Below are 115,343 nucleotides of genomic sequence, written 5' to 3'. Positions count from 1 at the left end.
AATAGTATCCGACTCCGCCCCCAAGCGCTGCACCACTTGCTGCACCAATAAGAATCCCACGGCTGTCACCGCCTGACGCAATCCCTACAGCCGTTCCCGCAATAGCGCCAATAACCGCGCCTTTAGTTGCAGAATTCGTTTCGTATTGCCCCGTTGTCGCATTTTGTCGCTGCGTTGCTTGGCAACCAACAAGAGAAATAAGCCCTAAGGCAACCACTACTTTTTTCAATTTCATTTCTAGTATCTCTTATGCGTATCATACCCTGAAAAAGTACAGTATACCATACCATATAAAATGTAATTATTCCTAATTGAGGCATTTAGCGCTCGCTAGAATGATAGAAAACTCATCACCATTAAATGACAAATTTAAGGTAGATTTACGTTAGAATTGAGCCCAAACGTATAGATATGGATAATTCATCATGAACAAAGTGGTTATTGCGTCGCTAAATCCAGCAAAGATCAATGCCGTCAAGAGCGCTTTTGAATCCGCTTTTCCTCACCAATCCTTTACTTTTGAAGGCGTCAATGTCCCTAGCGGTGTGGCAGATCAACCAATGAGCAACGACGAAACTCACCGAGGCGCTAAAACACGCGTTCATAATGCTAAAAACGTCATCGTGGATGGCGATTTCTATGTTGGAATTGAAGCCGGTTTTGAGGGGTATTCTACGTTTGCATGGATGATTATTGAAAAGGGTGCGCAGGTGGGTGAGTCAAGAAGTGCTAGTCTTATGCTTCCACCAGCAGTCATCAAACAGTTATCACCGACGGTTGAACTTGGTGATGTAATGGATCAAACCTTTGGTACCGATAATATCAAACAAAAAGGTGGCGCTATTGGTTTGTTAACTCAGCATCAGCTAACTCGCAGTTCGGTGTACCACCAAGCATTGATATTGGCATTGATCCCATTTACCAATCCTGAACACTTCTAAATAAAAGTTATCTAATAAGGTAAGCGAAACCTAATGGTTTCGCTTATTTGAGTAAAAGATCACTTAGCGCATTCTTATCTTTATCTGCCAAACGCTTTACCTCAGCAGATCCTCGAGTAATCGTCGCCACACCTACGCCAAGCATCTGACTAATTTGACGCTGCGACATGTCTCCTTTTAATAACTCACAGAGAATGTTGACACGTGCCGTCACCGCTTCGCGTTCATCGGGTGTCAGCAACATCGTCATCAGCATCGCTTGTTGTTCACTGCTTTGTGAACGCTGAATAAGGTCTAAGACTTGCTGCCAATCTTGATAGTATGGTTCCATTTAATATTCCATCAGAAACATTCAGTTCTCATTCTACCCCCAAGGCGACGTGAATTGATAGTCTCTCTCAATTAGTAACGCTGATTGCTTTCCGATTCCGTGAGGAAACTTCCCTCAGCACCGAGTAAGTCTCGATAGTAAACTTGGAACATAAGAATATTTTGAACATAACCGCGAGTTTCTCTAAATGGTATGGCTTCGATAAACGCTATGGCGTCTAACTTTCCATCCGAGGCTGCCCGCCAACGTTTAACGCGATTGGGCCCTGCATTGTAGGCCGCTAACGCATAAATGCGGTTGCCGTCATAATTACCGAGTAATTCATTAAGGTAGTGAGAACCTATTTCAATGTTTTTACCCACCTGATACAAATCGTTGGTGCTGCTATAACGAATCTGGTGCTTTTTCGCCGTGTACTTCGCCGTCGCTGGCATAATCTGCATCACGCCACGAGCACCAACAGGCGAACGAGCTTCAACATCCATCGCACTCTCTTGTCGTGCTAAAGACATGAGTAATACACTATCTAGATCGAGCTTGTCACTGTAAAAGTCAAACCACCAACGGTGTGCCATCGGGAACCGTAATGACATGTTGTCCCACATTTTGGCAGAAATGGTTGCTACCACAGTAAAGTGATGCCAGCGTTTTTTACCAGCATAAGCCGCTAACATCTGCTTTTCATCGGCACCTACGTTCGACAATAAGAAACGCCACTCTGATTTAGCAACGGCAATCTTGTCTCGCTCAATCAACTCCTCAATTCGATCTAAACTGCGCTGATATGGCGCGACGATGTTCGGATTTAGAACCGTAGTAGAAACCGGATAGACAATGGAATGTTCCAGGTAGGTTGCAGCAGCTGCGCTGTAAAAGTTACGTTGACCGACGATCCCTTCTAGGCGTTTTATTCCTTGTTCTTGATTGCCTGTCGCCAGCTCAGAGCGTGCCAACCAATATTGCCAGCGGCTGGTTTCTTGTTTCTCAGGCGACATTTTACCAACCCAGCCATTTAGGCCTTCCCAGTCGGCTTCTTGCACAGCGAGACGTGCTCTACGCTCTAAATAACCAGCATTATTTGATTGGCGAAGCACTGAATCACGCCATTTAGCGTCGGAGTCAGAATCCGTTGTCATATAGCGCATGGCGACATAATCTTGCATTGACGGCTGTAACGTATCGTCTAAGGAAGCGTTTCTCGCTAATGTTGCTAAAACCGTTCTTGCCTTATCTTTATCACTGCGTGCTAGTTTTTGCAGCGATAGTTCAATAAGCTGATTTTTATACGGTTGTGGGAAATTACTGTCAGCGAAAGACACCACTTTATTCGGCGACTTAAACAGCGTTTTGATTTGATTGCCTTGTTGCTTACCTGTCGAAGATGACAATTTTTTATTCAAATAGTTAATCAGTGAACCATTGCGTTTCTCAAACGCTAAAATCATTCGCTCGACGATCAGTTCATCAGTCAACGCACCCGACTTATCCCACGCCGAGAATAAACCATCGCAAGCACTGTCGACACTATTCCCACTCAACCATAAGGTTTCCGCGCCTTTAAACGCGTCTCGCTTATTGCCAGTTTTCCACTGAGCATAGTGATAGTGGCATTGATATCGTTCACCATTTGGATAAGAGGTTTGAAACGTCAAAATGTCTTGCCATTTGTTTTGGCGAGCCAGCTGGTCCAAGTACGGTGCTCGAATACGAGAAGAAAAAGGGAAGCTCTTATGTTGTTCTATAAACGTCTCAACGTCATCGGGCGATTTGTCGCTTAGCTGTAAAGAAAATACTCGATAGTCGATATAAGGCGTGAGCGAATAGCCTGCAATTTTAGGGCGAAGCTTTTGATAACCACTAATATCTTTGTTATCTATCAGCTTCTGAGCCTTATCATAATCTAAGCGCTGTTGTTCTAATTTTGATTCTGCTGCCAATGTAGGCCATGCCAAAGAGGCTACAATGACCGAAGTAACTGCAAGCAGTCGTTGCTTATACCGCACGTATAAAAGCATGTGCCGTTTTCCTTAGATGCTGTGAAGAATGACCAGAGAGATTATTGTTGTCGTTTTTCATTTAGCCTTGTCAGCTTCATTTAAATACATGGTCAATCTTCAATTTAAGACCAATTCCCTCTACTTGCCAATGGGTTTGTGATTAAGAATTTGTTTCCAATGTTGAGAATTCTCTGGTTCATCCCCTAATGGCACATTTTGACTAATAATGAGGCTTAAGATCGCACAACGAAAATTGAAACGTTCTGACTGCGTAGTGTAAAATAACAACTTTATTGACCTCAGAAAGTAGGAACGATCGGCAATGGCTGAATACGTCTATACCATGTCGCGCGTGAGCAAAGTAGTGCCACCCAAGCGACAAATCCTTAAAGATATCTCTCTTAGCTTCTTCCCTGGTGCAAAAATCGGTGTTCTAGGCCTCAATGGTGCTGGTAAATCTACCCTTCTACGTATCATGGCGGGTATTGATACTGATATCGATGGTGAAGCGCGTCCGCAACCTGGTCTAAACGTAGGTTACTTGCCGCAAGAACCTGTTCTTGATGAATCAAAAACCGTACGTGAAATTGTTGAAGAAGCCGTATCTGATGTTGCGGGTGCAATGAAGCGCTTAGACGAGGTTTATGCTGCTTATGCTGAGCCAGATGCCGACTTCGATGCTCTAGCAAAAGAGCAAGGCGAATTAGAAGCACTTATTCAAGCGAAAGATGGTCATAACTTGAACAACGCCTTAGAGCGTGCCGCGGACGCACTTCGTCTTCCTGAATGGGATGCTAAGATTCAACACCTATCGGGTGGTGAGCGCCGCCGTGTTGCTATCTGTCGCCTATTACTTGAGAAGCCAGATATGCTGCTTCTCGACGAACCAACCAACCACCTAGATGCAGAATCTGTTGCGTGGCTTGAACGTTTCCTAGTGGATTACAATGGTACTGTTGTTGCGATTACCCACGACCGTTACTTCCTAGATAACGCAGCAGGCTGGATTCTTGAGCTGGACCGTGGTGAAGGTATTCCATGGGAAGGTAACTACACGTCATGGCTAGAGCAAAAAGACGCACGTCTACAACAAGAAGCGTCTCAAGAGAAAGCTCGTCAGAAAACCATTGAGAAAGAGCTGGAATGGGTTCGTCAAAACCCTAAGGGTCGTCAAGCTAAATCAAAAGCACGTATGGCACGTTTTGAAGAGCTACAGAGTGGCGATCATCAAAAGCGTAACGAAACGAACGAGCTATTCATTCCACCAGGCGAACGTCTAGGTGACAAAGTTCTAGAAGTGAACAACCTGACTAAGTCATTCGATGGCAGAGTGCTGATTGATGATCTTTCTTTCAGCATTCCAAAAGGTGCTATCGTCGGTATCATTGGTGCCAACGGTGCAGGTAAATCGACACTATTTAAGATGCTAAGCGTTACAGAACAACCGGATTCTGGCACGATTGAACTGGGTGAAACCGTGAAACTGGCTTCTGTAGAGCAGTTCCGCGACTCAATGAACGACAGCAATACGGTGTTCCAAGAGATCTCAGAAGGCGCTGACATCATTAAGATCAACAACTTTGAAATTCCAGCGCGCGCCTACTGCTCACGCTTTAACTTCAAAGGTAGTGACCAACAGAAGATCATCGGTGAGCTTTCCGGTGGTGAGCGCAACCGTGTTCACCTAGCTAAGCTGCTTAAAGCGGGCGGTAACATGTTGCTACTCGATGAGCCTACCAACGACCTAGACGTTGAGACACTACGTGCACTTGAAGAAGCGCTATTAGAGTTCCCTGGCTGTGCCATGGTTATCTCGCACGACCGCTGGTTCCTAGACCGTATCGCTACTCACATCATCGACTATCGCGATGAAGGTCAAGTTAACTTCTACGAAGGTAACTACACTGAGTACATGGAATGGCTGAAGAAGACTTTGGGTCCAGAAGCTGCTGAACCACACCGTATTAAATACAAACGCATCTCAAAATAACCGTTTGAATTTGAGATAAACTTGTTTTTTTTCAAGAGGGCGCTAATAATAGCGCCCTCTTTTTTGTGATTTTCACCCACAAAATAACGAAATTAACTGAAAAATCACCACATTCCATAGACAAATGTGGTGTAGCGATAATCACTATGCCGAATAGAATCAAGGTAGTAATACCGAATGAACAAGGAAAGAAACGAACTCTGCGTTTAGGACGAAAGCGTACTTACACAGCCATCCTCTTCGCTGCAGCCTTTCCTGTTGCCTTGGGCTTAGTCGGTTATTCCTATAACCAATCTCGAACACAGCTGTCATCCACTGAAGTGTCTCTGACGGATCTACAGCAAGAAAAAGCGCTACTTGAAGCTAAGCTAGAAGAACAAGTCAATGTCACTCACGATCTGTCTCAAGAGCTTGAAGAGAAGCGTGATGAGCTCCAGCTTTTGAGTAAACGAGTCAATGACGTTGAAGCAGTTCTAGGTCTCACCAATGAAGAGCTCTACGATACAGACATGCCATTGGCGGAACGTATTGATGCTGCTGCCATTGACTCTGCAGTACGTGCCACTATGCTGCGCTTAATTCCCAATGACAGCCCGGTTACTTATCAGCGCGTTTCCTCGTCTTACGGACGACGTACTAACCCGATATCTGGTAAACGTCAGTTGCACACTGGTATCGACCTCACCTGTAAAACAGGTGAACAAATCTTAGCGCCAGCCGATGGGGTGATTGAAACAGTAAGACCAAGCCGTCAGGGTTATGGTAACTATATGACGGTGCGTCATTCATTTGGTTTTATGAGCTCTTACGCCCACTTACATAAATTTAAAGCTAAGAGTGGCCAGTTTGTCAGTAAAGGGGACGTCATTGCTACATGTGGTAACAGCGGTAATTCAACCGGACCACACCTTCACTATGAAGTACGCTTTTTAGGACGCACTCTTAACCCTCAATACTTCATTGATTGGAGCCCTGAGAATTTCGATTACGTATTCGAGAAAGAAAAGAAAGTACAATGGGCACCGCTGATTGATCTTGTCGGTAGCGTGGTTAAGTTACAAATAAACCTTACCAATGCGCCTTATGTGGACTCTTCGATCAACACCGCGGTTACCGAAGACACTTCCGCTGAACTAGGCGAACAGACCAACTAAAAAAACGCAGCGAAATCGCTGCGTTTTTTATTGCTTCATTCACCACTCTGATCTAACCGCGATGAATGGCATCATTAGCTTGCTTAAGTAGGTTTTGACTCTCAGACATAAATTGCTGCGAATAATCACCAAACCACTGGCTTACTTCATTAAACTCAGAGATGAACTTCTCTTTATCTTTGCTATCTAATAATGCCAATGCATCTCCAAACTGTTTATGGAAGCACTTGATCATCTCAATGTTCTCTTCCGATGACATAATAATGTCGCCGTATAAGCTTGGATCTTGAGCAAATAATCGACCGACCATCGCTAACTCGAGTCGGTAGATAGGTGAACTCAGTTTAACGAGTGTATCTAAGTCGGGGTTCTGCTGACTTAAGTGGCGACCGTAAGCAAACGAGGTAAAGTGGCGAAGTGCTTGGATAAGCGTCATGCCTTTATCATGCTGCTCGGCAGAGATCTGACACAAACTTGCGCCCCAAATTTTGAACTGCTCCAGCAGCCACTGGTATTCGGCCTCACCTCGGCCATCACAATAAACAATAACTTGCTTTGCAAGGCTTGGTACATCAGGACCAAACATAGGATGAAGACCAACAACCGGACCATTGTGAACCTCAAGCATTGAATGCAGAGGTTTAGCTTTGATCGATGTTAAATCACATAGGATACAATCCTGCGGTAACGTATTCAGCTTTTCTATCACGCCCTCAGTGAGGTGAATCGGCACAGTGACCACAACCAGACCAGCATTATCGAGAATTTCATCTGCACGATCCCAGTCTTGACTACCAAGTACCTTAACTTCGTAACCAGACAGTTTGAACATTCTACCGAACAGACCACCAAGCTGACCATTACCACCAACGATCACCACTGAACGTAGTTGTGGATTTAAACATTTAAAGCCAGAGTCTTTTTCGCTCGCATATGACTCACGCATCGTACGACGCAGAATGTCTTCAATCAGTTGAGGTGGTACGCCTTTCTTCGCCGCTTCTTCACGACGAGACGCCAGCATGGCCGCTTCTCTATCCGGAGCATAGATAGGCAATCCATGACGGCTTTTCACCTCACCAACTTGTTCTACTAGGGATAGACGCTTCGCAAGAAGCTCGAGCATTTGCTTATCGACCTCATCAATTTGGTCGCGCAGTGCGTTCAGTTCAGCAGCCATGGACGTAATTATTCCTTAATACGATTTTCCAAGAATGGGACGAGCTCTTTGTGAGCATGACGTAATAGTGCCTCAGTTGTATCCCAATTGATACACGCGTCGGTGATCGACACCCCATATTTCATTTGTTCTAGAGGAATATCTGAACTTTGGTTTCCTTCATTGATATGACTCTCAATCATCAGACCAATAATGGATTTGTTACCTTCACGGATTTGATGGATTACGTCTTCAGCAACAAGTGGTTGGCGGCGGTAATCTTTACGAGAGTTAGCGTGGCTACAATCCACCATCAATGACGCATCTAGATGAGATTTCGCTAACTCTTGCTCACATTCAGTGACCGAGACAGAGTCGTAATTGGTTTGTTTACCACCACGCAGAATGACATGGCCGTTTTCGTTTCCTTGAGTCGTGAGTAACGCGACTTGACCTTCTCGGTTGATTCCCATAAAGCGGTGACTAGAAGACGCAGCCTGCATGGCGTTAATTGCGGTTGCCAAACTGCCATCGGTACCATTTTTAAAGCCAATGGGCATAGAAAGACCACTGGCCATTTCACGGTGGGTTTGTGATTCGGTCGTTCTAGCACCAATTGCTGCCCAGGAGAAGGTATCGGCCAAATATTGTGGGCTAATTGGGTCAAGTGCTTCTGTCGCCAGTGGAATGTCCATTTCTGCAAGCTCGACTAATAATTCACGACCGACATGTAACCCATGCTCAATATCAAAGGTGCCATCCAATTGAGGATCGTTAATCAAGCCTTTCCAACCCACCGTCGTACGTGGTTTTTCAAAGTAGACTCGCATAACAATGTAAAGCTGGTCACTAAGCTGCTCTGACAAGGCTTTCAAACGCTTAGCGTATTCTTTCGCTGCCTCTAAGTCATGGATAGAGCAAGGCCCACAGACCACCAGAAGACGATGGTCTTTTTTGTGAATAATGTTGGCAATTGTCTCACGAGACTCTTGAATGAACTTTCTTGCTTTTTCACTCAACGGTAATTTTTGTGTTAGTTGTTCTGGTGTAATCAGTACCTGCTCGTCACTGATGTTAATATTACTTAGTTCACTCTTTTTCATGGCCTCACCTGTATACATTGCTTTACACCGAATCTAATCACTCAAATCATCCGGATAAGCTATATCCATTAATATACCCAGATAAAAATCACATGCAAGCGTAAACCACAAAAAACACTTAACGTAAACATTAATTTACATCTAATATTGCTCGTGCCATCACTCTTGCTAACAGTTCGAACATAACAAACTGCCACGATTGGCCTGTTGCGTATACAATAAAATACAACTTCGTTGTTGGTTGTAATTTATGGACTTAATCATCTCCCTTTTGCAGCAGATGTGCGTGTATCTCATGCTCGCTTACATGCTAAGCAAGACTCCGCTTTTTATTCCGCTGTTTAGTGTTTCCAATCGTTTTAGCCATAAACTCAGTATTTATGTGTTGTTTTCTTCTTTTTGTATTTTGGGGACCTACTTCGGATTGCAAATCAACGATGCCATAGCCAACACCCGAGCGATTGGTGCGGTCATGGGCGGTTTATTTGGCGGCCCTATAGTAGGGTTTGCAGTTGGGTTAACCGGAGGTTTACACCGCTATTCGTTAGGGGGATTTACTGACTTAGCGTGCGCGATTTCCACCACAGCAGAAGGAGTCATCGGTGGTTTAATGCACTTGTACTTCATAAGGAAAGGCAAGAAAGAACAGCTGTTTAACCCGCTTGTCGTCTTCTACATCACTTTCGTCGCAGAACTGGTTCAAATGCTGATTATCCTTATGGTCGCTAAACCGTTCGATCAAGCCTACGCACTCGTTTCCGATATTGCGGCTCCAATGATTATTGCTAACTCGGTAGGGGCTGCGCTCTTTATGAGTATTCTTCAAGATCGTAAAACTATTTTCGAAGAGTACTCAGCAACGTTCTCCCGCCGCGCATTAAATATTGCCGAGCGCTCTGTCGGTATTTTGGTTCATGGGTTTAACTCCAACAACGCCAGCAAAATTGCCCGAATTATCTATGAAGAAACCAATGTTGGTGCCGTTGCCATTACTGATCATGAAAAGATACTAGCCTTTGTCGGCATAGGTGCAGACCATCACCAACTTAATCGTCCTATCTCCTCTCAAAGTACCCTCGACGCCATGAATAACAATGAGATTATTTATCTCGACGGTAAAGAAAACCCCTACCAATGCTCGATTTCTGAAGACTGCAAATTAGGCTCGGCGCTCATTATCCCGCTACGTACAGGAGATGAAGTTATTGGTACCATTAAGCTGTACGAGCCGAAGAGAAAATTGTTTTCAACCATTAATATGTCTATGGCGGAAGGTATTGCGCAGCTACTCTCCAGTCAGATTCTTCATGGCGACTACATTAACAAACAAACCTTGCTAAATCAGGCTGAAATCAAGCTACTTCATGCGCAAGTGAATCCACATTTTCTGTTTAATGCATTGAATACCATTAGCGCGATTACTAGGCGCGATCCTGATAAAGCACGCAGCCTAATACAGCATCTTTCACAGTTTTTCCGCAGCAATCTGAAACAAAACATTGAAACGGTGACCTTGAAGGAAGAGTTGGCCCACGTTAACGCTTACCTAACGATAGAAAAAGCACGCTTTACCGACCGTCTAGATGTGGATATTGATATTACTCCCGAACTATTAGAACAAGAGGTTCCTAGCTTCACCTTGCAGCCTCTGGTTGAAAACGCAATTAAACACGGTATTTCCAATTTAATTGAAGGTGGAATCATTCGTATCTACAGTCATACCACTGAGTCTGGGAGTGAGATAGTCGTCGAAGATAATGCAGGCACCTTTATTGCACCTAAAGAGGGCCATGAAGGATTGGGGCTGCAAATTGTCGGTAAACGCCTAACCAATCAATTTGGTCGTGACGGAGCGCTAAAAATTGAAGTGGAAAAACACCACTTTACGCGAATGAGCTTTATCATCCCCTCGCCTTCAACACGCAAAGATAAAAGGACGGCTATTGCGTCATGACACAGTTAACAGCTTTAGTAATTGATGACGAACTCTTTGCTCGCGAAGAGCTGATAGAGCTCTTAGAAGAAACCGAGCAAATTACTATCATCGGTGAGGCAAGTAATGCCATTGAGGGTCTTAAGAAAATCAACCAGCTAAAACCGGATGTGGTCTTCCTTGATATTCAGATGCCACAAGTCACCGGTATTGAGCTGCTTGGTATGCTCGATCCAGATACCATGCCGAAAGTCGTCTTTGTTACTGCTTATGACCAATACGCGATTCAAGCGTTTGAAGATAATGCCTTTGACTACCTATTAAAGCCAGTTGACCCTTGTCGTCTTGAGAAAACCGTCAAACGACTAAAAAAACGTGACCAACAAACGCTAGGGGCTATCAATACTCTCGCTCCACAAACGCTGGACCAAATCCCCTGCGTCGGCCATAACCGAATTGTGATTATTCCAACGACTGATGTTGAGTTTGCCTACAGCGACCTGTCTGGTGTGCATGTGCAAACAGCCGAGCAAAAAGCCACCTCACAACTGACACTCAAAGTACTCGAAGATAAAACGCCGTTGATTCGTTGTCACCGACAGTTTTTAGTCAACGTAAAAGCGATTAAAGAGATCAAGCTATTGGATAACGGGTTAGCAGAGATTATTACGCAAAGTAACCACCCAATACCGGTAAGTCGTCGCTACCTAAAAGCGTTAAAAGAAACGTTAGGCTTTCATTAAGGCGAGTCTCACAGAACCGATAGTGCAACGGCGCGAAACATGGCTCAACTGGAGGTTTCCCCCGCATTGGCAGGGGAACTCGACTCGCCGTTTTCTAGCCTTCCAATGACGACAGAATTTTGTGATTCGCCGCATTCCATTGAGCGCTGTTTTTAAGTTCTTTTAAGTTGAACTCTTTCTTTCTTAGCATGCGGCTTGCCTGCTTCACTTTCGTAATTGGCAAGTTATCGAGTACTTCGATAGAGAAGTGGCGATTATTGCACATAAGTAACATATCACAGCCTGCATCTAGTGCTTGTTGAGCGCGCTCTGCTGGGCCGCCCATAACCGACGCGCCTTCCATCGAAAGGTCATCAGAGAACACGATACCTTTAAACCCTAGCTGTTTACGAAGCACCTCTTTTAACCAATAGCTTGAACCACTCGCTGGTTTGTCATCATAGTGTGGGTACACGACGTGTGCTGGCATCATTGCGTCCAGCACACCCGATTTGATATGAGCTTTAAAGATTCGCATATCATCTTCAAAGATAGTATCGCGATTATCCATAGGGGTTTCAAAATGAGAGTCCGCTGTCACGCCACCATGACCTGGAAAGTGTTTGCCCGTAGTCGCCATACCAGCCGCTTTCATGCCAGCCATAAACGCCGTGCTGTACTGAACGATAGTTTGGAAATTGTCACCAAAAGCACGATTGCCAATCGCTTTAGATTGGTGTCCTTGGTCAAGGACAGGCGCAAAGCTCAAATCAATGTCGTGAGCCATCAACTCAGCTGCCATCAGCCAACCCGATTGATGCGCGAGTGCTTCATCCCGTAACTGCGCATAGCGAGCCGCTGGCGGTAATAAGGTAAAACCATCTCGAAAACGTTGTACACGCCCCCCCTCTTGGTCCACACCGATAATAATGGGATTTTTCGCCGCTTGACGGATTTGACGATTTAGTTCAATCAGTTGCTCGGAATCATGATAGTTACGAGCAAACAAAATCAAGCCACCGACGGTAGGATGCTCAAGAATCTCTTTATCTTCAGCACTCAGTTCATAACCTTCCACATCAAGCCATAGCGGTCCCATAATTGCTCCTCTGCAAATTTATTATCAAATGGGCGTCACCAGAGATTATTCTGATTATTTTTGATTTACAATATTGCTAGGTAAAAACGGAGTAAGTTTATGATGTCTAAGGAAGCGCTGTACATTGGCATAATGTCGGGCACCAGTTTGGATGGTGTCGACACAGCATTGGTGTCGATCAAAGGCCGTGAAATTACCTTGCTTGCAAGCGATTTCCTTAACTACCCTGAATCATTAAAAAAAGGGGTTCTTGCTATCTGTCATGGTGAGGAAACCACACTTAAACACATCGGTGAACTCGACCACCAGCTTGGGCTACTTTATGCCGAGGCAGTCAATGCTCTGCTTAGTAAAACCTCGTATTCTGCTCACGATATTACCGCCATAGGCAACCACGGCCAAACCGTGTTCCACCAACCTGAAGGGGCAATACGATTTACCACACAACTTGGTGATAACAATCTCGTGGCAACGCTAACAGGCATTAATACCGTCGGTGACTTTCGACGTAAAGATATGGCTTTGGGTGGGCAAGGCGCACCTTTAGTCCCCGCATTCCATCGTTACTTATTTGCCGATAGCGACTCAACACAAGTGATTTTAAACATTGGTGGCATCTCCAATGTTTCAATATTGCAGCCCAATGGTGATGTGATTGGCTTTGATACCGGCCCTGGTAATGTGCTTTTGGATCATTGGTGTTCTCACGCTTTTTCCCAATCTTTCGACAAAGACGCTCAGCTTGCTAAACAAGGTCATGTGATTCCTTGTTTATTAGAAGAGATGCTCAACGATGATTACCTAGCACGCCCTGCCCCGAAAAGTACTGGGCGAGAGCGGTATCATGAACAATGGCTAAGTCAATGTCTTGCCGCCATATCAACACCGATGACCGATCACGATGTGCTTCGAACATTAACTGAATTTACAGCCCTAACTATCGCCAATGCTATTCAAAATTGTTCCATCGGCACCACACCAAAACTATTGGTGTGTGGTGGCGGCGCAAACAACCCAATAATAATGAAGCGCCTAAGTGAATTACTCATAGGCTGGAGCGTGGCACCCACTGACAGTGAAGCCATTAGTGGAGACTACATGGAATCCATGGCCTTTGCTTGGCTTGCACACTGTTACCTCAACAAGATACCGAGTAATTTGCCCTCAGTAACCGGCGCCAGTAAAGCCGTACCTTTAGGCGTACTCTATTCAGCTGACTAGGAACTACTATGACTAACGACGCACTGCTCAATGCGCTTTCTCAACTTGTCTCCGAGGGCAGAAACCCTGAGACCATGGATATCGATTTACTGTCATCGCAACAGATTCTAGCGCGCATGAACCAACAAGATGCCCTAGTTCCTCTTGCCGTAGAAAAGGTCATTCCTGACATTGCTTTGGCGGTAGATGCCATTACTCAGGCCTTTAAGCAGGGAGGCCGATTGTTGTATCTAGGTGCAGGCACTAGCGGCCGACTAGGCGTGCTCGATGCATCAGAATGTCCACCGACCTTTGGTACCGACCCTGAGATGGTCGTTGGTATCATCGCGGGCGGCAACGATGCTATGTTCCGAGCCAAAGAAGGAGCGGAAGACAACCCTGCACTCGGTGAACAGGATTTGATTGCTCACAACCTCACTTCACAAGATGTGGTGGTTGGCATTGCCGCAAGTGGGCGCACCCCCTACGTTATTGGTGCATTGGAATACGCCAACCAATTAGGCGCGACAACAGTGGCGCTGTCATGCAATCCCGCTTCCGACATTGCTAACATCGCTCAAATAGCGATCAGTCCAGTGGTAGGCCCAGAAGCGCTAACCGGCTCCACTCGACTGAAATCGGGCACTGCACAGAAGTTAGTTCTCAACATGCTTACAACAGCAAGTATGATCCGTTTAGGTAAAAGCTATGAGAACTTGATGGTGGATGTGAAAGCGACCAATGCAAAGTTAGTCGCCAGAGCGACGCGCATTGTTATGCAGGCCACGGATTGCAACAAACAACAGGCACAAGTCACGTTAAAAGAAACTCAATATGACGTGAAGCTGTCGATTCTCATGATTCTAACTGGATTAGATAAGCAGCAAGCACATCAGCAGTTACATCAACAAGACGGTTTCCTAAGAAAAGCGGTAATAAGCAAGAGCCAAGAAAGTGAATAAAAAAGCTAGGGTGTCATGCCCTAGCTTCCTAAATCATTTTTTAATGGGAATAGTCATTCCAACCGCGTTGCCATTCCATTCTAAAACGCTGTCCATCGGGTAAGCCTTCACACGCCCCAGTGTAATACTGCCCAGACAACCCGATTTGATAGGCAAAATCAGCATCACAAAACTCTAGAATGCCTCTTTGATAACCCGAGTCGTATTCTGAATGAACGGCAGCGCCGAGTTTATTCAGGTCAGAGTAACTGCGAGACAATTGTCCACGCACACCATCTTGATAGCCAATCTGTTCCCAGCTTCCCTCTTTAGCGAGGTCATCCACTCCTTTGGCGCATCCAAATATTAACAAAGCGGATGCTGCCACTAAAAATGCTTTCATGAGATTCCTTTTCATCCAACTCTCTCTGCCGTCACAATGCCAGTTTTAAGTGTTTTTTACCACTCAATCCTTGACTAAGTGATGAGCTTCACGCTTTTCTACCGCCACTTAACTCGGAAAAATGACCACTTACTCTTCGATAAAACCACTTAAGTTGGTTATTGACCACTTAATCATCTATTCCACCACTAACCGAATAAGCCGATGTGTAGCCAATTCATCATTTTTATAATGGTTACCAGAATTTAATGTCATCACAAACTAGGGATAACAGTTATGTTGTGGTTTTTAACTTGTGTTGCAGCCTTGATCGGCGGCTACTTTATCTACGGGGCTTTCATTGAGAAGGTCTTTGGTATTAATACAAAACGTCAAACACCAGCTCACACTAAAGCTGATGGTGTTGACTACGTGCCAATGTCGACCAAGAAAGTGTACTTGGTTCAATTGTTAAATATCGCTGGTGTTGGTCCAATCTTCGGCCCAATCATGGGTGCACTATACGGTCCTGCCGCTATGCTTTGGATTGTCATTGGTTGTATCTTTGCTGGTGCAGTGCACGATTACTTCTCAGGTATGCTTTCAGTACGTAACGGTGGTGCTTCTGTTCCTACTATTACCGGTCGTTACTTAGGCAATGGCGCCAAACACTTTATGAACATTTTTGCCATCGTCTTGTTGCTACTTGTTGGTGTGGTATTCGTTTCTGCACCTGCAGGCATGATCACTAACTTAGTCAATGATCAAATGGGCATGTCAATGAGCATGACAACCATGGTTGTGGTTATCTTCGCTTATTACATCATCGCAACTATCGTCCCTGTCGATAAAATTATCGGTCGCTTCTACCCACTATTTGGCGCACTACTCATCTTCATGTCTGTTGGTCTAATTACAGCGGTAGCACTATCAAGTGAGCACCAAGTAATGGGCGGATTTGAAATCAGTGATATGTTCACTAACATGAACCCGAATGACCTACCACTATGGCCAGCTCTATTTATCACGATTGCTTGTGGTGCAATTTCAGGTTTCCACGCAACACAATCTCCGCTGATGGCGCGTTGTATGGAAAATGAAAAGAATGGTCGCTTTGTCTTCTACGGTGCAATGATCGGTGAAGGTGTTATCGCTCTTATCTGGTGTGCTCTTGCTCTGTCTTTCTTCGGCTCTATCGACTCGCTAGCAGAAGCAGTTAAAAATGGTGGTCCAGGTAACGTAGTGTACAGCGCTTCATTTGGCCTATTGGGTGTCTTTGGTGGTGTGCTTGCTTTCCTAGGTGTGGTTATTCTGCCAATCACTTCAGGTGATACTGCGTTCCGCTCTAGCCGCCTAATCCTTGCTGAATACTTCAACATGGAACAGAAAACACTACGTAACCGCCTACTGATGGCTCTACCACTGTTTGTTATCGGTGGCATCTTAACTCAAGTAGACTTCGGTATTATCTGGCGCTACTTCGGTTTCGCTAACCAAACAACCGCAGTAATGATGTTATGGACAGCTTCAGCTTACCTACTGCGTCACAACAAGATGCACTGGATAACCACAGTTCCAGCCATCTTCATGACTACGGTTGTTATTACCTTCATCTTGAATAACGCAACCCTAGGCTTTGGTCTGCCAATGCAGCTGTCAACAATTCTAGGTATTGTTGCCTCACTATCTATCACTGGCTACGTGATTAAGAAGTCGAAAGGTAAAGGTGAAACAGACCTTGCAGATGAAGAAAAGCCACAAGGCAAAGCAGAAACTGCTTAACTGATTATCCCGTTATCCGCTCTTTGAGCTAAAAAAGCGCCTTCACATTGAAGGTGCTTTTTATTTGCTATCTGATTATTCGCTAAGATAACCCAAACCACCAGCAATCAGACTTTGCTCCATCACTTCAATGACGGCTCGGCTGGTTTCATGCTTTAGGATTGATGAGGTATTAGCGCCTTGCAAAATCAGCCCACTTAGATGATCAATTTCATGTTCAAAGCCAGTCCCGATTGTTTGCGGTGCTATCAACACGGTCTCATCTCGATACACCACTTGAATTGATTTCGGGTTCCACCACTTTTCAGCAATGGTCGCTTCAAAGTCCTCACCCTGAATGACAGCACTACGCACTAAATTACGTGTTATTGAGGCCGCTAACTGACCTTGAAGACCAGATTTAAAATGAAACTCTGCGGTCTCATCCACCTTTGCTTGAGGGTTATCTTGAGAAAAGACCACATCGGGCTTACCAATAGTTACGCCACACAATGTACATAAATCCGCGTACAACCACAGCGCATACACTCCCACATCCAGTGTCGCACCACCAGCTTGCTGAGCATTGAAGATCTGGTAGTTTTCATCATACTCATGCCAATTACCAAATGCTGCCTGTAGTGAGGTTAGCTTGATATTGTTGCTGACAATAAACTGTTTTAACTCTTGGTAGGCAGGAAACACAACAGACTTCATGGCTTCCGCCAAGATGACACCATGTCGTATCGCTAGCGCAGCCATTTCATCCCAATCTTTTACATTGGTAAATGCGGGTTTTTCTACCAGTACATGCTTACCAGCGCTTAAAAAAAGCTCCACCAAATCTCGGTGATAGGGATGCAATGTCGCAACATAGACCACATCTACGTCGGCATCATCCGCTAATGCTTGGTAGGAACCATACGAGCGGCTGCACTCAAACTCTTCGGCAAACTTTGAGGCCCTAGCTTCATCACGTGCTGCCACCGCAACCAATTCGCCACATTGCGAATGTTGAGTTAAGTCGATGGCAAACCGACGTGCTATTTTCCCTAAACCTGCAATACCCCAACGAGCTTTCTCCAACATCCTATACCCTTCACATTATGTTTTTTGCCAACCATACCTAAGTCATACGATTACTCAAGTATCATACGGTGTGACATTGTCAGCTATTACCATCCAAGCTTTGCGATGATGCTAGCAAGCTGTGATGCCTCTAGATGAATACCAAAGTGGCGTTCAACGTTCTCCGCCAAGTCCGCTTTAGTCAGTTCTACTTCTTGCGCCTCTTCGTTACCCATTCTGATTTTTAACGTGCTATCGAGTAGTGTAATGATGCCGCCTTCAGTCGGCTTTGCTGCAATCAAACTGTTAGTAAAGTGAGTCTCTGGGCTGGTCGAGGTAAAATGATTGCCATACGCAATATCGCCACGACATACATAGGTCATGTCCAAGCTGTATAGACTCACCCAACCTTGCTGTTTCACTTGAAGTAAATAACCACAGCACTCATCTTCAATAAAACGAAAACACTGGTGGTCAATACACTGCTCGCGATGCAACGTCAGCTCCAGAGGTGCTCTTGGCGTATTCGCACCAAACCCTGCATCAACAATCCACTGCTGGTCATCAATCGTAGTCAATGTCACTTGATGGCTTCGTCCCGAAGGCTCGCCGCTAAGATGCACTCGTGCTAATAATGGCCTAACGGTAAAACCTAAGCTCTCCATAACTCGAAGCAGTAACCCGTTGACTTCAAAGCAATAGCCGCCACGCTGATGACTTATCAGTTTTTCGAAGATCGCATCAATATCAAGTTTAATTCCTTGGCCAACGTAGACGTCAAAGTTTTCAAATGGCAACGTCCGATGCTGAGCATGATGAAGCGATATCATATCGGCCACCGTAGGCTCAAGCTCATTCTTAATGCCAAGCTTATCGAAATAATCACGCATTTGAACAGGGGTCATCCTGTACTCCTTTAATAGTGGCAGTGTTTATTGTTTTAGGTAATCCGCAAACAACAGATACAAAAAAACGCCCGAAACCTAAATGTGCTTACTCAGCTACACTTAAATTTCAAGGCGTTGCGATTAGTGTCATCTAGACCTATTGGACTCGGCGTAACACCGCTTTTAGTGCCTCAAAGTCATTGGCTAAATCTTCAGATAACAGCTCCATTGCCGCGTGTTTAGCCAATGGCCCAGGTAACTCAATGTCAGAACCTAAGATATCATCGACCACTTCTTTAAACTTAGCAGGATGCGCGGTACACAAGAACAAGCCTGTTTCACCCGGTTGCAACTGCTCTTCAAGTACTCGATAAGCAATTGCACCATGAGGCTCACATAAGTAACCTAGATCATTAAGATCGCGAACCGACTCCGCACTTTGCTCATCCGAGACTGCACCTTTGCCTAGCGTGTCCAAACCCCAACCTTTAAGACGGCAGAGTTCTTCGATACGCGGCCAGTTGTTTGGTTGACTAACATCCATCGCATTTGACATTGTTGCCACCGTTGGTTTTGGATCCCATTCACCGGTTTCTAGATAGCGTGGCACGGTATCATTCGCATTGGTTGCCGCGATAAAACGCTTAATTGGCAGCCCAAGCGCTTTCGCAAGCAGGCCCGCGGTTAAGTTACCGAAGTTACCGCTTGGAACCGATACAACAAGGTTTTCACGCTGCTCTTTGCTCAGTTGAGACGCGGCTTCAAAGTAGTAACAAATCTGCGCCATCAAACGACTGATGTTGATCGAGTTTGCTGAGTTTAATCCAATTTCTTCACGCAATGCCGCATCATCAAATGCCTGTTTCACAAGCGCTTGGCAAGCATCAAAGTCACCATCGATGGCCACTGTATGAATGTTTTTGCCTAGCGTACAGAACAGCTTTTCCTGAAGTGGACTGATTTTGCCTTTTGGGTAGAGAATCACGACATTGATGTCTTCCATACCATAGAAAGCGTGAGCGACTGCCGCACCGGTATCACCTGATGTTGCTGTCAAAATAGTAATTTTGCCACCATCAGAAACCGCGGCTAAAGACTGAGCCATAAAACGGCCTCCAAAGTCTTTAAATGCCAATGTCGGGCCATGGAAAAGCTCTAGTGCGTACACACCATCTTTCACTTGGTTGATTGGAGCCGGAAATTGGAACGCATTGTCCACTAATTCGCTGACTTTCTCTGCAGGCAACTCCTCGCCAATTAGCGCAGAGAGAATCTTTGCGCTGCGCGACACAAAATCTTCAGCCAATAAAGCATCAACGTCATCGAACTTAGGCAGTTCAGATGGAAAAAATAGACCTTGGTTGCGACCTAAGCCTTGACGGACAGCTTGGCCAAACGAGACTTGCTCGTCATTTTCTTTGATGTTGTAAAGCTTCATAGCTCACTTCCTGTTACTTTCGAACCCTGCTTGTCTAAACGACAAACGTGCACGAATCCTTCGTTATTTTGTACGTAATTTTCTTCTAGCCAGCGAGCCACTCGCTCTGCCACATCTTTTTCTTTACAGATGCTGAACAGCGTTGGGCCACTACCTGAAATTCCAGTTGCCAAAGCCCCCGCTGTTGCCGCGTATTCACGCGCTTGACTAAAGCCGGGTAGCAACTTAGCACGGTATGGTTCGGCAATGACATCTTTGATCATCTTTGCTGCCAATTCAGGCTGATTAGAATGACATGCGTGGATAAACCCTGCCAGGTGACGACCGTGAGCAATGATGTCTTGACGACGATATTGAGAAGGTAAAATTTCGCGCGCTTCTGCCGTTGACACTTTAATGCCTGGATACGCCATCACCCAATACCAATCATCAAAACAAGGCACTTCTTGGCTAATAATACCAAGCTCTTCCAGCATCAGTTGCACACCGCCTAGATAGCAAGGTGCCACATTGTCGTAATGGATGCCACCAGAAATTTGCCCTTCCATTTCACCCATAAGAGCCAGTAACTCGGTCTCATTTAATGGATTACCATGAAATTGGTTCAAAGCGTCTAGTGCCGCGACGATAGAACAAGCACTCGACCCTAAACCAGAGCCGATTGGCATGTTCTTCTCCAGTGTCATAAACACAGGTTTGAGTTCTAGACCTTTCTTCTCTAATTCACGGGCATACACTTTCCAGCAATCGTAAACAATGTTCTCTTGCGGGTTGGTGGGCAGCTTATCAACAAAGCGGCCTTTGGTGGCTAGGTCAAAAGGTTTATCACCGAGTTTAACCTCAACACAATCGCCAAGCAGAGTGCCATCAATCGGAGAGACCGCCGCACCCAATACATCAAAACCAACACTCACATTACCAATAGAGGCCGGAGCATAAACGACAACGCTATCACTCATCTTACACTCCTAGTTTCCAGCCTAATGTACGCATCACATCAGAGAACACGCCTGCAGCGGTCACCTCGGTACCCGCGCCGTAACCACGCAATACCAGTGGAATTGGTTGATAATAGCGACTGTAAAATGCCAGTGCGTTCTCACCATCTTTAATCTTGAACATTGGATCATTTTCATCCACAGCAGCGATGTGTACGCGACACTTACCATCGGCGATTTCACCCACGTAGCGCAGTACTTTGCCTTCTTTGGCAGCATCCGCTGACAGTTGGCTAAAATAAGCATCCGCTTCAGGCAAACGAGCCATGAACTCATCCACTGAACCTGAATCATCGAAACCTGGTGGCAACGCTTGGTCAACTTCGACATCTTCAAGTTCAAGTGCCATCCCCGCTTCGCGAGCTAAGATAAGCAGTTTACGCGCTACATCCATACCAGATAGGTCATCACGTGGATCGGGCTCAGTGAAACCTTTGTCTTTCGCAACGTTAGTTGCTTGGCTCAGCGTTAACCCTTCGTCTAGCTTACCGAAAATGAAAGATAACGACCCCGAGAGAATACCGTTAAATTTCTCTAGCTCATCACCCGCTGCGATCAGGTTCTGTAGGTTCTCAATAACTGGCAGACCTGCCCCTACCGTTGTCTCATACATTAACTTACGACGAGAGTTACGAGCAACATCGCGCAGTTGGTGATAGTAAGACATGCTCGCCGTGTTTGCCTTTTTGTTTGGTGTAACGACATGGAAACCAGCAGCCAAAAACTCGGTATATTGATTGGCAATGTCTTCGCTAGAAGTACAATCGACTAACACTGGGTTAATGATGTGATTACGCTGAACCAATGCGGCTAAACCAGCCACCGAGAACTTCTCACTTACATCGCCCATGCGATCACGCCATTGGCTCAGTGGAAGCCCTTTACCATCGAGCAAGACGCCTTTGCTGTTTGCTAAACCACAGACACGGATAATGATGCCTTTTTCTGCCAGTTTGCCTTGTTGGCGCTGAATCTGATCCACCAGTTCACCACCAACACCGCCAACACCGACGACAAACACATCTAGGAAATGCTTGGAATTGAAAAGATTTTCATGACACGCTTTGATGGCCTCAGAAATTTTGTCTTCTGGGATTACCGCTGAGATAGCGCGCTCGGAGGAGCCCTGTGCGATTGCGACAATATTGACGTTAACTTCTGCCAGTGATGAGAAGAACTGAGAAGCGACACCGCGAGATGTGCGCATGCCATCGCCCACTAGTGTCACGATCGCGACATCATCCATAAACTCAACAGGCTCTAGTAAACCGTTTTTAAGTTCCAGTTCAAAGGCTTCGCGCAATGCTCGCTCTGCATCAAGCTTGTCTTCTTCTTCAATACAGAAACTGATGCTGTATTCTGAAGATGACTGAGTAATAAGAACGATAGACACACCCGCTGATGACATAGCGCCAAAAACGCGACTCGCCATACCCACCATGCCTTTCATACCAGGTCCAGATACGTTCACCATGATAAGGTTAGACAGTGTCGTGATACCTTTGATTGGTAAATTGTCTTCACCAGTATCTTGACCGATCAAGGTACCAGCCCCTTGTGGGTTAAACGAGTTTTTGATGAGGCATGGAATATGGAATTGAGCGATAGGAGCGATGGTTTTAGGGTGAAGAACCGAAGCACCGAAATAAGAAAGCTCCATTGCTTCTTGATAGCTCAGTGACTTGAGGAGGCGAGCATCATCAACCAAACGGGGGTCGCAGTTATAAACGCCATCAACGTCTGTCCAGATTTCACAACAATCGGCACGTAAACACGCCGCTAGTACCGCCGCTGAGTAGTCAGAACCGTTACGGCCCAGAGTGACAAGTTCGCCCTTTGCATTACCCGCTGTAAAGCCCGGCATGATATGGACAACCCCTTCTGCCAGCGGGTTAGCTTGGAAGTTTTGTGTGGAGACTTCCACATCGACAATAGCTTCTAAATGATCACCTTGAGCAAACAGGTACTTCACCGGATCAATAAGCTCCGCGGCTTGACCTTTGGCTTGCAGTACCGCTTTCATAAGTTGAATCGAGATTCGCTCACCTTTAGATATGATGCGAGCATTCACGTGGTCGGGGCATGTGCCAAGTAAACGGATACCATGGACAAATTGATGCAATTGGAATAGCGAGGTTTTAACTTGATTGTCAAAATCCGTGCGCTCAATGTTCGGGAGTAAAACAGCGATATCTGAAAATAGTTGATTGAATGAGGTTTCAAGCTCTGAAATCTGCAACTCAACTTCATTGTTTTTTAGTGCGGTTTCAATCACGGCGACAAGTTTGTTTGTCGCTTTACCAGGTGCCGATAACACCACGGCCAAATCTTCTTGCTGGGCATTATTAGCGATGATATCCGCTGCTCTTAAAAAGCGGTCTGCATCAGCTAATGATGAACCTCCAAATTTTAGTACTCGCATCCTTTCCTCCCGAAATACTCAAAACAGATAAAAAAAAGGCCCGTATCTTGGGGATACAGGCCTTGTTTTTGAATTTCTTCCGTCTACCAGCCCGCCCCAACATTGGTAATGTCGGTAATAATAATCGTAGTGGTCATTACTACGTGCTGGCAACTAAACATAGGGTTTTCTTTAAAATCTCTTATGTGCTTACCCATACGTTTAACTCATTTGTTGTTGCCTAGTCAATCAAAAATTGCACTTTTGTTGCTTGAACGACGTTTTTTTCACATATGCATAGAAATTGATAATCGAGGATAACTTATTCAGTTACGATCTAAATAAATAACCAATTGCTATATAAAAATGCAATTAATTGCTTATTTTATGTGCTTTAATTAGAGGTCAATAAACTATAAAAACAATAACCAAGGAGTGGTGTCATGCGAGCAGTGTCTTTGTACGTCTTACTCTTGTTATTGTTATTGTTATCTACAACATCCCTTGCTGTAGATTTACCTACTCTCCCCTCACAACATAATGCGTCGCCCCACGGCTTCTTTCTCTCTTCTGGCAGTAAGCTCGGTAGTAGTGACTCGTTCGACACTTGGAATATCGATAGTGGTTATTCCTACTCGATTTTTGACTCGTTAGATGTCTACATCGGCGCGAGACTTAACAACTCTCACAACTCTGTCGACCAAGGCTTTCTCAGTGGCGTAAGTTATAATGTTTCTGACCGTATCTCGGTAAAAAGCACACTTCGCGGCTATCAGTATGAAGAGAATAATGAAAAGCAGGGCGCGATGGCGGCTGAAATATCAAGTAGAATGAGATTAACCGAAAACCTAGACGTTCACGCCACCTTCGATTTTGAGAAGGTACAACAAGGCGTAGAAGTAGGTCTAGGCTTCCGGTTTTAACTTATTCTAGCTCTCGACGAGGGCTACAATTTATCCCTTTTTCATCAAACACGTAGCAATCTTTTCCTTCGAACCATAAATGAACTTCTTTGGTTTTGCTTGCGTTCAAGCTATCCAGACGTACCACGAGGCACTCATCCAATTGGTCTAATTCCGTGTAAAGAAGGCTTTCATTTCCGAGCCATTCAACTACCTCACAAGGAATAAAGTTCATCTTTGGAGAGCCAATAAACCCAGCTACGAAGAGGTTGGCTGTATTACGGTATAACTCCATAGGAGCATCATCACTGGCTTTTAGATCGCCGCTTTTGATATCTGAGTGTCATCATTTATGCGTTCTAACAACGATATCGCCGTTTAAAAATCCAATGCTTCCTTGGCTATCAAAACCCCATTCCAATCACAATAGATGTAATGTCCAGGTTGGACGATTTGATTATTCATTGTTAAGGTAACGTTAATTTCACCCGCACCGCGCTTTTCGGTTTTGAAAGGACAAGCCGCTAACGCCTTCACTCCCAAATCCATCTCAGCCATAGCCGCTATATCTCGAACAGCGCCATTTACAACTACGCCTTCCCAGTCATTTTCTATCGCCAACATCGCTAATTGGTCGCCAAGCAGTGCCTTAGCACAAGAACCATTGCCGTCGACAAAGAGCACTTTGCCTTTGCCATTTTGTGCTAACACTTCTCGAACCATAGAGTTATCGTGATAACAGCGTACTGTTACCATTTCTCCCCAAAATGCCGCTCGTTGCCCAAAATTTTGTAGTGGCAAACCCAACAACATGACTTTGTCTTCATGTTGGTCACAAATATCAGGTGTGATATCTCTCATTTTTCCTCCGTGATCTTTGCTCAATAGCCATGTAAAACGCATGTCTTTAGGGAGCAATAAATTAAAATCCTTTGTTGTCGACCCGGCAATTTCTTCCCGTTAACATAAGAAATTGCCTAATCGACCTAACTTTTTTTGTGTTTGATTGTCACCGCAGGAAACCAAAAACAGTACACCATTTTTCACCCAATAAATGGCATTTTGCTGGTATTTTTGCACCAACTCACACCCAAGATTTACGGACATTTCTACTGCAAAACTGTCTTCAACCCTGTGAAAACTTGCGTCACCAACCTTCACATTTTGGTAGTTGTATTTTTTGATCTTTTGCTCTAAATCCAAGTTTTTTATGCAATTTAGCTCGTTAGACAGCTTAAAACCTCTTGGGTTCCAAGCGGTTATGATAACGTAATTATCACAGTCCCATTCAGCATCAAACTCTATAAGAATTTTTGAATAGGCACTCCATAAGTATGCATTAATACTCATATTATCGAAATTATTGTATTTGCCCAACACTATTAATATTTGTTACAAAAGCGCTATTGATTTAAATCAACAAAGTGCATGGAATTAACATTTGACCATTGTTAGCATGCTGTTAACATTATAGAATTCGCCTCAATGACATAGCAGAATAATAAGAGATTTAAGGGATTTCTCGTTTTTAGCAACATCACGGAAGGCGACTTAACCTGTAACTGTTTCTACGATTTTGAGTAAACATCCAAGAAACATTACCTATATGTTAACTTTTTGCCTAGAATTTATTCTACTAGCGACAGAATTATCACAAGTTTAAATTAGGTACCGCCGATGCAAAGCCCGCAGATTCTTATTGTTGAAGATGAGCAAGTAACCCGTAACACCCTTAAAAGCATTTTTGAAGCAGAAGGATATGCTGTATTCGAGGCCAGTGACGGTCAAGAAATGCACCAAGTCATGTCAGAGAACTCTGTAAACCTCGTTATCATGGACATTAATCTTCCAGGTAAGAACGGTCTATTGTTAGCTCGCGAGCTTCGTGAGCAAGCAAATGTAGCACTAATGTTCCTAACTGGTCGTGACAATGAAGTTGATAAAATTCTTGGTCTAGAGATTGGTGCTGATGATTACATCACGAAGCCATTCAACCCACGTGAACTGACTATTCGTGCACGTAACCTATTGACTCGTTCTATGAGCTCAAATGCTGCAACTGAAGAAAAGCGCAGTGTTGAGAAATACGAATTCAATGGTTGGGTTCTAGATATCAACAGCCGTTCACTGATTAGCCCAAGTGGCGATGGTTACAAACTACCTCGTTCAGAGTTCCGTGCACTGCTGCACTTCTGTGAGAACCCCGGTAAGATTCAAACTCGCGCCGATCTTCTTAAGAAGATGACTGGTCGTGAGCTTAAGCCACACGATCGTACTGTTGACGTAACAATTCGTCGTATCCGTAAACACTTCGAGTCTGTTTCTGGTACACCAGAAATCATCGCGACGATTCACGGTGAAGGCTACCGCTTCTGTGGTGATCTAGAAGAGTAATCTCTTTCTAGCGAATAGATAAAAGGGACGCATCATGCGTCCCTTTTTAACATAGAGCCATTCAAATCAATATACCGTATCCACATTGACTTGTTTGTTGACCACCCAGGTCTGATTTTTGCCACCAACCAGCTGAACCGCCACATCCACTGGTTTGGTTATATTCACTTCGAGCTGCCAGTTAAATGCCACTTCCCATTGGTTTTCTGAGTGATTTCTCAACTCAAAATCATCGCCTTCAAACACCCAAGAAACGCTCCCTTGTTTCAATACGACCATCGTCACATCCATATCCGCAGGCAACTGTGTATCGGTCACGAGATTGAGAGCGCCATGAAGCATTTGTTCTTTAAGTAGTGCTGTCGTCTCACCAACCTTCGGCATCATATCAATCCAAAGGTTTGACTCTAAACGTACTGACTGCTGTTCTACATTAGCGGTATTTCCAGCCATCCATACTTTTGAGTCTGTCGCTGGAGACGTCGCACAACCAGCTAGAGCAACTGATAGTGCGAGTGCTGTGAGTATTTTCTTCATTTTGATTCCCTACTTTCCAACCACATTTTAAGTACTTGAATATCGTTGTGATATTCGTTTTTAATCTCTTCAACCCAATCTTCAATATTTTCCCACCATGCTGGCATATCTGGCGACTGAGCTTTTTGAGCAACCGATTGAATTCGTTTTAATCCAATAGAACCGGCCGCACCTTTAATTTTATGAGCCTCTGAGGCGATACCCGACTGATCTTTCGCTGTCATATTAGAATCTAAAATCTCGATGTAGTCTGGCATCATTTTTTCGAACATAGCGATGCTATCGTACACTGGTTTTGTTCCTACAATATCAACGTAAGAATCCAACATATCGAAGTCTAACAAGCGGTTAAATAGTTCATTGTTCATATCCGTTGTTTCCATCTCCACGCCCTCTTGCTCGTCTACCAACACTTCATCTACTGCAAACATATTGATCACTTCAGTTAGCGCTTTAACGCTCAGTGGTTTACTAATCGCGTCATCCATCCCTTGCTTCAGATATTCTTGTTTATCTTTTAGAACGTTGGCCGTTAGGGCAACTAACGGAGGTAACTGCTCATAATGCTCTCTGAAGTATTGAGCAACATCAAAGCCAGTCATATCGGGTAATTGGATATCCAACAACGCAAGATCGTAGTCCTCCGGTTTGAACTTCTCGATAGCTTCCTCACCGGTCATCGCCACGCTCACGGAATGCCCTAAGCTTTCCAGCAGCGAACGGGCAACGGTAATATTGAGCTCAATATCTTCTAATAAGAAAATATTCAGACTGCCTTGTTGCTTCATTTCGACCGGTGCTAACTGTTGAGTATTGGCACAAGGCACATTGATAGAAACAGTAAAAGTACTACCAAATCCCTCTTCACTATCGACAGTAATGTCACCACCCATCATTTTGATCAATTGCTTAGACACTGCTAGCCCTATACCTGTGCCCACTGCATGCAAATTGTCTTTACCAGACTTCACTTGATAGTACATTGCAAAGATCTTATCGAGCTCTTGTTGAGGAATACCAATGCCGGTATCTTCAATCTCAATGATGATATGAGCATAGTTGTCCTCAATATCCGCACTGATGGTCATCACTACGCCACCTTGCTTGGTGAACTTCATAGCGTTACTCACCAGATTCCAAATAACCTGACGTAAACGCGTGGCATCCACAACCACTCCTTCAGGAAGGTCGGTTAAGCGCTCAAGGTCAAATCGCAATCCTTTTTGTTCTGCCATAAGGGCAGAAATGCTTTCAAGTTCAGTGACAAAATCTTCAAAATTCAGTGGTTCTGGAAACAGCTCTAGTTTGCGGCGATCAAACTTGTCCATATCAATAATGTCATTAAAAATATGCCCAAGAGTAATAGCGCTCACATTGATGGTTTGCATATGCTTACGCTGCTCATTATCAAGTTGGCTATCTAGTAACATTCGGCTTAAACCGACGATGCCATTTAACGGCGTGCGCAATTCATGACTAATGGTCGAGATAAACGTTGTTTTGTCTCGACTGGCTTTCTCTAAAGATTCTTGATGACGTTTACGCTCAGTGATATCACGACCAAAACCTACTAGACCAAGGTGTTTGCCATCTTTACTGTAGAACGGCACTTTACGCAGTTCATAGAAACACTTCTTGCCATCGGGATACTCTAGCCACTGCTCATAAGTTAGCGCTTGGTTGTCCCCCATCACTTTGTGGTCCGTTTCCACCACTTGCTTAGCGATCTCTTCGGAGTACACATCCCATGGAGTTAGACCCACAAGTTCTTTTTCTTTTCGACCCGTTAGCTCTTCCATTGCTCGGTTGCAACCAGAGAACACCCCTTCGGCATTGCGGTAATAGATCAAGTCTGGTGAAGCATCGATAAAGGAGCGTAATAAAGCGGTTCGCTCAGCCAGCTCTAGTTGGGTACGTTCACGTTGAAACACCTCGTTCTCAAGATCTTTCATTGCCTCTTCTCGCGCTTCTTCCGCTTTTTGACGCTCTTCCATTTCTTGATTGAGTTTACGAATATTTTGTTGCAGCTTGTGGTTCAAATCTTGGTCACGCGAACGCATGTCTTTTAGCTTGGAAACCATTTTGGATAAACGCTGGCGTGATTCTTCTAATTGGTCGACGACAACAGAGAGAAAATACACCGCCCATGGCGTAATAAGCAGACCGAAGAAGACCGAACGGACAATATCGATATCGTCTACGCGTCCATTCAAAACAAGGGTGATACCCACCTGAACCACAACGGCTAACGCCACTAAAGCCAATGCAAGAAGAATAGAAAAACGAACAATGCCGAGCTTCACTAACAAGTCGACATAATATTGAGCGAGGTTTTTGATAGGTTTCATTCAGCACTCCGTGCGTTACAACTGGCCTAAGTCTATCATTAAGCCAGAAGCTTCACACGGTAGTAGAATTATTTGAGAACAGGTTTGTGATAAATAAACGGATTCGGGGTCAATGAGCCCTGTGAACCCTCTTTGGTTAACACACGCCCTAGCTCTGTCATCGCCAACCAGCGATTCTCACACCAAAGTGGGGATAACAAGGTTGGTCTTCGAGCTGATGACGATACGCGGTGAAAAATAATGGTTGCTGGTGTGCGTCGAATCATCTCACTGGCCACATCCAAATAAAACTCTAGCGTTGGCGCTTCTAATCTCCCAGCTCGCCATGCCTTACCCATGGTGCTGCCTTCAACAATGTGTAAACCATGCAGTTTTATACCATCGGTACCTGTCGATAGTACTTTGTCTAAAGTAATAAGGTTATCTTGCTTAGATTCATTTGGTAGACCAACAATTATATGAGTACAGACCTTGATACCCAGCGCTCGAGCACGTCGAGTGATCTCATCATAAACAGCAAAGTCATGACCACGATTGATACGCTTAAGAGTATGATCATGAGCGGTTTGTAAGCCTAGCTCTAACCAGATTTCATAGCCTTGCTTAACATATCCCGCTAAGAGGTCCAGCACTGAGTCAGGAACACAGTCTGGACGCGTTCCAACGCATAAGCCAACAATATCGGCATATTTCAGCGCTTCTTCGTACATATTTTTGAGCACCTGTACTTCCGCATAAGTACTGGTGTAAGCCTGAAAGTAGGCGAGATATTTTTTAGCACGCTTCACTTCACCAGCGCGATCGCTGAGCTGCTCATGAATCGATTGGATCTGCGTCTCTTCACTTGCAAAAGAAGCGACATTACAAAATGTGCAGCCCCCACGACCTATTGTGCCATCCCTGTTTGGACAGCTAAAACCACCGTGCAGGGTAAGTTTGTGAACTTTTTCACCATATCGGCGCTGAAGGTCTTGGCCGATGGTATTCACTAGCTCATGTAATTGCATGCTCGAAAAAACCTATTAATAAGAATGAATCTCACTCTAACTCATGAAACTAAATTACATCCCTGCAAAATAAAACCATGCATCGTAGCAACTGGAGAGACAAACACCTTTAACCGAAATCAATAAATATTCATAAAAACAACGAAAAACGGCACATGCTGCACAAATGTTATTATTTATATTCAAAAAGAGATAAAAAAATGCGGGACAGACGTAACTTTCGTTGGAATTACCTAGCGCAAAATTGTAGGATACTTACACAATTCTGCTATTTTTGCCGTTTTTATTACAGTACAAATTAGTAGATTGAAGGTTGATATTCTACTCCCACCAACATATTCCACTGGATTGTGGAAAGATGACATTGAATATCACCACGGAATGTTTTTCTCGCAATACTTTTCCTGCGAGATGCAGAATGGACTCGAAAGCTGCCCCCTCTGGCAGTCAAGAATCAAAATTACAAAGGACAAGGCACAAACACACACTCAAGTTGTGCCTGGATTAAACTGGAAGGAAGTATCTATGGTAGATAGAGAGCAGAATACACAAGGTCTGTATACTCCAGAATTGGAGCATGACGCTTGTGGTATCGGTTTTGTTGCTCACCTAAAAAACCGTAAATCACACGAAGTAGTGACCCAAGCCCTGGATATGCTAGCACGTATGGAACACCGAGGTGGCCAAGGTTGCGATCCATGCAGTGGCGATGGCGCAGGTATCCTACTTCAAAAACCCCATGAATTTCTTTTAGAAGAAGCGGTTAAGCTTGGAATTAAGCTTCCTTCTTTTGAAAAGTACGGTGTCGGTGTAGTTCTTTTCCCTAAAGATGAGCACAAACGTGCACAATGCCGTGACATTCTAGAGCGCAATGCGAAGCGACTAGAATTAGAAGTCATTGGCTATCGTGTATTACCAACAGACAACTCAATGATCGGTGCCGACCCACTTAGCACAGAACCCCAATTTGAGCATGTCTTTGTTTCTGGTGGTCCAGGTTGTACGCCTGAAGAGCTGGAACGTAAACTCTATGTACTACGTAACTACACGGTCCGAGTTTGCCTAGAAAGCGTTTCTAACATTGGAGATGACTTCTACATCAACTCAATGTCCTATAAGACGCTTGTCTATAAAGGTCAGCTCACCACCGAACAAGTTCCACAATACTTCCTCGATTTACAAAACCCAACGATGGTGACAGCACTTGCTCTGGTTCACTCTCGATTCTCTACCAATACTTTCCCGAAATGGCGCCTAGCGCAGCCTTTCCGTTACATTGCCCACAACGGTGAAATCAACACAGTTCGTGGTAACTTGAACTGGATGAAGGCTCGTGAAGCGATCATCGAGTCTGACTTGTTCACACAAGCAGAAATCGACATGCTGCTCCCTATCTGTCAAGAAGGTAGCTCGGATTCATCAAACTTCGATATGGCACTTGAGCTCCTAGTTCTTTCTGGTCGTAGCCTGCCTCATGCGTTGATGATGATGATCCCTGAAGCATGGCAAGAAAACAAAAACATGGACCCAACACGTCGTGCGTTTTACCAGTATCACGCCAACGTCATGGAACCGTGGGATGGTCCAGCATCTGTGTGCTTTACCGACGGGGTTCAGGTAGGGGCAACTCTTGACCGCAATGGCCTACGTCCTTCACGCTATACCGTTACTAAGGATAACTTCTTAGTTATGGCATCAGAATCTGGTGTGGTAGATATTAAACCGGAAAACGTTGAGTTTCGCGGTCGCCTACAACCGGGTCGTATCTTTGTTGCCGACCTAGAACAAGGTCGCATCATCTCTGATGAGGAAGTGAAAGACGGTATTGCCAGTGCTCAGCCATACCAGAAATGGGTGGAAGAGAACCTGCTAAGCCTTAAAAAGCTTCCAGATGCGAGCAACGAATTCAGCCAACCTTCACCTGAAAAGCTACTGCACAAGCAACAAGCGTTTGGCGTCAGTTCAGAAGAAGTGAACGAAATCATTGTCCCTATGGCAAAAGATGGCAAAGAGCCACTCTCTGCAATGGGTGCCGACTGGCCATTGGCAATCCTGTCTCACCAGTCACAACATCTATCCAACTACTTTAAACAGCTATTTGCTCAGGTGACTAACCCGCCAATCGACCCGATTCGTGAGCGTATGGTCATGTCTCTGAACACTTACCTAGGTAAGGATCAGAACCTACTGTCTGAATCTCCGGAGCACTGCCAAAAAGTAGAACTCGAGTCTCCTGTTTTATCGAACTCAGAACTTGAAAAGCTGCGCGCTATCGATAATGAGCACCTGCAAGCAAAAACTCTGGATATCGTTTTCCAAGCGAGTGAAGACGAAGGCAAGCTAGAACGCGCCCTAAAGCGTATTTGCCAATACGCTGAAGACGCGGTTATCGATGGTTATTCAATCATCCTGTTAACTGACCGTGCGATCAACTCTAACCACGCAGCAATCCCAGCAATGTTGGCGGTAGGCGCGGTTCACCACCACCTCATCCGTAAAGGTTTACGCGCTAAGTGTGACATCGTTGTAGAAACTGGCGATGCACGTGAAACACACCACTTTGCAACGCTAGTGGGCTATGGTGCAAACGCAGTTAACCCATACCTCATTATCGAAACGATGGTAGAGCTACAGCGCACTAAAAAACTGGATCCAGAAACTAGCATCTCTGAGCTGTTCGAGAACTACCGCAAGTCTATCAACGGCGGTCTTCTGAAGATTTTCTCGAAGATGGGTATCTCGACACTTCAGTCTTACCACGGCGCACAGATTTTCGAAGCGCTAGGTATCAGTAAATCTGTGGTTGAGAAATATTTCACGGGTACGGTTTCACGTATTCAAGGTCTCACCATCGATGATATCGCCAAAGAAGTCTTAGTTCGTCACCGCATTGGGTTCCCAACACGTGAAATTCCAGTTCAGGTTCTTGATGTGGGTGGCGTATATCAATGGAAACAACATGGTGAAAAACACCTGTTTAACCCAGAAACTATTTCCCTACTGCAAGAGTCGACTCGCAACAAAGATTACGCTCAGTTTAAGAAGTATGCGAAAGCCGTCGATGACCAAGGCGATAACGCTGCGACTCTGCGTAGCCAATTAGACTTCGTTAAAAACCCAGCAGGCTCAATCCCGCTGGAAGAGGTAGAACCAATCGAAAAGATTCTGAAGCGCTTTGCTACAGGTGCGATGTCATTCGGTTCTATCTCTTACGAGGCTCACTCAACACTTGCTGTAGCCATGAACCGTATCGGTGCTAAGTCTAACTCCGGCGAAGGCGGTGAAGACCCAACTCGTTTCGAGCGTAAAGAAAACGGTGACTGGGAACGCTCAGCAATTAAGCAGGTTGCATCAGGTCGTTTCGGTGTCACGTCTTACTACTTAACTAACGCTGATGAGCTGCAAATCAAAATGGCTCAAGGTGCGAAACCAGGTGAAGGTGGTCAGCTTCCTGGTGATAAAGTGGATGATTGGATCGGTGCAACTCGTCACTCGACGCCAGGCGTTGGCCTGATTTCACCGCCACCACACCACGATATCTACTCAATCGAAGATTTGGCACAGCTGATCTACGACTTGAAAAACGCGAACCGCGCTGGTCGCGTTAACGTGAAGCTAGTGTCAGAAGCGGGTGTAGGTACTATCGCCTCAGGTGTAGCAAAAGCGAAAGCTGACGTTGTACTAATCGCCGGCTTCGATGGTGGTACTGGTGCATCACCAATGTCTTCCATTCGCCACACAGGTCTTCCTTGGGAGCTTGGTTTGGCAGAAACACACCAAACGCTTCTAAAGAACGGTCTACGTAACCGTATCGTGGTTCAATCCGATGGTCAGATGAAAACGCCACGTGACCTAGCAGTCGCCACTCTACTTGGTGCTGAAGAGTGGGGTGTCGCAACGGCTGCGCTTGTGGTCGAAGGTTGTATCATGATGCGTAAGTGTCATAAGAACACCTGCCCTGTCGGTATCGCAACGCAAAACAAAACACTACGTGAGCGCTTCGATGGCCGAGTAGAAGATGTCGTTACCTTCTTCCAATACATGGCCGAAGGTTTGCGTGAAATGATGGCAGAGCTTGGCTTCCGCACTATCGATGAGATGGTAGGTCAATCTCACAAACTCAAAGTTCGTGAAGATATTGGTCACTGGAAATATAAGAATCTAGATCTTTCTCCTGTTCTGCACATTGAACAGGCTCGTGAAGAAGATGGCGTATATAACCAGACCACCCAAAACCACAACCTTGAAGACGTTCTGGATCGTAAGTTGATTCAAGCCGCTATTCCTGCGCTTGAAAAAGGCGAAGCCGTGAATGCGGAATTCCCTATCATCAACACTGACCGTTCTGCGGGTACCATGCTGTCGAATGAGATTTCTAAAGTCTATAAAGACCAAGGTCTACCAAAGCCAATGAATGTGAAATTCACTGGCAGCGCAGGTCAATCATTCGGAGCATTCCTAGCGAAAGGCGTGAAGTTTGAAGTGGAAGGCGATGCGAACGATTACTGGGGTAAAGGTCTATCAGGCGGTACTTTGGTACTCTACCCTGATGCAAGGTCTACCATCATTGCTGAAGATAACATTGTCGTAGGTAACGTATGTTTCTACGGCGCTACGTCCGGTGAATCCTTCATTCGAGGTATGGCTGGTGAACGTTTCTGTGTACGTAACTCCGGCGCTAAAGTGGTTGTTGAAGGGGTTGGTGACCACGGCTGTGAATACATGACAGGTGGTGTCACCATTATCCTGGGTTCAACAGGCCGTAACTTTGCCGCTGGTATGAGCGGTGGTGTCGCGTATGTTTGGGATACTGCTGGTGACTTTGAAACCAAATTAAATCCAGAATTGGTCGATCTCGATCCAATCGAACAAGAAGATCGCGAACTACTGAAAGATATGCTGACGAAGCATGTGGAGTTCACAGGAAGTGAAGTTGCTCAGTCGTTTTTAGACAATTTTGAAGCAAGCCTTGCCTCATTGGCAAAAGTGATGCCGCGTGACTACAAAGCAGTGCTTCAAAAACGCAAAGCAGAAGCTGAGCAAGCTCAAACGGAAGAAGTGGAGGCAGTATAATGGGTAAGCCTACTGGATTTTTAGAACATGGTCGCGAGCTTCCAAAGAAGCTCGATCCAGCCGTTCGTATTGAAAACAATAAAGAGTTCGTACTTAACGAAGAGTTTGGGAACAAGATCAACACGCAAGCTTCTCGTTGTATGGATTGTGGCGTACCTTTCTGTCACAGCGGTTGCCCTATTGGCAACATCATCCCTGAGTTCAACGACGCGGTATATCGTGATAGTTGGGAAGAAGCTTGGAACATTCTAAGCTCTACCAATAACTTTCCAGAATTTACTGGACGTGTCTGCCCATCTCCATGTGAGAGTGCTTGTGTACTTGGTATCAATCAAGACCCAATTACTATCTGTAACATTGAGAAAACTATCGTAGAAACGGCATACCGTGAAGGGTATGCCAAACCGAAAACACCGCGTTCTCGTACGGGAAAAACGGTCGCTATCATCGGCTCTGGCCCTGCTGGCCTCTCTGCGGCAGAGCAGCTCAATAGTGCCGGCCACTCTGTTACCGTCTTTGAACGCGATGAAAAAGTGGGGGGTCTACTTCGCTTTGGCATTCCAGATTTCAAATTGGGTATGGACATCATTGACCGTAAGATCAATCTGATGGCGGAAGCAGGCGTTGAATTTAAAGTAAATCAACATGTGGGCGTAGATGTTAATGCGCAGCAGCTGCGTCAAGAGTTTGATGTGGTGTTGCTAACGGGTGGCTCTACCGTTCCTCGTGATTTACCTGTTCCAGGGCGTGAGCTACAAGGCGTGCATTTCGCTATGGAGTTCCTTGCTCAGAACAACCGCCGTGCAAACGATATGGATCTAAAAGGCGAAGAGATCCATGCTAAAGATAAGCACGTTGTAGTTATTGGTGGTGGTGATACAGGCTCTGACTGCGTGGGCACATCAAACCGTCATAAAGCAGCCAGTGTTACTCAGGTCGAAATCATGCCGATTCCACCAGAAAAACGTCCAGCGAACATGCCTTGGCCGCAATATCCAATGATCATGAAAACCACCACTTCTCATGAAGAAGGTTGTGATCGTCATTGGAATATCCTGACCAAAGAATTTATCGGTAACGATGAAGGTCAGGTAACAGGCCTTCGTATTGCTGACATCGTCTGGAAAGACGCAGCGCCGGGTGAACGCCCTAGTTTTGAGGAAGTGGCAAACTCTGAGCGCGTGATTCCATGTGATATGGCCTTCTTAGCAATGGGGTTCTTACACCCTGAGCCAACGGGCGTTTTAGCACAACTTGATATCAAACTGGATGAGCGAGGAAACGTCGCGTCACAAGGTTTCCAAACCAACCAACAAGGTGTTTTTGCCGCAGGTGATATGCGTACTGGTCAGTCTCTGGTTGTACGATGCATCAACGAAGGACGTGAGTGTGCACGTGCCATCGATGAGTACCTAATGGGCAACACCAACCTTGAAGCGAAAGCCGATTCATTAATGCTTTCAGCCTAAAGGTTGTCTGTCTGGTTACACTAATAAGTAACTAACAGTATTCCTTCCTAATTTGGCCAGCAGTTTTGCTGGCCTTTTTTTGTCCTCAGTCGACATTCTACTGTACAAACTGTTAACCACCTCACTCTTTCCAAGCAATTTGCCGGTGAATTGCTTAGAGAAATCGTTTGAATTTCTGAAACATACACAACAAATTTCTGAAAACTTGACCTTTATCGCCATAAGCTATACGTTGTGAAGTTGGTGAAAATAAAATAGATACAATTTGTTAAGCATTTAATTTCTGAAAATTTGACCTAAATAACAACAAAAAGTCATTAAAAAGCATTAATTTACTGTCAGGATGACAGCAAGCTCAAAGGGAGAAAGGCAATGGCTCTTTACGATCCTAGTCTTGTTAAAGACAACTGTGGATTTGGTCTTATTGCACATATGCAAGGTCAGCCCAGCCACAAACTGGTTCGCACCGCAATCTCGGCATTAGACCGCATGACTCACCGTGGCGGTATCAACTCAGATGGAAAAACAGGCGACGGTTGTGGCCTACTACTTCAAAAACCGGATTCTTACTTTAAACTTATCGCAGAAGAAAATGGTTGGAACCTAGGTAAACAATACGCTGTAGGCATGCTGTTTCTTTCCAAAGACCCAGTCAAGGCGCAGTCTGCGAAAGATATCATCAATCAAGAACTGTCACAGGAAACGTTAACCATTTCCGGTTGGCGAGATGTTCCTACCAATAATGAAGTACTTGGTCCAATCGCATTAAGCTCAGTACCGAGTATCGTTCAGGTGTTTATTTCTGCTCCCGCAGGTTGGCGTGAACAAGATGTTGAACGACGCTTGTACATCGCTAAACGCCGCATTGAAAAGCGCATCCTTGATGATGAAGATTTCTACATTTGTAGTCTGTCGACGCAAGTGATCGTCTACAAAGGGCTATGTATGCCTGCGGATCTGCCGCGCTTCTACCTTGATCTTGCCGATCTTCGCATGGAATCCTCGATCTGCCTGTTCCACCAACGTTTCTCGACCAATACTCAACCTCGCTGGCCATTGGCACAGCCATTCCGATATTTAGCGCATAATGGTGAGATCAATACTATCGAGGGGAACAGACAATGGGCAAAAGCACGTGCCTATAAGTTCGCGTCACCACTGCTACCTGATTTGCAATCCGCAGCGCCATTCGTTAACGAGACTGGCTCAGATTCATCCAGCTTAGATAACATGCTGGATCTATTCCTTTCTGGAGGCATGGATATCTTCCGCGCTATGCGTATGCTTGTGCCACCAGCATGGCAAAATCATCCAGATATGGATCCCGATTTACGTGCCTTCTATGACTTCAACTCTAAACATATGGAACCTTGGGATGGACCAGCAGGCATCGTACTATCCGATGGTCGTTATGCCGCGTGTAACCTTGATAGAAACGGCCTTCGTCCAGCTCGATATGTCATTACCAAAGACCATTTGATTACTTTAGCCTCTGAGGTCGGTATCTGGGACTACGCCCCTGATGAAGTCGCCAAGAAAGGTCGTGTTGGTCCAGGTGAGTTGTTGGTGGTCGATACTCAACAAGGGGAACTGTGGCACTCACAAGACATAGATAATGATCTAAAGAGCCGTCATCCTTACCGCGAGTGGATGGAAAATAATGTCCACAAACTGACTCCATTTAGTGCGCTTCCTGACGATCAAGTTGGCGCTCGCAGTTTTGATGAACCCCTGTTAAAAACCTATCAGAAGCAGTTCGCTATGACGAACGAAGAGACGGATCAGGTCTTACGCGTTTTAGGTGATATGGGCCAAGAGGCCGTCGGCTCTATGGGTGATGATACCCCAATGGCAGTCCTCTCTTCTAAAGAGCGTTTAGTCACCGACTATTTCCGTCAGAAATTTGCTCAGGTCACCAACCCACCGATTGATCCACTGCGCGAAAAGCATGTGATGTCATTGGCGACCAGTGTTGGTCAAGAGATGAATGTATTTTGTGAGACCGATGGTCACGCCTATCGAGTCACGTTCGACTCTCCAGTACTACTTTACTCTGATATGCAGCAACTGCTAGAGCTGAGTGATAAACACTATCGCAATACTATTTTGGACATTAATTACGATCCGAATGAGAAAGATCTCAAGCAAGCTCTGCTTGACCTTTGCGATAGTGCCGAGAGCGTCATCAAGCAAGGAACCGTTTTATTGGTTCTTTCAGATCGAGCTCTAGTCAAAGGAAAACTACCTATTCCGGCAGCAATGGCCGTCGGCGCGGTGCAAACTCGTTTAATCGAAGCCAACTTACGTTGTGACGCCAATATTATCGTTGAAACTGCAACGGCCCGAGACCCTCACCAATTTGCTGTATTGCTTGGTTTCGGCGCTACGGCTATCTACCCTTATTTGGCCTATGAAGCACTTGGTAAACTGATCGATGATTGTGCTATTGATAAGTGCTACCGAGACGTGATGCAAAACTATCAATACGGTATCAATAAAGGTCTGTATAAAATTATGTCCAAAATGGGCATTTCCACTGTTGCCTCCTATCGCTGCTCTCAGCTGTTCGAAGCCGTTGGTCTGCACACCGACATCGTCGATCTTTGCTTCAAGGGAGTGACTACTCGTATTCAAGGTGCAAACTTCGAAGATTTCCAACAAGACCTGTTTAACCTATCGAGAAAAGCATGGGCAAAACGCAAGCCTGTCGAGCACGGTGGACTACTAAAATATGTTCATGACGGCGAATACCACGCCTACAACCCTGATGTTGTTGGTACGCTGCAAAAAGCAGTGAAAAGTGGTGAATCATCTGATTATCAGACGTTTGCCAAACAAGTAAATGAACGTCCTGTGTCTATGCTGCGCGATATGATGGCACTGAAAAAGTCAGACTCACCACTGGCACTAGACAAAGTCGAGCCGAATTCAGAGCTGTATAAACGTTTCGACTCTGCTGCAATGTCCATTGGTGCTTTAAGTCCAGAAGCTCATGAAGCACTGGCTATGGCGATGAATAAGCTTGGCGGATATTCTAATTCAGGTGAAGGTGGTGAAGATCCGCGTCGATTTGGCACTAATCGTAACTCTCGCATTAAACAAATTGCCTCTGGACGTTTTGGTGTCACGCCGCACTATTTGACCAATGCCGATGTGTTGCAAATCAAAGTGGCTCAAGGCGCTAAACCCGGTGAAGGCGGACAGCTTCCTGGCCATAAAGTGACAGCGGAAATTGCCAAACTGCGCCATTCAGTACAAGGTGTTACCTTGATTTCCCCACCTCCTCACCACGATATCTATTCTATTGAGGATTTAGCACAGCTGATTTTCGACCTTAAACAAGTCAACCCAAATGCGCTCGTGTCGGTGAAGCTGGTGTCTGAGCCGGGAGTTGGCACTATCGCAACAGGAGTTGCAAAAGCCTACGCCGACCTTATCACTATTTCCGGCTACGATGGCGGCACGGCGGCGAGTCCACTAACGTCGGTCAAATACGCAGGTTGTCCTTGGGAACTCGGTCTGGCTGAAACTCAACAAGCTCTTGTTGCCAACAACTTAAGACACAAGATTCGTCTGCAAGTTGATGGCGGTCTTAAAACCGGGCTTGATGTGGTCAAAGCTGCTATTTTAGGTGCGGAAAGTTTTGGCTTTGGTACTGCACCAATGGTGGCTATGGGCTGTAAGTTCTTACGTATTTGTCACTTGAATAACTGTGCCACGGGTGTAGCCACTCAGGATGAGACCTTACGAAAAGAGTACTTTAAGGGCTTACCTGAAATGGTGGTCAACTACTTTACAGGTCTTGCTGATGAAGTGAGAGAGTTACTCGCTCAGTTAGGCGTAGAGAAGCTCACTGACCTTATCGGTCGCACTGAGCTATTGGAAAGCCTTGAAGGTATGACAGCAAAACAAGCCAAACTTGACCTGTCGAATATCTTAGAGGCTCCGGTTTCACCATTATCACTGCCTTTGTACTGGACCGAGCCGAATCAGCCGTTTGATAAAGCACTGCTAAATCAGAAAATTACCGAAGAAACACAGGCGACGGTCGAAGCCAAATCGGGTGGCAGTTTTTACTTTGATATCCGCAATACCGACCGATCTGTTGGGGCAAGACTTTCAGGGGAAGTGGCCAAACGCTATGGCAATCAAGGCATGGCAAGCCGTCCTATTAAGCTTTATCTCGATGGTACTGCAGGCCAGTCTCTTGGAGTCTGGAACGCAGGTGGCGTTGAGATTTATCTAACCGGTGATGCCAACGACTATGTCGGCAAAGGCATGGCTGGAGGCAAGCTGGTTGTGAAGCCGCATGTAGGTACAACGTTCACTTGTAATGAAGCCACTATTATCGGTAATACCTGCTTATACGGTGCCACGGGCGGTAAACTGTTCGCTGCTGGTACGGCCGGAGAGCGTTTTGGTGTCCGTAACTCAGGCACGATTGCCGTTATCGAGGGTGCAGGCGATAACGCTTGTGAGTATATGACTGGCGGTATTGTGGCGATTCTTGGCGCAACAGGAGTCAACTTCGGTGCGGGTATGACGGGCGGATTTGCCTATGTGATGGACACTAATGAAGACTTTGCAGGGCGAGTCAACACCGAGTCCGTCGAAGCCATCGCATTATCCGATCTCTATATCCACCAAGAACATCTTCGTGGACTGATTGCCGAGCATCTCGAGGAAACTGGTTCGGTGCATGCTGAGAATATTCTGGCGAACTTTGATGAATGGATTCCGAAGTTCTATCTAGTGAAACCAAAAGCGGCAGATTTACGCACGCTACTTGGTCACCAAAGCCGAAGCGCCGCTGAGCTGCGCGTTCAAGCACAATAATTGGAAGGAGCCAGAATTATGAGCCAGAACGTATACCAATTTATTGATGTGAATCGCATCGACCCGGCGAAAAAGCCACTCAAGGTTCGCAAAATTGAGTTTGTAGAGATTTACGAACCTTTTACCAAGCAACAAGCTACCGCCCAAGCAGACCGATGCCTTGACTGTGGTAACCCTTATTGTGAATGGAAATGTCCTGTTCACAACTATATTCCTCAATGGCTGAAGCTTGCCAATGAAGGACGAATCATTGAAGCAGTAGAGCTATCACATCAAACTAACAGTCTACCGGAAGTATGTGGACGAGTTTGTCCGCAAGATCGTCTATGTGAAGGTTCTTGCACGCTTAACGAAGACTTTGGTGCCGTGACCATTGGTAATGTCGAGAAATACATTACCGACAAAGCCTTTGAAATGGGCTGGAAGCCAGACATGTCGCATGTGGAATGGACGGATAAAAAGGTCGCAATCATAGGCGCAGGTCCTGCGGGGCTCGCCGCTGCTGATATCCTAGTTCGTAATGGTGTTAAGCCTGTTGTCTTTGACCGCTACCCTGAGATTGGCGGACTGCTGACCTTTGGTATTCCATCGTTCAAGTTAGAAAAAGATGTCATGTTAAACCGACGTCGAATCTTTAACGAGATGGGTGTTGAGTTTCAACTGAATACCGAAGTGGGTAAAGACATTGAGATGGCGACACTGATCAGAGACTATGACGCGGTATTTTTGGGAGTTGGCACCTACAAAAATATGCGCGCGGGTCTAGAGAATGAGGATGCACCAGGTGTATTTGATGCCCTGCCATTTTTAATATCTAATACTTACAAAGTGATGGAATTAGAAGCCACCGCTCCTTTTATTGATATGAAAGGTAAGAAAGTCGTCGTACTTGGTGGTGGTGATACCGCAATGGACTGTGTCAGAACGTCGATTCGCCAAGGTGCAGATAACGTTATCTGTGCTTACCGCCGAGATGAAGACAATATGCCAGGCTCTCGACGCGAGGTAAAAAATGCCCGAGAAGAAGGCGTTAACTTTATGTTCAACTTGCAGCCTTTGGGCATAGAGGTAGATGCCAACGGCAACACCTGTGGGGTTAAAGTCGTCAAAACAGCACTGGGAGATCCTGACGAAGCAGGTCGCCGTCGTCCAGAACCTGTAGCAGGTAGTGAGCACGTTCTTGCCGCTGATGCTGTTATCATGGCGTTCGGTTTTCAACCGCACCAGATGTCATGGCTTGAACCTTACGGTGTAGAACTCGATCAATGGGGACGGATCAAAGCTCCAGCCTCTCAAGAATTTATGTATCAGACGACCAATGAGAAGATCTTCGCTGGTGGTGATGCAGTTCGTGGTTCAGATCTCGTGGTTACTGCCATTGACGAAGGGCGCAAAGCGGCAGAAGGCATACTAGACTTCTTAGCGGTCTAACACCAGACACGCCATTCCGATCTTCATCAATCAGAATGACCATTGTTTTCTTAGCCCAGCCTAGCTGGGCTTTTGTTTAAGGGATGATTATGACATTACCCAAGTGGCTTACACTTTCTTCAGTGATGATCCTAGCCGCATGCGGCGCAGGTTATAAAACAACAACGGACCGGACAGAGCAGCGCTGTGGCGATAGCCCTCGGTGTGTTTCAACCCAAGATAGCCGAGAAGAGTTTACACTTGCCCCATTCACATTAACGCCAAACGCTAATATCAATCAGATAGAACAAGTCGCCCTAACCCTTCCGAATGCCGAAGTTGCGGCCAAAGAAGGCAATTATCTGCGGGTTGAATACACCTCCAGTGTTTTTCGCTATGTCGATGATATGGAGTTAAAAATTGAAGGAGACCAATTATTGGTTCGCTCCGAAGCTAGAATTGGCTATTACGACTTTGACGTGAACCGTGAAAGAGTTGAAGCATTTCGCCTCAAGTTGATCGAATCAGGACTGATTGAAGCAAACCCTTGAGTAATTGCTATAGCAATGGTTGGGCTGTGCAAAGACTATTGCTATACTGCACGCCAAATACGTTTTCCAACCTGAGAGAATCTCTATGAAAATCGGCGTAATCGGCGCAATGGAACAAGAAGTTTCCATCCTAAAATCAGCATTAACAAACCTTGTTGAAACTAAAAAAGGCGGTTGCACCTTCTTTACTGGTCAACTTAACGGTGCGGACATTGTCTTGCTACAGTCAGGTATTGGCAAGGTAGCGGCAGCTGTAGGAACAACGATTCTTCTTAGCGATTACCAACCTGATGTGGTTATTAACACAGGTTCTGCAGGTGGCTTTGAGTCTTCACTCAACCTAGGAGATGTCGTCATCTCCACTGAAGTTCGTCATCACGACGCTGATGTGACGGCATTTGGCTATGAAATTGGTCAGATGGCGGGTCAACCAGCAGCCTTCGCTGCCGACGCTAAATTGATGGAAACAGCAGAACAAGCGCTTGCACAGATGAAAGATAAGCACGCAGTACGTGGTCTAATTTGTACTGGTGATGAGTTTGTATGTCGTCCAGAGCGTCAAGAAACTATCCGTAAAAACTTCCCTGGTGTTATCGCTGTCGAGATGGAAGCATCAGCTATCGCGCAAGTTTGCCACCAGTTCAATACACCTTTCGTAGTGGTACGTGCTATCTCTGACGTGGCAGACAAAGAGTCACCAATGAGCTTCGAAGAATTCCTACCTTTGGCAGCGCAAAGCTCGTCTGAAATGGTAGTAAATATGGTGGATTTGCTTAAGTAACCCTTCAACTTAAGCCTCCTAAGGGAAATAAAACGCAAGGACTGCTGAATGAGCTCTTTTCTAGAGAGTTTATATGGAAATGGCGCACTACTGGTAATGTGGAGTGCGCTGTTATTTCATCTGCTAATTCCAATCCCCTCCGCCGCTCATCCTGTTCGATTTTGGCAGCAGATTGCTGCGCTAGTAGCAGGTAAAGTCAATTCCCCATCGTCAACAAACGAGCAACAACGCCTTGCGGGTTGGCTTGCCCTGTTACTAATGCTAGTCCCCACTAGCCTAGTACTTTGGGCTCTTGAGCCATTAGTTTGGAAGCCAGAATTCTATCAATTAGCCTTGCTTCTCTTGGCCATTGATTGGCGCAACAACGAACAGTACGCCCACAAACTTATTAATGCCCTCGCTCAAGAAGATAAAGCCAATGCGCGTAGACTGCTGTCAACCAAAGTAAACCGAGAGACCAACAACCTATCGCTTCTGGGTATTGGCAAAGCAGGCTCTGAGACGCTACTTCTGAGTTATGCTAGAAACGTGGTCGGCGTGCTGTTTTGGTACGGCGTTAGTGGTGGTGTTGGCGCTTTGCTGTATCGACTGACTTTAGAGCTCGCTCGCAATTGGAGTCCTAGCCAAAAAGGCTTTGCTAGTTTCGGTAAACCTATTGCTTGGCTATTTTCACTGTTGGATTTCGCACCCCAGAAGCTGTTTTCAATACTCATGTTTGCTGGTCTGCCCATTGCCTCTATTAAACACGCCATAATGCAAGCTAAATCGTGGCATAACCCAGTCACGGCTTGGCTCATCAGTGGCTGTGCACACCGTTTTGAGCTTGCTCTTGGTGGGCCAGCTATCTATCAAGGTGAAAAACTTCAGCGAGCACGTATCGGCGGAAAAGTAGCACCATCAGCTTATCACTTGGCCTTGTTGCAGAAACACATTGCTTGGCGTATCTATTTTTGGCTAGTGATGCAGAGCCTAGTCATGTTTATCATTCACAGAGGTTTCTAATTTCATGAAGAATTGGCTCATACTTGTCATTACTTTTTTGGCAACTCAACATGCTCTAGCAGACACACAACGTATTATCAGTTTAGCTCCTCATGCTACGGAACTGGCGTATGCCGCAGGACTTGGCGATAAGCTTATCGCAGTAAGTGAATACAGTGACTATCCAGAGCAAGCGAAAGAGTTGGAGCGAGTGGCCAATTACCAAGGTATCAAATTGGAACGAATCGTGGCGATGCAACCTAACCTCATTCTTGTCTGGCCTGCGGGAAACCCTGCACGTGAATTGGAGAAACTAGAAAAGCTGGGATTTAACCTATTTTACTCACAAACCAACACTCTCGATGATATCGCTATCAACATCGAGAAATTAAGCCAATATGCCGATGACCCTTCCATTGGCTTAAACGCAGCCAAAGAGTTTCGTCGAGGTTTAGCGCAGTTAAAGCAAAAATATGACACAGAAACACCCGTTCGCTACTTTTACCAGCTAAGTGAAAAGCCCATTATCACCTTAGCGCAAGGCAGTTGGCCGAGCGAAGTGTTTGAGTTTTGTGGTGGTGAAAATATTTTTGCCGATAGCAAAGCCCCCTATCCACAAGTCAGCCCTGAACAAGTAATAGTTCGCCAGCCCCAAGCCATTTTTACTTCAGAACATGCCATTAAAAACGGCACCATGTGGCACAAGTGGCAGCAGGAGTTACCAGCAGTTAGCCAACATCATGTGTGGTCATTGACGTCTGACTGGCTAAACAGACCAACACCAAGAACACTTCTAGCCATACAACAGGTTTGCAAGTATCTGGATCAGGTAAGAACTCAATAATAATTGAGAGATGGATCACATTCAGCTACGAACCACTAGGCGCAATCGTTAAATCCCGTAAAATTGGCGAACTTTCCTTTTAATGCTTCAGTGAGAAACTAGCTGTGGACTCCATGCTCTATTTGGTCGACTTATTTGGTACGGCAGTGTTTGCGATATCAGGAGTGATACTTGCAGGAAGACTCAGGATGGATCCTTTTGGTGTAATGGTACTCGGTAGCGTCACTGCGATAGGTGGCGGCACGATTCGAGACATGGCACTCGGTGCAACGCCAGTTTTCTGGATCACCGACAACACTTACCTTTGGGTCATTTTCATCACCTGTATTGTGACCATGCTATTGATTCGCCATCCACGTCGACTTCCTTGGTATGTGTTACCAGTGTGCGATGCCGTTGGTCTTGCGGTTTTTGTCGGTATCGGGGTTGAGAAGTCCATGTTATTCCAAAACTCCTATATGGTTGCAGTCATTATGGGGGTAATTACCGGATGCGGTGGCGGTATTATTCGGGATGTGCTGGCTCGCGAGGTCCCTATGGTACTGCGCCGTGAGGTATACGCAACAGCCTGTATCATAGGTGGTGTTTTCCATACCTCAGCTCTGTTACTTGGTGCTTCTTCAGAAGTGGCCTTCTTGTGTTGTATTGTTGCAACGCTGGTTATTCGCTTAGGCGCTATTCGCTGGCACTTATCCTTACCTACGTTTGCTTTAGATAAGTAACCTGATTACCAAAAGCTAGAGATAACAATCTCTAGCTTTTACTCTTCATTTTTCCCTTTCGCTTTAGTATGTTGGTTAATTCATCGTCTCTCAGACCAATGACAGGGAAAAGTCTATGGATGTCATCTTCAATCACGTTTCTTTTGACCGATCTGGTTCTATCTCTATTCCAAATTGGCGCATTCAATCTGGTGAACATTGGGCAGTATTTGAAACCCAAGGCAATGTAGGCTCCTTATTAGGCGACTTATTGTGCCAAGAAATCCTTCCTAAAGAAGGGGAGGTTCTTGGTTTACAAACGGACATCGCACAAGTTTCTTTAGCAGAACAGCAGCGGTTACTTGAACTGGAAAATGCCAATGACGATACCGACTTTATGGATCGAATCGATTTTGGTCGTACCGTGGCTCAACTGGTATCCGAGTTTGCCAGCAACGAAACTGTAGCAGAGCAGTTGATTCAAGAGCTGGATCTTTTGCACTTAAGAGAGCGAGGCTTTAAGCAACTATCAACCGGCGAAACACGTCGCGTTATGTTAGCTAGAGCATTAGCAACCTCACCTAAACTGCTTATTTTGGATGAGCCATTTGTCGGCTTAGATACGTTGCATCGCAAAATGCTCGCCGATTACCTTCGCGACCTATCACTGCATATTCAATTGGTGGTGATCACCTCAAGGGAAGATGAAATCCCGGTTTGGGTTAATCATGTCGCGATGTTTGAAGATGGTACATTGACCGAGCAACTAGGCTACCAGCAATGGCGCACTCACCCTGTCATTTCACAGCTACTGGCTCAATCTTCAGCGCAAAGCGAACAATGGCTTGCGCTAATTCGTAAGCATCAACATCAATCGAAGTTTCCAGACCCCTTGGTTAAAATTACCGATGGACACGTAGAATACGTCGACCAAAAAATATTCTCCGGCGTGAACTGGCAGATTAACAATGGAGAGCACTGGCAAGTTCGTGGACCAAACGGTTGTGGAAAAAGTACATTGCTCGGCATGATCTTTGGCGATCATCCACAATGTTATAGCAATGACATTCTGATTTATGGTTTGAAGCGCGGCAGCGGAGAAACCGTTTGGGACATCAAACAGCATACTGGCATGGTCTCTTCTGCACTTCACTTGCAATATCGTGTCAGTTGCAGCGCCTTGGAAGTCTTGTTATCGGGCTTTTTCGACTCTATCGGACTTTATGATAAGCCTAGCCAAAATCAGATAGATGCGGCGAAAGAGTGGTTAACGCTGCTTCATATGGAGCACTTGCACGACCGTTCTTTTAAGTCCCTCGAATATAGTCAACAAAGACTCCTTTTAATTGCTCGAGCTATTATCAAACAGCCTACTATCCTTATCTTGGATGAGCCTTATCAAGGGCTTGATTTTCTAGGCCGTAAGCTGGTGATGAATGCCCTCGATATGATAGCCAAAGAAAACTTAAGCCAGTTGCTCTATGTCTCCCATTATGTGGAAGATGAACTAGACAGCATTCACCATTTTGTCGATTTTATTAAAGATGAAGACGATGAATACTATCGCGTTGAACTCACACAGCCTATGTAGGAGATTGAGATGTCAAACATCGCTATTGTTTACTTCTCTAAGAGTGGAGCGACACGAGCACTCGCAAAAGCCATTCAAAGTGGCATCGAGTGTGCGCTCTATAGTGCCACTCTGTTTGAGATTGAGAGCTGTGATATTGAAGAGGGTCGTTACGTCAATAATCATTTACTTTCATCACTAAAGCATTTCGATGCTATTGTTTTCGGAAGTCCTACTTACATGGGTTCGGCCAGCGCTCAATTTAAGGCGTTTATGGATGCGAGTAGCGATGAATATGTCCAACTCAATTGGCGTAATAAGCTTGCCGCAGGATTTACCATGGGCGGTAGTCTCAATGGTGAGCAACAACAAACGCTGCTTGGTTTCTTTGCCTTAGCCTGCCAGCACGGTATGATTTGGGCAGGGTTAGATGTTTCAAAACACACAGATAACAAAGCTTTGAACCGCACAGGCTCCTCAATTGGCTTAGTGGCAAGCTACGATGACAATAAGCAAGTTCATCCTAATGACTTAGAAACTGCACATTACTTTGGTAGCCGAATTGCTGACTTAGCCCACCAACGTCGTCATCAAGTTATGTTAGAATAATAAAATCTATTCCCAATTTTCATCAAAGCGTATGCTATTAGAAGGCATTGAGACCTTACTTGTGCTCTCACAAGAAAAAACCATGAGCCGTACTGGCAGCAGGCTATATATCAGCCAGTCGGCAGTCAGTAAGCGAATAGCCAATCTAGAGAGAAAACTTGGTAAAAAGTTAATCGAGCCAGAAGGGAGGCAAATAAAATTGACTCCTGACGCCCTCTCTCTTATCGATCGTGTTGGTCCAAGTCTGCATGAGCTTCGCGGATTAATTGCTGAAGAGCAGACCCTTGATGATCAAACGATTATTCGCGTAGATTGTTCGGAAACCTTAGTGGCAGGTTATCTCAGTGAAGTATTTCCCACGTTGCTGCTTAAAGACCCATTCCTCACCATTACCACCAACCATACGCCCCGAATCATTGAACACGTTAAAGCTGGGGACGCGGCGATTGGACTCTGTGCAGGGCATCTTAATAGTCGTCTTGGCCTGCATGCTACCCATCTATTCAACGAACCGTTTCGAGTCGTGAGCCATCAACCGCTTACCACACCGCCCGCTAAACTCATCACTAACGACCTCAACAATCCGGCGAATACCTATCAAGCGGGCTTACTTCAACAAGCGGGTATTATTCCAAGCATGCAGATGGACTCCTATACTGCAGCAGCCCAGTTGGCAATCAAAGGTGTCTCTGCCGCTTTGGTTCCTTTATCAATTATAAAAACCCTTCACATTGATGAAGGGCTTTTCTTTGACTTCGATTTTCTTGCTACGTTGACACGTCCCGTGCACCTTGTTTATCGTCCTTCAGCACTGAAATTAGAACGAGTTAGAACAGTGATTGAAACCATTGAGGATGCTGTTCCCAAAGTAGCTTCAATGCCATGACCATTGACATGATCACAACCAATGGGCGGATGAATTTTTTCCCCTTAGATACAACGACCTTAGCTCCCATTCTGGCACCCAAAAAACCGCCAACTGCCATAACTAAGCCGATTTCCCAAACCGGTAAGCCTGCAATAATGAAAAAGATTAATGCGGCTAGATTGGAAGTAAAATTTAGTACTTTGGTTTTTGCTGTAGCGTGAACAATCGACAGTTGTGCGATGGCGACAAAACAAATGGTAAAGATAGAACCAGTGCCCGGCCCAAAGAAGCCGTCGTAAAATCCGACACCAGTACCTACAGAAAAGGCAAATAGGGTTTCTGACATCTTAGGTTTGCCACCGCCCTCTCCTGCTTGTGGAGCCAACAAAAAGTACAGAGAAATCCCGAGCAGTAAAACTGGAATCAAGCTAGTCAGCACCCCTGCATCAATATGCTGTACTAATTCAGCACCAACTGCAGATCCTATAAAAGTACATAGAATCGCAAGTCGCATTTCCTTGAGGTCAACAATACCATTGCGCACAAAATACCAAGTTGCCGAAAAGCTACCAAATGAGCTTTGCAGCTTGTTAGTTGCCAATGCTTGAGTTGGGGGAACACCGACAGACAGGAGAGCAGGAAGAGTAAGTAACCCACCACCACCAGCCATCGCATCAATAAAGCCCGCTAATCCTGCGACCAGGAATAGGAGTCCAAGAATTTCTATCGTAACTTCCATTATGCTAACTCAACGTGAAATATCGTCTCATTTTACTCGCGACAAATATCAACACTAGCGAAATCATGGATACAAACCTATTCCCTGGAGGAATTAATTAGAAGAAGTAACTTAAGCCGATATTGACGGCATTACCTTTATAAAACTTGCTTTGAGCTAAAGAGACATATTCTAATGACCCTTTAAGTTTATCCGTAAAGGAATAAGAGACACCGGCACCTCCCGAAAAATACCCTTTATTTTGACTACTTGCGGAATATTCTTTCGCAAAGTTGACCCCAGCTAAGGCGTAGATCGAAAAAGTGTCATTGAGTGGATAGCTTGCTTTGGCATAAATTTGCGACTGGTGCTGAGGCAAAGAACTTGAACGATTGACTGCATAGAAATATCTTCCCTCAAGGGCAAAATGCTGATTGAATGAGTACCCGGCCTGAAGTCCTAAATTACTAATATTGTGTGTCGATTTGTCAACGCTCTCATCCGCTGCTCGCACCGTACTATATATGGTACCTAGGTAAAAACCATCGTCAGACAAAGCTGAAAAAGATAATGTCATTGCCGCCATTGAGACGAATAAAGTATGTTTAATTTTCACTGCTAATTTCCTACGTTTTTATTAGAGGTAGGAATATAACGACTAAAATAATTATTTAAAAAACACTCTCTGAATAAAGAATGCGACACAAAAAAAAGCCCGCTCAAATAAGCGGGCAATGAGGTTGTCTAAAAGGCAGGCGCTAGTTCTGCTTCTTAGTTTTTATCTATTAAGCACTTTTTACTTGTGCATGAAGCTCTTGAACCGATGTCACTGTCGACTTTGCATCTGCGGTATGTGCCATACAGGTTGCAAACGCGGCATTTAACGTTGTGGTGTAGTTCACTTTCTCCGCTAGTGCACCTCGACGTAGAACTTTTGAGTCCTCAATCGCTTGACGACCTGCTGCCGTGTTAACGATGTAGGTGTACTCGTTGTTCTTGATACGGTCTAGGATATGTGGACGACCTTCGTGTACCTTGTTTACAAGACGAGGGTTGATACCTGCTTCACCTAAGATTACTGCCGTACCGTGTGTTGCATCTAGCTGGTAGCCAAGCTTAGTAAGCTTAGAAGCTAGGTCAACAACACGCTCTTTATCACCTTCACGAACAGACAGTAGCGCACGACCACCTTCAGGATAAACGTTGCCACAACCTAGCTCTGCTTTCGCATAAGCTTCAGCAAACGTCGCGCCGACACCCATTACCTCACCAGTAGAGCGCATTTCTGGGCCTAATAATGGGTCAACGCCTGGGAACTTATTGAATGGCAATACCACTTCTTTCACTGAGTAGTAAGGAGGAATAATCTCTTTGGTAAAGCCCTGAGACTCTAGAGATTGACCAGCCATTATACGTGCTGCGATCTTGGCAATAGGCGCACCTGTTGCTTTCGATACAAACGGAACGGTACGCGCTGCACGTGGGTTAACTTCAATCAAGTAAACCTTGTTGTCTTTCACCGCAAATTGTGTGTTCATTAGGCCGCGAACACCTAGTTCGAACGCCAGTTTTTCAACTTGCTCGCGCATGGTGTCTTGGATTTCTTGGCTTAGCGTGTAAGCAGGAAGAGAACATGCAGAATCACCTGAGTGAACACCAGCTTGCTCGATATGCTCCATAATACCACCGATAACGACACGCTCACCGTCACATAGTGCATCGATATCCACTTCAACCGCGTCGTCTAGGAAGCTATCTAGCAGTACTGGAGACTCGTTCGAAACGCTCACCGCTTCGTTGAAGTAGCGACGAAGGTCTTGCTCGTCATAAACGATTTCCATTGCGCGACCACCAAGTACATATGATGGACGTACAACCAATGGGTAACCGATTTCACGAGATTTCTCTACCGCTTGCTCCATCGTGGTGACGGTTGCGTTTTCTGGCTGTAGAAGACCAAGACGGTCTACTGCAACTTGGAAACGCTCACGGTCTTCTGCACGGTCGATTGCATCTGGGCTAGTACCAATTATTGGCACACCCGCAGCTTCCAGAGCGCGAGCCAATTTCAGTGGCGTTTGACCACCGTACTGAACGATGACGCCTTTTGGCTTCTCTACACGAGCGATAGCTAATACATCTTCCAGAGTGACTGGTTCGAAGTACAGACGGTCAGAGGTATCGTAGTCCGTTGAAACCGTTTCTGGGTTACAGTTCACCATGATGGTCTCGTAACCATCTTCGCGAAGTGCTAGTGATGCGTGTACGCAACAGTAATCAAACTCAATACCTTGACCGATACGGTTCGGACCGCCGCCCAAAATCATGATTTTTTCTTTATCTGTTGGATTCGCTTCACACTCATCATCATAAGAAGAGTACATGTAAGCGGTATCAGAAGAGAACTCAGCCGCACAGGTATCCACTCGCTTGTACACTGGGTGGATATCATATTGGTCACGTAGACGACGAATTTCGCTTTCCGCAACACCTAGAATCTTAGATAAACGTGCATCAGCAAAGCCTTTACGCTTCAGCTTATTCAACTCTTGCTTATCAAGACCAGCAAAACCTTTTGCTCGTAATTCTTGCTCTAGTTTCACAATCTCTTCGATTTGAACTAGGAACCAACGGTCGATTTGCGTTAGGTTGAAAACACCATCCACAGACAGGCCAGCACGGAATGCATCAGCAATATACCAAATACGCTCTGCACCCGCTTCTTTCAGCTCATGGCGGATTTTAGACAGTGCATCTGGTGCATCTAGGTCAACCATTTCGTCAAAACCAGTCGCGCCAACTTCTAGACCACGAAGTGCTTTTTGTAACGACTCTTGTTGGTTACGACCAATCGCCATTACCTCGCCAACAGACTTCATCTGTGTCGTTAGACGGTCGTTAGCGCCAGCAAATTTCTCGAAGTTAAAACGAGGAATCTTAGTTACTACGTAGTCGATAGTTGGTTCGAACGATGCAGGAGTAGCACCGCCCGTGATGTCGTTCATTAGCTCATCCAGCGTGAAGCCAACGGCCAGTTTCGCAGCAATCTTCGCGATTGGGAAACCTGTTGCTTTAGACGCTAGTGCAGAAGAACGAGATACACGTGGGTTCATCTCGATGATAACCATACGACCATCTTTCGGGTTGATACCAAACTGTACGTTAGAACCACCAGTTTCAACGCCAATCTCGCGCAGTACCGCTAGAGAAGCGTTACGCATTAGCTGGTATTCTTTGTCTGTTAGTGTTTGCGCTGGTGCAACCGTGATTGAGTCACCCGTGTGGATACCCATTGGGTCAAAGTTTTCAATCGCACATACGATGATACAGTTGTCCGCTTTATCACGAACCACTTCCATCTCGTACTCTTTCCAACCGATAAGAGATTCATCGATGAGAAGCTCGTTAGTTGGAGAAAGGTCTAAACCACGGCGACAGATTTCTTCGAATTCTTCTTTGTTATATGCGATACCACCACCGGTACCACCCATAGTGAAAGAAGGACGAATGATACAAGGGAAACCCACCATCTCAAGAACGCCATAAGCTTCTTCCATGGTTTTAGCAGTATCAGCACGCGGGCACTCTAGGCCGATTGACTTCATCGCTTTATCGAAGCGAGAACGGTCTTCTGCTTTATCAATCGCATCAGCTGTTGCGCCAATCATTTCCACACCGAACTCTTCAAGAACACCATGCTTTTCTAGGTCAAGTGCACAGTTCAGTGCTGTTTGACCGCCCATTGTTGGTAGTACAGCATCTGGACGCTCTTTTTCGATGATTTTACGCACTACTTCCCATTGAATAGGCTCGATGTACGTTGCATCTGCCATATCAGGGTCAGTCATGATGGTCGCTGGGTTCGAGTTCACAAGGATAACTCGGTAACCTTCTTCGCGTAGCGCTTTACACGCTTGTGCGCCAGAATAGTCAAATTCACAAGCCTGACCGATAACAATTGGGCCAGCACCAAGAATTAGAATACTTTTAATGTCAGTACGTTTTGGCATTCTCAACTACTCCGAATTACGCTTTGTGTTTTTTAATCAGTTCAATGAAGTGGTCAAACAATGGTGCAGCATCGTGTGGACCTGGGCTTGCTTCAGGGTGACCTTGGAAGCTAAATGCCGGCTTATCTGTGCGGTGAATACCTTGTAGCGTGCCGTCAAATAAAGATTTATGCGTCGCACGTAGACTTTCTGGTAGCGTCGCTTCGTCAGCCGCAAAACCGTGGTTTTGTGATGTGATCATCACAACATTACGAACTAGATCTTTAACTGGGTGGTTCGCTCCGTGGTGACCAAACTTCATTTTTACAGTTTGTGCACCAGAGGCTAGAGCCAAGATTTGGTGACCAAGACAGATACCGAAAATCGGCAGTCCATTATCTAAGAACACTTTTGTTGCTTCGATAGCATATGTACAAGGTGCTGGGTCACCAGGGCCATTTGATAGGAAAACACCATCTGGGTTAAGTGCCAGCACTTCTTCTGCTGAAGTTTGTGCCGGCACCACGGTTAGGCGGCAGCCGCGGTCAACGAGCATACGCAAAATGTTGCGTTTTGCACCGAAGTCGTAGGCAACAACATGATATGGCAATTCACTGTCGTCTTTCGCTTCAGGAAGTCCACCCTCAAGCGTCCACGAACCCTGTTTCCATTGATACGTTTCTTTTGTTGTAACCTCTTTCGCAAGATCCATACCTTTCAAGCCAGGGAATTCTTTTGCTTTAGCCAGTGCTAAAGCTTCATCTAGATTGTCGCCTGCCACGATACAACCGTTCTGAGCACCTTTTTCACGAAGAATACGAGTCAGTTTACGAGTATCAATATCAGCGATACCGACGATGTTTTGTGACTTGAGATAGTCAGAAAGGGATTGTTCGTTACGGAAGTTTGATGCGATAAGAGGAAGATCGCGAATCACAAGGCCTTGTGCATGGATTGCTGAAGACTCTTCGTCTTCTTTATTAGTACCAGTATTGCCAATGTGAGGATAAGTAAGAGTTACGATCTGCTGAGAATAGGAAGGATCAGTGAGGATTTCTTGGTACCCCGTCATCGAGGTATTAAAAACAACTTCACCAACGGATAAACCATCTGCTCCAATGGAAATACCGTGGAACACTGTCCCATCTTCTAGGACTAACAGTGCTGATTTACTCAAGACAACCTCCGGAATAAAAATGCATAAATTTTAAATTAAATTGCAAATCTGCCTTCCTCTTCGCTATAAATAAGCGCTTTTAGGTAGTTCAGACAAATTGGCGGTATTCTAATGATGACCGTGACAAGTGTCAATAACCGCTGAAAAATAAAATTAAATTTTATTGCCATTGAGCATTTTTTTACTCTAAACCCTCAAAAAACCACATTTCAAGAGTGAAAATCAACCAGTTATGAATTCACATAGTTTTTCTCGCTAGCAAAGCGAACCAGAGCGCTGCATTTTTTCACTCAATACCACGCAAACGTTAACCGAGACGAGTTAACATAAAAAAATGCGCAGCAAATACATTTTTTTCACCCAAAGGCATAAAACACACATATAAATACATTTATTTTGTACAATTATTGTGTTTTTAGTCGAATTAGAGAAGTCGTACCCTATTCCTTGCTCAGGCTCTATGATTAAGAATAATTATGTAAAATGACTGAGCTTTTAGATTCCTTTCTAAGAGATATAAAAAAAGCGCCAATTGGCGCTTTTTTTAAATGTTATCGAGACCGAGTACTTCAGTCATTGTATAAAAGCCCGCGGGCTTGTCATTGAGCCACACCGCCGCTTTGACAGCACCATTGGCAAACGTCATCCGATCGGTTGCTTTGTGGGTAATTTCAACACGCTCACCTATATCGGCAAACATCGCGGTATGTTCACCAACAATGTCACCCGCTCGAATCGTTGCAAAACCAATTTCATCACGACCACGTTCACCAGTAATGCCCTCTCTAGCATACACAGCAACGTCACTTAGATTATTACCCATAGCTCCTGCAATGGCTTCTCCCATACCAATAGCTGTACCTGATGGAGCATCTACTTTATGACGGTGATGCGCTTCAACAATTTCGATATCACAGTAATCGCCCATCACTTTTGCCGCTTTCTCTAGAAGCTTAAAGACTAGGTTAACCCCAACACTGTAATTTGGTGCCATTACAACAGGCACAGACTGAGCCGCATCATCAATGATGGCTTTCTCTTCTTCACTAAAGCCTGTTGTGCCAATCACCATTTTTTTGCCATGTTGTTTGCATAGCTCAAGATTCGCAAGGGTACTCTTTGGCGCTGTGAAATCGATAATGACATCAAAATCATTGATGGACTTATGAAGGTCATCCACCAAAGCAACATCGAATCGTCCTTCACCACATAGTTCGCCAACATCAACACCGACTAAAGAAGATTCTGGACGCTCAGAACCTGCGCCCACCTCAGCCTGTTTGTTGTGAAACGTTGCTTTCACTAGGTTGCGACCCATACGGCCCGCTGCTCCTGCAATCGCAATTCTTACCATTGCGCTATTCTCCGTTATTTATGTTGTTACCAATGTAACGTAAAGACACTAGGGCTACCAGAGTCGGTATGGATTTTAGCGGTATTTTTCGACCACTTTGTCGAGGATAGGAATATTCGCCTCTGGGAACGTGTAATTCGTGAGGTCGGCAATACTGACCCAACAGCCTTCCTGCCCTTCTTTTCCATAAGGCTGATTGTCAAAAGCGAGCACAGACACAAAGTCGAACTCCAATGATTTATCAGGATAGTCATGAAGAAGATGCTCAAATAATTCAAATTCTGTGACTTTAATATCAATCTCTTCAAACAATTCGCGAGTAATCGCTTCTCCAACAGATTCTCCTGACTCCACCTTACCTCCAGGAAACTCCCAGAATCCCCCTTTATGAAGGTTGTCTGGACGTTTGGTAATGTAGATTTGCGTTCTATCTTGGTTAAAGATGATCGCCGCCACAATATGGACTCGCTTCACTTTTTCCCCTCACGTATTACTCAGATTGACTCATTTATTTGGACTAAAAAAAGAGTCGCATAATGCGACTCTTCATTTTTACATCACGGTTTAATTAATCTTACCATGGCATTGCTTATATTTCTTACCAGAGCCACAAGGACATGGCTCATTACGTCCTACTTTACGCTCTTCGCGAACCATAGGCTGCTGAGCACTGCCTGCAGACTCTTCGGAATGATCGGCAAGTTGATTCTCTGCTTCCGCATGCTGAGCTCGGGCTTTCGCTGCTGCCGCTTCAGCTTGCGCTTGACGCTGAGCTTCCATTCGCTCGACTTCTTCTTGCTGTTGAACTCGCACTTTAGAAAGTATGGAGATCACATCAAACTTCAATGAATCTAGTAACTGCTCAAATAGCTCAAATGACTCACGTTTGTACTCTTGTTTCGGATTCTTCTGAGCATAGCCACGAAGGTGAATACCTTGACGTAAATGGTCCATAGCCGCCAAATGCTCTTTCCAAAGCGTATCGAGAGTTTGCAACATCACTGACTTTTCGAAGTTACGAAGAACTTGAGCACCCACTGTTTCTTCTTTCTCTTTGTAGATAGCAACAGCGGTATCAAGGATCTTCTCTCGTAGCGCTTCTTCGTAAAGCTTGTCATCTTCAGCAAGCCAAGCTTTGATGGGTAGCTCTAGATCGAAATCATTCTTGAGGCGTTCTTCTAGACCTTCAACATCCCACATATCGTCTAGAGATTGAGGTGGGATGTACTCATCGATAACCGTAGTGAACACGTCGCCACGGTTATGCTCAAGCATTTCACTGATATCTTCCGCAGTCATCAATTCATCGCGAAGCTCATAGACCACTTTACGTTGGTCATTCGCCACATCATCAAACTCAAGCAACTGCTTACGAATATCAAAGTTACGGCCTTCCACTTTACGCTGCGCTTTTTCGATAGAACGCGATAGCATCTTACTTTCAATCGCTTCACCTTCGTCCATACCACTTTGGATAAGACTTGCCATACGATCAGAAGTGAAAATACGAAGCAATTGGTCTTCCATGGATAGATAGAAACGAGATGAACCCGCGTCACCTTGACGACCAGAACGGCCACGTAACTGGTTATCGATACGGCGAGATTCGTGACGTTCTGTACCAATAATGTGTAAACCACCAGCAGCAAGAACTTGATCATGAATCACTTTCCATTCTGCTTTAATCGCGTCAATTTGCTCTTGAGTCGGCTCAGAAAGCTGTTCAACCTTAGATTGCCAGCTACCACCCAACACGATATCGGTACCACGGCCGGCCATGTTAGTTGCGATGGTGACTGCGCCTGGCGTACCTGCTTCAGCAACAATTTCTGCTTCGCGTTCATGGAATTTCGCGTTAAGAACGTTGTGTTTGATCTTCGCCTGTTTTAACGCATTAGATAGCAGCTCAGATTTTTCAATCGAAACCGTACCGACAAGAATAGGCTGGCCTTTTGCACTGCGCTCTTTGATATCTTCGATAATGGCGTTGAATTTTTCAACTTCAGTACGATAAACCACATCAGCCATATCATCACGAACCATAGGCTTGTTGGTTGGAATAACCACTGTCTCTAGGCCATAGATAGACTGGAATTCAAACGCTTCAGTGTCTGCAGTACCTGTCATGCCCGACAGTTTTTCGTAAAGACGGAAGTAGTTCTGGAATGTAATAGAAGCGAGAGTTTGGTTTTCGTTTTGGATCTTAACGCCTTCTTTTGCTTCAACAGCTTGGTGAAGACCTTCCGACCAACGACGGCCTGGCATTGTACGGCCAGTGTGTTCGTCAACGATAACAACTTCACCTTGCTCGTTAACGATATAATCTACGTTCTTCTCAAACAGAACATGAGCACGAAGAGCTGCGTTCACATGATGTAGTAGGCTGATATTGGTTGGTGAGTAAAGTGTGTCACCCTCTTCCATCAAACCGTTTTTGATCAGTAGTTCTTCAACAAACTCTTGACCCGTTTCAGTTAAGTGAACTTGTTTCGATTTTTCATCAACCGTGTAGTGACCATCACCACGGTATTCTTCGGAATCTTCTTGATCTTGTTGTTTCAGTTGAGGGATCAGTGTATTGATTCGAGTGTATAGATCTGAACTATCTTCTGCTGGACCTGAGATAATAAGAGGAGTACGAGCTTCATCAATTAAGATTGAGTCCACTTCATCGACAACAGCAAAGAAACGCTCACGCTGAACTCGATCTTCAACACGGAACGCCATGTTGTCACGTAGGTAGTCAAAACCGAATTCGTTGTTTGTTCCGTATAGGATATCAGCTTGGTACGCTTCTTTCTTTTCTTGTGGATGCATGTTTGGCACGTTGACGCCGACAGTCATTCCAAGGAATTCAAACAGAGCGCGGTTTGTCTCAGCGTCACGTTTTGCTAGATAGTCATTCACGGTGACGATATGAACGCCTTTGCCCGGAAGAGCATTTAGGTAAGCTGGCAAGGTTGCGGTTAGTGTTTTACCCTCACCAGTACGCATCTCTGCGATTTGACCTGAGTTCAACACCATACCACCGATAAGCTGAACGTCGAAGTGGCGCATACCGAAGACACGTTTAGACGCTTCACGAACTGTAGCAAATGCCTCTGGTAGAAGGTGGTCTAGGTTTTCACCTTTGTCCAATCGCTCACGAAACTCTACTGTTTTTGCTTTTAATTCTTCGTCAGACAATGCTTCGAATTGTGGCTCGTAGTTATTGATCTGCTTTACGATTTTTCTTAGTCGACGCAGTGTTCTGTCGTTACGACTACCGATGACCTTTGTCAGTAGGTTAGTAATCATTGTGTTTTTATTCTCTCTACCATTAGATCATATCGACCTATTAAAATTGCCTTCCGTCTCGACTAGGGTCTATTGTCCTAACTGAGATAAAATCTATACCAACTGATATTGAGTTCAAGCTGTTAAATTTCAAGGCAGATAAACCAATTAATGGCACATAGTTTAAGGAATTTTTGCCCTAACAACCAAGCTTCAATACAAACTAACCGTAATTAGTTTGATGTGTTTGGAAGTTTTGTCATATCAAGCTATTTTCAAGGCTGCATTGTGGCGGATATTTCTAGCCGGAGATAGCCACTGCATACATTAAAATTGAAAACTTAAACTGCACGGTGAATCTTCTATCAATCGCTTGCTCTTAAGATCGCAAAGATCCTAACCAGATCTTTGCCACTTCAGAACTCATCTCAAACAGGCAATAAACGGCCGCATCGCTTTTGGCAGACATAAAAAAACCAGACTCTAAGTCTGGTTTTTCAAATGCTAGCAAGGGTAATTATGCAAGTACCATGTTTGGCTCTGCAAAAGCCACTGGCGAGCCTGCTTGCTCTTCAAACGTTGCCCATTCCCACGCTTCTTGGTCTGCTAGTACAGTGCGAAGCAACTGGTTGTTTAGACCGTGCCCTGATTTATACGCCGAAAACTCACCGATAATCGCATGACCAGCCATATATAAATCGCCGATCGCGTCTAACACTTTATGAGTAACAAACTCGTTATCAAAACGAAGGCCTTCTTCATTCAAAATACGGTAGTCATCTAACACAATAGCGTTGTCAAAGCTGCCACCAAGTACTAAGTTCTGAGACTGTAAGTACTCAATGTCACGCATAAAGCCAAATGTACGAGCTCGAGAAATATCTTTGATAAAGCTCTGAGATGAGAAATCAAACTGCAAGCGCTGTTCGTCAGCATCAATCGCAGGATGGTTAAACTCAATCTCGAAATCCATACGGAAACCGTTGTATGGACGAAGCTCTGCCCACTTATCACCGTCTTCGAAACGCACAGGTTTCTTAATACGGATAAAGCGTTTTGCTGCATTCTGAGTTTCGATGCCTGCTTGTTGTAGCAAGTATACAAACGGGCTTGCACTGCCATCCATAATAGGGATTTCAGGCGCATCGACCTCAACGATGATATTGTCGATACCCATGCCTGCTAATGCTGCATTTAGGTGTTCTACTGTTGAGATACGAACACCTTCATCATTCACTAAAGCAGTACATAGCATAGTGTCGCGCACAGAAAGAGGATCCGCAGGGAAATCCACAGGCGGATTCACGTCAGTACGACGGTAAACGACACCAGTATTAGCAGCCGCTGGACGCAAAGTTAGTGTTACTTTACGGCCAGAGTGGAGACCCACTCCTACAGTAGTCACTATTTCTTTAAGCGTACGTTGTCTGATCATCTACAAACCTCTTCTTCAACGCTACAAATCACGGTTGATTATGTAAGCAACCGCGAATCCTACCAGATTTTTGAGCTGTGTCAAATTTAAGCGAACAGCTTAGTCTGCTTGACGGCGTAAAAATGCTGGAATATCTAGGTAGCCACTTTCCTTTTCAGGTTTTGGTGCAGCACTGGTATTCGCGCCTGATGCTGGTGCATTTGAGCCCGAATGACTTGGCGTATTCACCTCAGCCTTGCCCTGCTTATTTGCATGCAAAGTTTGTGCCACTTTATCTTCAACTTTTGCAGCTGGAGCTTGTGTTTGCTGTTGCGGCTGACTTGCTGTCACTGGTGTTTTGCCACCTGCTACCAACGTGATGTCAGGCTTACGTTCGTTGCCAATACCTGTAGCAACAACAGTAACACGAATTTCATCACTCATATCTGGGTCTAGAGATGTACCGATAACCACTGTAGCATTATCAGAAGCAAATGCTTTGACTGTGTTACCAACCGTCTCAAACTCATCTAGACGCATATCTAGGCCAGCAGTAATGTTCACAAGAACACCACGTGCACCAGCTAGATCGATATCTTCTAGTAGCGGGCTAGAAATTGCCATTTCTGCGGCCTCTTCTGCACGGTCTTCACCTTTAGCAACCCCACTACCCATCATCGCATGACCCATCTCAGACATCACAGTACGTACGTCCGCGAAGTCGACGTTAATCATGCCCGGGCGAGTAATTAGCTCAGCGATACCTTGAACAGCATTCTTAAGAACATCGTTCGCACTTGCAAAGGCTTCTAAAAGAGTGACACCACGACCGAGTACTTTAAGTAGCTTTTCATTTGGAATAGTGATTAAAGAGTCTACGTGCTTTGATAGCTCTTCAATACCCTGCTCTGCAAATGCTAGGCGCTTTTTACCCTCGAAGCTGAATGGCTTTGTTACCACTGCTACCGTAAGGATACCCAGTTCTTTTGCTACTTCAGCAATAACTGGAGCTGCACCGGTTCCGGTACCGCCACCCATACCAGCTGCGATAAACACCATATCGGCGCCAGTAATGCTTTCTTTAATTCTTTCTTTATCTTCGAGAGCTGCATCACGTCCAACTTGTGGGTTTGCACCCGCACCCAAGCCTTTTGTAATATCGCCGCCGATTTGAATGACGTGACTAATACTCGTTTTGCGAAGTGCTTGAGCATCCGTGTTCACACTAATGAAATCAACCCCTTCGATTGATTCACGAACCATGTGTTCTACAGCGTTACCACCGCCACCGCCGACTCCAACTACTTTAATGACTGCTTCGTCAGACATTTCCATCATCGGTTCAAACATTTGTTATCTCCGTTTTCCTGCAACTCAGGTTAAAACTCTTTTTGTATCCAATTACGCAACTTTCCAAAGATTGTCGACACCGATTGACGTTTTGGTTCGTTATAATCATTGTCGTCATTGATCTGACTGTCTCTTGCGTAATGAAGTAATCCAACGGCCGTAGAATGATACGGTTCCTTTACATAGTCCGTTAAGCCGCTCACCTCTAGAGGTTTGCCTACACGAACCTGGTTACGAAAAACGCGTTCTGCGCATTCCACAACCCCTTCAATTTGTGCTGCGCCGCCCGTTAAGACTACGCCTGCTGCGAGATGATGTTTTACACCATTCTCTCTTAGTTTAGCTTGAACATTATCAATGGTTTGATTTACCAGTCCCATTAATTCTGTATAGCGTGGTTCTATCACTTCAGCCAATGTTTGACGTTGCAAACTACGAGATGGTCGACCACCAACACTTGGAACGTTAACGGTATCATCTTTGCTCACTAGTTCACTTAATGCACAACCATACTTTACTTTAATTTCTTCTGCATCACTAATAGGCGTACCAAATGCAAATGCAATATCACTGGTAACGGCATTGCCGGCATAGGAGAAAACTTCGGTGTGTCGAAGTGCGCCACCAGTCCAAATGGATACATCCATTGTTCCCGCGCCGATATCAACCACACAAACACCAAGCTCTCGTTCATCTTCAGTAATAACCGCATTACTAGAAGCCAATCCAGAGAAAACCAACTGTTCAACTTTCAGTCCACAACGTTCAACGGCTTTGATAATGTTTCTTGCCATATCATTGTGACAAGAAATCAGATGAACGCTCACTTCCATTCGAACACCAGACAAGCCAAGCGGGTTCTTAATCCCCTCTTGATAGTCTATGGTAAATTCCTGAGGAATCACATGAAGAATACGTTGTTCGTCACCAATTTTTATGGATTTCGCGGTATGAATCGCCCGATCCATATCATCTTGTGACACTTCTTCTTCGGAAATGGTTCCCATGCCTTTTTCAATTCGACTCGCAATGTGCTTGCCTGAAAGAGAAATAAATACATTGCTAATCTGGCATTCTGCCATCAATTCAGCTTGATCGATCGCACGCTGTACGGATTTAACCACTGACTCTAGGTCGTTTACACCGCCTTTATCCATGCCTCGAGAAGGACTGGAACCAGCGCCAATAATATTGACCTGACCGTCGGGTAATACTTCACCGACCAAGGCAGATACTGTTGCAGTGCCTATATCAAGACCGACAATAATATTGTCATCCGTGGTCTTCGTCATCTGTACTCTCTTTGTTATAAATATTTCAATTTCCAGCGAACAATCTTGTTGCTCAATGTCCAAACTGAACTTAGGTATCGATAAACTGCTTTACCGATACGTAATACCAGTCATCCTACTTTGTTATGTTCTGTCTGACTGGTTTCCGCTTCTTCCGGAAACCACCCTACAGCGGCACCAGTATCATACCGTAGATCGATATAACTGATTTTTGATACTTGATCACCTAGCTTTCGATAAAGAGAAATAAAACGTTCAAGACGTTCTTGCCTAGAATCTTTACCTAATTCTAATCGAATGCCGTTGTCTAAAATAACTTGCCAAGCGCGGCGCTCATTCAGCACCAATGAAGAGATAGATAGACCTAAAGGTGCCAACTGCCCATTGCTGTCGCGGTAAGTTTGAAGCACTTGCAACTCTGTCCCTTTCGGGCCATAGAGTTTTACTTTTTGCTCTTCTATTTCAGACACGTCACCACTAAACACAACACCGTTGTTATCTAGCATATCAATACCATTCCAAATGGCACTAGCTTGGTGTTCAGTTAGAAAGACTTTTACTGTATCTGGCCACTGTTTACGCACGGAGGCCTGAGACACCCACGGGATCTGCACGACGCTTTGCTGCAACACATTAATGTCTTGAGACGCAAAGGTGCCTATGTGTTCAAGGTTAGCAAACGCGTGTTGCACATCCTTGGCGGTTACATGAGTCAAATCGCCCTGTAACACTATCTTTGATAAAGGAAGGCGCTGGTCATCCCACATCCAGCTAATGGTGGAGTAAAGTGTTGAACCTATTACGGTGATCACAGCCAATAAAAAAACCGCCCCGACCCCATGTTTAGATAACAAGGTAATTCGACGCGTTGATTCTGCACTGCTCTCTGAAGTTTCAGTCAAACTCTTTGGCCCTTTATTAACTTCTCTTCGCCTGTCCTTAAGATAGTGGAATAAGAGTCTAATCTAATATTGTTAACCTTAGGATTATACTAATGAATATCAAACTATCAAACACTGAACCTAAGAAATATCGGCTTTTGCACATTGAAATAACAAAAATGTTCGACTCAGCGATCAAAATTCTCGATAGCTTAGTCGAACAGTTAAGTTTTTTGCTAGTTGAACGGACGTTAGCTATTCTGCATCTGCTTAATATCCAACTTCATTTGCTCAAGCTTTCTGGCTACTTTACCGATATCACCAGCGCCTTGCGTCAGAAGAAGGTCGCCTTCTTGCAAAAGATTCGATAAAACCGATGGTAACGCATTCACATCTGGAACAAAAACAGGATCCAGCTTACCTCTTGTACGAATAGTACGACATAGTGAACGGCCATCCGCTCCGGCAATTGGTGCCTCACCTGCTGAATAGACATCCAGCATCACAAGAACATCGACCTGTTCAAGAACATTGGCAAAATCGTCATATAAATCGCGAGTACGGCTATAGCGATGCGGTTGGAAAATCATCACCAAACGCTTATCTCCCCAACCATTGCGTGCTGCTTTAATCGTTACGTCAACTTCTGTTGGATGATGGCCATAATCATCCACTAGCATCACGTTACCATTGCCTGTTTCAAAATCCCCAAGATGCTCAAAACGTCGTCCCGTTCCTTCAGTTCCAAGCATAGCGTTTACAATAGCTTCATCATCAATGTTATCTTCCGTCGCAACGGCAATCGCAGCGGCGGCATTCAGGGCATTATGCTGACCCGGAATATTCAGAGTAATCGCTAAGTTCTCTCGGTCTTTTCTGACAACCGTGAACTTACCTTGCTGGCCTTCTTGTCGGTAGTTTTCGATTCGCACATCTGCATCCGCAGAGAAGCCATAAGTGATCACTTGACGGCTAACACTTGGAATCAATTCACGCACTACAGGATCATCAACACACATCACCGCTTGACCGTAGAATGGCAGGTTATGTAAAAAATCGATAAAGGTTTGTTTTAACGTATCAAAGTCACCACCATAGGTATCCATATGGTCTGCTTCAATATTGGTAACAATACTCACCATAGGCTGCAGATGGAGGAAAGAAGCATCACTTTCATCCGCCTCAGCAATCAAGATTCGGCTTGAGCCTAGTCGAGCGTTAGTGCCAGCACTTTTCACCAAACCACCATTAACGAAGGTTGGATCCATACCCGCTTCCGAGTAAATCTGCGTAACCAGTGCCGTCGTCGTGGTTTTTCCGTGTGTACCAGCCACAGCAATGCCGTGTCGAAAACGCATCAGTTCCGCCAGCATTTCAGCGCGGCGCACTACTGGAATTCTTAGCTCTTTTGCAGCCACTAGCTCTTGGTTTTCTGGGTCAATAGCGGTAGAAACCACCACCACACTTGCGTTTTCAATATTACTTGCATGGTGACCAATATAGACCGTGGCACCTTTTTGAGTTAGACGTTCTGTCACAGCGTTTTCAGCAAGATCTGAACCGGTAATCTGATAGCCTTCATTAAGCAGTACTTCGGCGATACCACTCATGCCAGCGCCACCAATTCCAACAAAGTGAATACACTTCACTCGTCTCATTTCAGGTATCAGGGCACGTATTTGTGCTAGGTCTTGAGTATGTTGCTGTGTCATGGATTAAATCTCGTCAATCTATTTTGTTAATTCGATAATTTCTTGGGCGACGCGTGTATCTGCATCAAGTTTAGCGGCTTTTCTTGCATTTATCGCAAGCGCTAGTAACTGCGAGCGACCAAGCTGTTTTACCTGCTGCGCCAATTTTTCTACCGTTAAATCCGGCTGTTCAATCATATAGGCGGCACCACAATGAACTAAGTGATCGCCATTAAGCGCTTGCTGCCGATCTTTGTGCATAAAAGGAATAAATATTGCGCCCACACCGACCGCCGCCAGTTCAGAGACCGTCAATGCACCAGAGCGACAAATCACTAGGTCAGCCCAACGATAGGCCTGTGCGACATCATCGATAAACTCGGTAACGTCTGCGTTGTCAACTGCATTGGCGCGATACAGTTCGGCCACTTCTTCGCGACTCCCTTTACCCGCTTGGTGGCGGATTGTATAGCCTAAGCCAAGCTCTGCCATGACTGAAGGTAACGTCTGGTTTAAAATACGTGCGCCTTGACTGCCCCCCATGACAAGAATACGAATATCACCCTCGCGACCTTCAAGTCGCTGTTGCGGTTCTTCAATATCAATTAAATCTTGTCTTACTGGATTGCCGACGACTTCAGCATTAGGAAAAGCGCCAGGGAAAGCCTGAAACACTTTCTTGGCAATTTTTGATAACCATTGATTGGTTAATCCCGCCACACCATTTTGTTCATGTAATACTACTGGAATACCCATGGTCCAAGCCGCAATGCCACCAGGCCCACTCACATAACCACCCATGCCAAGAACCGCATCAGGTTGCCATTTTTTAAGGTGCTTTCTTGCCTGTAATATGGCACTAAATATCTGAAATGGCGCTTTAATAAGTTTGGCTATGCCCTGCCCTCGAAGACCTTTCACTTTAATGAAGTCGATCTCAATACCATGCTTTGGCACCAAGTCGGCTTCCATGCGATCAGCCGTGCCTAACCAGCGAATTTCCCAACCTTGTTCTTGCAGTCGGTGTGCAACCGCAAGACCCGGAAACACGTGACCGCCAGTACCACCAGCCATCACCATTAAACGTTTATTCTTTTTCATCTTTGGCTTTTTTCTTGTCTTTCTCAGGAGGCGCTTCCTGAGGTCTAGGTTCATCGATGTCTGGTAACAGACGGCATTCATGGTCGATACGTAGCAGTATCGACACCGCAACGGACATAATTATAAGACTGGAACCACCATAACTGATTAAGGGCAATGTCAAACCTTTGGTAGGAACCATACCAGCAGCAGCGCCAACGTTGACTAACGTTTGAAAAGCAAACCAAATACCAATCGCAAAAGAGAGATAGCCGCCAAATAGTTGCTTTTTCTCAAAGGCACGCTTGCCGATGTAAAGTGCTTTGATGACTAGCGCAAACACCAACAACAACACTAACAGCACGCCAATAAAGCCTAATTCTTCAGCGAGAACCGCAAAGACGAAGTCAGTATGAGCTTCAGGCAGATACTCCAGTTTTTGCACCGAGTTTCCTAGCCCTTGTCCCATTAAATTCCCACGGCCAAATGCCATTAGTGATTGTGTTAACTGGTAGCCACTCCCAAAAGGGTCTTCCCATGGGTCAAGGAACGAGGTTACACGACGCACACGATAAGGTTCCACCAAGATCAGAGCGATAACCGCACCGACGCCAGCCACCAATAACGCGATAAATTGAGACAGCTTTGCGCCCGCAATAAATAGCATCCCAAACAGCGTCACCAACATCACAACCACTGTTCCTAAGTCAGGCTGACCCAGTAACAAAATAGCAAAGGTCGTAAACACCATGATCGGTTTGATAAAACCGCCAAAGAAGGATTGCCTCACCTCATCTTGCTTACGAACCAGATAGCTCGACATGAAAATAAACAGTGACAATTTAGCGACCTCAGCGGGCTGCAAGTTAAAGAGCCCTAGCGGGATCCAACGCGACGCACCATTGACAGATTTCCCCACGGCCAATACGACAACCAAAAGGAATATCGACAACGCAAGTAAGTACGTACTGTAGCGAAACCATTTTTCTGTAGGAACTTGTAGAACAATGGATGATGTCCCAAGCGCTAGAACCAAGAAAATCGCATGTCGAAACATGAAATGGAATGGTTGGTCAGTAAGTCTTGAGCTAATAGGAAAAGAAGCCGACGTTACCATGACCAAACCGGTAATCATCAATGCAAACGCTAACCACACTAACTGTCTATCATACAGAGCATCAGGAGCTGGTTGCGAGAACCAACCTGTTAGCCTTTGTCGAAATTGATGGAGCATAGTCGTGAGTCCGTTTAGCTAACTTGTTTTGAAAATTGCTGAGCCAACTGAGTAAAGTCATCTCCACGAGCCATAAAATTAGCAAACTGATCAAAGCTTGCGCACGCAGGCGATAGCATTACCATATCCCCCGTTTGCAGTTTGGGAGTCATGTCGGTTAGAACTTGATTGAGCGTGTCATATCGAACTGCCGACGGGTGCAAAGCCATGAACTCATCCCCATCACGCCCAAAACAGCATAACGTCACATTCAACTCGGACAGTGGTTTGGCTAACTCTGAGAAATCAGCGCCTTTACCAACACCTCCTACCAAGAGATACAGTTTGCCCGCCAAGCTTAGCCCAGATAACGCCGCGAGCGTGCTTGCCACATTAGTCGCCTTGGAGTCATTCACCCATTTGACGCCCTTTTCATCCGCAACCACTTGGCAACGATGACTCAAGCCAGTGTACGCGGTCAAACAAGCCAAACCTTGTCGATAGTCGATACCGCTCAGCTTGAGCAGTGCACAGGCTACCAGCGCATTAGACCAGTTGTGCTTGCCAACCAAACGAAGCTGGTCGGTGGAAATAATGGCTTCACCGTTGTCAACGAGCCAGACTCGTCCATCAATTTCACGCATACCAAAGTCTTGATCATTAAAACCAAACGTAGCGACAGGAAGTTCATCATCCTCTGGGTAGGTCTCTGACTCATCTCGATTTACCAAAGCATGTTCCGCATTGAAGAAAATACGGCGTTTCGCTTGAGCATAATCTTCCATCCCTTGGTAACGATCCATGTGGTCTTCAGACAGGTTCAAAAATGTCGATACCTTGGTTTTTAGAGAAGAGGTGGTTTCGAGTTGGAAACTAGATAATTCTAGGACATATAAATCGGCATTCAGTTCCAGTAGATCTAAAGCCGGAACGCCGATATTACCGCCAACACCCACGTTGATACCCGCAGCTTTAGCCATTGCTCCGGTTAGGTCGGTCACGGTACTTTTGCCGTTAGAACCCGTAATCGCAATCACTGGTTTATTATTGGCCCAAGCAAACAGTTCGATATCGCCTACCACTCGAACGCCTTTGTTTAGCGCTTGTTGTATTTCTGGCGTTGCCAGGGCAATACCTGGGTTGCAAACAATAAGATCTGCTTGATTCAACCACTCTGGATTAAAACTTCCCGTATGCAGTTCAACCCCGCTCGGTAACTGTTCCGCACCAGGAGGGTTCTCCCGACTGTCCATCACACGCAAGGTCACACCCGGGTGTTTTTTTCTAACATGATTAACGACAGAGAGCCCGGTAATACCGAGCCCAACTACAACCACTTGCTTTATGTCTTGCCAAGAATCCATGAACTGAGTGTCCTACTGCGTTTCTAACGTACTTTAAGAGTGGCTAATCCAATAAGAACTAGTACGATTGAAATAATCCAAAAACGAACAATAACACGTGGTTCCGGCCATCCTTTTAGCTCGTAGTGGTGGTGAATAGGCGCCATACGGAAAATACGCTGGCCACGCAGTTTGTATGAACCTACCTGAAGAATAACCGACAGCGTTTCCATTACGAATACACCGCCCATAATAACAAGCACAAACTCTTGACGAACCAACACCGCAATCACACCAAGTGCACCACCAAGTGCCAGTGAGCCAACATCACCCATAAACACTTGTGCTGGATACGTGTTAAACCAAAGGAAACCAAGGCCAGCACCAACCATTGCGGTACATACAACGACCAACTCTGAGGTATAGGGGATATAAGGAATATGTAGGTAGTTAGCGAAGTTAACGTTGCCCGTAGCCCAAGCAATAACCGCAAAACCCGCCGCTACAAGTACTGTCGGCATAATAGCCAAGCCATCCAAACCATCCGTCAGGTTTACAGCGTTACTTGTGCCTACAATAACAAAATAGGTGAAGACGATATAAAACAGCCCCATCTGCGGCATTACGTCTTTGAAGAAAGGCACAACCAGCTGAGTTGCCGCCGTATCTTGTCCATGAGCATATAAAGCGAAAGCCACGAACAGAGCGATAACTGACTGCCAAAAATACTTCCAACGAGCAATCAAACCATCAGTGTTCTTACGGACAACTTTGCGATAATCGTCGACAAAACCCACTGCGCCGTAGCCAAGTAAAACAACCAATACAGCCCAAACATAAGGATTGCTTAGGTCAGACCACAACAACACTGTTAATGTAATCGCAAACAAGATCATCACGCCGCCCATGGTTGGCGTTCCGCGCTTACTAAAGTGCGATTCAGGACCTTCGTTACGAACAACTTGACCGATTTGCAACATTTGCAGGCGAGCAATCATTTTAGGTCCCATCCATAAGGACAACCCTAAAGCGGTTAACACACTGACTATGGCTCTGAATGACAGGTATTCAAACAGTCGAAAAAAAGAAAAGTATGGCTGTAGTAATTCCGCAAGCCAAATAATCATGTGTAAGTCTCCTTCAGTGCATTAGCAATGGTGTACATGCCTGCACTTAGTGCCCCTTTCACCAATAAGGTATGAGAGGTCTGGTTTAGCTGTGTTAAATTGCGCTCGATATATTCAAGCATGCTGTCGTGACTCTGAAAATGCATACCACCACATAGGTCACTGATAATCTTCGCATCTTCACCATAGGTCAAAACATGTTCAAATGCGAAAGGAGCAGCATGTTGTCCGACTTCTTTGTGAAGTGCAAGACTTTCATGCCCCAATTCTGCCATATTACCCAGAATCAACCAGCGCTGCCCTTGCTTAAACTGTGCAAGCAAGTCAACCGCCGCTTTCATCGCAGGCACACTGGCGTTATAGCTGTCATCAATTAAGGTAATGTGCTCAGTAAGTTTTTCGACATCAACACGACGTTTAACCTTACTTAGCGATTGCAAACCTATTTTGATTTGCTCTAAGGTCGCACCACATTGAATCGCCAAAGCACTCGCAGCAACGGCATTCGCCACATTATGCTCACCTAGCAATGACAACTGCAGTTCGACATTGCCGATTGGTGTGTGCAGTGTAAATAACGGATAGCCCTCTGATGACATCGCTATGTCAGAGCCATAAAAATCGGCGTTAGTGTTTTGTTTAGAGAACGTTATAAGGTTTTTATCTTGTAAAACTTCTGACCAAATCGACTCACCTTGGCTATCGAGATTGATCAGCGCTGTCCCGTTGGCTGTGAGACCCTGGTAAATTTCACCTTTCGCAGTTTTCACGCCATCAAGAGAACCAAAGCCCTCTAGGTGCGCTTCTGCCACATTATTAACCATGGCAATATCAGGTTTCACCAGCGCCGTGGTGTAAGCAATCTCGCCAATATGATTCGCACCGAGTTCAATAACAGAAAAGTCATCTTGTGGTGTGCTGCGAAGTAATGTCAGTGGAACACCAATATCATTATTGAAGTTGCCAGCTGTGTATAGCACTTGTCCAAGGCCAGATAAGATACTCGCCACCATCTCTTTTACTGTGGTTTTGCCACAGCTACCAGTAATGGCAAGAGTTTTTGTCCCACAACGACGATGCACTTCAGCCCCTAATAAGCCAAGTGCAACTTTACTATCTGCTACGATAACCTGCGGAATATCAATATCCAGTTGACGTTCAACAATGAGTGCGGCGGCACCTTTATCAGCAGCTTGCTGGCAAAAATCGTGAGCATCAAAGCGCTCACCGACTAACGCAATAAACAGTGCTCCAGACTGAATCGCACGAGTATCTGTCGTGACTTCTTGGATTTGAATCTCACCGCCACTCTGCGAACCTTCAACAATATTGGCAATGTCAGATAGTGTTAATGCAATCATAATGTAAGTCCCAATAATGTTGCGGCCGATTCTCTGTCCGAGTAATGCACCGTTTCGGTGCCAATAACCTGATAGTCTTCGTGACCTTTACCAGCGAGTAAAATAATGTCCGATGCCCCAGCTTGGTTCATCGCCACCTGCGCCGCATCAAACCGTTTGTGTTCAACAATAGCAGCTTGCGGTTGGCTCATACCGGCCAACATATCTTCGACAATCGCTGCAGGATTCTCACTTCGAGGATTATCGTCACTAAGAATAACGTGGTCAGCTAAACGCTCAGCGATCGCCGCCATCATTGGCCGTTTCCCTTTATCTCGGTCACCACCGCAGCCGACAATGACCCACAATTTGCCTTCACAATGCACCCGCAATGCCAGCAGCGCTTTTTCAAGAGCGTCAGGCGTATGAGCGTAATCGACCACTATTTTAGGTTGGTTTGCAGATTGAAATAGCTCCATTCTTCCCAAGACTGGCTGCAGCTTCGGCGCAGTTTTTTGTAGCTGTTCAATATCAAAACCCAGCGATAATAACGCCGTAAACGCCAACATCAGGTTGCTGGCATTAAATTGACCAATCAGTGGTGCATTCAGTACGCCCTGACCAAAGTAGCCATCGAACTCTACCGATATGCCGCTATCACTGTATTCAACGCTCGTAGCCCAAAGCCCTTTCTCACCGAGTTGATGACCTTCCACAGACACCGCAATCGCATCAGTTCGCTCCGTCAACCAACGGCGACCAACCACATCATCAATATTCAGAACCGCATGTTCGCAATGATGGCCCATAAATAGCAGTTTCTTAGCGGCCTCGTATCCTTCCATGGTGCCGTGATAATCGAGATGGTCGCGGCTCAAGTTGGTAAAAATCCCCAGTTTAAATGGAACAGCAGCAACACGCCCTTGAACTAAGCCATGAGAGGACACTTCCATCGCTGTATAATTCGCACCTTGCTGATCTAACTTTGCTAAGATTCGTTGTACATCAATGGCACTACCTGTAGTGTTCTTTGCCTCTTCAAGCTGATCTAAGAAGCCATTGCCTGTGGTGCCCATGATCGCAGCTTTATTACCGAGTAAACCAATCCATTGAGCAATCAACTGAGTGATAGTCGTCTTGCCATTCGTCCCTGTTACCCCAATTACTTGTTGCTTATATTGATATAAGCGTGCCGCGATAACAGAGAGCAATGTGTCGAGCTGGTAAAGGTGAATGATTGGTACATCATCCAGATAGGTAACTTGACCATGCTTGTATTGGCTGTCTGCTTGCGCCAACACAGAAGTGGCACCGGCTTGTACCGCTCTTTCAATAAACAGACGACCATCAACAGTATGGCCAACAATAGCGACAAATGTGTCGCCTGCTTGAATGGCGCGGCTATCAAGCTCCAAATTAGAGACAAGAATGTCATCAAGAGACGAATGGGTTAATGAGCTTTCTGGTTCACTAATCCATGGTTTTAGCAGTTTTGCCAATGTCAAAGAGGTCAACATTGTTTTCACCTATTTTTGAAACTGATTTTCATCAGGCGCTACGTTTAGAATCTGTAGCGATCCTTTCATAATTTCTGAGAAGACAGGCCCGGCGACAGCACCACCGTAGTACTGATCACCTTGCGGCTCATTGATCACCACAACCAGTGCAATTCGAGGATCACTGACTGGCGCAACACCCGATGTAATCGCCACGTATTCATCGCTATAGCCGCCAGCCGCGGCCTTTCTCGAGGTACCGGTTTTGGCTGCCACACGATATCCAGGTACGGCCGCCCTCGTTGCCGTGCCACCTGGTTGAGTCACCGCTTCTAGCATGTGCAGCACTTCAACCGCATAGTGATGGTCAATGACCTGCTTCGATAAGTCTTGTTGGTTATTCTCAATAATGTGCACTGGCTGATACAAACCGCCATTACCCAACGTCGCATAGGCGTGCGCTAGTTGCAGTGGGGTAATCGAAATACCATAACCAAAAGCCAATGTTGCGACTTCAAATTGAGACCAGCGGCGACGGTTTGGGAAAATACCCGTGGTTTCACCAACTAAGTTCAGACCAGAAAGCTGACCAAAACCGATGGAGCTATACATCCCCAGTAACTCTTGCAGCGGCATCTCCAACGCCAGCTTAGCGACACCAATGTTACTGGATTTTTGTAGAATCTTTGCCAAGTTGGCCTTACCAACTTTTGACGTATCTCGAACACGGCTGCCACCGATCTGCATGATGCCATTACCAGTATCAATCACGGTATTTTCATCGGCTACACCAGCTTCTAACGCGGCTAAAACAACAAACGGCTTCACCGTTGAGCCTGGCTCCATCGCATCAGTGATCACTCGGTTGCGCATGGTAAAGGATTGACGAGAAGAGCGATTGTTGGGGTTGTAGGAAGGAGCATTGACCATGGCGAGCACGCCACCAGTCTTCACATCGATAATCACGGCACTGCCTGAGGTCGCGCGGTAATCCGCTACGGCTTGTTTGACTGCGCGATAAGCGATCGCTTGTAAACGTTGGTCGATAGTCAGCTCTAACGATTTACCTTCTTCACGCTCTTCCAAAGAGATGTTTTCTACGACTCGACCGTAGCGATCTTTACGAATAATTCGTTTCCCTGCCTCGCCCGTTAGCCATTTGTCGTAGCTTCGTTCCACCCCTTCAAGACCATGACCATCGATCCCAGTGACCCCAACTAAGTGTGCACTAACTTCACCAGCCGGATAATAACGGCGAGATTCCGCTTTGAGCCCAACACCTGAGAGTTTGAGTTCTTTAATATACTTTGCCATCGCAGGGCTAACTTGACGCTGCAGATAGATAAAACGACGAGTTTTATTTTTCTCAATCTTATTAATAAGCGCTTGGCGGTCCAAACCGAGAACATCTGCAAGGGCATGCCAACGATCAAGCTTTTCCAACCCATTGTCTTTAAATATGGTTGCTGGATCGGCCCAGACGGCTTGAACGGGAACACTGACAGCCAATGGCTCACCATTACGGTCCGAAATAATGCCTCGAGCAGAAGGGAGAGCTTTAACGCGAACCGAACGCAAATCGCCTTGTTTAATTAGGTTATCCGGTTCGATCACTTGGATGTAGCCAATTCTAGCCACCAAGGCGACGAAGATTAACAACACACAACCTAAAATGAGACGAAAACGCCAAGCAATAAGCGATGGTGTTTCTGCCGTTGGTGTACTTGTCTTCTTATTGGAGGGTTTTACGACTTTTTTGCCTTTCATTTCAGGGAAACCACTACTTCCTTGTCAGCATCAGGACGCTTCATATCAAGCTCTCGTTTTGCCATCGCTTGTACCCGACTGTGCTCTGACAACGCATTTTCTTCAAGGAGCAAGTTGCGCCACTCATTATCGAGCCTTTCTCGCTCTTGAAGTGCTACATCTTTTTGGTTGATTGCCTGACGAGTATGATGGGTAGCAAAAACAACCCCCATCGCAGTGGCGAATATGAGTAGCAATACCAATAGCGGCACTCGACCCACAGTGATGATATCCATCCCGATGAGCTTAGCTAGGTTGTGTTTAGACTCGTTAGACATCCATTTGTCCGCTACAGTTTTTCAGCAACTCGAAGCACAGAGCTGCGTGAGCGCGTGTTCATTTCAACTTCTTGATCTGAAGGTTTCAACGCTTTACCAATCGTTTTTAAATTTGCACTACCTAAGGCGCGAATTTGATCTTCCGTCATCGGAATACCGTGAGGCACTTGAGGACCTTTGCTTTCTTTGCGCATAAAACGCTTGACCATGCGATCTTCCAATGAGTGGAAACTGATCACAGATAAACGACCTTGTGGCGCTAGAATCTTTGCCGCCCCTTTTAAAGCCGTATCGATCTCTTCAAGCTCACTGTTGATATAAATACGAAATGCTTGGAACGAGCGCGTCGCTGGATGCTTTTTCTCTTTGAAGCTTTTTGGCGCTGCATCAGAAATTAGCTTCGCTAATTGGCCGGTGCGAGTAAGTGGCTCTTTTTCTTCATCTTCACGATGAGCAACGATCGCCTTCGCAATGCGGCGCGCGTGTTTGTCTTCACCAAACTCGCGAATCACCCAAGTGATGTCATCAAGATCAGCGTGAGCTAACCACTCAGAAACCGGCATACCTGATGTCGGATCCATACGCATGTCCAGCGGGCCATCTTTCATAAAGCTAAAGCCACGCTCTGCATCATCTAACTGAGGAGAAGAAACGCCTAAGTCTAGCAACACACCATCGACTTTACCCACTAGGTCATAGCGTTCAGCATATTCAGCCATACCCGAAAATGGGCCGTGAATAATAGTGAATCTTGGGTCATCAATTTTTGCTGCTTCTTCAATTGCTTGAGGATCTCGGTCAATGCTGTAAAGGCGACCGTTTTCACCCAGTTGTGAAAGAATTTGACGGCTGTGACCACCACGTCCAAATGTACCATCGATATAGATACCGTCAGGTTTAATGGCTAAGCCATCGATAGATTCATGAAGTAGTACCGAAATATGTTGGAATGGTTCGCTCATTGGTGATCTCGAGAGTTGCTTAAGGCAAAGTAGACAAGTGTACTGATTTCCTTCAGTAACGTCATCTGGTTAAGTTCAGCCTAACGTAAAGATAGGTGATAAAAAAGCAAAAAACCCATCACAAAATCAATTTGTAATGGGTTTTTTTATAATAGGTGAAGTTGACCTATAAGCCGGGTTCTGTATCCGCCGAAGCGGTGATAGCCATTCGTCTAGGCCAGCAATCGCTCACTGGCTCGAGCAACCTACCCGCCTCCTTACGCGAGCAACGCAATGTGGAGGCCTATTTGGTCTTGCTCCGGGTGGAGTTTACCCTGCAACGAACTATTGCTAGTCGTCCGGTGCGCTCTTACCGCACCCTTTCACCCTTACCTGTGCTCCTTCCGAAGAAATGGAGCCATCGGCGGTCTTCTCTCTGCTGCACTTGTCGTAGGCTTTCGCCCCCCAGGCGTTACCTGGCACCCTGCTCTGTGGAGCCCGGACTTTCCTCCCCTCCGTCAGTCTCCCCCAAGACAAGCTCAAGGGGACGTCAACGAAGCAGCGACTATCTGGTCAACTTCAGGGCGCGGATTGTAACGAAGCGCGAGCAATTACTCAAGGTTTTCTAAACCCCATTTGTACAATGCGTTCTTTTTCAGGTTATAAATTTCCGCAGTTGCAGCCGCGGCTTTCTTCAATGGTAACGCTTTAACTAGAATAGTTAGGGCACGAGTCGCCTCATCAGGAAGCGTGTCTGTCGCCGGTTCGCGATAGCCATGAATCAATAACACCATCTCCCCACGCTTGCGGTTTTCATCTTCTTCAATCCATTCCACCAAGTCACCGAGTGGCAACCCCTGTATGGTTTCGTAAGTCTTTGTCAATTCGCGTGCTAATACCACTTCGCGCTCAGAACCGAGAACCTCAAGCATGTCCGCCAGAGACTCGGTAATTCGATGTGGAGATTCATAAAAAATACAGGTGCGTTCAGCCTTAGCAATTTCCATAAACTTATCTTTACGGCCTTTGCTTTTCGCAGGCAGGAAGCCTTCAAAACTAAATCGGTCAGACGGCAACCCAGAAGCACTTAAAGCCGTTATCACAGCACACGCACCAGGTAATGGCACAACTTTAACGCCCGCTTGACGACATTGAGAGACTAAATGGTACCCTGGATCGCTAATCAATGGCGTACCTGCATCGGAAACCAGTGCAATGGATTCGCCTGATAACAATTTATCGACCAAAACTTGTGCTTTTTGCTGCTCATTGTGATCATGGAGCGCAAATGTCCTAGTTTGAATATTGAAGTGCGATAAAAGTTTACCCGTATGACGAGTATCTTCAGCAGCAATAATATCGACGCTGTTTAAGACATCGAGCGCTCTTTGTGTGATATCACCGAGGTTTCCAATGGGAGTCGGTACAATAAAGAGCGTTGGTTGCTCAATATAAGTGGTTTTGTTGCTTGTCATTTGTTTACCAGCACTTCAACGATTAATATAATGATTTTACACGAATAGTGATTAAAGAGCTCATGGCAATGATGAACCCAAAGAGAAATAGTGTAACACGCCTACTGACTCCAATTGCATTGGCTTTGTCCATTGCCGCTTGTTCTACTCAGCCAAGCGCCCCAACGAGTGTTGATATCACCCTTGCTCCAACCGCATCTTCAGAGACGTACTTAATGCGCGCTGATGCCGATCAAGGTGGTTTCGCTAATGAATGGCTAATTCTAGCGTTCAAAGCGTCGATTCAAGAAGGCAACTACGAGCAAGCTAAACGACTTTCTAATCGTCTAGCCAAACAAAATTTGACCGTCATTCAACAAGCGGAATGGCAATTAGCCCGTGCGGAGCTGAACTTAGCACAAGGTAATGCACAGGACGCATACTTACAGCTTAATTTCCCAGCCGAGTGGCCTCTTGCCCAGCAACAGTGGAAACATTACTACCAATTACGCTCGCAAAGCTTAGCTGAACTCGGTCGTGACTTCGAATCAAGCCGAGAGTTAATAGCGATGTCAGGCTTTGCTCCGCGCGAAGAGCAGCAGGGTATCAATGATGAGATTTGGAGTAACCTGAACCAGTATTCTGCCGATCAACTGTCGACTTTGGTTGCTGAGCCTAAAGAAGAAGTCCTTGATGGTTGGCTGCAACTTGCCACGTATATGAAAGCGCTCGGAGGAAACCTTCCTCAGCTGCAAAATACTCTCAAGAACTGGCTAGCCGAAAATCCCGACCATCCGGCTGCGGAATATACTCCACAAAGTATCTTAGATATCTTGAGTCTAGAGATCACTGCCCCACATAGCACCGCATTGTTACTCCCTTTAACAGGTAAATATGCGAAACAAGCACAGCTGGTTCATGATGGTTTCATGATGGCGATGTTAGACGATGCGCAGCGTGACCCAAGTGCTATTTTTACTGTTATTGACACAAATGAAACGACTCCGGCTGATATTAAAGCACAACTTATAGCCAATGAAGTCGACTTTATTGTTGGACCGCTTATCAAAGAAAATGTAGAAAAATTGCAGCAAGCTCAGGAAGAGTCACAAACGCCAATTCCGGCGCTCGCTCTGAATATTCCTACTCAGTTAGAGCCTTCGCAAATGATGTGTTATCTAACTCTGTCTCCTGAGCAAGAAGTCGCACAAGCCGCTGCCCATCTTTCTCAAGGTAACTATGAGTACCCACTGGTTTTAGCACCAAGGGGAAGTCTCGGTGACCGTGTAGTAAAAGCATTCGAGCAGGAATGGGCAAAAGTCAGTGCCAACAAAGTCGCCGTTGCACAATATGGCAATCGAGCTCAGCTGCAAAAGACCATAAATAATGTCTTTGGCCTTCAAGACAGCCAGCAACGTATTGCTCAAATGGAAGCCCTAACAGGGATGAAATTAGAGAATCAACCTCGCAGTCGACGCGATATTGATTCCGTGTATATCGTGGCAAACAGTGCCGACCTCACACTAATCAAACCATTTATTGAAGTTGCCATTAACCCAGATGCAAAACAGCCTCAATTATTTGCTGATTCACACAGCCACACGAGTAAGCGTCAATACGAAGATCTGACTGGCGTAGTCTATAGCGATATTCCTCTACTGATTGACCAAGATCCTCAACTTGATGCTCAAATGACCAAGTTTTGGCCTAAGAGCTCAAATGCGGAAAAACGCCTTCAAGCTCTAGGGATGGATGCGTATTCGCTAACCAAAGAACTGCCACAACTAAAAGCGGTAGAAGGTTATTCTGTTAAAGGGCAAACTGGTACCTTGAGTGTCGATTCTGATTGTGTAGTGCAACGTCAAATATCTTGGGGAGTGTATGGACAAAAGCCGAATCAAGTAACGCAAGCTGTAGATACGCAAACCTCTAGCACGGAAGATGGTACAGATGGCACTGCTGCCTTGGAACAACCGGTCAGTCAATAAGAGAGCGGTTGGCAAAAACTACGAAACTCTCGCTAAGGACTATTTGGGCCGACAAGGCCTAGTAGCCTTAGCGGAGAATTATACCGCCAAATGTGGCGAACTGGACCTTGTCATGCAAGACGGTTCCACTCTTGTCTTCGTCGAGGTAAAGTATCGGCAAAGCACTCAGTATGGCTTAGCTCAAGAGATGGTCACGCCCTCTAAAGCTCGAAAGCTACAAAAAGCAGCCACACTCTGGTTGCTGCAAAACGGCTTATCGCCCTACGATACTGATTTTCGATTCGATGTGGTTGCCATTCATCAGCAAGGCAATGACATTAACTGGATAAAGAACGCGATCACTCAAGGATAACCATGCGCGATAGCATTAAAGAAAGTTTCACTGAAAGTATTCAAATTCAAATTGCAGCGGCAGAAGCACTTCCTGACGTTATTACTCATGCGGCACAAGCTATGGTAGCGACGCTACTTAATGGACACAGAATACTTTGCTGCGGTAATGGTGGTTCTGCTTCCAATGCTCAGCAATTTGTCTCTTGTTTACTCAACCGTTTCGAGACCGAGCGTCCTAGCCTACCTGCGATGACATTGACTGCCGATAGCACCACCATGACGGCAGTCGCGAACGACTACAACTTTGAGGATATCTTCGCAAAGCAAGTTCGAGCCTTTGGTCAGGCGGGTGACATTCTACTGGCGATCTCTACCAGCGGTAATAGCAAAAACGTTATCAAAGCGATGGAAGCTGCGGTGACACGAGATATGACCATTATTGCTTTCACCGGTAAAGACGGTGGCGAGATGGCTGGGCTGTTAGGTGAGAACGATGTTGAAATTCGGATCCCATCTCACAGAACGGCGCGCATACATGAGGTGCATATGGTAACCCTGCACTGCTTATGCGATCTTATTGATCAAGTTCTGTTCCCTTCGCACGAAGAGTAATGCCATGAAGACGTACAAAGTTCTGACGTTGCTGCTGGCGAGCACCATCTTGTCTGGGTGTGCTGGTTTGTTTGTTGCTGGTGCGGCCACCACTGTTAATTTGGTCACCGATACTCGAACCACCAAAGAAATATGGAACGATAACTCACTAGAGTCCGAAGTAGCCGGCATGAGTAATAAAGCACCCTATGTGGGTCAAGTTCGTGTCGTAGCGAGCTCTCAACGCGGCACAGTGGTTCTCATGGGGCAATCTAAAACCCAAGCACTAAGCAACCAACTCGAAGCACAAGTGGAAGGTTTAAATGGCGTAAAACGAGTTTACAATCAAATTCGAATTAAAGAGCCTATCAGTTTCACTAGTGTTAGTAACGATAGCTGGTTAACCACTAAGGTTAAGTCTGCGTTACTTACTGATGAGCGTCTAAACGGTGTCAAAGTAAAGGTTATCACTGAAGATAAAGAAGTGTTCTTGCTCGGTTATGTCTCTAAAGAACACGCGGACGTCGCCACTGAAATCGCTCGCAACGTCTCAGGAGTAAAACAGGTTATTCGTGCTTTCCAATTTAGTGAGCAGCAAGACAAACTCAATACCGACGCTCCGGTTGAGGAAACCAAACAACCCGAAGCTCCGGTTAAAAATGCTGAACCTGAAGAAGAAATGAGACCAATTATTGAAGAGCCAGCACCTTTTCATGAAATAGAAGGTTAATGCCCTCTGAAACGTAAAAAGCGAGCTTAACGCTCGCTTTTTTAATATCAGTGTTGCTTATAACCTTACGGCTTTAGTGCTCGCTCACCACGCGCAATACCCACAATACCACTTCGCGCCACTTCCACCACGTCGGTCACTTCAGATAAAGCGGAAACGAACGCATCCAACTTCTCAGAAGTACCAGCAAGCTGCACCGTATATTGAGACGCCGTCACATCGACAATCTGACCTCGGAAGATATCCGCAGTGCGTTTTACTTCAGCGCGCGCGAAACCACTGGCTTTTACTTTCACCATCATCAGCTCTCGCTCAATATGATCAAACTCAGTGACTTCTTGAACCTTCAAAACATCAATCAGTTTGTGAAGCTGTTTTTGAATTTGCTCAAGCTCCATCTCATCCGACTCAGTGGTGATATTGAGACGAGATAGAGTTTCATCATCCGTTGGCGACACGTTGAGTGACTCGATGTTATAACCACGCTGAGAGAACAACCCTACCACTCGAGAAAGTGCACCCGGCTGGTTTTCCATTAGTAGTGAAATGATATGTCTCATATTATGTTCTCTCCGTTTTGCTTAGCCACATTTTATCCATGCCTTCCCCTTTAATTTGCATTGGGTAAACATGTTCTGTTTCGTCAACATTGATGTCGACAAACACTAAGCGATCTTTCATTTCTAGCGCTTTCTTTAAACCAGATTCAAGCTCGCTTGGGTTGGAGATTCGAATCCCAACATGGCCATAAGCTTCGGCAATCGCAGCAAAATCTGGAACAGAGTCCATATATGAGTTGGAGTGACGACCCTGATAAATCATGTCTTGCCACTGTTTCACCATTCCTAAGAAACGGTTATTGAGGTTAATGATCTTAACGGGCACATCGTATTGCATCGCCGTTGACAGCTCTTGAATATTCATTTGAATACTGCCATCACCTGTGACACACACTACTTCCTCGTCTGGATGGGCAAATTTCACGCCCATGGCAGCAGGGAAGCCAAAGCCCATCGTCCCTAGACCACCAGAGTTTATCCAACGGCGAGGCTTGTTGAATGGGTAGTAAAGTGCAGCAAACATTTGGTGCTGGCCCACATCCGATGCAACATACGCATCACCACCCGTCAGTTTGTGCAGCACTTCGATAACTTGTTGTGGCTTGATGCGCTCTTCGGAGGTTTCATAACCTAAACAGTTACGCGCTCGCCACCCAGCGATGTCATCCCACCAAGCATTAAGTGCGGCTTCATCATTCGTTCCGCCTTGCTCCACTAACAATCTCAGCATGGTCTCAAGCACCACCTCCGCAGAGCCTACAATCGGCAGATCTGCACGAACGTTTTTAGAAATCGATGATGGGTCGATATCGATGTGAACAACTTTGGCATCAGGGCAATATTTGTCGAGGTTATTGGTAGTACGGTCATCAAAACGGACACCTACACCAAAAATAAGGTCAGCCTTGTGCATCGCTAAGTTTGCTTCGTAAGTACCATGCATACCAAGCATGCCAAGCGAGTTTTTATGAGTACCTGGGAATGCCCCTAGCCCCATTAGCGTGCTAACAACCGGTAGGTTAAGCGTTTCTGCAAGCTTAACAATATGCTGATCAGCTTCTGACATCACTGCACCGCCACCAACATACAGAACCGGTTTTTTCGCTTCTAGGATCGCTTTAAGTGCTTTTTTGATTTGTCCTTTATGGCCCGTCATTGTCGGGTTGTAAGAACGCATTTTGATCGTTTCCGGATACTCGTAAGGAAACTTAATTTGCGGATTCATCACATCTTTGGGAACATCAACAACCACTGGACCTGGACGACCCGTAGAGGCGATATAGAACGCTTTCTTTAATGTTTCAGGTACATCTTCAGCCCGTTGTACTAAGAAGCTGTGTTTCACCACCGGACGAGATACGCCCACCATGTCACACTCTTGAAAGGCGTCATTACCAATCAGGTTGTTTGGTACGTTACCAGAGATAACAACCATAGGGATTGAGTCCATGTATGCGGTTGCAATACCGGTTATGGTATTCGTCGCACCTGGGCCAGAACACACTAACACCACACCCGGTTTACCGGTTGCACGTGCGTAGCCATCTGCCATATGAGTCGCAGCTTGTTCGTGACGAACTAGGACATGTTGAATACTTTCACGCTTTTCATGCAGCGCATCGTAGATATCAAGAACGGAACCACCTGGGTAGCCAAAGATTTGTTGAACACCTTCGTCAATCAAAGATTGTACGATCATCTCTGCACCAGATAGCATTTCTGGGGTTGAATCTGCCATATTATCTCCTTACCAGTGATCTCAGCAATTTGGTTATTGCTGAGCTGGCATTACATAGTTAGGTCTTATTCGTAGCCTAAATCGAAATCACTCACTTTCGGCTATGTCACGCCTAGCTTGTCATAACAAGCTATTCGTTTACGCAACAACTGTAACTCTTTATTAGCACAAGATCTAACCCTATCAAGCTCCCAAAAAACACACTCGTCTTAAATTTCCTCATCCAACAAATATTTGTCACAGAGTAGAGAGCATAATCAAACGATTAACGCAACAAGGAAAGGAAATTTAGTGTAAAATTCTTTCGCGCAATAGCTAAAGACCCAATCAACGGCTTAGCTATGAATATCCACCAAGCCCAAAAAAGCCTCCAAATGGAGGCGCTTTTAGACACTTAAACTGCTTTAACGGCAACGTTGGCTTTTTCGGAACGCCAGCGCTTAAACATTGACGGTTTAGATTGCTGCTGTTCTCGTTTCCCTAACATCAATAAACACGGCGTTAAGACTAAGGTCAGTACCGTGGCAAACGCTAAACCACCAGCAATTGCTGTCGCCAATTGTGACCACCACTGGGTACTAGGAGCACCAAATTCTATTTTTTGGTTAATGATGTCGATATTCATCTCCAACACCATGGGCATTAGGCCCAATATCGTTGTTACCGTGGTCAAGAGTACCGGACGTAAACGTTGTACTCCGGTTCGCAATATCGCATCTCGTTTATCCAAACCACGTTTTAGCAACTGGTTGTATGTATCGATCAAGACGATGTTATTGTTTACCACTATCCCAGCCAGAGCAATCACCCCAATTCCTGACATCACAATGCCAAATGGTCGCTGGAAAATAAGCAACCCTGCAAATACCCCCACCGTTGAGAAGATGACCGCACTCAAAATAAGGAAAGCTTGATAAAAGCTATTAAATTGAGTGATCAGAATCAATGCCATCACCGCCAATGCAACCAAAAATGCACTTTGTAGGAATTCAGAAGAGTTCTTCTGTTCCTCATTTTGACCACGAATTCTATAGTCGATACCAGCAGGAAGATCGAGACGGCTCAACTGCTGCTGAAATTGAGGAAGCTCCACCGCAAGGTTATACCCTTCTGCCATATCGGCTTTAACACTAATTATTCGAATGCCATCTAAACGGTTGATCGTATCTTGTTTTGGCTGAGGTGTGATCTCTACAAAATTGGTCATCGGCACTAATCCTGCTGGTGTCTTGATACGAAGTTCATCAAATCGGCCAATATCACGCTTCTCACTTGGAAAGCGAACCAAAATATCTACCTCTTCTGTCGAGTCATCTGGTAAATAGTCGCCTATTTTTAATCCGTTAGTGACAAATTGCACCGTATTACCCACCAAAGTGGCATCGGCGGCAAACCGTGAAGCGTCATCTCGACTGATATCAATTTGCCAATCAATACCCGGTTTATTTGAGGTATCACTGATATTCGTCAGCTTCGAATTTCCATCAGCCCATCGACGTATCATTTTAGCGGCTTCATCAAGCTTTTCCGGGAAACGCGCTGATAGTTCAATCTCTAGATCATGCTCTACAGGAGGCCCTGCATCTGGGAATTTGTATTCAATCTCCACACCGGCAAATTGATTCGTTGTCTGTTTAAGCTCCTCAATGATGACATTTACTCGACGACGATCTTGCCAGTCAATAGGGGTAATTTGTATCGTGCCGATTTCATCTTTACCACCGGTTTTAGTGTAAACACTCTCGAATTCTTTGTGGTTCAACATGACCTGTTCAACCACTCGCATCACTTCATCTTTCTCATTGATCGACAAGTCGCCATGAGAACGCACTTTGACATTAAAATAAGGAGGATCCACTTCAGGGAAGAATTCTGCACCTAAGCCAGCTTTGTTGTAGGCAAAACCGACTCCCACCGCCATTACAATCGCAAGAAGCAGAATTTTCAATGGGTGACCAAGAGCAATATCCAAAGTATGGTAATAGAGCTTAGTGATGCCAGTTGCTTGGTCAAACTGACCATTTTGCAGTGCGACCATCTGCTGCTGTCGCCTCTCTGACACATATTGTGGTTTGCCTATCAAGCCTCCAATTACCGGGACAAACAGCAGCGCCATCACAAGTGACGCTGTCAAAGTGGCGATAAGGGTCAAAGGTAAGAACTTCATAAACTCACCCGTGGTATCTGGCCAGAAGAGCAGAGGGGCAAAAGCGGCTAACGTGGTTGCTGTTGAGGCAGTGATTGGCCAAGCCATGCGCCTTGCCGCATCACGATAAGCTTGTTTGCGTGGGGTACCTTCTTGCATTCGGCGATCCGCAAATTCAGTCACAACAATGGCACCGTCAACCAGCATCCCCACCGCCATTATCAACGAGAACAGCACGATGATATTCACGGTCAAACCAAACACCGACAGTACCAATAAACCGGTCAAAAATGAGCCTGGAATCGATACCCCAACTAGCAAGGCGGTACGAACGCCTAGTATGGCTATGATGACAATCACCACCAGAATGATCGCAGAAAGAATATTATTTTGAAGGTCATTGAGCATGATCTTCACATCTTTCGATTCGTCTTTGGTAAACTTAACTTGAAGATTGTTCGGCCACTCCGGCAACATCTGAGCTTGGCGCAATACTTCTTTAACAAGGTCCACGGTTTCAATGATGTTCTCACCGGCACGCTTTTTCACATCAAGCACCACGGCCGAACGACCATCTAAACGCGCAAAACTGTCAGGATCTCTGAATGCACGGCGCACTGTCGCTACATCGCCAAAAGTAATGACTTGTTTGCCATCAACTTTCACTGGTAACTCTAAGACATCTTTCAAGCTATCAAATACCGACGGGACCTTAACGGAGAAACGGCCATACCCGGTATCCACAAAACCCGCTGCCACCACCTTGTTATTGAGTGCTATCAAATTGTAGATATCACCCTGATCCAATCCATAACTCTCCATTAATAATGGATCGACAACAATTTCAACGATGTCTTCACGATCACCAGCAATGTCTACTTCAAGGATTTGACGATAGCTTTCCAGCTTATCGCGCAATTGACGAGCAAGTTGGACAATGGTGCGTTCAGGAACCGTCCCGTAAAGCACAACAGATAAGACGGGCTGCTGAGATGCTAATGTCACCTCATTCACCGTTGGCTCATCACTGCCATCAGGTAGTTTAGGTTTTGCTAAGTCGACGGCGTCTCTCACATCAGCCATGGCTTTTGCCAAATCAACCCCGACATTGAACTCCAACGTCACCGAACCATGACCTTCAGAAGCGGTAGCCGTCATCTCTTTTACTCCTTCTATGGAGCGCATCTCTTTTTCAAGAGGACGAACTAACAGTCTTTCACTGTCACTCGGTGATATACCTTGATGGGTAACAGAAACATAAATAATGGGAATGGTAATGTCTGGGCTCGATTCTTTCGGTATTGAGTTATACGTTGCAATACCAGCGATCAAAATCAAAACCAATAAACTCAACATTGTTCTGGAGCGAGACAGTGCCGCATCAATTAACGCAAACATAATGGCTCCTCATTGATCTTGCTGCTGAGCGATTTGATTGGCTTGTTCAACGCTGATAGCTTCCACGTTGTCGCCATCACGAACAAAACCTTGTCCCAGTACAATAATGTCCACTTGCTCACCTAATCCGGTCAACCAAACGCCGTCTTGCTCGGCTTTAACAAGTTTAATAGGTATGAAGGCGACGCGATTTTCCTGAAGCGTTTTCACGCCTAAATTGCCACTTTCATCTAGCGCCAGCATTGCGGGGGTAATCTTGATCGCCAACTGCTCATCTAACGCCAGTTCAACCTCAGCACTAACTCCAGCGGGAATTCGCTGGTTAGGATTCGGCACTTCAATTTCTATCGGAAAAGTATTCGTCGACTCTGAAGAGACTCTTGAGATGTAGCGCAATTTCCCTGTTACTTCATCACCGCTTATAAAGCGGATTTGTGATGGCTGGCTGGTCACCAATTGCTGAATGTGTCTTTCACTGACGTCCGCTTCGATGATCAAGGTATCAAGATCAATCAGCGTTGCTACTGGATCACCAACCGAGACAAAGTCACCCAACTCAATGTATAAATGGTCAACAATGCCGCTAAACGGCGCTTTGACTGATGTGTTGCGCAATGCCAATTTCGCAGCGCTCACCATCGCTTTTGCTTCGGTTAAGTTGGCGGCAGCGGTTGAGTAAGCTACTTCACCTTGAAGCCCTTTACTCTTGAGGGATTTGGATGCATTGAATTCCTGCTGTCTCACATTCAGCATTGCTTGAGCCCGCTCTAAGCGGATCTGTAAATCCCCAAGATCAATCTGAGCAATAGACTGACCCGCTTTAACAGAGTCGCCTTTTCGCACATTCAGCTTAATGATCTTACCGGCGATTTCAGCCCCGAGTTTCGCTGTGCGATCGGGTGCGGTTCGGCCATAAAGGTCGATTTTCTTCTCAACTTGTTGAGCATGGAACGTTTGAAACACCACGCGAGCTAAAGGCGCAGCAGTGTCGGACGGTGCAGAGGGCTGGGTTTCTTCAGCTTTTAACACGCCTAAGCCTAACCAAACACTAAGTATGACGATACAGAGCAAAGAAATAAGCCAAGGACGTTTCGAAAAAAAGCTGCCAGATTGACTGATTGGCATAATCATTTCCTTATAATTGTGTTTTTGACGCTAACGGTTAGATACGTTGCTCTCAGGCAACTAGGTCTAAAAATTTATTAACAATCAAGCATTAAACGACATCCTCTGTTTAATGCAATAACTAGACTACTTTACTCAGCCTAAAAAATAGACAACTAAACCTCTCTCCTAATCTACTTTGGGAAGGTCATTTTTGACTGTGTTCAAAACTGGATCTAAAAAAGGCGAACTCATGGCTCGCCTTTTTAAACACTATACGCTGAAGGATGCGCCACAACCACACGTAGTGGTTGCATTCGGGTTATTGACGAAGAAACGAGAACCTTCGAGTCCTTCAGTGTAATCAACCACACCGCCAACCAAATATTGCAGGCTCATTGGGTCAACCACTAAAGTCACACCGCATTTCTCAATAGTCGTGTCACCTTCGTTTACATTCTCATCAAAGGTGAAACCATATTGGAAACCACTACAACCGCCACCAGTGATATAAACACGAAGCTTGAGCTGTGGATTTTCTTCTTCTGCAATTAGGGTCTGTACACGCGTCGCCGCGGCATCTGAAAAATCTAAAGGAATAGCTACATCACTCACGGGAACCTCTCTTGCTACTCAATCGCAAATAACACCCTACCACAACCTAATGATGGGCAGATATCCCCTGCGATGAAAAACGACGGCCCAGTTGCTCACCAGACCTTGCATATAATTTTTAAAGTTATTGCACCAGATTATCTAATACCTGACTGCTTCGTTCAAGTATTACGCAAAAGCAAATTAGCTTTACAGCAGATTCAAACGCTAATTTACGAAAATGTGCTCAAAACACTACTAGAATCTGTGCGGAGATGTACAATGCTGCTCAACTTGGTCCGAACAAGCAAAGAGGAACTTTCCATGACCAAATCAGCTGAGCTGTATGAAAAAGCGCAACAGACCATCCCGGGCGGTGTTAATTCTCCGGTTCGTGCCTTCAACGGCGTAGGTGGTTCACCTATTTTTATCGAACGTGCCGATGGTCCATTGATTTTTGATGCTGATGGTAAAGCGTACATTGATTACGTAGGTTCATGGGGTCCTATGATTCTAGGCCACAACCACGCTGCAATTCGTGATGCAGTGATAGATGCAGCACAACGTGGATTAAGTTTCGGTGCACCAACTGAAATGGAAATCAACATGGCGGAATTAGTCCGCAAGTTGGTGCCATCCATGGAACAACTGCGCATGGTAAGTTCTGGTACAGAAGCAACCATGAGTGCGATTCGTCTAGCGCGTGGCTACACGGGTCGTGACAAGATTCTGAAATTCGAAGGTTGCTACCACGGTCATGCCGATAGTCTATTAGTGAAAGCGGGCTCAGGTGCTTTGACACTCGGTCAACCAAGCTCTCCTGGTGTACCTGCTGATTTTGCTAAGTACACGCTGACTGCACGTTTCAATGATTTAGACTCTGTTAAAGCATTATTTGAAGCCAACAAAGGCGAAATCGCGTGTATTATCGTTGAGCCAGTCGCCGGTAATATGAACTGTATTCCACCAGTTGAAGGCTTCCATGAAGGTCTACGTCAGATCTGTGATGACGAAGGTGCTCTACTTATTTTTGATGAAGTAATGACGGGGTTCCGTGTTGCTCAAGGCGGCGCACAGGCACATTACAACATCAAACCAGACCTAACTACACTGGGTAAAATCATCGGTGGCGGTATGCCTGTCGGTGCTTTTGGTGGTCGTAAAGAAGTCATGCAGTACATCGCACCAACAGGTCCTGTTTATCAAGCTGGTACGCTCTCGGGCAACCCTATTGCTATGGCGGCGGGATACGCTTGTTTGACGCTACTGTCAGAAGAAGGTAATGAGAAGCGTCTGACCAACAAAACTAAGCAGCTAGCTAGCGGCTTTAAGCAACTGGCTGACAAACACGGTATTCCTCTGGTTGTAAACCAAGTGGGTGGGATGTTTGGTTTCTTCTTTACCGAGCAAGACACCATTACTTGTTATGAAGATGTCGCTAAGTGCGATGTTGAGCGTTTCAAACGTTTCTTCCATTTAATGCTAGACCACGGTGTTTACCTAGCACCATCAGCATTTGAAGCGAGCTTCACCTCGTTAGCACACGGCTCTAAAGAAATTGAAGCGACGCTTGAAGCGGCGGATTGTTGTTTCGCAATTATTGCTAAAGAAGCATAATACCAACTCAGCGTTAACGCTTAAGGGCTGATTAATCAGCCCTTTTTTATGCCTGCCAGTGAAATATAGCAAGAATGATCAGTAACCCAATTGTCAAAGAAAACCAAGGAATAGTACGCTTTTTACGCTTATTTGATGGACACTTCTTGTCATCATTACAGCACCCCATATCCCCTCCTTATAACCCGTGAATGCAAAGCAATTAACGTTGATCGTTCAACATTTTGCGTCCATTATATGACCACTATAACTAAGTAAGAATGCCTCGTGTGTAGGCGTTTGTCAGAAAGTCATTGCCCCTTCCCTGAGAAGGCTTGAGGAAACGTTGTGAAAAATAAAATGAATGTAACTGCCAGTCACTGGGTGTTGATCTTCGCCCTACTGTTTGCAGCGTTTGCTTGCTTTTTATTAGTCGAACCCTATATGAACTCCATTGTGATGGCGTTCATCCTATCGTTATTGATGTTCCCCATTCACGAATGGATCGAGAATAAACTACCAAACCATAAAAACATCGTCGCTTTGCTGTCGTGTATTGTGCTGACGTTTATTATTGTGATGCCGCTACTTTTAGTGTTTAGCGCTATCATGCAGCAAGGAGCTGTGTTTTCGCAAAACTTGTATCAGTGGGTGACTGGTGGTGGTATCCAAGAAGTCATTGCTCATCCTTGGGTGAAAACCGCCCTAAAGTTTATCAATAACTATCTCCCATTCGATGCTATTAACGCTCAGAATATTGCTCAGAAAGCGGCTGAGTTCGCCACTTCATTAGGTTCAAATCTAGTGGCAACCAGCGCTAAAATTCTTGGTGATGCGACGAATTTCCTCATGAACTTTTTCTTGATGCTGTTTGTTTTATTCTTCCTATTACGAGATCACGACAAAATCATCGCTGCGATCCGTCATATTTTGCCCTTCTCTCGCAGCCAAGAAGATCGTCTGTTGAATGAGATTGAAAAAGTATCCAAATCAGCGGTCATGGGATCATTTTTAACCGCCATTGCCCAAGGTGCTGCTGGTGGCTTCGGTATGTGGATGGCAGGCTTCCCTGGGTTATTTTGGGGCACGATGATGGGATTTGCTTCCTTCATTCCTGTTGTGGGAACGGCGCTTATTTGGATTCCTGCCACGGCTTATCTGTTGATAAGCGGTGACACCACTTGGGGCTTATTCTTAGCCGCATGGAGCATTGCAGTGGTTGGCTCGATTGATAACGTCTTGCGCCCACTACTCATGCAAGGGAGCGCAGGTATGAATACCCTGATGATTTTCTTCTCTCTACTTGGAGGGATTCATCTATTTGGTTTAATTGGCTTGATATACGGCCCGCTTATCTTCGCTATCACTATGGTCTTATTCAATATGTACGAAGAAGAATTTAAAGACTTCTTAGACGGACAAGATAACAGCTAGCTACTTTTTTCAGGGAGGGCTTTGTGAGAGAATCCCCTCCCTTTTTACTTCCAGAGATAACTCGTCATGGCAACCTACATCGCACCCAGTCAAATCGCGGAAAGGCAACTCGAATACTTCGCACAAAAACGCGTGTTAGTCATTGGCGAAATTGAAGATCAATTCCCGTTCGAGCTTAGCAAGCACTGTGACAAAGTCACGGTCTTTACCAGTAATTACATTACTTACCGCATGTTAAGCTCCTCAAGCAAAATCACCACTTTGTTTGGCGCTTCATTACCAAGTGACATTGATGCGGATATGATTTTACTGTACTGGCCAAAAGCCAAAGCTGAAGCGCAGATGCTGCTAGAAATGGCGTTGGCGCAGCTTGGTAACGACACAGAAATTGCCGTCGTCGGAGAGAACCGCTCTGGGGTAAAAAGCATTGAAAAAATGTTCAAGCCATACGGACCACTCAACAAATACGACTCCGCTCGACGTTGCTCATTTTATTGGGGAATGTGCCAATCCGCACCAGAATCCTTTGCGCTAGACAGCTGGTTTAAACACTACCAAGTAGAACTTAACGGACTGCCTATTACCGTCAAAAGTCTACCAGGTGTGTTCAGTCATGGTGAGTTTGATGGTGGCAGCCAGTTACTGCTAAATAACCTTCCTGAACTCAAAGGAAAAGTGCTCGACTTTGGTTGTGGTGCTGGTGTAATCGGTGCTTACATGGGACTTAAATATGGCAACATTGAACTCCACATGTGTGATATCAATGCCTTTGCCATTGAATCCAGCAAACAAACGCTACTGGCAAACAACCTTAAAGGTCAAGTCTTTGCGTCAGACGTCTACTCAGATGTCGAACCGGGATTAGACTTTATTGTCAGTAATCCGCCATTTCATGCAGGCCTAGATACTAGCTACTCAGCCACCGAAACGTTATTGTCTGATGCGCTTAATTACCTAACTGACGATGGACAATTAATGATCGTCGCCAATAGTTTCCTCAAATACCCTCCGATCATTGAGAAACAATTTGGTCACTGCCAGACTGTTGATAAAAATCGCAAATTTGCCATCTATCACGCAACAAAATAAGTGACAAACCGCATTACTGGCTGGCGCTCCCGACAAGAGCGCCAACCGATTGAAATTATTTAATTTACTCTCTTCTCCCCGCTATCTTCGATTAGTAAAAATTTATTCCAAACGTTATTTTTGTGTTACTCCACACGATTTACCGCCAACTTACTTGTCAAAGAAAAAAAAGTTATTAGATTGATAGGGTTAACTCTTTCTTAATTCGTCATACTGAGAGCCAAGCGATAACTATGTTCAAGTTGTATCGAAAACAAAAATTCAAGCGGCTACAAAACACCTTGATGATGGCTTTTCTGGTGCTTAGCATTACGCCCTTGACCGTCATCGCTCTATTCTTTCTCAATGCTCATAGCCAAGATCTCAAAGATCAAAGCACCTCTCATTTGGTTTCAATTAGAGATACCAAGAAGCAACAGCTGCTCAACTACTTTCAAGCACAAGAATCCGAAGTCATGGGTTTTGTAAGATCAGAACTTGCTTATGCCAGTGGCGGGCGATTCTATGGTCTGGTGAATGCATTCCAACGCCTTGGCAATGATATAGAACAAGCGAGGCAGCATGCCCAAGAACGTTATATACAAGGTTCAGGTAATCAAGTAAAAACCGCGATCCTACCAGACTCTAGTAGCTACGTAGGAAGTGAGCGCTATCGTCTTCTTCACAAGCGCTACCATAGAGCTTTTATGGAGCATCTCAAACGCTCAGATTTTGACGATATCATCCTGGTTGATCTGGCTGGTAACGTCACCTACTCGGTGTACAAACATCGTTATTACGGCACAAACTTAGAAACGGGTGAATTTTCAACTCAAATCCTTGGCGAAACGTTCGATCGTTTAAAGTCGGAGGTCACACACAAGCGCAAAGAAAACGAAGAATACACCCCAGTTGTCATTTCCGATTTTGCCCTGCAGGATGATCAACAATACGCCTGGCTTGGCGCACCTATCATCCAACAAGGCTACCTTCACAGCTATGCCATGTTCAGGCTCCCCATTAAAGGCATCACTAAACTCATCACAGATGGCAAGCCTGATGATATTGAATTGCTGCTAGTCGGAAGCGACCATAAACCAAAGATACTTGGACTCAAACAAGACACCATAAACAACAGTAACGACGTTATCTCGCAGGCTTTGTCAGGGTTGACTATGGTGGGTAGCTACACTAATGCTAAAGATGAAGACTATTTTGCAGCCTACACGCCCATACAACTCAATGACACCAATTGGGCATTGGTTGCTGAAACACCAGAAGCCATCGCTTTTGCGAGTGTAAGGCAACTCGAAAAGCTGTTTTTTATCGCCATGCTGACCGCGATTGTGCTCGTTGTCATCGCCTCACATTACCTTTCCAACTTTATTACTTCGCCACTGCTCAAGCTGACATGGGCCGCGGAAAGAGCCTCTGGCGGAGACTTAGAACCTTCGATTATTAGCGCTGACCGTAAAGATGAAATTGGTCGACTCGCGTTGAGCTTTGAACGTATGAGACGATCAATAAAAGAGAAAATCGAACTTATTAAGAGTCAGAACCAAGAGCTAGAACAAAATTTAATCACCATTAAAAAGCAAAATGAAGAATTACAGCTAGCCAACAAGCTGAAAGATGAGTTCCTTGCAACTACCTCTCACGAACTTCGCACCCCTCTTCACGGCATGATCGGAATTGCAGAGGCAATGATCTCTGGTGCCAATGGGCCAATTGGTGCCAATCATAAATACCAGCTTGATATCATTGTTAACAGTGGCCAGCGCCTTGCCGGGTTAGTGGACGATCTTCTCGACTATCACAAAATGCGTTATGGCAATTTAGATATTGAGCGTTCCGCTATCAGTTTAACCAGCGCTACGCAATTGGTATTGGAGCTATCACATCATCTACTTGGTGACAAAAAAATCCGAATTATTAACCAAGTCCTCGAGCCATTGCCTTATGTCTCAGCCGATCCACAGCGCTTAGAACAGGTGCTTTATAACCTTGTTGGTAATGCCATCAAATACACCAATGAAGGCAAGATCGTATTGTCAGCCACCGCTATGGATGATCATATTCGTGTGCAAGTTGTCGATACTGGCCAAGGGATTCCTGCCCAGCAGCTTGAACATATCTTTGAGCCACTGGTTCAAGCAGGCCATGATTCCGGCCATTACCGTCAAGGGGCAGGGCTTGGTTTGTCGATAAGTCGACAGCTTATTGAGTTGATGGGCGGCTCTCTTTATGTCAGTAGTCAGCCTCATGTTGGCACGACATTTAGTTTTACCCTTCCTTTAGCGACACAGGAAGAAATAGAGCATATGTCGCAATTAGGTCAAAATAGTCATTTCCATATCGCCGAGCCGACCGAGATCAACCCAGAAGAAGAGGAAGTGCTTCCTGAGAATCCTGATGGGCCAGTACTGCTTGTCGCGGATGATGAGCCAGTAAATTTACGTATCTTAGAGAGCTTTTTAAGGCTAGAAGGCTATCAAGTGAAACTAGCCAAAGATGGCTTAGAAACATTGGATATCATTGAGCATGAAAAACCGGACTTACTGCTGCTGGATATTATGATGCCTGGAATGAGTGGCTTTGAAGTGTGTGAAACCATTCGTGAACAATACGATCATGCCGCGCTACCTATCATTATGCTCACCGCTTTGAATCAATCGGAAGACCGAGTTCGTGGTTTTGAACTCGGTGCTAATGACTATCTTGCCAAACCGTTTAGCAAGCCAGAGTTAGCAGCACGTATCGCCGCTCACCTTCAAGCCAGTAAAGCCGAAGAACGACGCGCTGAAAATCAACTTCTCAAGTATGAAATCAAACAGCGTGCATTGGTTGAAGCTAGCTTGTTAGAAACACAAGGCCGTTTAATCGAGCAACTCGATAGTGCACCAGAAGCCATTCTGTGTATCCGAGAAGACCTCAAGGTACAGTTCGCTAACCAAAGTGCCGGACGTATGTTTAAACGCAGTGTTGAACAGCTCAAACGCTCCAACGTTGAAGATCTGATTGCCCCTAAATTTATCCATTTGTCTCAGGAGCATTATTGCGGAGATATCGATATTTTTGTCGATGATGTACGCCAGCACATCAACACCGACATTCTCACCTTACCTGAAGGCTCAGGACTCAAGAGCATCTATATCTTCGAACAAGGGCAATCCCTTGATCAAACGCGTGTGAAGAATCTTGAAACGGCTATCGATGCATTGTCGCGCTACGCCATTGAAGGTGACAAAGCGAAACTGCTGGAACTCAAGGAACTTGGGGGCGAATTTACTCAATTGGCGGATAAAGCCGTCGACGAAGAGAAATCGCGTCCTGAAATGATGCGTGAGTTGCTAGTCGATACCATGACCAACTCTCTAGAGTATTGGGAAAGTGTTACCGGACAAAGCAAATTTGCCTTTGCTGAACAAAGTGGTTTATGGCGTGTTTATCTCGACCGCAGCACCTTACAGACTCGCACACTGGATAAGTACTTACGCTTGGAAACATTACCCAAAACCCCTCGTTGGCGTACAGTACTGAGCTCCGTAGAATATATACTCGACCATTGTCACCGCCTAGGCCCAGAGCGTGATCATATTGTTGCTCTACGCGACAAGCTGCAAAAGTTGCTGACCAATTAACCTAGATAACATCACTAACTCAGCGCATAAAAAACGGCCACTCAAAGTGGCCGTTTTGCTATTCAGCATAGAGCTCTTAGCAAGCTCTATAATTCACCATTAAGCAGGCTCTTGAAAGATAACTGTGTCTGCTTTTTCTGTGTACTGCCCCATACGGTGGAAGTTTAGATAGCGGTATGTATCTGCTGCTGTTGGGTCAATCTGCTTCATATACTCTAGGTATTCTTCTTTCGTTGGAATCTTACCTAGGATTGCACCGACTGAAGAAAGTTCAGCTGACGCTAGGTATACATTAGCACCAGTACCAAGACGGTTCGGGAAGTTACGAGTCGACGTAGACATAACTGTCGCTTCGTCAGCCACACGCGCTTGGTTACCCATACACAAAGAACATCCCGGAGTTTCGATACGAACCCCAGCACGACCAAAGATACCGTAGTAGCCTTCTTCTGTTAGCTGGTCACGATCCATTTTCGTTGGCGGAGCAATCCATAGGCGAGTATCTAGTTGACCATTGTACTTATCAAGCAACTTACCAGCTGCACGGAAGTGACCAATGTTAGTCATACAAGAACCAATGAAGACTTCGTTGATTTCTGTCCCTTGCACCTCAGAAAGTAGACGAGCATCATCAGGGTCATTTGGTGCACAAAGGATTGGCTGCGTCACGTCTGCAAGGTCAATCTCGATAACATGTGCGTATTGTGCATCGCTATCTGCTTGCATTAGTTCAGGACTCGCCAGCCACTCTTGCATTGCAACAATACGACGTTCGATAGTACGACGGTCACCATAGCCTTCTGAAATCATCCACTTAAGCATAGTGATGTTTGAGTTCAAATACTCTTCGATGGACTCTTGAGACAGTTTAACGGTACAACCTGCAGCACTACGCTCAGCCGAAGCATCAGAAAGTTCGAATGCTTGCTCAACAGTGAGATGTTCAACGCCCTCAATCTCTAGGATACGACCAGAGAACTCGTTGATCTTACCAGCTTTCTCAACCGTCAGTAGACCTTGCTGGATAGCATAGTAAGGAATCGCATGAACAAGGTCACGAAGTGTGATACCTGGCTGCATTTCACCTTTAAAGCGAACAAGGATAGATTCTGGCATATCCAGAGGCATCACTCCGGTTGCCGCCGCAAACGCGACCAAACCAGAACCTGCTGGGAAAGAAATGCCTAGAGGGAAACGAGTATGTGAGTCACCGCCTGTACCAACAGTATCAGGCAGAAGCATACGGTTTAACCAAGAGTGGATAACACCATCCCCTGGACGCAGTGACACACCTGCACGGTTCATGATGAAATCAGGCAATGTGTGGTGAGTGTTCACATCTACTGGTTTTGGATACGCTGAGGTGTGGCAGAATGACTGCATGACTAGGTCTGCTGAGAAGCCAAGACATGCTAAGTCTTTTAGCTCATCACGCGTCATTGGGCCTGTCGTATCTTGCGAACCCACCGTCGTCATTTTAGGCTCACAATAAGTGCCCGGACGAACCCCTTCAACACCACACGCTTTACCCACCATTTTCTGAGCCAGTGTAAAGCCAGCATTTGACTCTTCAACGGCAACAGGGCGGCGGAAAACGTCTGACGGCTCAAGGCCTAGAGATTGGCGAGCACGGTCTGTAAGACCACGGCCAATGATAAGTGGAATACGACCACCAGCACGCACTTCATCAATCAGTACGTCTGTTTTTAGTGCAAACTCTGCTAAGGTTTCACCTGAATCGTGGTTGCATACTTTGCCTTGGTATGGATATACGTCAATCACGTCACCCATATTCAGCTTAGTCACATCCACTTCAATTGGCAGCGCCCCTGCATCTTCCATTGTGTTAAAGAAGATGGGTGCAATCTTGCCACCTAAGACATAACCACCAGCACGCTTATTAGGTACGTTTGGAATGTCATCACCCATAAACCACAACACGGAGTTGGTTGCGGATTTACGAGAGGAACCGGTTCCTACTACGTCACCAACATAAACAAGTTGATGACCTTTTTCTTTTAGTGTTTCAATTTGTTTGATTGGACCGATTGAACCTGGTTGATCCGGTTCAATACCATCACGTACGTTTTTCAGCATCGCTAACGCGTGTACCGGAATATCTGGACGAGACCATGCATCAGGTGCAGGCGACAGGTCATCCGTGTTGGTTTCACCCGTCACCTTGAATACTGTCAACGTAATTTTTTCTTGTAGTTCCGGTTTAGACAGGAACCATTCGGCCTCAGCCCAAGACGTTAATACTTGTTTTGCGTAGGCATTACCTGCTTTTGCTTTCTCTTCTACATCGTAGAAAGCGTCAAACATCAGTAGCGTATGAGACAAGGCTTTAACGGCAATTGGCGCTAGCGCTGCCTCGTCAAGCAAAGCAATCAGTGATTCGATGTTATAGCCACCTTGCATGGTGCCAAGGAGTTCAGCTGCTTTTTCACGACTCACTAGTGGCGATTCGACTTCGCCCTTAGTGACAGCCGTCAGAAAACCTGCTTTAACATAAGCAGCTTCATCAACACCAGGTGGAATACGGTTCTCGAGGAGGTCTAGAATAAACTCTTCTTCACCCTGAGGTGGGTTCTTTAACAGCTCAACAAGTCCAGCAACTTGTTCGGCGTCTAGGGGTCTTGGTACAACTCCTTCGGCAGCACGCTCTTCGACGTGTTTACGGTAGGCTTCAAGCACGACTTTTTCCTCTCATTGCGGTCCCTCCTTAATAATTAGAATTAGGAGTGGACATCCTTGGAAACTTGGCTCTCCCTTGCCTTATCTCGTCATCAAGTAACTGAATCAGCAGTGTCAGAGAGGCCAAACTGTGGGGCGAAGAATAGCAAATTTAACGTTAGATTAAAATCTTATCATTTTGACCAACATTGCAAGTTTGAGTAAAAACAAGCATTTTGCGACTAAATTTGCAGCAAGTCGCTGCAATACTACCCTTCATTTAGAGTATTTATGTTCAACATAACTTGCAGTGATAACGACGCTTAATACGCGGCTCCAATAATCAAATAGAACGATCTCAGCCCAGTTTCTACTTGACCGTACGACAGCATAATAGGTCCAACTGGAGAGTCGATACCAGCAAATACGGATCCTGCCATATACAGAGGTGCATTAGACAGCGAGCGGTCACCATCCCAAACGCCACCATATTCGGCGCTAGCGCCTAAATAAACGGGTGACTGGAACATACCAAAGTCGTTATCGAACCAACGATAACGATACACCAAGCTACCATAGAGCTTGTTTTGACCAATCAAGCTATTACGAGGGATACCAGACATATTCAGAAAGCCACCAAGCTCTCTCGGACTCACGGGCAAGGAATCGTTTTCTGTCTCAATCATTTCATAATCGAACGAGCCAACAAAGGTGTTGCGATTGAAGGTTTTTGCATATTTAGTAGCAATGTTAATTTCGTACGCATTATCAGAAAAGTCTGAGGGATCATTGTGGATACTTTGGTCGCCACTGTCCTTAGAGAGTAAATACTCCAAGTTCACCAACCATCCTTTAGTTGGCAAACTGTAATCATCCAGCGTATCCAATTTATAGTTGACGAAGAATCCTCGGCGGTCAAAGTCGAACTTTCCAGAAGAAGGCAACGGCGATACAAATGATTCACCCGTGGTATAACGAGCACCAATTTTGACCTCCTGCCACAGTGTTGGCTGATAACCGACTGCAAATTCTCCTTCCCATTCACGATAGGTCACCGGAACAAAATCGTCATTGCCCTCAAGCGCTGGATCGACACAGCCATCTTCCGTGGCATTTATCTGACACAGCACATTACGTTTATCACTGTTGTAACGAAGCCCTGCCAATAAGAAGAAGTCTTGGTTGAACATAAAAGGCGAATACAGCTCACCTTCAACACGCTTATCTGTGCCAAAGTCCGCGTTTACCCTCAGCTCAGCACCACGATCATTTAAATCGGTAAAGTTCGTTGTGACACCAATTGAGTAGAAACTGTTGGCATTAAAGTCTTCTTCAAGATAGAAACGAAAGTCCATATAGTTGGGACCCCAAGACTTCTCTTTTACATTAACGACCAGTTCGGTCTCACCATCACTGTCGTCATAGTGGTAGGTAATGAGTTCAAAACGATCCAGCGCATAAAGCTCTTCAATATGTTGTTCTATCTCGTCCGTTTCTAATACCTCACCCGCTTCTAGTCCTAAACGACTTTTTATCAACTCATCACTGTAATGGCTTTGATTGTTAACAACAATTTTATCAACAACATTCTCATCGCCATACACTAGCTTCTTTCGCGCAGCTTGTTTAACGTCAATATAGTGTTGAAATTTAGCACTGTTGACAGTGAGAGCTTTTAACTTTTTCTCATTGCGATAAGCGGCTTGATAACCTAAATCATAAGCCTTCGGCATAGCAGAAAAATCCGTGGTAGCTATCTTGCCTACATCAGGATGCACAAGGATGTCATTGCTATCCAGAGCTTGCATTTGCTCTTCGGTACTGCGACGCACCAAGTAATTGGACAGCTGCTCCCCAACGGTAAAGAAGCTATTGAAATCTTCTCTGGTTTTGTAGTCACTGCTGATATCGACCGCGATGATGATGTCCGCTCCCATCTGTTTGGCGAGCTCGACGGGCATATTGTTGGTCACGCCACCGTCCACCAAAAGATAACCATCTAGCTCATAAGGTGGCAGCGCTCCGGGCACAGACATACTCGCCATCATGGCGTCCACCAGATAGCCTTTATCCAGAACGACAGGCTCTAGTTTTAAAATATCAGTTGCGACAGAACGATAAGGGATGGCTAAATCATCGAATGACTTAAATTCGGGCAGGTTTCCGGTCGTTTTGCGCAAAATACGCAACATATTCTGACCCTGCACGACACCTTTTGGTGCCTCAATCGAACCAAAGTGTAAACCAATATCCGTTCGAATTTGATAGCGATCTTCCGACTCTTTGTCTCGAACTCTGCGTTGGCTACGGTTCACACGATCACGATAGCCGTTATTCCAATCCACGGTATAGATGAAACTCTCAATCTCATCCGCGCTCATACCCGTGGCGTAAAGGCCACCAACATACGCCCCCATGCTAGTACCCGTAATGATATCAACGGGAATGTGCATTTCTTCTAGCGCTTTTAACACACCAATGTGCGCCGCCCCCTTCGCTCCCCCGCCAGCTAAGACCAACCCGATTTTAGGGCGGTCAAGCTCTTTTGCGTTATTCTCGGTATTGTCAGTTGCTAACACCAATCCACTGTTGGAAAGGAGAGCGACGGCTACTAGCCATTGAGTTAGGCGTTTCACATTCATCCCTAAAAGCACTTCTTACTATGGTAAATCCAATATATCAGTTAATTAGCAATTTCTCTTCATAATTACATTTAGTTGAAATCACCAGTCAAACAGGTTTTTTATCCATTGTTTGGGTTGATTGTCACAGGACGCTTTCAGTTTTCCGCCTTCATCCCAAACGGGTAACTCAAACTGACTACCACAATCAAACTCAAGCGCTCCGCTACTTTGTTTTGAGAATCCAATCATGCTGATGTCTTTCGGCCACGGTAACGTCAACTTCTCAGGAATTCGAGCGCTCAAATAATCTGAATACACTCTTAGTGCACCACTCGAGCCAGTGAGTTTTGTGGTCTTATTGTCATCGCGCCCAACCCAAATTGTCGTCACCTCTCTGCCATCAACACCCACAAACCAACTATCACGAGTGTCATTACTGGTGCCGGTTTTGCCTGCGAGTGCCGCCCAAGCAAACTGGCTATTAAGGTAGCGTCCCGTTCCTTCTGCCACCCCTTTCTTCATCGCGAACGTCGTCAACCACGCAGCCTGTTGCGGCACTTTTTGCTGTGCTTTTGGTAAAGAACGATAGAGCACCTCACCATCGACTGTCACCACAGAGCGTAATGCCGACAAATCCGCCTGACGCCCTGAGTTGGTGATCGTTTGGAACATCTGCGCGACTTGATACGGCGTTAACGATAGTGACCCAAGAAACATCGATGGAACGGGTCTAATTTCACTAGCATCAACGCCAAGGCGAACTAACGTATCGGACACAGATTTAATGCCTAAAGACATTCCTAAGCGCACAGTGGGCACATTGAGAGATTTCGCCAGAGCTTGATAAAGCGGCACGTCACCACGGAATTGACGATCGTAGTTTCGTGGCTGCCAAACATTACCTTTACTACCTTTTAAGGTTAGTGGGGTATCTTGAAGTGTCGAGGCCAAATCATATTGTTGCGGCTGCTCTAGTGCCGTGAGGTAGACGGCGGGTTTGACCAACGAGCCTATTGGTCTACTCGCGTTCAACGCACGGTTAAAGCCACTATAGCCAGTGCGCTTACCACCAACCATCGCGCGTATCTCACCAGTATTACGGTCCACGGCAACAGCGGCAGCCTCCAGGCCTTTTCCTGACGTTTTCTCTAATCGAGGAATGCGTTGAGCGATGGCCTTTTCTAACTTGTCTTGAGATACAGGATCGAGAGAGGTAAAGATTCGAATACCTTTGTCGCCGCGCAGCTTATCCCCTAGCTTGCGGTCTAGTTCTCGATTCAGCTGCTGGAAATAAGCAGGTTGACGACTGGCTATTTGCGGATTTCGCTGCAAGTCTAGGTCACGAGATGCTGCCACTTCAAACTCGCGCCCAGTTAACATATTTTGATCCATCATGAGACGTAGCACTAAATCTCTGCGCTCTTTGGCGCGTTCTGGGTGACGAATCGGATTATAGTAAGAGGGTCCTTTCACCATACCGACCAACAAGGCAAGCTGATCGATTCTCAGCTCTTGCAGTGGCTGACCAAAGTACAAACGAGCGGCCAGCCCGAACCCATGAATGGCTTCCCCTCGGCTTTGACCAAGGTAGACTTCATTCAGGTACGCTTCCAAAATTTGGTCTTTGCTGTAGCGATAATCAAGAATTAGAGCAATAAATACTTCGCGCACTTTTCGCCACAGTGTTCTATCGCTAGTTAAGAATAGGTTTTTAGCCAACTGTTGCGTTAAGGTACTGCCTCCTTGCACCGTGCGACCAGCGCGAATGTTGGCAAAAAATGCTCGAGCGATTGCGGTTGGCGAGATGCCATCATGTTGGTAAAAGTCACGATCTTCGGTTGCAAGTAAGGCATCGATCATAATCTCCGGGAATTGATCGCGCCTTAAAAACAAGCGTTGCTCATCGGCTTTTTTCTCGAGCATTCCCAACATTTTCGGTTCAATTCTTAAAAAGCCCAAATCCCCTTTCTTTTCTAAGGACTGAATCCGAGACAAAGTACCATCACTAAAGTACAGCATGACATGACGGTCAGGCTCAGGCCCATCAGCAAACTCAAAAGGACGACGAATTAATTCTATTTTGGTGGAAGACGAAGAGTATTCACCAGGATGACGAGGCTGAGCAACCTTGCGATAATTCAAGACGTCCAATTCATTGCGAAGCTGAGCAATGGTAATCGCGTCGCCAACAGACAAGTTAAGCACTCGCGCATACACCACAGTCGGCAATTCAAATAAACTCCCTTCAAAGCGCTCTTTGACAACTTGGTCAAGGTAATAAAACACCGCACCGAGTGCGACTGCGCCCACCAATGCCAGTTTCCACCCGATGAACAATAAGCGTTTACCCCAACCTGCTGTTCCTTTTTTGTTGCTCGGTTTACGTTTTGGCTTGGTGCTTTTCGCTTTCGGCTTAGCCGCTGACTTTGTAGTGGTTTTTCTTGGTGCTGGCTTTTTACCACTAGGTGCCAGCTTTTTGGTTACTGTCATGAATTCAATTGTCTTTTTGTTTTGTTCGTTGCCTGATGATTCATTGGGTCATCAGGCCAAGGGTGTTTCGGGTAACGCCCTTTCATCTCTTTCTGAACTTCTTTATAAGCGCCTTGCCAAAACGCCGCTAAATCTCTGGTTATCTGCAAGGGGCGCTGGGCCGGAGAAAGCAGCTCCAACACTACGGCCTGTTTACCTTGTGCAATAGTGGGCGATGACTTTTCTCCAAACATTTCCTGTAGCTTCACCGAGAGAGTTGGCGCTTCTCCCACTTGGTAATGAATTGCCTTCCTGCCACCAGAGGCTACTAACAAATGCGTCGGAAGCCACTCATTGAGTCGTTGCTGTTTATCCCAACCTAGACGGGCTTGGAGTGCTTCCATTACATCCAACTTCTTTAGCTGTTTGGCATTGTTGATACCGACCATAAATGGCAACAACCAAGTATCAAGCTCGTTCAGCAATGCCTGCTCAGACATATCCGGCCACCCCTCTTCAGGCAACCACTCTAAAGCACACATCACACGGGTACACAGCGCTTGGGCATTAACGTTCCAATCCAACGCAGCAATACCTTTACGCTTAACATAACCCAGCAACGCAGCTTCAACATCGGCATTTGCTGGCACAGGAATCTCTTTATGATGTACAACAATCGCACCTATTTTACGTTGTTCACTAGCAGTCAAGCGGCCTTTCTGATCATCCCAATCCACGACCGATACCTCGTCAATTAATTGCGGTGCTGTTGTGGCGAGCCTCTCAATATCTAGTGGCAACGCCTTAAAAATCTGGCTACTACTCTGACCTGTTTTCATCAAATCAACGACCGCCAGATAGGATGATTTCGCTAGTGTATGCTGGCTATCTATACTCGCCCCATGCCCATTGGCTAACAAGTAGTGCCCCGATGTCACATTGCGACTTGCCGCTATTCTATCTGGGAATGCAAGCACTGCGACAAATCCGAGTAAAGATTCGTTGATCGCACCTAAAACGAAACGATGCGACAAGCGCTGGGCTAAGACTGTCGCTCTTTGAGAAAGTGCACTGCGACGAGGATGTAAGCCTTGCTGCCATCGCGTCATTGATTGGGTTAGATCCAACTCGTTGCGTTCAGGTTCTTCAATCAAACAACACACCGCGATTGCTGCATTCAACGTTTCAGCCCCCAATTGCTTAGCCTGTAACAGCATACTAGCAAGTCGAGGTTCAACGCCTAATTCATGAGCTTGATGACCTAGTGTGGTTTGCTTACCCATCTCGTCGATAAGCTGCAGTTTTTGAAGCAGTGACTGTGCTTGCTGTAAATGCGTTGGTTTAGGTGGGTCAATCCAAGCCAAATCCATCGCATCAGAACAGCCCCACTTTGTTAGCTCTAATTGCAAGGCTGATAGGTCACTGCGCAAAATTTCCGGCGTACTTTGTTCAAGTTGTGAGTTGAACTGAGTCTCACTGTATAGACGCACGCAAAGTCCAGGTTCTATTCGCCCAGCACGTCCTGCCCTCTGAATTGCTGATGATTGTGCAATACGTGTTTGTTCAAGCCTTGAGACCCCCGTTTTTAAATCAAACCAAGATTGGTTCTCTAATCCAGAGTCCATAACAAGGCGAATACCTTCGATGGTTAACGAGGTTTCTGCAATGTTGGTGGCGAGAACGACTTTGCGCGTTCCAGATTTAGCAGGCTGAATTGCCTTTTGCTGCGCTTTAAAATCCAATTGCCCATACAAAGGACAGACTTGTGCTTCAATACCAGACTCAAGTAAAAGCTCTTCAACTCTTTTGATAGCACCAACGCCTGGTAAAAAGGCCAACAAAGAACCCGACTCACGTAGCATCAAGCTTTCAATGTTTTTTGCCATAAATATAGGAAGGTTGTCATTACGGCTCATCGGTACATAATTAATATCCACAGGGAAAGAGCGTCCACTGGACTCAATATACCTAGCTGCTGGCAATACGCGTTGAAGATCATTGGCTTCCAACGTTGCTGACATCACAATCAACTTCAAGTCATCTCGCAGCGCCTCTTGGCTTTCAAGAGAAAAAGCGAGTGCGGTATCGGCATGTAGGCTACGCTCATGGAACTCATCAAAGATAATCGCCCCCACGCCCGTCAGCTCTGGGTCGTCTTGCAGCATACGAGTTAAGATGCCTTCTGTCACAACTTCTAACTTTGTATCCTTGCTTACCTTACTCTCACCACGTACTCGGTATCCTACAGTTTGACCAACCGCTTCATTACGCTGCGACGCGACGTACATGGCTATATTCCTCGCCGCAATACGTCGCGGTTCGAGCATGATAATTTTGCCGTCTATCAGTCCACTTTCAACCAGCTTTTCAGGAAAGTACGTTGACTTACCGGCACCAGTCGCCGCCTTGAGTATGATCTGATTCGATGAGGAAATCGCTTCAAATATTGAAGGCAACACTTGTTCTATAGGGAGCTGTGACAACGCTTTGACCTTATGTTGTAATGTGGCCTCTCATTCTAATAAAAAATGGCTTCGAAATGCACTTTGATCCTCCTTTAAAGCAAGGAAAGCTAATAAAACGATACAAACGCTTTCTTGCTGATATTTATTTAAGCCACGAAGAACAGATAACCATCCACTGTGCCAACACAGGGGCAATGACGGGTTGTGCGGAGCCTGGCTCTATCGTTTGGTACTCGACTTCTGACAATGCGAAGCGAAAATACCCAAATAGCTGGGAGGTGACTGAAACCGCTTTAGGTCATAAAATTTGCGTTAATACCGTTAGGGCTAATACTTTAGTTGTTGAGGCAATAGAAAATGGCGTTATTGAGGAGCTGACTGGCTATCAATCTTTAAAAACTGAGGTGAAGTATGGTCAAGAAAACAGCAGAATCGATATTTTATTACAAGATAGTGATCGCGCAGATTGCTACATTGAAGTAAAAAGTGTCACACTACTTGATAATACAAGCACCACCGGTCAGGGCTACTTTCCAGATGCACAAACCACAAGAGGACAAAAGCATTTGCGAGAGCTCACAGAAATGGTTCAAACCGGACATCGAGCTGTATTATTTTTCGCTGTTTTGCATTCAGGGATTGAAAACGTGTCAGCGGCACACCATATAGATGCGAAATATTCACAATTACTCAAGCAAGCAAGGGAAGCAGGGGTAGAGGTCATTTGTTACAAGGCAGCGTTTTTTGACAATGAAATAACGCTCTTGTCTAAAGTCGATTTCAGCTAAAAGTGATTTCACTTCACATTGATAAGAACTTTAACAAACTTCATTTGCCACCAGCATTTCTTTTTGCTATAGATACCCGCCTTAAAATTACTGTACGCACAGTTGACTAGGTGTAAGTAGGAGATGCTGCATGCCAGAAACTAAGAAAAAAGCGCTAGGCATCCTAGCCATTGCAGGTGTTGAACCATATCAAGAGAAAGCTGGTGAAGAATATATGTCAGCTGCTCAGATGGAGCACTTTACAAAAATTTTGAGCGCTTGGCGCAACCAACTTAGGGAAGAAGTTGATCGAACTGTGCACCACATGCAAGACGAAGCCGCTAATTTTCCAGATCCCGTTGACCGCGCTTCACAAGAAGAAGAGTTCAGTCTTGAACTTCGCAACCGTGACCGCGAACGTCGCTTAATCAAAAAGATTGAGAAGACGTTAAACAAGATCGAAGAGGACGAGTTTGGCTTTTGCGACTCTTGTGGTATAGAGATCGGTATTCGTCGTCTAGAAGCACGTCCTACCGCCGATTTATGTATCGACTGTAAGACCCTTGCTGAAATCAAAGAAAGACAGATGCAAGGTTAATAAGCGACAAGAAGAAAGGGAGCTAACGCTCCCTTTTTTGATCCAGAACTTCATGCGAAACAAATACTATGTATATCGGTCGATTTGCTCCCTCCCCCTCAGGTCCACTTCATTTTGGTTCTTTGATTGCCGCTCTGGGCAGCTATTTTCAAGCAAAAAGTCACTCTGGTCAGTGGTTGGTTAGAATAGAAGATATTGACCCACCACGTGAAGTTGCTGGGGCGGCTTCGCTCATCTTAAAAACACTCGACACCTATCAGCTGCATTGGGATGGCGATGTCCTTTACCAAAGTACCCGATTAGAGGCTTATCAAGATCAGATAGAACGCTGGATAAATAATCAACAAGCGTATCTTTGTGAGTGCACGAGAAAACAAATCAAAGCACATGGAGGGTATTACTCCGGAACTTGCCGCGATAAAACCTTACCGGCAAGTACCCCATGTGCCGTCCGACTCAAAATGCGCTATCCTGTCGAATCGTTTATTGACCAACGTTATGGTCAGCTTGATATCCCAAAAGCTTTGGCTGAAGAAGATTTCATTATAAAACGCCGCGATGGGTTATTTGCGTATAATCTTGCCGTGGTACTTGACGATATTTATCAAGGCGTGACTGAAGTCGTTCGCGGTGCTGATCTTATTGAGCCCAGCGGTCGTCAAATTAGCTTATATAAGACATTAGATGTGGAACCAGTGAGTTACCTACACCTTCCTTTGGCAATTGATGATAATGGCAACAAATTATCCAAGCAAAATCATGCCACTGCTATTGATTTAGACAATCCAGTACCCACATTACTTAATGCAATGCGTTTTCTCGGTTTCAATATTGATAACAGTATTGAAACCGAAAGCCTTGAGACTATCATCCAGTGGGGTGTGGAAAACTGGCGACTTTTACAACTGCCAAATGAGCTCAAAATCAAACCACCATTCTCAAACGAGGCTCTCTAAGCTATTATAAGCGGCAAATTTCATGCGTCAGGCACGAAATGTACGCCTAATCGTCGTCGTTTCGCGAACCTAAATTGCGTTAATATTATGAATAAAAAAGAAAATTCTCAAAAAGTTCAATCGGTGTATCACGAGCTTTCGTTGCAAACTTATCACCGAGAAGAACACAACATCTCGCGCAAGCAGATCAGCGAAAACGCGTTAAAAGTCTTGTATCGTCTAAATGGTGCAGGATATGACGCTTATCTCGTTGGCGGTGGCGTGCGTGATCTGCTGCTTGGAGAACAACCTAAAGATTTTGATATAGCCACTAACGCAACGCCAGAGCAAATCAAAAAATTATTTAGGAATTGTCGCCTCATCGGTCGACGTTTTCGTCTTGCACACATTATGTTTGGTCGCGACATCATTGAAGTCGCTACTTTCCGTGGGCACCATCAAGAGCAAGAGAAAAATGTCTCTCAGCAGAGTAAAGAAGGCATGTTGCTGCGAGACAATGTCTACGGTTCCATCGATGAAGATGCTGAACGTCGTGATTTCTCGATCAATGCTATGTACTACAACATTGCAGATTACTCGATTCATGATTATGCCGGCGGGATAGAAGATCTTGAAGATCGCCTGATTCGCCTTATCGGTGAACCTGAAGTCCGCTACCGTGAAGATCCCGTGCGAATGCTCCGCGCGATTCGTTTTGCCGCCAAATTGGACTTTGATATTGAAGAAGATACGGCAGCACCGATTGAAGATCTTGCTCCTTTGCTGCGTGATATTCCATCCGCTCGATTATATGAAGAGTCGTTGAAGCTCTTGCAGTCTGGCTATGGATTAGAAACTTACCACTTACTCAGAGAGTACAATTTATTCCAACAGTTGTTCCCAATCATAGCGCCGCATTTTACTGAAGAGTATTCTTCTCGCACTGAGCAAGCCTTAGACTTGGTGTTAGATGCAACCGACGAACGCATCGAAGAAGGTAAGCGTGTCAACCCGGCATTTATGTTTGCCGCTATGCTTTGGTACCCAATGATGGAGTATGCCAACAGACTGATATCGAAAGGCATGTCCGAATACGATGCCGTGATGGAAGCAAGCAATAGCATCCTCGATGAACAAGTGAAATCGACTGCGATTCCACGTCGTCATACCGCGACAATTCGTGAGATCTGGCAACTGCAACTGAGATTACCTCGTCGTTCTGGTAAACGTGCCTACCGACTAATGGAGCTCAATAAATTCAGAGCTGGCCTCGACTTTCTTGAAATGCGCGGTGAAATCGAAGGCGGTGAAGTTGCAGCGCTTGCAAAATGGTGGTCGACTTTCCAATTGGCTGGACGCAACATGCGCCAAGCAATGGTCAATGATCTCGGTGGTTCAAGTGCTCGTCCTAGCTCTCGCCGCAAAAGAGCCCCAAAGAAGCCAAAGAGCGCTGAGTAATGACCACTTGTTTTATTGCCATTGGCAGCAACCTTTCCGATCCCGTCGCTCAAGCAAAAGAAGCGATTGAAGCACTCAAACATTTGCCTAAAAGTGAACTAACCTGTTGCTCTTCGTTATACAGCAGCACGCCGATGGGACCGCAAGATCAGCCTGATTACATCAATGCTGTTGCACAAATTACTACTGAATTAACGCCACTTGAACTTCTCGATTGCACACAGCGAATCGAGCAAGAACAAGGGCGTGTCCGTAAGGATGAGAGATGGGGCCCAAGAACTCTTGATCTCGATATCATCCTTTATGGCAATGAGGTGATCGATTCCGAGCGACTCACTATTCCTCACTACGGAATGAATGAAAGAGAATTTGTTCTCTATCCGTTACTGGAAATCGCACCAAATTTACAACTCCCTGACGGGTCTGAGCTCAAAACCTTGGTGAACAATGTGGCACGTAATGGGCTCAGAGTTTGGCTACCATAGCCAACCCCTAAGTAAGGACTAAAAATGAAAAAAATCACCATCAACGATCTTGTTAAATGGAAACAAGAAGGTCGTAAGTTTGCAACGTCTACCGCTTATGATGCGAGCTTTGCAGGTTTATTCGAAAGTCAAGAAATGCCAGTGTTACTTGTAGGTGACTCCTTAGGTATGGTACTTCAAGGCCAGAACGACACACTTCCTGTAACAGTAGAAGACGTTGTTTATCACACTCGAAGTGTACGAGCAGGTAGCCCAAATTGCCTTCTCATGGCTGATATGCCTTTCATGAGTTATGCCACTCCAGAGCAGGCTTGTGAGAATGCCGCTAAGCTGATGCGTGCTGGAGCAAATATGGTTAAGCTCGAAGGCAGTGACTGGCTAGTTGATACCGTAAAAATATTGACCGAGCGCGCCGTTCCAGTTTGTGCTCACCTTGGCCTAACGCCACAGAGCGTCAATATTTTTGGTGGTTATAAAGTCCAGGGACGTGATCAAAAGAACGCAGATAAAATGGTTCGCGATGCATTGGCTCTACAAGAAGCTGGCGCGCAAATTGTTCTTCTAGAATGTGTCCCACAAGAACTTGCGAAACGTATTACTGAAGCTCTTGATGTACCCGTGATCGGTATCGGCGCAGGTAATGTTACCGACGGTCAAATTTTGGTCATGCATGATATGTTCGGCATTTCCGCGAACTATATGCCTAAGTTCTCGAAAAACTTCCTTGCAGAAACTGGCGATATGCGCAGTGCTGTCGCAAAATACATTGCTGATGTGGAAAGTAGCGCTTTCCCAGACGATGCTCATACGATTGCCTAGGGGGAATCATGCAAACTTTAGCTGAAATTGCTGAACTTAGAGAACAAATAGCGCTTCTCAAGCGTGAACAGCGTCGTATCGCTTTTGTACCTACAATGGGAAATCTGCACGAGGGGCATCTCACATTAGTGCGTAAAGCTCGTGAGCATGCCGATATCGTAGTGGCGAGTATTTTTGTCAACCCTATGCAGTTTGACCGCGCAGATGACCTGAACAACTACCCTCGAACTCTTGAAGAGGATATGTCTAAACTCACGGCTGAAGGAGTAGATCTCTTGTTTACGCCTACACCCGAAGTCATGTATCCACAAGGACTAGACAAGCAAAGTTTTGTTGAAGTTCCTGGCATTTCTCACATGCTTGAAGGTGCTTCTCGCCCAGGTCATTTCCGTGGCGTCTCTACCATTGTGACTAAGCTGTTCAATATTGTTCAGCCAGACGTCGCTTGTTTTGGTGAGAAAGATTACCAACAACTCGCGTTGATTCGTCAAATGGTCAACGATCTTGCTATGAACATTGAAATTATCGGCGTACCTACGGTGCGTGAAATGGACGGTTTAGCCATGAGTTCACGCAATGGTTACCTAACAATGGATGAGCGTCAACGCGCACCAGTGTTAGCAAAAACCATGCGTTGGATTAACAGTGCGATTCGCGGTGGTCGTGATGATTACGCCTCTATTATTGAAGACGCGAGTGATCAATTACGTGCAGCTGGTCTTCAGCCTGATGAGATCTTTATTCGAGATGCTCACAGCTTACAACCTATTGGCAGCGATTCAACGCATGCGGTTATCTTGATGTCTGCTTTCTTAGGAAAAGCACGTCTCATTGACAACCAAGTACTAGAACTGCAACAGCAACAAGCAGAAGCGGAATCAACAGAAGAAAGCTAATACCGCTTTTTGCTGCCCATTAGCACATCGTCATTAGATAAAAAAGGGAGGTCACTGTAACAGCGGCCTCCCTTTTTTTGTTGTTGCTTTTTACACTTTAAAAGATTGAATCTTGCCATCGAGCTCTGCGGCGTTGTTTTGCATCATTTCTGAGGTTTCGAGCAGCTCTGTCACCACTACAACCGACGCTTCTACCAGCTCCCTCACATTAGTCAGGTTTTGATTCATCTCTTCCGCTACACTGCTCTGCTGTCCTGCTGCGGTAGCAATTTGGAAGTTCATATCATTAATCTGGTTTACTTGGTTCACAATACCATCAAGCTCTACCCCCGCATTGGTGACAAGCTCGACACCATCAGCGGCTTCCACCACACTCTTTTCCATCAGCTCAACCGCTGAATTCGCACTGGATTGCAGTTGAGAGATCATCTCTTGAATTTCAACCGTCGCTTGCTGTGTGCGTTGAGCTAGATTACGTACTTCATCGGCTACTACGGCAAAGCCTCGACCAGCCTCCCCTGCACGTGCTGCTTCAATAGCCGCATTGAGCGCGAGAAGATTCGTTTGCTCTGAAATACCTTGAATCGTACCGACCACACTACCAATTGACTCAACGCGCTCTTC

At 45.5% G+C, this 115,343-nt stretch carries 87 protein-coding genes, 1 other RNA gene and 1 other annotated feature (2 of these 89 cut by a window edge); of the genes, 37 read left to right on the top strand and 51 right to left on the bottom strand.

Annotation, left to right across the window (positions count from 1 at the left end):
- Nucleotides 1-229 carry the 5' portion of a YiaD family glycine zipper/OmpA-like lipoprotein gene (locus VTH8203_RS02985; RefSeq protein WP_167385782.1) on the bottom strand. Its footprint begins 425 nt before the window's first position, so only the first 229 of its 654 coding nucleotides appear in the window; it begins with the start codon at nucleotides 227-229; its stop codon lies beyond the left edge, outside the window.
- Between the two features lie 196 nt (nucleotides 230-425).
- Between VTH8203_RS02985 and yjjX the strand changes: the two genes are divergently transcribed.
- On the top strand, nucleotides 426-941 hold the full coding sequence (gene yjjX, locus VTH8203_RS02980) for an inosine/xanthosine triphosphatase (RefSeq protein WP_096992304.1): 516 nt from the start codon (nucleotides 426-428) through the stop codon (nucleotides 939-941).
- Nucleotides 942-984: 43 nt separating this feature from the next.
- Here yjjX and trpR read toward each other — a convergent pair whose 3' ends face one another.
- Together trpR and sltY are read right to left on the bottom strand one after the other, a co-directional pair.
- Nucleotides 985-1,272 carry a trp operon repressor gene (trpR, locus tag VTH8203_RS02975; protein ID WP_096992303.1) on the bottom strand — a complete coding sequence of 96 codons (288 nt, stop codon included), beginning with the start codon at nucleotides 1,270-1,272 and terminating at the stop codon, nucleotides 985-987.
- 71 nt (nucleotides 1,273-1,343) lie between these two features.
- A complete protein-coding gene (sltY, locus tag VTH8203_RS02970) occupies nucleotides 1,344-3,287 on the bottom strand; it encodes a murein transglycosylase (protein WP_096992302.1) in 1,944 nt (647 codons plus the stop codon).
- A 304-nt stretch (nucleotides 3,288-3,591) separates the two neighbouring features.
- On the opposite strand from sltY, the gene ettA reads away from it, so the two are divergent.
- Nucleotides 3,592-5,259, top strand: a complete 1,668-nt coding sequence (ettA, locus tag VTH8203_RS02965) for an energy-dependent translational throttle protein EttA (RefSeq protein WP_096992301.1) — start codon at nucleotides 3,592-3,594, stop codon at nucleotides 5,257-5,259.
- Between the two features lie 146 nt (nucleotides 5,260-5,405).
- On the top strand, nucleotides 5,406-6,413 hold the full coding sequence (locus VTH8203_RS02960) for a M23 family metallopeptidase (RefSeq protein WP_096992300.1): 1,008 nt from the start codon (nucleotides 5,406-5,408) through the stop codon (nucleotides 6,411-6,413).
- Nucleotides 6,414-6,465: 52 nt separating this feature from the next.
- Here the strand turns inward: VTH8203_RS02960 and tyrA are convergent, their stop codons facing one another.
- Both tyrA and VTH8203_RS02950 read right to left on the bottom strand, forming a co-directional pair.
- Nucleotides 6,466-7,593: a bifunctional chorismate mutase/prephenate dehydrogenase gene (tyrA, locus tag VTH8203_RS02955; protein WP_096992299.1), complete on the bottom strand. Its 1,128-nt coding sequence runs from the start codon at nucleotides 7,591-7,593 to the stop codon at nucleotides 6,466-6,468.
- A gap of 8 nt (nucleotides 7,594-7,601) precedes the next feature.
- Entirely contained in the window at nucleotides 7,602-8,675 is a 1,074-nt protein-coding gene (locus VTH8203_RS02950) for a 3-deoxy-7-phosphoheptulonate synthase (protein WP_096992321.1), read from the bottom strand.
- A 250-nt stretch (nucleotides 8,676-8,925) separates the two neighbouring features.
- Between VTH8203_RS02950 and VTH8203_RS02945 the strand changes: the two genes are divergently transcribed.
- Nucleotides 8,926-10,629, top strand: a complete 1,704-nt coding sequence (locus VTH8203_RS02945) for a sensor histidine kinase (protein WP_096992298.1) — start codon at nucleotides 8,926-8,928, stop codon at nucleotides 10,627-10,629.
- Nucleotides 10,626-11,351, top strand: a complete 726-nt coding sequence (btsR, locus tag VTH8203_RS02940) for a two-component system response regulator BtsR (RefSeq protein WP_096992297.1) — start codon at nucleotides 10,626-10,628, stop codon at nucleotides 11,349-11,351. Before VTH8203_RS02945 ends, btsR begins: the two co-directional genes overlap by 4 nt.
- Nucleotides 11,352-11,445: 94 nt before the next feature.
- Here the strand turns inward: btsR and nagZ are convergent, their stop codons facing one another.
- Nucleotides 11,446-12,429 carry a beta-N-acetylhexosaminidase gene (nagZ, locus tag VTH8203_RS02935; RefSeq protein WP_096992296.1) on the bottom strand — a complete coding sequence of 328 codons (984 nt, stop codon included), beginning with the start codon at nucleotides 12,427-12,429 and terminating at the stop codon, nucleotides 11,446-11,448.
- Nucleotides 12,430-12,531: 102 nt separating this feature from the next.
- Between nagZ and VTH8203_RS02930 the strand changes: the two genes are divergently transcribed.
- A complete protein-coding gene (locus VTH8203_RS02930) occupies nucleotides 12,532-13,650 on the top strand; it encodes an anhydro-N-acetylmuramic acid kinase (protein ID WP_167385781.1) in 1,119 nt (372 codons plus the stop codon).
- Between the two features lie 8 nt (nucleotides 13,651-13,658).
- Nucleotides 13,659-14,591 (top strand): N-acetylmuramic acid 6-phosphate etherase, encoded by a 933-nt coding sequence (murQ, locus tag VTH8203_RS02925; RefSeq protein ID WP_096992294.1) that lies wholly within the window; start codon nucleotides 13,659-13,661, stop codon nucleotides 14,589-14,591.
- A gap of 40 nt (nucleotides 14,592-14,631) precedes the next feature.
- Here the strand turns inward: murQ and VTH8203_RS02920 are convergent, their stop codons facing one another.
- Nucleotides 14,632-14,973, bottom strand: a complete 342-nt coding sequence (locus tag VTH8203_RS02920) for a DUF2799 domain-containing protein (protein ID WP_031493145.1) — start codon at nucleotides 14,971-14,973, stop codon at nucleotides 14,632-14,634.
- A gap of 276 nt (nucleotides 14,974-15,249) precedes the next feature.
- Here VTH8203_RS02920 and VTH8203_RS02915 point away from each other — a divergent pair, with 276 nt between their 5' ends.
- Entirely contained in the window at nucleotides 15,250-16,734 is a 1,485-nt protein-coding gene (locus tag VTH8203_RS02915; protein ID WP_096992293.1) for a carbon starvation CstA family protein, read from the top strand.
- Between the two features lie 75 nt (nucleotides 16,735-16,809).
- On the opposite strand, the gene VTH8203_RS02910 is transcribed toward VTH8203_RS02915, so the two are convergent.
- The 5 genes from VTH8203_RS02910 to thrA all read right to left on the bottom strand — a co-directional run bounded on the left by VTH8203_RS02910 (nucleotide 16,810) and on the right by thrA (nucleotide 23,526).
- Nucleotides 16,810-17,802 carry a Gfo/Idh/MocA family protein gene (locus VTH8203_RS02910; RefSeq protein ID WP_096992292.1) on the bottom strand — a complete coding sequence of 331 codons (993 nt, stop codon included), beginning with the start codon at nucleotides 17,800-17,802 and terminating at the stop codon, nucleotides 16,810-16,812.
- A gap of 86 nt (nucleotides 17,803-17,888) precedes the next feature.
- Nucleotides 17,889-18,686: an arylamine N-acetyltransferase family protein gene (locus VTH8203_RS02905; RefSeq protein ID WP_096992291.1), complete on the bottom strand. Its 798-nt coding sequence runs from the start codon at nucleotides 18,684-18,686 to the stop codon at nucleotides 17,889-17,891.
- Between the two features lie 139 nt (nucleotides 18,687-18,825).
- Nucleotides 18,826-20,106, bottom strand: coding sequence for a threonine synthase (gene thrC, locus VTH8203_RS02900; RefSeq protein WP_096992290.1), 1,281 nt, complete (start codon nucleotides 20,104-20,106; stop codon nucleotides 18,826-18,828).
- Nucleotides 20,103-21,065: a homoserine kinase gene (gene thrB / locus VTH8203_RS02895; protein ID WP_096992289.1), complete on the bottom strand. Its 963-nt coding sequence runs from the start codon at nucleotides 21,063-21,065 to the stop codon at nucleotides 20,103-20,105. Before thrB ends, thrC begins: the two co-directional genes overlap by 4 nt.
- 1 nt (nucleotide 21,066) lies before the next feature.
- Nucleotides 21,067-23,526 (bottom strand): bifunctional aspartate kinase/homoserine dehydrogenase I, encoded by a 2,460-nt coding sequence (thrA, locus tag VTH8203_RS02890; protein ID WP_096992288.1) that lies wholly within the window; start codon nucleotides 23,524-23,526, stop codon nucleotides 21,067-21,069.
- Between the two features lie 29 nt (nucleotides 23,527-23,555).
- Nucleotides 23,556-23,671, bottom strand: a sequence feature (Thr leader region).
- Nucleotides 23,672-23,948: 277 nt separating this feature from the next.
- Between thrA and VTH8203_RS02885 the strand changes: the two genes are divergently transcribed.
- Nucleotides 23,949-24,428 (top strand): ribonuclease regulator, encoded by a 480-nt coding sequence (locus VTH8203_RS02885; RefSeq protein ID WP_096992287.1) that lies wholly within the window; start codon nucleotides 23,949-23,951, stop codon nucleotides 24,426-24,428.
- Nucleotide 24,429: 1 nt separating this feature from the next.
- On the opposite strand, the gene VTH8203_RS02880 is transcribed toward VTH8203_RS02885, so the two are convergent.
- The 3 genes from VTH8203_RS02880 to VTH8203_RS02870 all read right to left on the bottom strand — a co-directional run bounded on the left by VTH8203_RS02880 (nucleotide 24,430) and on the right by VTH8203_RS02870 (nucleotide 25,757).
- The gene (locus VTH8203_RS02880) at nucleotides 24,430-24,702 is read right to left on the bottom strand and encodes an ATP-binding cassette domain-containing protein (protein ID WP_096992286.1); all 273 of its coding nucleotides are present in this window, start codon (nucleotides 24,700-24,702) and stop codon (nucleotides 24,430-24,432) included.
- Nucleotides 24,703-24,785: 83 nt separating this feature from the next.
- Nucleotides 24,786-25,268, bottom strand: coding sequence for a putative 4-hydroxy-4-methyl-2-oxoglutarate aldolase (locus tag VTH8203_RS02875; protein ID WP_096992285.1), 483 nt, complete (start codon nucleotides 25,266-25,268; stop codon nucleotides 24,786-24,788).
- Nucleotides 25,269-25,367: 99 nt separating this feature from the next.
- Nucleotides 25,368-25,757: a DUF3293 domain-containing protein gene (locus VTH8203_RS02870; protein ID WP_096992284.1), complete on the bottom strand. Its 390-nt coding sequence runs from the start codon at nucleotides 25,755-25,757 to the stop codon at nucleotides 25,368-25,370.
- A gap of 327 nt (nucleotides 25,758-26,084) precedes the next feature.
- On the opposite strand from VTH8203_RS02870, the gene arcA reads away from it, so the two are divergent.
- Nucleotides 26,085-26,801 carry a two-component system response regulator ArcA gene (gene arcA, locus VTH8203_RS02865; RefSeq protein WP_096992283.1) on the top strand — a complete coding sequence of 239 codons (717 nt, stop codon included), beginning with the start codon at nucleotides 26,085-26,087 and terminating at the stop codon, nucleotides 26,799-26,801.
- A 66-nt stretch (nucleotides 26,802-26,867) separates the two neighbouring features.
- On the opposite strand, the gene VTH8203_RS02860 is transcribed toward arcA, so the two are convergent.
- The 3 genes from VTH8203_RS02860 to mnmL all read right to left on the bottom strand — a co-directional run bounded on the left by VTH8203_RS02860 (nucleotide 26,868) and on the right by mnmL (nucleotide 30,693).
- On the bottom strand, nucleotides 26,868-27,338 hold the full coding sequence (locus VTH8203_RS02860) for a hypothetical protein (RefSeq protein ID WP_096992282.1): 471 nt from the start codon (nucleotides 27,336-27,338) through the stop codon (nucleotides 26,868-26,870).
- Entirely contained in the window at nucleotides 27,335-29,686 is a 2,352-nt protein-coding gene (gene arcB, locus VTH8203_RS02855) for an aerobic respiration two-component sensor histidine kinase ArcB (protein ID WP_096992281.1), read from the bottom strand. Before arcB ends, VTH8203_RS02860 begins: the two co-directional genes overlap by 4 nt.
- A gap of 68 nt (nucleotides 29,687-29,754) precedes the next feature.
- The gene (gene mnmL, locus VTH8203_RS02850) at nucleotides 29,755-30,693 is read right to left on the bottom strand and encodes a tRNA modification radical SAM protein MnmL/YtqA (RefSeq protein ID WP_096992280.1); all 939 of its coding nucleotides are present in this window, start codon (nucleotides 30,691-30,693) and stop codon (nucleotides 29,755-29,757) included.
- A 525-nt stretch (nucleotides 30,694-31,218) separates the two neighbouring features.
- On the opposite strand from mnmL, the gene gltB (VTH8203_RS02845) reads away from it, so the two are divergent.
- The 12 genes from gltB (VTH8203_RS02845) (at nucleotide 31,219) to VTH8203_RS02790 (ending at nucleotide 50,404) form a co-directional block, all read left to right on the top strand.
- A complete protein-coding gene (gene gltB, locus VTH8203_RS02845) occupies nucleotides 31,219-35,766 on the top strand; it encodes a glutamate synthase large subunit (RefSeq protein ID WP_096992279.1) in 4,548 nt (1,515 codons plus the stop codon).
- On the top strand, nucleotides 35,766-37,235 hold the full coding sequence (locus VTH8203_RS02840; protein WP_096992278.1) for a glutamate synthase subunit beta: 1,470 nt from the start codon (nucleotides 35,766-35,768) through the stop codon (nucleotides 37,233-37,235). Before gltB (VTH8203_RS02845) ends, VTH8203_RS02840 begins: the two co-directional genes overlap by 1 nt.
- A gap of 372 nt (nucleotides 37,236-37,607) precedes the next feature.
- Nucleotides 37,608-42,071 carry a glutamate synthase large subunit gene (gene gltB / locus VTH8203_RS02835; protein ID WP_096992277.1) on the top strand — a complete coding sequence of 1,488 codons (4,464 nt, stop codon included), beginning with the start codon at nucleotides 37,608-37,610 and terminating at the stop codon, nucleotides 42,069-42,071.
- Between the two features lie 18 nt (nucleotides 42,072-42,089).
- The gene (locus tag VTH8203_RS02830) at nucleotides 42,090-43,502 is read left to right on the top strand and encodes a glutamate synthase small subunit GltD family protein (protein ID WP_096992276.1); all 1,413 of its coding nucleotides are present in this window, start codon (nucleotides 42,090-42,092) and stop codon (nucleotides 43,500-43,502) included.
- An 89-nt stretch (nucleotides 43,503-43,591) separates the two neighbouring features.
- Nucleotides 43,592-44,032, top strand: a complete 441-nt coding sequence (locus VTH8203_RS02825) for a DUF1499 domain-containing protein (RefSeq protein WP_096992275.1) — start codon at nucleotides 43,592-43,594, stop codon at nucleotides 44,030-44,032.
- Between the two features lie 85 nt (nucleotides 44,033-44,117).
- Entirely contained in the window at nucleotides 44,118-44,813 is a 696-nt protein-coding gene (gene mtnN, locus VTH8203_RS02820) for a 5'-methylthioadenosine/S-adenosylhomocysteine nucleosidase (protein ID WP_006072892.1), read from the top strand.
- A gap of 48 nt (nucleotides 44,814-44,861) precedes the next feature.
- Nucleotides 44,862-45,815, top strand: coding sequence for a cobalamin biosynthesis family protein (locus VTH8203_RS02815; protein WP_096992274.1), 954 nt, complete (start codon nucleotides 44,862-44,864; stop codon nucleotides 45,813-45,815).
- Nucleotides 45,816-45,819: 4 nt separating this feature from the next.
- Complete coding sequence (gene btuF, locus VTH8203_RS02810; RefSeq protein WP_096992273.1) at nucleotides 45,820-46,638, top strand: vitamin B12 ABC transporter substrate-binding protein BtuF; 819 nt, start codon at nucleotides 45,820-45,822, stop codon at nucleotides 46,636-46,638.
- Between the two features lie 113 nt (nucleotides 46,639-46,751).
- Nucleotides 46,752-47,360, top strand: coding sequence for a TRIC cation channel family protein (locus VTH8203_RS02805; RefSeq protein WP_417892258.1), 609 nt, complete (start codon nucleotides 46,752-46,754; stop codon nucleotides 47,358-47,360).
- Between the two features lie 115 nt (nucleotides 47,361-47,475).
- Nucleotides 47,476-48,930 (top strand): molybdate ABC transporter ATP-binding protein ModF, encoded by a 1,455-nt coding sequence (modF, locus tag VTH8203_RS02800; protein WP_096992271.1) that lies wholly within the window; start codon nucleotides 47,476-47,478, stop codon nucleotides 48,928-48,930.
- Between the two features lie 3 nt (nucleotides 48,931-48,933).
- Nucleotides 48,934-49,518: a flavodoxin family protein gene (locus VTH8203_RS02795; RefSeq protein WP_208617712.1), complete on the top strand. Its 585-nt coding sequence runs from the start codon at nucleotides 48,934-48,936 to the stop codon at nucleotides 49,516-49,518.
- Nucleotides 49,519-49,549: 31 nt separating this feature from the next.
- Complete coding sequence (locus tag VTH8203_RS02790) at nucleotides 49,550-50,404, top strand: LysR family transcriptional regulator (RefSeq protein WP_096992269.1); 855 nt, start codon at nucleotides 49,550-49,552, stop codon at nucleotides 50,402-50,404.
- Here the strand turns inward: VTH8203_RS02790 and VTH8203_RS02785 are convergent.
- From VTH8203_RS02785 to rsmI, 23 genes are all read right to left on the bottom strand, one after another.
- Entirely contained in the window at nucleotides 50,346-51,125 is a 780-nt protein-coding gene (locus tag VTH8203_RS02785; RefSeq protein WP_006072885.1) for a TSUP family transporter, read from the bottom strand. The genes VTH8203_RS02790 and VTH8203_RS02785 overlap by 59 nt on opposite strands.
- 97 nt (nucleotides 51,126-51,222) lie before the next feature.
- Nucleotides 51,223-51,720, bottom strand: coding sequence for an outer membrane beta-barrel protein (locus VTH8203_RS02780; protein WP_096992268.1), 498 nt, complete (start codon nucleotides 51,718-51,720; stop codon nucleotides 51,223-51,225).
- A gap of 169 nt (nucleotides 51,721-51,889) precedes the next feature.
- A complete protein-coding gene (gene carB, locus VTH8203_RS02775; protein ID WP_096992267.1) occupies nucleotides 51,890-55,114 on the bottom strand; it encodes a carbamoyl-phosphate synthase large subunit in 3,225 nt (1,074 codons plus the stop codon).
- Between the two features lie 16 nt (nucleotides 55,115-55,130).
- Complete coding sequence (gene carA, locus VTH8203_RS02770; RefSeq protein WP_096992266.1) at nucleotides 55,131-56,270, bottom strand: glutamine-hydrolyzing carbamoyl-phosphate synthase small subunit; 1,140 nt, start codon at nucleotides 56,268-56,270, stop codon at nucleotides 55,131-55,133.
- A 544-nt stretch (nucleotides 56,271-56,814) separates the two neighbouring features.
- Complete coding sequence (gene dapB, locus VTH8203_RS02765) at nucleotides 56,815-57,624, bottom strand: 4-hydroxy-tetrahydrodipicolinate reductase (protein WP_096992265.1); 810 nt, start codon at nucleotides 57,622-57,624, stop codon at nucleotides 56,815-56,817.
- A gap of 75 nt (nucleotides 57,625-57,699) precedes the next feature.
- Complete coding sequence (gene mutT, locus VTH8203_RS02760) at nucleotides 57,700-58,098, bottom strand: 8-oxo-dGTP diphosphatase MutT (RefSeq protein ID WP_096992264.1); 399 nt, start codon at nucleotides 58,096-58,098, stop codon at nucleotides 57,700-57,702.
- A 90-nt stretch (nucleotides 58,099-58,188) separates the two neighbouring features.
- Nucleotides 58,189-60,921, bottom strand: coding sequence for a preprotein translocase subunit SecA (gene secA / locus VTH8203_RS02755; RefSeq protein WP_096992263.1), 2,733 nt, complete (start codon nucleotides 60,919-60,921; stop codon nucleotides 58,189-58,191).
- A 496-nt stretch (nucleotides 60,922-61,417) separates the two neighbouring features.
- Nucleotides 61,418-62,335 carry a UDP-3-O-acyl-N-acetylglucosamine deacetylase gene (lpxC, locus tag VTH8203_RS02750; RefSeq protein WP_096992262.1) on the bottom strand — a complete coding sequence of 306 codons (918 nt, stop codon included), beginning with the start codon at nucleotides 62,333-62,335 and terminating at the stop codon, nucleotides 61,418-61,420.
- A gap of 99 nt (nucleotides 62,336-62,434) precedes the next feature.
- Nucleotides 62,435-63,664, bottom strand: a complete 1,230-nt coding sequence (ftsZ, locus tag VTH8203_RS02745; protein ID WP_096992261.1) for a cell division protein FtsZ — start codon at nucleotides 63,662-63,664, stop codon at nucleotides 62,435-62,437.
- 29 nt (nucleotides 63,665-63,693) lie between these two features.
- Nucleotides 63,694-64,956: a cell division protein FtsA gene (gene ftsA / locus VTH8203_RS02740; protein ID WP_096992260.1), complete on the bottom strand. Its 1,263-nt coding sequence runs from the start codon at nucleotides 64,954-64,956 to the stop codon at nucleotides 63,694-63,696.
- A gap of 110 nt (nucleotides 64,957-65,066) precedes the next feature.
- Nucleotides 65,067-65,858, bottom strand: coding sequence for a cell division protein FtsQ/DivIB (locus VTH8203_RS02735; RefSeq protein ID WP_096992259.1), 792 nt, complete (start codon nucleotides 65,856-65,858; stop codon nucleotides 65,067-65,069).
- A gap of 230 nt (nucleotides 65,859-66,088) precedes the next feature.
- Nucleotides 66,089-67,549 carry a UDP-N-acetylmuramate--L-alanine ligase gene (gene murC / locus VTH8203_RS02730; protein WP_096992258.1) on the bottom strand — a complete coding sequence of 487 codons (1,461 nt, stop codon included), beginning with the start codon at nucleotides 67,547-67,549 and terminating at the stop codon, nucleotides 66,089-66,091.
- Between the two features lie 18 nt (nucleotides 67,550-67,567).
- The gene (gene murG / locus VTH8203_RS02725) at nucleotides 67,568-68,629 is read right to left on the bottom strand and encodes an undecaprenyldiphospho-muramoylpentapeptide beta-N-acetylglucosaminyltransferase (RefSeq protein WP_096992257.1); all 1,062 of its coding nucleotides are present in this window, start codon (nucleotides 68,627-68,629) and stop codon (nucleotides 67,568-67,570) included.
- Complete coding sequence (gene ftsW, locus VTH8203_RS02720; RefSeq protein WP_096992256.1) at nucleotides 68,616-69,842, bottom strand: cell division protein FtsW; 1,227 nt, start codon at nucleotides 69,840-69,842, stop codon at nucleotides 68,616-68,618. The genes murG and ftsW overlap by 14 nt, the downstream gene beginning before the upstream one ends.
- A gap of 14 nt (nucleotides 69,843-69,856) precedes the next feature.
- Nucleotides 69,857-71,185, bottom strand: a complete 1,329-nt coding sequence (gene murD / locus VTH8203_RS02715; protein ID WP_096992255.1) for a UDP-N-acetylmuramoyl-L-alanine--D-glutamate ligase — start codon at nucleotides 71,183-71,185, stop codon at nucleotides 69,857-69,859.
- A 23-nt stretch (nucleotides 71,186-71,208) separates the two neighbouring features.
- The gene (gene mraY / locus VTH8203_RS02710; RefSeq protein WP_006072711.1) at nucleotides 71,209-72,291 is read right to left on the bottom strand and encodes a phospho-N-acetylmuramoyl-pentapeptide-transferase; all 1,083 of its coding nucleotides are present in this window, start codon (nucleotides 72,289-72,291) and stop codon (nucleotides 71,209-71,211) included.
- A complete protein-coding gene (locus tag VTH8203_RS02705) occupies nucleotides 72,288-73,652 on the bottom strand; it encodes a UDP-N-acetylmuramoyl-tripeptide--D-alanyl-D-alanine ligase (protein WP_096992254.1) in 1,365 nt (454 codons plus the stop codon). The genes mraY and VTH8203_RS02705 overlap by 4 nt, the downstream gene beginning before the upstream one ends.
- Nucleotides 73,649-75,148 carry a UDP-N-acetylmuramoyl-L-alanyl-D-glutamate--2,6-diaminopimelate ligase gene (gene murE, locus VTH8203_RS02700; RefSeq protein ID WP_096992253.1) on the bottom strand — a complete coding sequence of 500 codons (1,500 nt, stop codon included), beginning with the start codon at nucleotides 75,146-75,148 and terminating at the stop codon, nucleotides 73,649-73,651. Before murE ends, VTH8203_RS02705 begins: the two co-directional genes overlap by 4 nt.
- 9 nt (nucleotides 75,149-75,157) lie before the next feature.
- Complete coding sequence (locus VTH8203_RS02695) at nucleotides 75,158-76,894, bottom strand: penicillin-binding transpeptidase domain-containing protein (RefSeq protein ID WP_096992252.1); 1,737 nt, start codon at nucleotides 76,892-76,894, stop codon at nucleotides 75,158-75,160.
- Nucleotides 76,891-77,211 carry a cell division protein FtsL gene (ftsL, locus tag VTH8203_RS02690; RefSeq protein ID WP_096992251.1) on the bottom strand — a complete coding sequence of 107 codons (321 nt, stop codon included), beginning with the start codon at nucleotides 77,209-77,211 and terminating at the stop codon, nucleotides 76,891-76,893. The genes VTH8203_RS02695 and ftsL overlap by 4 nt, the downstream gene beginning before the upstream one ends.
- An 11-nt stretch (nucleotides 77,212-77,222) precedes the next feature.
- The gene (gene rsmH / locus VTH8203_RS02685; RefSeq protein WP_096992250.1) at nucleotides 77,223-78,173 is read right to left on the bottom strand and encodes a 16S rRNA (cytosine(1402)-N(4))-methyltransferase RsmH; all 951 of its coding nucleotides are present in this window, start codon (nucleotides 78,171-78,173) and stop codon (nucleotides 77,223-77,225) included.
- Nucleotides 78,174-78,326: 153 nt separating this feature from the next.
- Nucleotides 78,327-78,733: RNase P RNA component class A (gene rnpB, locus VTH8203_RS02680), an RNA gene on the bottom strand.
- Between the two features lie 30 nt (nucleotides 78,734-78,763).
- Complete coding sequence (rsmI, locus tag VTH8203_RS02675) at nucleotides 78,764-79,627, bottom strand: 16S rRNA (cytidine(1402)-2'-O)-methyltransferase (protein WP_096992249.1); 864 nt, start codon at nucleotides 79,625-79,627, stop codon at nucleotides 78,764-78,766.
- A 68-nt stretch (nucleotides 79,628-79,695) separates the two neighbouring features.
- On the opposite strand from rsmI, the gene VTH8203_RS02670 reads away from it, so the two are divergent.
- The 4 genes from VTH8203_RS02670 to VTH8203_RS02655 are packed head-to-tail and all read left to right on the top strand — an operon-like array spanning nucleotide 79,696 to nucleotide 83,248.
- A complete protein-coding gene (locus tag VTH8203_RS02670; protein WP_096992320.1) occupies nucleotides 79,696-81,594 on the top strand; it encodes a penicillin-binding protein activator in 1,899 nt (632 codons plus the stop codon).
- Nucleotides 81,557-81,946: a YraN family protein gene (locus VTH8203_RS02665; RefSeq protein ID WP_096992248.1), complete on the top strand. Its 390-nt coding sequence runs from the start codon at nucleotides 81,557-81,559 to the stop codon at nucleotides 81,944-81,946. Before VTH8203_RS02670 ends, VTH8203_RS02665 begins: the two co-directional genes overlap by 38 nt.
- A 2-nt stretch (nucleotides 81,947-81,948) precedes the next feature.
- Nucleotides 81,949-82,539 carry a phosphoheptose isomerase gene (locus tag VTH8203_RS02660; RefSeq protein ID WP_006072694.1) on the top strand — a complete coding sequence of 197 codons (591 nt, stop codon included), beginning with the start codon at nucleotides 81,949-81,951 and terminating at the stop codon, nucleotides 82,537-82,539.
- A gap of 4 nt (nucleotides 82,540-82,543) precedes the next feature.
- Nucleotides 82,544-83,248, top strand: coding sequence for a BON domain-containing protein (locus tag VTH8203_RS02655; RefSeq protein ID WP_096992247.1), 705 nt, complete (start codon nucleotides 82,544-82,546; stop codon nucleotides 83,246-83,248).
- Nucleotides 83,249-83,313: 65 nt separating this feature from the next.
- Here VTH8203_RS02655 and ilvN read toward each other — a convergent pair whose 3' ends face one another.
- From ilvN to erpA, 5 genes are all read right to left on the bottom strand, one after another.
- Nucleotides 83,314-83,808: an acetolactate synthase small subunit gene (ilvN, locus tag VTH8203_RS02650; protein ID WP_096992246.1), complete on the bottom strand. Its 495-nt coding sequence runs from the start codon at nucleotides 83,806-83,808 to the stop codon at nucleotides 83,314-83,316.
- Nucleotide 83,809: 1 nt separating this feature from the next.
- Nucleotides 83,810-85,546 (bottom strand): acetolactate synthase 3 large subunit, encoded by a 1,737-nt coding sequence (locus VTH8203_RS02645; protein WP_096992245.1) that lies wholly within the window; start codon nucleotides 85,544-85,546, stop codon nucleotides 83,810-83,812.
- A 394-nt stretch (nucleotides 85,547-85,940) separates the two neighbouring features.
- Complete coding sequence (locus tag VTH8203_RS02640) at nucleotides 85,941-89,090, bottom strand: efflux RND transporter permease subunit (protein WP_096992244.1); 3,150 nt, start codon at nucleotides 89,088-89,090, stop codon at nucleotides 85,941-85,943.
- Between the two features lie 9 nt (nucleotides 89,091-89,099).
- Nucleotides 89,100-90,215, bottom strand: coding sequence for an efflux RND transporter periplasmic adaptor subunit (locus VTH8203_RS02635; protein WP_096992243.1), 1,116 nt, complete (start codon nucleotides 90,213-90,215; stop codon nucleotides 89,100-89,102).
- Between the two features lie 252 nt (nucleotides 90,216-90,467).
- Nucleotides 90,468-90,809, bottom strand: coding sequence for an iron-sulfur cluster insertion protein ErpA (erpA, locus tag VTH8203_RS02630; protein WP_006072684.1), 342 nt, complete (start codon nucleotides 90,807-90,809; stop codon nucleotides 90,468-90,470).
- Between the two features lie 303 nt (nucleotides 90,810-91,112).
- Here erpA and hemL point away from each other — a divergent pair, with 303 nt between their 5' ends.
- The 4 genes from hemL to VTH8203_RS02610 all read left to right on the top strand — a co-directional run bounded on the left by hemL (nucleotide 91,113) and on the right by VTH8203_RS02610 (nucleotide 98,527).
- A complete protein-coding gene (hemL, locus tag VTH8203_RS02625) occupies nucleotides 91,113-92,405 on the top strand; it encodes a glutamate-1-semialdehyde 2,1-aminomutase (protein ID WP_096992319.1) in 1,293 nt (430 codons plus the stop codon).
- 339 nt (nucleotides 92,406-92,744) lie between these two features.
- Nucleotides 92,745-93,818: an AI-2E family transporter gene (locus VTH8203_RS02620; RefSeq protein WP_370739191.1), complete on the top strand. Its 1,074-nt coding sequence runs from the start codon at nucleotides 92,745-92,747 to the stop codon at nucleotides 93,816-93,818.
- A gap of 66 nt (nucleotides 93,819-93,884) precedes the next feature.
- On the top strand, nucleotides 93,885-94,907 hold the full coding sequence (gene rsmC, locus VTH8203_RS02615) for a 16S rRNA (guanine(1207)-N(2))-methyltransferase RsmC (RefSeq protein ID WP_096992241.1): 1,023 nt from the start codon (nucleotides 93,885-93,887) through the stop codon (nucleotides 94,905-94,907).
- Nucleotides 94,908-95,140: 233 nt separating this feature from the next.
- Nucleotides 95,141-98,527, top strand: coding sequence for a response regulator (locus VTH8203_RS02610; protein WP_096992240.1), 3,387 nt, complete (start codon nucleotides 95,141-95,143; stop codon nucleotides 98,525-98,527).
- A gap of 99 nt (nucleotides 98,528-98,626) precedes the next feature.
- Here the strand turns inward: VTH8203_RS02610 and acnB are convergent, their stop codons facing one another.
- The 4 genes from acnB to hrpB all read right to left on the bottom strand — a co-directional run bounded on the left by acnB (nucleotide 98,627) and on the right by hrpB (nucleotide 108,779).
- Entirely contained in the window at nucleotides 98,627-101,224 is a 2,598-nt protein-coding gene (gene acnB / locus VTH8203_RS02605) for a bifunctional aconitate hydratase 2/2-methylisocitrate dehydratase (protein WP_096992239.1), read from the bottom strand.
- Between the two features lie 302 nt (nucleotides 101,225-101,526).
- Nucleotides 101,527-103,845 carry a patatin-like phospholipase family protein gene (locus VTH8203_RS02600; protein WP_096992238.1) on the bottom strand — a complete coding sequence of 773 codons (2,319 nt, stop codon included), beginning with the start codon at nucleotides 103,843-103,845 and terminating at the stop codon, nucleotides 101,527-101,529.
- An 81-nt stretch (nucleotides 103,846-103,926) separates the two neighbouring features.
- Nucleotides 103,927-106,317 carry a penicillin-binding protein 1B gene (gene mrcB, locus VTH8203_RS02595; protein ID WP_096992237.1) on the bottom strand — a complete coding sequence of 797 codons (2,391 nt, stop codon included), beginning with the start codon at nucleotides 106,315-106,317 and terminating at the stop codon, nucleotides 103,927-103,929.
- Nucleotides 106,314-108,779: an ATP-dependent helicase HrpB gene (hrpB, locus tag VTH8203_RS02590; protein ID WP_096992236.1), complete on the bottom strand. Its 2,466-nt coding sequence runs from the start codon at nucleotides 108,777-108,779 to the stop codon at nucleotides 106,314-106,316. The genes mrcB and hrpB overlap by 4 nt, the downstream gene beginning before the upstream one ends.
- A 56-nt stretch (nucleotides 108,780-108,835) precedes the next feature.
- Here hrpB and sfsA point away from each other — a divergent pair, with 56 nt between their 5' ends.
- The 7 genes from sfsA (at nucleotide 108,836) to panC (ending at nucleotide 114,719) form a co-directional block, all read left to right on the top strand.
- Nucleotides 108,836-109,549 carry a DNA/RNA nuclease SfsA gene (gene sfsA / locus VTH8203_RS02585; protein ID WP_096992318.1) on the top strand — a complete coding sequence of 238 codons (714 nt, stop codon included), beginning with the start codon at nucleotides 108,836-108,838 and terminating at the stop codon, nucleotides 109,547-109,549.
- 130 nt (nucleotides 109,550-109,679) lie between these two features.
- On the top strand, nucleotides 109,680-110,126 hold the full coding sequence (dksA, locus tag VTH8203_RS02580; protein WP_096992235.1) for an RNA polymerase-binding protein DksA: 447 nt from the start codon (nucleotides 109,680-109,682) through the stop codon (nucleotides 110,124-110,126).
- Between the two features lie 68 nt (nucleotides 110,127-110,194).
- Complete coding sequence (gene gluQRS / locus VTH8203_RS02575) at nucleotides 110,195-111,082, top strand: tRNA glutamyl-Q(34) synthetase GluQRS (RefSeq protein WP_096992234.1); 888 nt, start codon at nucleotides 110,195-110,197, stop codon at nucleotides 111,080-111,082.
- Nucleotides 111,083-111,169: 87 nt separating this feature from the next.
- Nucleotides 111,170-112,519 (top strand): polynucleotide adenylyltransferase PcnB, encoded by a 1,350-nt coding sequence (pcnB, locus tag VTH8203_RS02570; protein ID WP_096992233.1) that lies wholly within the window; start codon nucleotides 111,170-111,172, stop codon nucleotides 112,517-112,519.
- A complete protein-coding gene (gene folK / locus VTH8203_RS02565) occupies nucleotides 112,519-113,004 on the top strand; it encodes a 2-amino-4-hydroxy-6-hydroxymethyldihydropteridine diphosphokinase (RefSeq protein WP_096992232.1) in 486 nt (161 codons plus the stop codon). The genes pcnB and folK overlap by 1 nt, the downstream gene beginning before the upstream one ends.
- A gap of 24 nt (nucleotides 113,005-113,028) precedes the next feature.
- Nucleotides 113,029-113,823 carry a 3-methyl-2-oxobutanoate hydroxymethyltransferase gene (gene panB / locus VTH8203_RS02560; protein ID WP_096992231.1) on the top strand — a complete coding sequence of 265 codons (795 nt, stop codon included), beginning with the start codon at nucleotides 113,029-113,031 and terminating at the stop codon, nucleotides 113,821-113,823.
- 8 nt (nucleotides 113,824-113,831) lie between these two features.
- Complete coding sequence (gene panC / locus VTH8203_RS02555) at nucleotides 113,832-114,719, top strand: pantoate--beta-alanine ligase (RefSeq protein ID WP_096992230.1); 888 nt, start codon at nucleotides 113,832-113,834, stop codon at nucleotides 114,717-114,719.
- A 90-nt stretch (nucleotides 114,720-114,809) separates the two neighbouring features.
- On the opposite strand, the gene VTH8203_RS02550 is transcribed toward panC, so the two are convergent.
- Nucleotides 114,810-115,343, bottom strand: partial view of a methyl-accepting chemotaxis protein gene (locus tag VTH8203_RS02550; protein ID WP_096992229.1) — the end only. The gene runs 723 nt beyond the window's last position; only the last 534 of its 1,257 coding nucleotides appear in the window; its start codon lies off the right edge, out of view; the stop codon is at nucleotides 114,810-114,812.

The organism is Vibrio thalassae, assembly GCF_900089835.1.
Classification (GTDB): Bacteria; Pseudomonadota; Gammaproteobacteria; order Enterobacterales; family Vibrionaceae; genus Vibrio; species Vibrio thalassae.
Note: the sequence above shows the minus strand (reverse complement) of the source record. Positions and strands in the feature narration are given on the sequence as shown.

Excerpts from the sequence above, each read along its gene's own strand:
- yjjX (WP_096992304.1), top strand. The coding sequence starts at position 426 with ATGAACAAAGTGGTTATTGCGTCGCTAAATCCAGCAAAGATCAATGCC.
- trpR (WP_096992303.1), bottom strand. The coding sequence starts at position 1,272 with ATGGAACCATACTATCAAGATTGGCAGCAAGTCTTAGACCTTATTCAG.
- sltY (WP_096992302.1), bottom strand. The coding sequence starts at position 3,287 with ATGCTTTTATACGTGCGGTATAAGCAACGACTGCTTGCAGTTACTTCG.
- ettA (WP_096992301.1), top strand. The coding sequence starts at position 3,592 with ATGGCTGAATACGTCTATACCATGTCGCGCGTGAGCAAAGTAGTGCCA.
- VTH8203_RS02960 (WP_096992300.1), top strand. The coding sequence starts at position 5,406 with ATGCCGAATAGAATCAAGGTAGTAATACCGAATGAACAAGGAAAGAAA.
- tyrA (WP_096992299.1), bottom strand. The coding sequence starts at position 7,593 with ATGGCTGCTGAACTGAACGCACTGCGCGACCAAATTGATGAGGTCGAT.
- VTH8203_RS02950 (WP_096992321.1), bottom strand. The coding sequence starts at position 8,675 with ATGAAAAAGAGTGAACTAAGTAATATTAACATCAGTGACGAGCAGGTA.
- VTH8203_RS02945 (WP_096992298.1), top strand. The coding sequence starts at position 8,926 with ATGGACTTAATCATCTCCCTTTTGCAGCAGATGTGCGTGTATCTCATG.
- btsR (WP_096992297.1), top strand. The coding sequence starts at position 10,626 with ATGACACAGTTAACAGCTTTAGTAATTGATGACGAACTCTTTGCTCGC.
- nagZ (WP_096992296.1), bottom strand. The coding sequence starts at position 12,429 with ATGGGACCGCTATGGCTTGATGTGGAAGGTTATGAACTGAGTGCTGAA.
- VTH8203_RS02930 (WP_167385781.1), top strand. The coding sequence starts at position 12,532 with ATGTCTAAGGAAGCGCTGTACATTGGCATAATGTCGGGCACCAGTTTG.
- murQ (WP_096992294.1), top strand. The coding sequence starts at position 13,659 with ATGACTAACGACGCACTGCTCAATGCGCTTTCTCAACTTGTCTCCGAG.
- VTH8203_RS02920 (WP_031493145.1), bottom strand. The coding sequence starts at position 14,973 with ATGAAAGCATTTTTAGTGGCAGCATCCGCTTTGTTAATATTTGGATGC.
- VTH8203_RS02915 (WP_096992293.1), top strand. The coding sequence starts at position 15,250 with ATGTTGTGGTTTTTAACTTGTGTTGCAGCCTTGATCGGCGGCTACTTT.
- VTH8203_RS02910 (WP_096992292.1), bottom strand. The coding sequence starts at position 17,802 with ATGTTGGAGAAAGCTCGTTGGGGTATTGCAGGTTTAGGGAAAATAGCA.
- VTH8203_RS02905 (WP_096992291.1), bottom strand. The coding sequence starts at position 18,686 with ATGACCCCTGTTCAAATGCGTGATTATTTCGATAAGCTTGGCATTAAG.
- thrC (WP_096992290.1), bottom strand. The coding sequence starts at position 20,106 with ATGAAGCTTTACAACATCAAAGAAAATGACGAGCAAGTCTCGTTTGGC.
- thrB (WP_096992289.1), bottom strand. The coding sequence starts at position 21,065 with ATGAGTGATAGCGTTGTCGTTTATGCTCCGGCCTCTATTGGTAATGTG.
- thrA (WP_096992288.1), bottom strand. The coding sequence starts at position 23,526 with ATGCGAGTACTAAAATTTGGAGGTTCATCATTAGCTGATGCAGACCGC.
- VTH8203_RS02885 (WP_096992287.1), top strand. The coding sequence starts at position 23,949 with ATGCGAGCAGTGTCTTTGTACGTCTTACTCTTGTTATTGTTATTGTTA.
- VTH8203_RS02880 (WP_096992286.1), bottom strand. The coding sequence starts at position 24,702 with ATGGAGTTATACCGTAATACAGCCAACCTCTTCGTAGCTGGGTTTATT.
- VTH8203_RS02875 (WP_096992285.1), bottom strand. The coding sequence starts at position 25,268 with ATGAGAGATATCACACCTGATATTTGTGACCAACATGAAGACAAAGTC.
- VTH8203_RS02870 (WP_096992284.1), bottom strand. The coding sequence starts at position 25,757 with ATGAGTATTAATGCATACTTATGGAGTGCCTATTCAAAAATTCTTATA.
- arcA (WP_096992283.1), top strand. The coding sequence starts at position 26,085 with ATGCAAAGCCCGCAGATTCTTATTGTTGAAGATGAGCAAGTAACCCGT.
- VTH8203_RS02860 (WP_096992282.1), bottom strand. The coding sequence starts at position 27,338 with ATGAAGAAAATACTCACAGCACTCGCACTATCAGTTGCTCTAGCTGGT.
- arcB (WP_096992281.1), bottom strand. The coding sequence starts at position 29,686 with ATGAAACCTATCAAAAACCTCGCTCAATATTATGTCGACTTGTTAGTG.
- mnmL (WP_096992280.1), bottom strand. The coding sequence starts at position 30,693 with ATGCAATTACATGAGCTAGTGAATACCATCGGCCAAGACCTTCAGCGC.
- gltB (WP_096992279.1), top strand. The coding sequence starts at position 31,219 with ATGGTAGATAGAGAGCAGAATACACAAGGTCTGTATACTCCAGAATTG.
- VTH8203_RS02840 (WP_096992278.1), top strand. The coding sequence starts at position 35,766 with ATGGGTAAGCCTACTGGATTTTTAGAACATGGTCGCGAGCTTCCAAAG.
- gltB (WP_096992277.1), top strand. The coding sequence starts at position 37,608 with ATGGCTCTTTACGATCCTAGTCTTGTTAAAGACAACTGTGGATTTGGT.
- VTH8203_RS02830 (WP_096992276.1), top strand. The coding sequence starts at position 42,090 with ATGAGCCAGAACGTATACCAATTTATTGATGTGAATCGCATCGACCCG.
- VTH8203_RS02825 (WP_096992275.1), top strand. The coding sequence starts at position 43,592 with ATGACATTACCCAAGTGGCTTACACTTTCTTCAGTGATGATCCTAGCC.
- mtnN (WP_006072892.1), top strand. The coding sequence starts at position 44,118 with ATGAAAATCGGCGTAATCGGCGCAATGGAACAAGAAGTTTCCATCCTA.
- VTH8203_RS02815 (WP_096992274.1), top strand. The coding sequence starts at position 44,862 with ATGAGCTCTTTTCTAGAGAGTTTATATGGAAATGGCGCACTACTGGTA.
- btuF (WP_096992273.1), top strand. The coding sequence starts at position 45,820 with ATGAAGAATTGGCTCATACTTGTCATTACTTTTTTGGCAACTCAACAT.
- VTH8203_RS02805 (WP_417892258.1), top strand. The coding sequence starts at position 46,752 with ATGCTCTATTTGGTCGACTTATTTGGTACGGCAGTGTTTGCGATATCA.
- modF (WP_096992271.1), top strand. The coding sequence starts at position 47,476 with ATGGATGTCATCTTCAATCACGTTTCTTTTGACCGATCTGGTTCTATC.
- VTH8203_RS02790 (WP_096992269.1), top strand. The coding sequence starts at position 49,550 with ATGCTATTAGAAGGCATTGAGACCTTACTTGTGCTCTCACAAGAAAAA.
- VTH8203_RS02785 (WP_006072885.1), bottom strand. The coding sequence starts at position 51,125 with ATGGAAGTTACGATAGAAATTCTTGGACTCCTATTCCTGGTCGCAGGA.
- carB (WP_096992267.1), bottom strand. The coding sequence starts at position 55,114 with ATGCCAAAACGTACTGACATTAAAAGTATTCTAATTCTTGGTGCTGGC.
- dapB (WP_096992265.1), bottom strand. The coding sequence starts at position 57,624 with ATGGTAAGAATTGCGATTGCAGGAGCAGCGGGCCGTATGGGTCGCAAC.
- secA (WP_096992263.1), bottom strand. The coding sequence starts at position 60,921 with ATGATTACTAACCTACTGACAAAGGTCATCGGTAGTCGTAACGACAGA.
- lpxC (WP_096992262.1), bottom strand. The coding sequence starts at position 62,335 with ATGATCAGACAACGTACGCTTAAAGAAATAGTGACTACTGTAGGAGTG.
- ftsZ (WP_096992261.1), bottom strand. The coding sequence starts at position 63,664 with ATGTTTGAACCGATGATGGAAATGTCTGACGAAGCAGTCATTAAAGTA.
- ftsA (WP_096992260.1), bottom strand. The coding sequence starts at position 64,956 with ATGACGAAGACCACGGATGACAATATTATTGTCGGTCTTGATATAGGC.
- murC (WP_096992258.1), bottom strand. The coding sequence starts at position 67,549 with ATGACACAGCAACATACTCAAGACCTAGCACAAATACGTGCCCTGATA.
- murG (WP_096992257.1), bottom strand. The coding sequence starts at position 68,629 with ATGAAAAAGAATAAACGTTTAATGGTGATGGCTGGTGGTACTGGCGGT.
- ftsW (WP_096992256.1), bottom strand. The coding sequence starts at position 69,842 with ATGCTCCATCAATTTCGACAAAGGCTAACAGGTTGGTTCTCGCAACCA.
- murD (WP_096992255.1), bottom strand. The coding sequence starts at position 71,185 with ATGGATTCTTGGCAAGACATAAAGCAAGTGGTTGTAGTTGGGCTCGGT.
- mraY (WP_006072711.1), bottom strand. The coding sequence starts at position 72,291 with ATGATTATTTGGCTTGCGGAATTACTACAGCCATACTTTTCTTTTTTT.
- VTH8203_RS02705 (WP_096992254.1), bottom strand. The coding sequence starts at position 73,652 with ATGATTGCATTAACACTATCTGACATTGCCAATATTGTTGAAGGTTCG.
- murE (WP_096992253.1), bottom strand. The coding sequence starts at position 75,148 with ATGTTGACCTCTTTGACATTGGCAAAACTGCTAAAACCATGGATTAGT.
- VTH8203_RS02695 (WP_096992252.1), bottom strand. The coding sequence starts at position 76,894 with ATGAAAGGCAAAAAAGTCGTAAAACCCTCCAATAAGAAGACAAGTACA.
- ftsL (WP_096992251.1), bottom strand. The coding sequence starts at position 77,211 with ATGTCTAACGAGTCTAAACACAACCTAGCTAAGCTCATCGGGATGGAT.
- rsmH (WP_096992250.1), bottom strand. The coding sequence starts at position 78,173 with ATGAGCGAACCATTCCAACATATTTCGGTACTACTTCATGAATCTATC.
- rsmI (WP_096992249.1), bottom strand. The coding sequence starts at position 79,627 with ATGACAAGCAACAAAACCACTTATATTGAGCAACCAACGCTCTTTATT.
- VTH8203_RS02670 (WP_096992320.1), top strand. The coding sequence starts at position 79,696 with ATGATGAACCCAAAGAGAAATAGTGTAACACGCCTACTGACTCCAATT.
- VTH8203_RS02665 (WP_096992248.1), top strand. The coding sequence starts at position 81,557 with ATGGCACTGCTGCCTTGGAACAACCGGTCAGTCAATAAGAGAGCGGTT.
- VTH8203_RS02660 (WP_006072694.1), top strand. The coding sequence starts at position 81,949 with ATGCGCGATAGCATTAAAGAAAGTTTCACTGAAAGTATTCAAATTCAA.
- VTH8203_RS02655 (WP_096992247.1), top strand. The coding sequence starts at position 82,544 with ATGAAGACGTACAAAGTTCTGACGTTGCTGCTGGCGAGCACCATCTTG.
- ilvN (WP_096992246.1), bottom strand. The coding sequence starts at position 83,808 with ATGAGACATATCATTTCACTACTAATGGAAAACCAGCCGGGTGCACTT.
- VTH8203_RS02645 (WP_096992245.1), bottom strand. The coding sequence starts at position 85,546 with ATGGCAGATTCAACCCCAGAAATGCTATCTGGTGCAGAGATGATCGTA.
- VTH8203_RS02640 (WP_096992244.1), bottom strand. The coding sequence starts at position 89,090 with ATGTTTGCGTTAATTGATGCGGCACTGTCTCGCTCCAGAACAATGTTG.
- VTH8203_RS02635 (WP_096992243.1), bottom strand. The coding sequence starts at position 90,215 with ATGCCAATCAGTCAATCTGGCAGCTTTTTTTCGAAACGTCCTTGGCTT.
- hemL (WP_096992319.1), top strand. The coding sequence starts at position 91,113 with ATGACCAAATCAGCTGAGCTGTATGAAAAAGCGCAACAGACCATCCCG.
- VTH8203_RS02620 (WP_370739191.1), top strand. The coding sequence starts at position 92,745 with ATGAATGTAACTGCCAGTCACTGGGTGTTGATCTTCGCCCTACTGTTT.
- rsmC (WP_096992241.1), top strand. The coding sequence starts at position 93,885 with ATGGCAACCTACATCGCACCCAGTCAAATCGCGGAAAGGCAACTCGAA.
- VTH8203_RS02610 (WP_096992240.1), top strand. The coding sequence starts at position 95,141 with ATGTTCAAGTTGTATCGAAAACAAAAATTCAAGCGGCTACAAAACACC.
- VTH8203_RS02600 (WP_096992238.1), bottom strand. The coding sequence starts at position 103,845 with ATGAATGTGAAACGCCTAACTCAATGGCTAGTAGCCGTCGCTCTCCTT.
- mrcB (WP_096992237.1), bottom strand. The coding sequence starts at position 106,317 with ATGACAGTAACCAAAAAGCTGGCACCTAGTGGTAAAAAGCCAGCACCA.
- sfsA (WP_096992318.1), top strand. The coding sequence starts at position 108,836 with ATGCACTTTGATCCTCCTTTAAAGCAAGGAAAGCTAATAAAACGATAC.
- dksA (WP_096992235.1), top strand. The coding sequence starts at position 109,680 with ATGCCAGAAACTAAGAAAAAAGCGCTAGGCATCCTAGCCATTGCAGGT.
- gluQRS (WP_096992234.1), top strand. The coding sequence starts at position 110,195 with ATGTATATCGGTCGATTTGCTCCCTCCCCCTCAGGTCCACTTCATTTT.
- pcnB (WP_096992233.1), top strand. The coding sequence starts at position 111,170 with ATGAATAAAAAAGAAAATTCTCAAAAAGTTCAATCGGTGTATCACGAG.
- folK (WP_096992232.1), top strand. The coding sequence starts at position 112,519 with ATGACCACTTGTTTTATTGCCATTGGCAGCAACCTTTCCGATCCCGTC.
- panB (WP_096992231.1), top strand. The coding sequence starts at position 113,029 with ATGAAAAAAATCACCATCAACGATCTTGTTAAATGGAAACAAGAAGGT.
- panC (WP_096992230.1), top strand. The coding sequence starts at position 113,832 with ATGCAAACTTTAGCTGAAATTGCTGAACTTAGAGAACAAATAGCGCTT.